This is a genomic window from Comamonas composti DSM 21721 (assembly GCF_000429845.1).
GTDB lineage: Bacteria > Pseudomonadota > Gammaproteobacteria > Burkholderiales > Burkholderiaceae_C > Comamonas > Comamonas composti.
Genome location: NZ_AUCQ01000013.1, coordinates 54,228 through 169,570, shown reverse-complemented (window position 1 = coordinate 169,570; position 115,343 = coordinate 54,228). Strand labels below are relative to the sequence as shown.

102 protein-coding genes, 1 tRNA gene and 1 pseudogene (2 of these 104 cut by a window edge) are annotated in these 115,343 nt (G+C 63.2%); 39 read left to right on the top strand and 65 right to left on the bottom strand.

Annotated features, from left to right (window positions below):
• The 4 genes from G486_RS0109810 to G486_RS0109790 all read right to left on the bottom strand — a co-directional run.
• Positions 1-599 carry the 5' portion of an electron transfer flavoprotein subunit beta/FixA family protein gene (locus G486_RS0109810; protein ID WP_027015388.1) on the bottom strand. It extends 151 nt beyond the left edge of the window, so 599 of the gene's 750 nt are visible here — the first part of the coding sequence; its start codon is at positions 597-599; the stop codon falls past the left edge of the window.
• A gap of 206 nt (positions 600-805) precedes the next feature.
• The gene (locus G486_RS0109805) at positions 806-2,062 is read right to left on the bottom strand and encodes a mechanosensitive ion channel family protein (RefSeq protein ID WP_027015387.1); all 1,257 of its coding nucleotides are present in this window, start codon (positions 2,060-2,062) and stop codon (positions 806-808) included.
• Between the two features lie 69 nt (positions 2,063-2,131).
• A complete protein-coding gene (locus tag G486_RS0109800; protein WP_027015386.1) occupies positions 2,132-2,938 on the bottom strand; it encodes an enoyl-CoA hydratase in 807 nt (268 codons plus the stop codon).
• Positions 2,939-3,374: 436 nt separating this feature from the next.
• Positions 3,375-4,334, bottom strand: a complete 960-nt coding sequence (locus tag G486_RS0109790) for a histone deacetylase family protein (RefSeq protein ID WP_034387141.1) — start codon at positions 4,332-4,334, stop codon at positions 3,375-3,377.
• A gap of 34 nt (positions 4,335-4,368) precedes the next feature.
• Here G486_RS0109790 and G486_RS21940 point away from each other — a divergent pair, with 34 nt between their 5' ends.
• The 4 genes from G486_RS21940 to mltB are packed head-to-tail and all read left to right on the top strand — an operon-like array spanning position 4,369 to position 9,537.
• Complete coding sequence (locus G486_RS21940; RefSeq protein ID WP_034387138.1) at positions 4,369-5,289, top strand: AAA family ATPase; 921 nt, start codon at positions 4,369-4,371, stop codon at positions 5,287-5,289.
• Positions 5,289-6,350, top strand: a complete 1,062-nt coding sequence (locus G486_RS0109775; protein ID WP_027015383.1) for a DUF58 domain-containing protein — start codon at positions 5,289-5,291, stop codon at positions 6,348-6,350. Before G486_RS21940 ends, G486_RS0109775 begins: the two co-directional genes overlap by 1 nt.
• Positions 6,347-8,452 carry a transglutaminase family protein gene (locus G486_RS21935; RefSeq protein WP_051303360.1) on the top strand — a complete coding sequence of 702 codons (2,106 nt, stop codon included), beginning with the start codon at positions 6,347-6,349 and terminating at the stop codon, positions 8,450-8,452. Before G486_RS0109775 ends, G486_RS21935 begins: the two co-directional genes overlap by 4 nt.
• Complete coding sequence (mltB, locus tag G486_RS0109765; RefSeq protein ID WP_027015382.1) at positions 8,449-9,537, top strand: lytic murein transglycosylase B; 1,089 nt, start codon at positions 8,449-8,451, stop codon at positions 9,535-9,537. Before G486_RS21935 ends, mltB begins: the two co-directional genes overlap by 4 nt.
• 54 nt (positions 9,538-9,591) lie before the next feature.
• Here the strand turns inward: mltB and G486_RS0109760 are convergent, their stop codons facing one another.
• From G486_RS0109760 to G486_RS0109750, 3 genes are read right to left on the bottom strand one after another with little or no spacing between them, the layout of a single operon-like run.
• The gene (locus tag G486_RS0109760; RefSeq protein ID WP_027015381.1) at positions 9,592-9,804 is read right to left on the bottom strand and encodes a DUF2788 domain-containing protein; all 213 of its coding nucleotides are present in this window, start codon (positions 9,802-9,804) and stop codon (positions 9,592-9,594) included.
• 41 nt (positions 9,805-9,845) lie between these two features.
• Positions 9,846-10,685, bottom strand: coding sequence for a DUF2189 domain-containing protein (locus G486_RS0109755; RefSeq protein WP_027015380.1), 840 nt, complete (start codon positions 10,683-10,685; stop codon positions 9,846-9,848).
• Between the two features lie 22 nt (positions 10,686-10,707).
• Complete coding sequence (locus tag G486_RS0109750; protein ID WP_027015379.1) at positions 10,708-11,466, bottom strand: HAD family hydrolase; 759 nt, start codon at positions 11,464-11,466, stop codon at positions 10,708-10,710.
• Between the two features lie 227 nt (positions 11,467-11,693).
• Here G486_RS0109750 and hemH point away from each other — a divergent pair, with 227 nt between their 5' ends.
• The 11 genes from hemH to G486_RS24295 all read left to right on the top strand — a co-directional run bounded on the left by hemH (position 11,694) and on the right by G486_RS24295 (position 22,106).
• On the top strand, positions 11,694-12,725 hold the full coding sequence (gene hemH, locus G486_RS21930) for a ferrochelatase (RefSeq protein ID WP_084455154.1): 1,032 nt from the start codon (positions 11,694-11,696) through the stop codon (positions 12,723-12,725).
• 144 nt (positions 12,726-12,869) lie between these two features.
• Positions 12,870-13,820 carry a LysR family transcriptional regulator gene (locus G486_RS0109740; RefSeq protein ID WP_027015378.1) on the top strand — a complete coding sequence of 317 codons (951 nt, stop codon included), beginning with the start codon at positions 12,870-12,872 and terminating at the stop codon, positions 13,818-13,820.
• 229 nt (positions 13,821-14,049) lie between these two features.
• Positions 14,050-15,003, top strand: a complete 954-nt coding sequence (locus G486_RS0109735) for an isopenicillin N synthase family dioxygenase (protein ID WP_027015377.1) — start codon at positions 14,050-14,052, stop codon at positions 15,001-15,003.
• A 185-nt stretch (positions 15,004-15,188) separates the two neighbouring features.
• Positions 15,189-16,202, top strand: coding sequence for an ABC transporter substrate-binding protein (locus G486_RS0109730; RefSeq protein ID WP_034387134.1), 1,014 nt, complete (start codon positions 15,189-15,191; stop codon positions 16,200-16,202).
• 59 nt (positions 16,203-16,261) lie between these two features.
• Positions 16,262-17,041, top strand: a complete 780-nt coding sequence (locus G486_RS0109725) for an ABC transporter ATP-binding protein (protein WP_027015375.1) — start codon at positions 16,262-16,264, stop codon at positions 17,039-17,041.
• A 28-nt stretch (positions 17,042-17,069) separates the two neighbouring features.
• Entirely contained in the window at positions 17,070-17,837 is a 768-nt protein-coding gene (locus G486_RS0109720; RefSeq protein ID WP_027015374.1) for an ABC transporter permease, read from the top strand.
• A gap of 42 nt (positions 17,838-17,879) precedes the next feature.
• The gene (locus tag G486_RS21925) at positions 17,880-18,449 is read left to right on the top strand and encodes a nucleoside deaminase (protein WP_051303364.1); all 570 of its coding nucleotides are present in this window, start codon (positions 17,880-17,882) and stop codon (positions 18,447-18,449) included.
• Between the two features lie 158 nt (positions 18,450-18,607).
• Complete coding sequence (locus G486_RS21920) at positions 18,608-19,663, top strand: alpha/beta fold hydrolase (RefSeq protein WP_051303358.1); 1,056 nt, start codon at positions 18,608-18,610, stop codon at positions 19,661-19,663.
• A gap of 162 nt (positions 19,664-19,825) precedes the next feature.
• Positions 19,826-20,755 (top strand): sulfurtransferase, encoded by a 930-nt coding sequence (locus tag G486_RS0109705; RefSeq protein WP_342667340.1) that lies wholly within the window; start codon positions 19,826-19,828, stop codon positions 20,753-20,755.
• Positions 20,756-20,848: 93 nt separating this feature from the next.
• Positions 20,849-21,922 (top strand): YeeE/YedE thiosulfate transporter family protein, encoded by a 1,074-nt coding sequence (locus G486_RS0109700; RefSeq protein WP_027015372.1) that lies wholly within the window; start codon positions 20,849-20,851, stop codon positions 21,920-21,922.
• A 10-nt stretch (positions 21,923-21,932) separates the two neighbouring features.
• Positions 21,933-22,106: a hypothetical protein gene (locus tag G486_RS24295; RefSeq protein WP_169728586.1), complete on the top strand. Its 174-nt coding sequence runs from the start codon at positions 21,933-21,935 to the stop codon at positions 22,104-22,106.
• 5 nt (positions 22,107-22,111) lie between these two features.
• On the opposite strand, the pseudogene G486_RS21915 reads toward G486_RS24295, so the two are convergent.
• The 19 genes and pseudogenes from G486_RS21915 to G486_RS0109600 form a co-directional block, all read right to left on the bottom strand.
• Positions 22,112-23,073: pseudogene (locus G486_RS21915) on the bottom strand (VTT domain-containing protein).
• Positions 23,074-23,181: 108 nt separating this feature from the next.
• Complete coding sequence (locus G486_RS0109685) at positions 23,182-24,114, bottom strand: alpha/beta fold hydrolase (protein ID WP_027015371.1); 933 nt, start codon at positions 24,112-24,114, stop codon at positions 23,182-23,184.
• 81 nt (positions 24,115-24,195) lie between these two features.
• Positions 24,196-25,275: a branched-chain amino acid ABC transporter permease gene (locus G486_RS0109680; RefSeq protein WP_027015370.1), complete on the bottom strand. Its 1,080-nt coding sequence runs from the start codon at positions 25,273-25,275 to the stop codon at positions 24,196-24,198.
• Between the two features lie 11 nt (positions 25,276-25,286).
• Entirely contained in the window at positions 25,287-26,294 is a 1,008-nt protein-coding gene (locus G486_RS0109675) for a branched-chain amino acid ABC transporter permease (protein WP_051303356.1), read from the bottom strand.
• A gap of 53 nt (positions 26,295-26,347) precedes the next feature.
• Positions 26,348-27,073 carry an ABC transporter ATP-binding protein gene (locus tag G486_RS0109670; RefSeq protein ID WP_027015368.1) on the bottom strand — a complete coding sequence of 242 codons (726 nt, stop codon included), beginning with the start codon at positions 27,071-27,073 and terminating at the stop codon, positions 26,348-26,350.
• Entirely contained in the window at positions 27,070-27,900 is an 831-nt protein-coding gene (locus G486_RS0109665) for an ABC transporter ATP-binding protein (protein WP_027015367.1), read from the bottom strand. The genes G486_RS0109670 and G486_RS0109665 overlap by 4 nt, the downstream gene beginning before the upstream one ends.
• 530 nt (positions 27,901-28,430) lie before the next feature.
• Positions 28,431-29,621: a substrate-binding domain-containing protein gene (locus tag G486_RS0109660; RefSeq protein ID WP_027015366.1), complete on the bottom strand. Its 1,191-nt coding sequence runs from the start codon at positions 29,619-29,621 to the stop codon at positions 28,431-28,433.
• A gap of 220 nt (positions 29,622-29,841) precedes the next feature.
• Positions 29,842-31,359, bottom strand: a complete 1,518-nt coding sequence (locus G486_RS0109655) for a sigma-54 interaction domain-containing protein (RefSeq protein WP_027015365.1) — start codon at positions 31,357-31,359, stop codon at positions 29,842-29,844.
• 294 nt (positions 31,360-31,653) lie between these two features.
• On the bottom strand, positions 31,654-32,772 hold the full coding sequence (locus G486_RS0109650; RefSeq protein WP_027015364.1) for a YeeE/YedE family protein: 1,119 nt from the start codon (positions 32,770-32,772) through the stop codon (positions 31,654-31,656).
• Between the two features lie 118 nt (positions 32,773-32,890).
• A complete protein-coding gene (soxB, locus tag G486_RS0109645) occupies positions 32,891-34,618 on the bottom strand; it encodes a thiosulfohydrolase SoxB (protein WP_027015363.1) in 1,728 nt (575 codons plus the stop codon).
• Positions 34,619-34,690: 72 nt separating this feature from the next.
• A complete protein-coding gene (soxX, locus tag G486_RS0109640; RefSeq protein ID WP_027015362.1) occupies positions 34,691-35,344 on the bottom strand; it encodes a sulfur oxidation c-type cytochrome SoxX in 654 nt (217 codons plus the stop codon).
• A gap of 10 nt (positions 35,345-35,354) precedes the next feature.
• Positions 35,355-36,152 (bottom strand): sulfur oxidation c-type cytochrome SoxA, encoded by a 798-nt coding sequence (gene soxA / locus G486_RS0109635; RefSeq protein ID WP_027015361.1) that lies wholly within the window; start codon positions 36,150-36,152, stop codon positions 35,355-35,357.
• Between the two features lie 77 nt (positions 36,153-36,229).
• Positions 36,230-36,541: a thiosulfate oxidation carrier complex protein SoxZ gene (gene soxZ / locus G486_RS0109630; protein ID WP_027015360.1), complete on the bottom strand. Its 312-nt coding sequence runs from the start codon at positions 36,539-36,541 to the stop codon at positions 36,230-36,232.
• Between the two features lie 35 nt (positions 36,542-36,576).
• Positions 36,577-37,032 (bottom strand): thiosulfate oxidation carrier protein SoxY, encoded by a 456-nt coding sequence (gene soxY, locus G486_RS0109625; RefSeq protein WP_027015359.1) that lies wholly within the window; start codon positions 37,030-37,032, stop codon positions 36,577-36,579.
• Positions 37,033-37,112: 80 nt separating this feature from the next.
• Positions 37,113-38,186 carry a c-type cytochrome gene (locus tag G486_RS0109620; protein ID WP_027015358.1) on the bottom strand — a complete coding sequence of 358 codons (1,074 nt, stop codon included), beginning with the start codon at positions 38,184-38,186 and terminating at the stop codon, positions 37,113-37,115.
• A complete protein-coding gene (gene soxC / locus G486_RS0109615; RefSeq protein ID WP_027015357.1) occupies positions 38,170-39,513 on the bottom strand; it encodes a sulfite dehydrogenase in 1,344 nt (447 codons plus the stop codon). The genes G486_RS0109620 and soxC overlap by 17 nt, the downstream gene beginning before the upstream one ends.
• Before the next feature lie 56 nt (positions 39,514-39,569).
• Positions 39,570-39,878 (bottom strand): c-type cytochrome, encoded by a 309-nt coding sequence (locus G486_RS0109610; protein ID WP_027015356.1) that lies wholly within the window; start codon positions 39,876-39,878, stop codon positions 39,570-39,572.
• Positions 39,879-40,020: 142 nt separating this feature from the next.
• Positions 40,021-40,530: a thioredoxin domain-containing protein gene (locus G486_RS0109605; protein ID WP_156919971.1), complete on the bottom strand. Its 510-nt coding sequence runs from the start codon at positions 40,528-40,530 to the stop codon at positions 40,021-40,023.
• A complete protein-coding gene (locus G486_RS0109600) occupies positions 40,527-41,537 on the bottom strand; it encodes an MBL fold metallo-hydrolase (protein WP_027015354.1) in 1,011 nt (336 codons plus the stop codon). The genes G486_RS0109605 and G486_RS0109600 overlap by 4 nt, the downstream gene beginning before the upstream one ends.
• 191 nt (positions 41,538-41,728) lie before the next feature.
• On the opposite strand from G486_RS0109600, the gene G486_RS0109595 reads away from it, so the two are divergent.
• Positions 41,729-42,151 (top strand): DsrE family protein, encoded by a 423-nt coding sequence (locus tag G486_RS0109595; protein ID WP_027015353.1) that lies wholly within the window; start codon positions 41,729-41,731, stop codon positions 42,149-42,151.
• Between the two features lie 379 nt (positions 42,152-42,530).
• On the opposite strand, the gene G486_RS0109590 is transcribed toward G486_RS0109595, so the two are convergent.
• The 12 genes from G486_RS0109590 to G486_RS0109535 all read right to left on the bottom strand — a co-directional run bounded on the left by G486_RS0109590 (position 42,531) and on the right by G486_RS0109535 (position 61,547).
• Entirely contained in the window at positions 42,531-43,706 is a 1,176-nt protein-coding gene (locus G486_RS0109590; RefSeq protein ID WP_027015352.1) for an acetyl-CoA C-acyltransferase, read from the bottom strand.
• 48 nt (positions 43,707-43,754) lie between these two features.
• The gene (locus G486_RS0109585) at positions 43,755-45,854 is read right to left on the bottom strand and encodes a 3-hydroxyacyl-CoA dehydrogenase NAD-binding domain-containing protein (RefSeq protein WP_027015351.1); all 2,100 of its coding nucleotides are present in this window, start codon (positions 45,852-45,854) and stop codon (positions 43,755-43,757) included.
• Positions 45,855-46,366: 512 nt separating this feature from the next.
• Complete coding sequence (locus G486_RS0109580) at positions 46,367-47,062, bottom strand: ABC transporter ATP-binding protein (RefSeq protein WP_027015350.1); 696 nt, start codon at positions 47,060-47,062, stop codon at positions 46,367-46,369.
• A 10-nt stretch (positions 47,063-47,072) separates the two neighbouring features.
• Positions 47,073-47,873 (bottom strand): ABC transporter ATP-binding protein, encoded by an 801-nt coding sequence (locus G486_RS0109575; protein WP_027015349.1) that lies wholly within the window; start codon positions 47,871-47,873, stop codon positions 47,073-47,075.
• Positions 47,874-47,876: 3 nt separating this feature from the next.
• The gene (locus tag G486_RS0109570) at positions 47,877-49,232 is read right to left on the bottom strand and encodes a branched-chain amino acid ABC transporter permease (protein WP_034387126.1); all 1,356 of its coding nucleotides are present in this window, start codon (positions 49,230-49,232) and stop codon (positions 47,877-47,879) included.
• A 4-nt stretch (positions 49,233-49,236) separates the two neighbouring features.
• Positions 49,237-50,190, bottom strand: coding sequence for a branched-chain amino acid ABC transporter permease (locus tag G486_RS0109565; protein ID WP_027015347.1), 954 nt, complete (start codon positions 50,188-50,190; stop codon positions 49,237-49,239).
• A 101-nt stretch (positions 50,191-50,291) separates the two neighbouring features.
• On the bottom strand, positions 50,292-51,530 hold the full coding sequence (locus G486_RS0109560) for a branched-chain amino acid ABC transporter substrate-binding protein (RefSeq protein ID WP_027015346.1): 1,239 nt from the start codon (positions 51,528-51,530) through the stop codon (positions 50,292-50,294).
• Positions 51,531-51,853: 323 nt separating this feature from the next.
• On the bottom strand, positions 51,854-53,089 hold the full coding sequence (locus G486_RS0109555; protein ID WP_027015345.1) for a branched-chain amino acid ABC transporter substrate-binding protein: 1,236 nt from the start codon (positions 53,087-53,089) through the stop codon (positions 51,854-51,856).
• 242 nt (positions 53,090-53,331) lie between these two features.
• Complete coding sequence (locus G486_RS0109550) at positions 53,332-54,972, bottom strand: 3-(methylthio)propionyl-CoA ligase (RefSeq protein ID WP_027015344.1); 1,641 nt, start codon at positions 54,970-54,972, stop codon at positions 53,332-53,334.
• A gap of 542 nt (positions 54,973-55,514) precedes the next feature.
• Positions 55,515-57,266 carry a carboxylesterase/lipase family protein gene (locus G486_RS21910; RefSeq protein WP_051303351.1) on the bottom strand — a complete coding sequence of 584 codons (1,752 nt, stop codon included), beginning with the start codon at positions 57,264-57,266 and terminating at the stop codon, positions 55,515-55,517.
• 434 nt (positions 57,267-57,700) lie between these two features.
• A complete protein-coding gene (locus tag G486_RS0109540) occupies positions 57,701-59,536 on the bottom strand; it encodes a CocE/NonD family hydrolase (RefSeq protein WP_027015343.1) in 1,836 nt (611 codons plus the stop codon).
• Between the two features lie 148 nt (positions 59,537-59,684).
• Positions 59,685-61,547, bottom strand: a complete 1,863-nt coding sequence (locus G486_RS0109535) for a CocE/NonD family hydrolase (protein WP_027015342.1) — start codon at positions 61,545-61,547, stop codon at positions 59,685-59,687.
• A gap of 182 nt (positions 61,548-61,729) precedes the next feature.
• Between G486_RS0109535 and G486_RS0109530 the strand changes: the two genes are divergently transcribed.
• The gene (locus G486_RS0109530) at positions 61,730-62,755 is read left to right on the top strand and encodes an AraC family transcriptional regulator (protein WP_027015341.1); all 1,026 of its coding nucleotides are present in this window, start codon (positions 61,730-61,732) and stop codon (positions 62,753-62,755) included.
• A 49-nt stretch (positions 62,756-62,804) separates the two neighbouring features.
• On the opposite strand, the gene G486_RS0109525 is transcribed toward G486_RS0109530, so the two are convergent.
• Positions 62,805-63,389: a TetR/AcrR family transcriptional regulator gene (locus G486_RS0109525; RefSeq protein ID WP_027015340.1), complete on the bottom strand. Its 585-nt coding sequence runs from the start codon at positions 63,387-63,389 to the stop codon at positions 62,805-62,807.
• A gap of 132 nt (positions 63,390-63,521) precedes the next feature.
• On the opposite strand from G486_RS0109525, the gene G486_RS0109520 reads away from it, so the two are divergent.
• Complete coding sequence (locus G486_RS0109520) at positions 63,522-64,739, top strand: MFS transporter (RefSeq protein ID WP_027015339.1); 1,218 nt, start codon at positions 63,522-63,524, stop codon at positions 64,737-64,739.
• Positions 64,740-64,763: 24 nt separating this feature from the next.
• Here the strand turns inward: G486_RS0109520 and G486_RS0109515 are convergent, their stop codons facing one another.
• The gene (locus tag G486_RS0109515; protein WP_027015338.1) at positions 64,764-65,693 is read right to left on the bottom strand and encodes a LysR substrate-binding domain-containing protein; all 930 of its coding nucleotides are present in this window, start codon (positions 65,691-65,693) and stop codon (positions 64,764-64,766) included.
• Positions 65,694-65,830: 137 nt separating this feature from the next.
• Between G486_RS0109515 and pobA the strand changes: the two genes are divergently transcribed.
• The 10 genes from pobA (at position 65,831) to G486_RS0109465 (ending at position 77,148) form a co-directional block, all read left to right on the top strand.
• Complete coding sequence (gene pobA, locus G486_RS21905; RefSeq protein ID WP_051303349.1) at positions 65,831-67,048, top strand: 4-hydroxybenzoate 3-monooxygenase; 1,218 nt, start codon at positions 65,831-65,833, stop codon at positions 67,046-67,048.
• Entirely contained in the window at positions 67,045-67,464 is a 420-nt protein-coding gene (ligA, locus tag G486_RS0109505) for a protocatechuate 4,5-dioxygenase subunit alpha (RefSeq protein WP_245587279.1), read from the top strand. Before pobA ends, ligA begins: the two co-directional genes overlap by 4 nt.
• Positions 67,457-68,296: a class III extradiol dioxygenase subunit beta gene (locus G486_RS0109500; protein ID WP_027015336.1), complete on the top strand. Its 840-nt coding sequence runs from the start codon at positions 67,457-67,459 to the stop codon at positions 68,294-68,296. The genes ligA and G486_RS0109500 overlap by 8 nt, the downstream gene beginning before the upstream one ends.
• 89 nt (positions 68,297-68,385) lie before the next feature.
• Positions 68,386-69,387 carry a Bug family tripartite tricarboxylate transporter substrate binding protein gene (locus G486_RS0109495; RefSeq protein WP_027015335.1) on the top strand — a complete coding sequence of 334 codons (1,002 nt, stop codon included), beginning with the start codon at positions 68,386-68,388 and terminating at the stop codon, positions 69,385-69,387.
• A gap of 210 nt (positions 69,388-69,597) precedes the next feature.
• The gene (locus G486_RS0109490; RefSeq protein ID WP_027015334.1) at positions 69,598-70,572 is read left to right on the top strand and encodes a 3-keto-disaccharide hydrolase; all 975 of its coding nucleotides are present in this window, start codon (positions 69,598-69,600) and stop codon (positions 70,570-70,572) included.
• Between the two features lie 308 nt (positions 70,573-70,880).
• A complete protein-coding gene (locus tag G486_RS0109485) occupies positions 70,881-71,390 on the top strand; it encodes a MarR family winged helix-turn-helix transcriptional regulator (protein ID WP_027015333.1) in 510 nt (169 codons plus the stop codon).
• Between the two features lie 63 nt (positions 71,391-71,453).
• Positions 71,454-72,938 (top strand): efflux transporter outer membrane subunit, encoded by a 1,485-nt coding sequence (locus G486_RS0109480; RefSeq protein ID WP_027015332.1) that lies wholly within the window; start codon positions 71,454-71,456, stop codon positions 72,936-72,938.
• A gap of 84 nt (positions 72,939-73,022) precedes the next feature.
• Positions 73,023-74,336 (top strand): efflux RND transporter periplasmic adaptor subunit, encoded by a 1,314-nt coding sequence (locus G486_RS0109475; RefSeq protein ID WP_027015331.1) that lies wholly within the window; start codon positions 73,023-73,025, stop codon positions 74,334-74,336.
• A gap of 15 nt (positions 74,337-74,351) precedes the next feature.
• Entirely contained in the window at positions 74,352-75,971 is a 1,620-nt protein-coding gene (locus tag G486_RS0109470; RefSeq protein ID WP_027015330.1) for a DHA2 family efflux MFS transporter permease subunit, read from the top strand.
• A 202-nt stretch (positions 75,972-76,173) separates the two neighbouring features.
• Complete coding sequence (locus tag G486_RS0109465) at positions 76,174-77,148, top strand: bile acid:sodium symporter family protein (RefSeq protein WP_027015329.1); 975 nt, start codon at positions 76,174-76,176, stop codon at positions 77,146-77,148.
• 394 nt (positions 77,149-77,542) lie between these two features.
• On the opposite strand, the gene G486_RS0109460 is transcribed toward G486_RS0109465, so the two are convergent.
• The 5 genes from G486_RS0109460 to G486_RS0109440 all read right to left on the bottom strand — a co-directional run bounded on the left by G486_RS0109460 (position 77,543) and on the right by G486_RS0109440 (position 81,635).
• On the bottom strand, positions 77,543-78,208 hold the full coding sequence (locus G486_RS0109460) for a methionine ABC transporter permease (protein WP_027015328.1): 666 nt from the start codon (positions 78,206-78,208) through the stop codon (positions 77,543-77,545).
• Between the two features lie 3 nt (positions 78,209-78,211).
• Positions 78,212-79,258 (bottom strand): methionine ABC transporter ATP-binding protein, encoded by a 1,047-nt coding sequence (locus tag G486_RS0109455; protein ID WP_027015327.1) that lies wholly within the window; start codon positions 79,256-79,258, stop codon positions 78,212-78,214.
• A gap of 214 nt (positions 79,259-79,472) precedes the next feature.
• Positions 79,473-80,465 (bottom strand): HD-GYP domain-containing protein, encoded by a 993-nt coding sequence (locus G486_RS0109450; protein WP_027015326.1) that lies wholly within the window; start codon positions 80,463-80,465, stop codon positions 79,473-79,475.
• 16 nt (positions 80,466-80,481) lie between these two features.
• The gene (locus G486_RS0109445) at positions 80,482-81,132 is read right to left on the bottom strand and encodes a retropepsin-like aspartic protease family protein (protein WP_027015325.1); all 651 of its coding nucleotides are present in this window, start codon (positions 81,130-81,132) and stop codon (positions 80,482-80,484) included.
• Between the two features lie 17 nt (positions 81,133-81,149).
• On the bottom strand, positions 81,150-81,635 hold the full coding sequence (locus G486_RS0109440; RefSeq protein WP_027015324.1) for a YajQ family cyclic di-GMP-binding protein: 486 nt from the start codon (positions 81,633-81,635) through the stop codon (positions 81,150-81,152).
• A 98-nt stretch (positions 81,636-81,733) separates the two neighbouring features.
• On the opposite strand from G486_RS0109440, the gene murB reads away from it, so the two are divergent.
• The 8 genes from murB to G486_RS0109400 all read left to right on the top strand — a co-directional run bounded on the left by murB (position 81,734) and on the right by G486_RS0109400 (position 92,242).
• A complete protein-coding gene (gene murB / locus G486_RS0109435) occupies positions 81,734-82,834 on the top strand; it encodes a UDP-N-acetylmuramate dehydrogenase (protein ID WP_027015323.1) in 1,101 nt (366 codons plus the stop codon).
• Positions 82,835-83,124: 290 nt separating this feature from the next.
• The gene (gene tig / locus G486_RS0109430) at positions 83,125-84,435 is read left to right on the top strand and encodes a trigger factor (protein ID WP_027015322.1); all 1,311 of its coding nucleotides are present in this window, start codon (positions 83,125-83,127) and stop codon (positions 84,433-84,435) included.
• A gap of 141 nt (positions 84,436-84,576) precedes the next feature.
• Entirely contained in the window at positions 84,577-85,185 is a 609-nt protein-coding gene (clpP, locus tag G486_RS0109425) for an ATP-dependent Clp endopeptidase proteolytic subunit ClpP (RefSeq protein ID WP_027015321.1), read from the top strand.
• Positions 85,186-85,286: 101 nt separating this feature from the next.
• Positions 85,287-86,549, top strand: a complete 1,263-nt coding sequence (gene clpX, locus G486_RS0109420) for an ATP-dependent Clp protease ATP-binding subunit ClpX (RefSeq protein WP_027015320.1) — start codon at positions 85,287-85,289, stop codon at positions 86,547-86,549.
• 137 nt (positions 86,550-86,686) lie between these two features.
• Positions 86,687-89,107 carry an endopeptidase La gene (gene lon / locus G486_RS0109415; protein ID WP_027015319.1) on the top strand — a complete coding sequence of 807 codons (2,421 nt, stop codon included), beginning with the start codon at positions 86,687-86,689 and terminating at the stop codon, positions 89,105-89,107.
• A 116-nt stretch (positions 89,108-89,223) separates the two neighbouring features.
• Positions 89,224-89,299: transfer RNA gene (locus G486_RS0109410), tRNA-Gly, on the top strand.
• A 226-nt stretch (positions 89,300-89,525) separates the two neighbouring features.
• A complete protein-coding gene (locus tag G486_RS0109405; protein ID WP_027015318.1) occupies positions 89,526-91,469 on the top strand; it encodes a tyrosine-type recombinase/integrase in 1,944 nt (647 codons plus the stop codon).
• Between the two features lie 479 nt (positions 91,470-91,948).
• A complete protein-coding gene (locus tag G486_RS0109400) occupies positions 91,949-92,242 on the top strand; it encodes a helix-turn-helix domain-containing protein (RefSeq protein ID WP_027015317.1) in 294 nt (97 codons plus the stop codon).
• Here G486_RS0109400 and G486_RS0109395 read toward each other — a convergent pair.
• The 12 genes from G486_RS0109395 to mobH form a co-directional block, all read right to left on the bottom strand.
• A complete protein-coding gene (locus G486_RS0109395) occupies positions 92,239-93,144 on the bottom strand; it encodes a LysR family transcriptional regulator (protein ID WP_027015316.1) in 906 nt (301 codons plus the stop codon). The two genes, G486_RS0109400 and G486_RS0109395, sit on opposite strands and share 4 nt — an antisense overlap.
• 156 nt (positions 93,145-93,300) lie before the next feature.
• Entirely contained in the window at positions 93,301-93,792 is a 492-nt protein-coding gene (locus tag G486_RS0109390; protein WP_051303362.1) for a copper chaperone PCu(A)C, read from the bottom strand.
• Positions 93,793-93,854: 62 nt separating this feature from the next.
• Entirely contained in the window at positions 93,855-95,492 is a 1,638-nt protein-coding gene (locus tag G486_RS0109385) for a copper resistance CopC/CopD family protein (protein ID WP_169728585.1), read from the bottom strand.
• Between the two features lie 5 nt (positions 95,493-95,497).
• On the bottom strand, positions 95,498-96,814 hold the full coding sequence (gene mbnM, locus G486_RS21900; RefSeq protein WP_156919967.1) for an MATE family efflux transporter: 1,317 nt from the start codon (positions 96,812-96,814) through the stop codon (positions 95,498-95,500).
• 5 nt (positions 96,815-96,819) lie between these two features.
• Positions 96,820-97,398, bottom strand: a complete 579-nt coding sequence (gene mbnC / locus G486_RS0109375; protein ID WP_027015313.1) for a methanobactin biosynthesis protein MbnC — start codon at positions 97,396-97,398, stop codon at positions 96,820-96,822.
• Entirely contained in the window at positions 97,382-98,206 is an 825-nt protein-coding gene (gene mbnB, locus G486_RS21895; RefSeq protein WP_034387119.1) for a methanobactin biosynthesis protein MbnB, read from the bottom strand. Before mbnB ends, mbnC begins: the two co-directional genes overlap by 17 nt.
• A 60-nt stretch (positions 98,207-98,266) precedes the next feature.
• The gene (mbnA, locus tag G486_RS23480) at positions 98,267-98,362 is read right to left on the bottom strand and encodes a methanobactin (RefSeq protein WP_084455152.1); all 96 of its coding nucleotides are present in this window, start codon (positions 98,360-98,362) and stop codon (positions 98,267-98,269) included.
• 194 nt (positions 98,363-98,556) lie between these two features.
• Positions 98,557-99,696, bottom strand: coding sequence for a methanobactin export MATE transporter MbnM (locus G486_RS0109365; RefSeq protein WP_027015312.1), 1,140 nt, complete (start codon positions 99,694-99,696; stop codon positions 98,557-98,559).
• Positions 99,693-100,487, bottom strand: coding sequence for an MbnP family copper-binding protein (locus tag G486_RS0109360; protein WP_211233770.1), 795 nt, complete (start codon positions 100,485-100,487; stop codon positions 99,693-99,695). The genes G486_RS0109365 and G486_RS0109360 overlap by 4 nt, the downstream gene beginning before the upstream one ends.
• A 108-nt stretch (positions 100,488-100,595) precedes the next feature.
• Positions 100,596-102,785: a TonB-dependent hemoglobin/transferrin/lactoferrin family receptor gene (locus tag G486_RS0109355; protein WP_084455149.1), complete on the bottom strand. Its 2,190-nt coding sequence runs from the start codon at positions 102,783-102,785 to the stop codon at positions 100,596-100,598.
• A 69-nt stretch (positions 102,786-102,854) separates the two neighbouring features.
• Entirely contained in the window at positions 102,855-103,262 is a 408-nt protein-coding gene (locus G486_RS23475) for a DUF2946 family protein (protein ID WP_084455148.1), read from the bottom strand.
• A 174-nt stretch (positions 103,263-103,436) separates the two neighbouring features.
• Complete coding sequence (gene mobH / locus G486_RS0109350; protein WP_027015309.1) at positions 103,437-105,296, bottom strand: MobH family relaxase; 1,860 nt, start codon at positions 105,294-105,296, stop codon at positions 103,437-103,439.
• 304 nt (positions 105,297-105,600) lie between these two features.
• On the opposite strand from mobH, the gene G486_RS0109345 reads away from it, so the two are divergent.
• From G486_RS0109345 to G486_RS0109335, 3 genes are read left to right on the top strand one after another with little or no spacing between them, the layout of a single operon-like run.
• Positions 105,601-105,918: a type II toxin-antitoxin system PrlF family antitoxin gene (locus G486_RS0109345; protein WP_003290252.1), complete on the top strand. Its 318-nt coding sequence runs from the start codon at positions 105,601-105,603 to the stop codon at positions 105,916-105,918.
• On the top strand, positions 105,918-106,376 hold the full coding sequence (locus G486_RS0109340) for a type II toxin-antitoxin system YhaV family toxin (protein ID WP_011489315.1): 459 nt from the start codon (positions 105,918-105,920) through the stop codon (positions 106,374-106,376). Before G486_RS0109345 ends, G486_RS0109340 begins: the two co-directional genes overlap by 1 nt.
• A 27-nt stretch (positions 106,377-106,403) precedes the next feature.
• Positions 106,404-106,781 carry a DUF3742 family protein gene (locus tag G486_RS0109335; protein WP_003290249.1) on the top strand — a complete coding sequence of 126 codons (378 nt, stop codon included), beginning with the start codon at positions 106,404-106,406 and terminating at the stop codon, positions 106,779-106,781.
• Between the two features lie 13 nt (positions 106,782-106,794).
• On the opposite strand, the gene G486_RS0109330 is transcribed toward G486_RS0109335, so the two are convergent.
• The 8 genes from G486_RS0109330 to G486_RS0109295 form a co-directional block, all read right to left on the bottom strand.
• Positions 106,795-108,312, bottom strand: coding sequence for a conjugal transfer protein TraG N-terminal domain-containing protein (locus tag G486_RS0109330; protein ID WP_027015308.1), 1,518 nt, complete (start codon positions 108,310-108,312; stop codon positions 106,795-106,797).
• A gap of 15 nt (positions 108,313-108,327) precedes the next feature.
• On the bottom strand, positions 108,328-108,687 hold the full coding sequence (locus G486_RS0109325; RefSeq protein ID WP_027015307.1) for a hypothetical protein: 360 nt from the start codon (positions 108,685-108,687) through the stop codon (positions 108,328-108,330).
• On the bottom strand, positions 108,684-110,081 hold the full coding sequence (locus tag G486_RS0109320) for an integrating conjugative element protein (protein ID WP_027015306.1): 1,398 nt from the start codon (positions 110,079-110,081) through the stop codon (positions 108,684-108,686). The genes G486_RS0109325 and G486_RS0109320 overlap by 4 nt, the downstream gene beginning before the upstream one ends.
• Positions 110,082-110,090: 9 nt before the next feature.
• Complete coding sequence (locus G486_RS0109315; RefSeq protein WP_455350718.1) at positions 110,091-110,954, bottom strand: TIGR03756 family integrating conjugative element protein; 864 nt, start codon at positions 110,952-110,954, stop codon at positions 110,091-110,093.
• Positions 110,955-111,037: 83 nt separating this feature from the next.
• The gene (locus G486_RS0109310; RefSeq protein ID WP_027015304.1) at positions 111,038-111,484 is read right to left on the bottom strand and encodes a TIGR03757 family integrating conjugative element protein; all 447 of its coding nucleotides are present in this window, start codon (positions 111,482-111,484) and stop codon (positions 111,038-111,040) included.
• Between the two features lie 159 nt (positions 111,485-111,643).
• Positions 111,644-112,138, bottom strand: coding sequence for a RadC family protein (radC, locus tag G486_RS0109305; protein WP_027015303.1), 495 nt, complete (start codon positions 112,136-112,138; stop codon positions 111,644-111,646).
• Between the two features lie 183 nt (positions 112,139-112,321).
• Positions 112,322-113,086, bottom strand: a complete 765-nt coding sequence (locus G486_RS0109300) for a DsbA family protein (RefSeq protein WP_027015302.1) — start codon at positions 113,084-113,086, stop codon at positions 112,322-112,324.
• Positions 113,087-113,099: 13 nt separating this feature from the next.
• On the bottom strand, positions 113,100-115,343 hold the 3' portion of the coding sequence (locus tag G486_RS0109295) for a conjugative transfer ATPase (RefSeq protein ID WP_027015301.1). The gene runs 639 nt beyond the window's last position; the window shows 2,244 of its 2,883 coding nt (coding positions 640-2,883); the start codon falls outside the window, past its right edge; the stop codon is at positions 113,100-113,102.

Sequence of the window (115,343 nt, the reverse complement as noted above, 5' to 3'; positions counted from 1 at the left end):
TCCAAAGGCTTTTTCTTGGCCTTCATGATGTTGGGCAGCGTCACATAGCGCGGCTCGTTCAGGCGCAGGTCGGTGGTGATCACCGCAGGCGTGGACAGGGCCAGCGTCTCCAGGCCGCCGTCGACTTCACGCGTCACGTTCACCTTGTCGCCCGCCAGCTCGACCTTGCTCGCAAACGTCGCCTGCGGCAGATCGGCCAGCGCCGCCAGCATCTGGCCGGTCTGGTTGGCATCGTCGTCGATGGCCTGCTTGCCCAGGATCACCAGGCCCGGCTGCTCCTTGTCCACCAGGGCCTTGAGCAGCTTGGCCACGGCCAGCGGCTGCAGCTCGGCATCGGTCTCGACCAGGATGGCGCGATCCGCACCAATGGCCATGGCCGTGCGCAGCGTCTCCTGGCACTGGGCCACGCCGCAGGACACGGCGATGACTTCGGTGGCCTGGCCTTTTTCCTTGAGACGCACGGCCTCTTCGACGGCGATCTCGTCAAAGGGGTTCATGCTCATCTTGACGTTGGCGATGTCCACACCCGTACCGTCCGACTTCACGCGGACTTTCACGTTGTAGTCCACCACGCGCTTGACAGGGACCAAAACCTTCATTACTGCGGCTCCTTGTTGATTAGTTAATTGACGTTTACGTAAACCAAAATCATTTTATGCGGCACCGCAAGAGCTTTCACGAGAATCCCCGTCAACCAACAAAGGGCGCCAACGAACACAAAAAAAGAACGATCGTGCCATTTTATGCACGAACCTCGGGGAATCCCCAGAGGCAGGCAGGAAATCAAAGGGTAAACCCCAGGAAATTACTCCTTTTCTGGAGCGATCCGCACCAGCCGCGTCGAACCCGGCAAGGCAACTCCTGCATCACGCAAGCCCTTGAGCACGGCCAGGTTCACTTCGGAGCGCACATTCGCGAGTCCGTTGCGTGGATCACTGATGTAGTAGCTCAGCATGAACTGCAGGCCCTGCTCCACGAAGTCCACCAGGGTCACGAAAGGCGCGGGCGTCGTGAGTACGCGCGGCTGGGCAGCAGCAGCGGACAGCAAAATGCTCTTCACCTGCTCGGCATCGCTGTCCATGCCGACCACAATCGTCGTGCTCAGTGCCAGTTGCCTGTCGGCCTGGGTCAGGTTCTCCACACGCTGCGTGATCAGCGTCTCGTTGGGGACAATTGATTCACGACCATTTGCAGCTTTGATCACGGTAAAGCGCGTCTTGATGTCGGTGATGCGCCCTTCGAATCCATCCACGCGCACGTTGTCGCCTATGCGCAGTGCCCGCTCTATGAGCACCAGAAAACCGCTCACATAGTTCGAGGCGATCTTCTGCATGCCGAACCCCAGGCCTACGCCCAGGGCTCCTCCCATCACCGACAAGGCCGTCAGATCGACGCCTATGGTGGACAGGCCCACCAACAGGCCTATCGTGATGAGTACGCTGCGAGCCAGATTCATGGCTACGCGGCGCATGGACAAGTCGCTGACCCAGGGGTTGATGACTTTTTGCTCGATCAGCGTGGACAGCCACAACACGGCCACCATCATCAATCCGATGGCCAGCGTGCCCTCGATCAGATACAGCAGGTTGATGGGCTGCTTGCCCAGGGTGAACTGAACCGACTCCAGCACTTCCAGGACTTCGGGCAGTATGCGCAGGCTGTGAAGCACAGCCACGCCCCAGACCAGCCAGGAAAAAATACGCTCGATGAAGCGCACCATGGCGGAGTTGGGAAAGACCTTGCTGAGCACCCTTGCCACAAACCGGATCAGAGCCAGCGAAGCCAGCAAAGACATGGCGACCCTGAGCCAGAACACCGGCATGCGGCTGGCCACGACTTCCTGCGCCACACAGACAAAGATCAACGCCAGCAAAGGCAGCAAGGCGCCATCAAGCGCATTGCTGCCTATCCAGACCGAGCGCCGGCCGTTACCAGGCTCCGCATGGCGGCGGGCGTACTGGGTGAGCAGATAGGCGAGCAACAAACTCCCCAGCAGCACCGAGAACTCCAGCCAGGCGCTGGAGTCGTGGAAGTCGTTGATCAGCTTGTCGAAAATATCCATGACCAGTCATCGCAAAGCCAAGAGGACCCGATCTTCGTTGAAGCCATGGAGGAGGCCATGTCAAATGGGTCAGTGCCCCACCTTCCAGGAGGGGATACGCTTTTGGGCAAAGGCCTGGGCGCCCTCCTGCGCATGCTCGTCCATCATGTTTGCAGCCATGGTCTGACCTGCCAGCTGGTAGGCTGCCTCGATGCCCATTTCGCGTTGGCTGTAGACCAGCGCCTTGCCCATGGCCAGGGCGGTGCGTGGCTTGCTGACGATGGCCTGCAGCAGCTGCTCCACGGCGGCATCGATCTCGGAATCGGCCACCACACGATTGACCAGACCTTGGGCCAGGGCCTGATCCGCATCGATGAAATCGCCGGTCAGCAGCATTTCCATGGCCTGCTTGATGGGCATGTTGCGCACCAGAGGCACGCTGGGCGTAGCACAGAACAGACCGTAATGAATGCCACTGGTCGCAAAGCGCGCCAGCTTGCCGGCCACGGCCAGATCGCACTGAGCCACAAGCTGGCAGCCCGCCGCCGTGGCAATGCCTTGCACACGCGCAATCACCGGCACAGGCAGCTTGTGTATGGTCAGCATGACGCGGCTGCACTTGGCAAACAGTTGCTGGTAATAGGCCAGCTCTGTCCGGGCAGCCATTTCCTTGAGGTTGTGGCCTGCGCAAAAAGCCTTGCCTTCGGCCTCCAGTACCACGGCACGGGCCGTTTCATCTGCAGCCACCTGGTTGAGCGCCTGTTGCAGCTCATCCAGCATCTGCTCGCCCAGGGCGTTGAAGCGCTGTGGGTCATTCATTCTGATGCGCACCACTCCACGCGCGTCGCGCTCCATCTTCACCAAACCGGCATTCGCGGCCCCGGCTTTTGCATTCATCACCATCACTCCTGACACGTGCCCATCGAACCCAGGCCACACTCAAAACACACGGGAATTTCAGCCATTCATGGCCCAGTACATAAGCATCGGCGCGACCCAAGCCCAGGGACAGAGGGCAAGAGCCGCCCCGTCTCAGAGCGTGTTCACGATCTCAGAACGTGTTTACGATCTCCTCGATGCCGCGCCAGTGTCTGTGCGGGATGGGATGCAAGGCGCGATACCGCAGCAATAGCCGTGCTATTGCGAGGATTCGCAACGCTGCAGACCGCCCGCAAAGCCACTGGCCCCAAGGGTTGGAGCGAAATCGGGCGATTTCTTCGCGCTGTGGCTTGCTTGCCCCCCGGTGCAAGCTGCGCCCCATCGCTTTGAACTCATCCCGATTGCGCTCCAACGCGGCAGCGTAGAGATCGTAAACACGTTCTCAGGAAATACTTCAAAGATCCGCCAGAACGCGCACATGAGCCTCCACGCTGCGCGCCAGCGGCCCCATGACATAACCGCCTTCGAGGCAGGAAACGATACGCCCCTTGGAGAAGCGCCGTGCAATATCCTTGACACGCAGTGTGATCCAGGCGAAGTCATGCTCGTTCATGCCCAGTTGCCCCATGTCATCCTCGACGTGGGCATCGAAGCCGGCGCTGATGAAGATCAGCTCGGGCTTGAACTCCTCCAGCCTCGGAATCCACATCATCTCGATGATCTCGCGTATGTCCATGCCCTTGGTATAAGCAGGCAGAGGCACATTGAGCATGTTGGACGCCGGATCTTTATCGCCCGAGAACGGATAGAAGGGATGCTGAAAAATCCCGCACATGAGCACGCGGGGATCGCCAGCCAGGATGTCCTCCGTGCCGTTTCCATGGTGTACATCAAAGTCGATGACGGCCACACGCTTCAGGTGATAACGGCTGAGCGCGTACTTGACGGCTACGGCTACGTTGTTGAAAAAGCAAAACCCCATGGCCTGGGTGTGCGTTGCGTGATGCCCTGGCGGGCGCACTGCGCAAAACGCATTCTCCAGCTCGCCCGCCATGACGGCATCGGTCGCTGCCAGCGCTGCGCCCGCCGCATGCAGGGCCGCAGAAAACGTATGTGCGTTGATCGAGGTATCGGTATCGATCTGGCTGTAGCCAGGCCCGCCGGCCTGCTGCTCTTCCACCAGCCTCTGGGTCAGCCCCTGCAGTGCTGCCACATGCATCCGGTCATGCGCCAGTTCTATGTCGGTGAGTGAGGCTTGCGGCGCCTCATGACGTTCAAGCGCATCGGCCACACCAGTGACCAGCAACCTGTCCTCTATGGCATCCAGTCTGGCTGGACACTCCGGGTGCCCTGGCCCCATCTCATGTCGCCAGCACTCCTTATGGGTGAAGTAACCCGTTTTGCCCACAGTCATGTCCCCTCGGTGTTTTTTGAGATAACGTCGCACCATGCACGCACAGCAAAAAATCAATGCGCTTTTAAATCAGCTTAACACGGTGATTGTGGGGAAGTCGGCACAGGTCCGCGATAGCGTGGCCTGCCTGCTGGCAGGAGGACACCTGTTGCTGGAGGACGTTCCAGGCGTGGGCAAGACCACACTGGCCCATGCCCTGGCCCATGGTTTCGGACTGCAGTTTTCACGCGTCCAGTTCACATCCGACCTCATGCCCAGCGACCTGACCGGCGTCTCGGTCTATGAGCGCGGCAGCGAGTCCTTTGTCTTTCATCCCGGCCCCGTTTTTGCTCAGATTCTTCTGGCCGATGAAATCAACCGCGCGAGCCCAAAGACCCAGAGCGCCTTGCTGGAGGCCATGGAAGAGCGTCAGGTCTCGGTCGAAGGCCGGACACACGCCCTGCCCCAGCCGTTCTTCGTGATTGCCACGCAAAACCCCCAGGAACAACTGGGCACGTTTGCCCTGCCCGAAAGCCAGCTTGACCGCTTTCTGATGCGCATCCACCTGGGCTACCCCGATCGCGCTGCCGAGCGCCGCCTGCTCAGCGGCAACGGGCGCCGCGCCGAGGCCGATGCATTGGAGGCCATGCTCTCCTCCGAGGAACTGGCCCAATTGCAGTCGGCAGTGCTGCAGGTACATGCCAGCGATGCCTTGCTCGACTACCTGCAGGACCTCCTCGATGCCACGCGTTCAGGCCAGTGGTTTGTGCAAGGGCTCTCACCCCGCGCCGGCATTGCCCTGTTGCGCGCAGCCAAGGCCGTGGCCTTGATGCAAGGCCGTGATTACGTTGCGCCCGACGATGTCCAGGCCATTCTCGTGCAGACGGCAGCCCACAGGCTGGTGCCCACAGGCCAGTCCGGGCGCGGCGCAGCCGAGCAGGTACGCGCGATGATGGACTCCGTGGCAGTGCGCTGATGCAGCCCGGCTCCTCCTCCCTGCCGCCCGCGGCAGCGCCCGGACATGGGCGCGCCGCTGCGCGGCCCACAAAGCCAGGCCCGCGCTCAAGGCTGCGTCAATGGTTTCATGCACGCCTGCCGCTCACCGACCAGTTGCAACTGGGCCAGTCCAATATCTACATCCTGCCTTCGCGTGCAGGCTGGGCCCTGGCACTCACGCTTTGCGTGCTGCTGATTGCAGCCATCAACTACCAACTCAACCTCGGCTATCTGCTGAGCTTTCTGCTCGCCGGCAGCGCCGTCGCAGGCATGGTCGTAGGCCATGGCAACCTGCGCGGAACAAGGCTGCATCTGCAGCCGCCCGAAGAAGGGTTTGCAGGCCAGCCCTGCCGCTTTGAAATCGTTTTGCACAACACGCGCACGGCCATGCGCTGGGGCCTGGGCCTGGCCGTGGACCAGAGCGGCAACGCGCCCGGAAAGACCGCGGCAGACTGGGCCTGGGTCGATGTTCCCGGCCAGGGCAGCACCACGGTGGAGCTGGCCTTTACACCCGCGCGCCGCGGCCTGAGCTTTGTGCCTACAGTCACCATTGCCAGCCACTACCCTCTGGGCAGCTTTCGCCTCTGGGCGCTGTGGCGCCCGGCCAGCGAGGTCTGGATCTACCCCACACCTGAGTTGCATGCACCGCCCCTGCCCGATGCCAGCCCGCATGGCGCAGGAAAAAGCTCTGCAGGCTCACGCCATGGCGATGAATTCGACGGCGTGCGCAGCTACAGGCGAGGTGATCCGCTCAAGCTCGTGGTATGGAAAAAAGCCGCTCAGGCCTTTGCCACGGGCACCGGTGCCCTGGTCAGCCGCGATCGACCCCAGGCCCTGCACCACCAGCTCTGGCTGGATGCCGCAGCCACAGGCCTGGCCGACCCCGAGGCCAGATTGAGCCGGCTTTGCGCCTGGGTATTGAGCGCCGAGCAGCAAGGTCTGGTCTGGGGCATGCGCCTGCCCGATGGCCAGGAAATCGCTGCAGACCATGGACCGGCCCACACCAGGCGCTGCCTGCAAGCCTTGGCAGCCTGCCCATGAGCAGCCCTTTCCCATCCACCGAACGCCTGGCCCTGCTGCCGCGCGATGCGCGCGATACCCTGTTTCTGCTGGCCGTCATCGCCTGGATACTCATGCCTCAGGCCAGCCAGCAGCCATGGTGGAGCACACTGCTCACGGCCAGTCTGCTGCTGTGGCGTGCCTTGCTGGCCTGGCATGGCAAGCCCTTGCCTGGGCGCTGGGTACTGGGTGCCTTGCTGGCTCTGGCCGTGACCGCCACCTGGCTCACGCACCGCAGCCTGGTCGGGCGCGATGCGGGCGTGACCCTGATGGTGGCACTTCTTGCGCTCAAGACCCTGGAGCTGCGTGCCAGGCGCGATGCCATGGTGGTTTTCTTTCTCGGGTTTTTCGCGCTGCTGAGCAACTTCTTTTATTCGCAGTCGCTCTTGATGGCTCTGGCCATGGTGCTGGGCCTTCTAGGTCTGCTCACAGCCCTGGTGAATGCACACATGACGGCGGGCCGACCTCCGTTGTCCCAGGCCTTGCGCACGGCTACCCAGCTCACGCTGTGGGGTACGCCCGTCATGGTGGTGCTGTTCGTGCTGTTTCCGCGCATGGCCCCGCTCTGGGGAGTTCCAGCCGACGACCTGGCCGGGCGCACGGGACTTTCGCAGAGCATGCAGGTCGGCTCGATTGCCTCGCTGGCCATGGACGAAAGCGTGGCCATGCGCCTGCTATTCCTCACGCCCGAAGGTGCACCTCCACCATCGAGCAGCCTGTATTTTCGTGGTCCCGTGCTCTCGCTGTTCGATGGTCGCGAATGGAGGGCCGAGCCCCAAGCGTTGCTGACCCGGGCCCGGATCGAGCCCCTTGGAGATCCGATTCGCTACCAGATGAGCATGGAGCCCAGCAAGCGTCCATGGCTGCCTCTGCTGGATGCCACCAGCGAGGCGCCCGAGTTGCCCGAGTCGCGAGGCCGTGCACATGTCACGCAGCAGTTGCAATGGCAGGCGTCACGCCCGATCACCGATCTTTTGCGCATCGAAGTCCAAAGTCATGTGGATTTTCGCTATGGCCCGCAAAGCTTTTCACCAGAACTCAGACGCTATCTGGAACTGCCTTCCGGCAGCAATCCGCGCACACGCGAGCTCGCACGCCAGATGCAGGCCGAGCCGGAGCTGGCACAGGCCTCGCCCCAGGCCTGGGTGGATGCAGCCCTGACACGCCTGCGCAGCGGCGACTATGCATATACGCTGGAGCCCGGCGTGGTGGACAGCGAGCACACTGCAGACGACTTCTGGTTCGACAGCAAGCAAGGTTTTTGCGAACACATTGCCTCAGCCTTTGCCGTGCTCATGCGCTCCCTGGGCGTGCCTGCACGCATCGTCACAGGCTACCAGGGCGGCGAGCGCAACTACGTGGATGGCTACTGGACCGTACGCAACAGCGACGCCCATGCCTGGGCCGAGGTCTGGCTCGAAAACCGGGGCTGGGTGCGTGTAGATCCCACGGGCGCAGTCTCTCCCGCACGCGTGGGCCAGCTGCAGCGCCTTGCAGTGCCGCGCGGAGCACTTGCAGGAGCAGTCGGCAACTTTGTCCCGCGAGGAACTCTGGAAAAGCTGCGCACTTACTGGGAGGCCGTGAACAACCACTGGAACCAGTGGGTGCTCAACTACACGCAAAGCCGCCAGCTCGACCTGCTGGCGAGTCTGGGCCTGGAATCGCCCTCCTGGCTGGACATGCTGCGCATGCTGGGACTGCTCGCAGCACTGTCTGCACTTGGCTGGCTGGGCTGGCTTGCAAAGACGCGTGAAAAACGCGATGCCTGGACCCGGCTCATGGATCAGGCACGCAAACGGCTTGCGCAATCCGGTATGGCGCTCGGCCCGAGCCTGGCACCAAGAGCCCTGGCGGCCCTGTTTGAAGCGCACTACCGCGACCGGTCTCACGACAGTGCCCCAGACCCGCAGAATGCAGTCCTGGTCCAGGCCATAGTGGACTGGCTTTTGCGCATGGAACGCCTGCGCTACGCCCCTTCCAGCCAGCCGGAGGACCTTGCCCGCCTGCGCCGCGAATGGCGCGCCCTGCGCTGGCCCGTGCGGCTCCCGCCTCAGACAGATCCACCCATTGCCTCGACAACATGAATCCTGCTACCTCGATTTGCAGCGCCCTGCTGTGCCTGGCTCTTTGGCCCATGGCGGCGCAGGCCAGTCCGACGCCTCCCAAAAAGCCGGTCAAGGCCAAGGTCGCAACCCAGCCCTCAAGCCGCTCTTATGCGGGCGAGGCCAAGGCCCTGGAGCTGGGCGCCGATATTGCCCGAAGCAGTCAGTTGCCGCTGGAGTGGGTGCAGGCTACGCTCGCGCAGGCGCGCTTTGTGCCCATCATCCCCCGTTTGATGACACCCGCAGGCAGCGGCACCATCAAGCATTGGGGGGTTTATCGCAGCCGCTTCATTGATCCGGTGCGCATACGCGCCGGAGTGCGCTTCTGGCAGGCCCATGCCGACACGCTTGCGCGCGCCGAGCAGGTCTATGGCGTACCGGCCGAAATCATCGTGGGCATCATCGGGGTGGAAACCATTTACGGCCAGCAAATGGGCAGCTTCCGCGTGCTGGATGCACTGACCACGCTGTCACTGGACTTCCCCCAGGCCCACCCACGCGCCCAGGCGCGCACTGCATTTTTCCGTGGCGAGCTCGAACAGTTTTTGCGCTTCACCCATGACTCGGGCAAAAGCCCCATGAGTTATCTTGGCAGCTATGCAGGCGCCATGGGCCTGGGCCAGTTCATGCCCAGCAGTTGGGCCAGGTGGGCCGTGGACTTCGATGGCGACGGGCAGATCGACCTGTTCAACAGCCCGGTGGATGCCATAGGCTCAGTGGCGAATTATTTCGTGGCCCATGGCTGGCGCAGCGGCATGCCCACGGTCTTTGACGTGGACATGCAGGCCAGGGGCAGCGACCTCGCCGAACTACTGGCCCCCGACATCCAGCCCAGCTTCACCGTCGAACAAATGCGAGAGAAAGGCGTGCGTGTGCTGGACGCGCACGACTACGATCGGCCTCTGGCCCTGATACGCCTGGACAATGGCTTGAATGGCCAGCCCCAGTATGTGGCCGGCACGGAAAATTTCTATGTGGTCACCCGCTACAACTGGTCGGCGTTTTATGCGCTCTCCGTGATCGAGCTGGGGCGTGAGGTGGCACAGGCCTACAGGGCAGGCTCATAGGATGGCCCCTCTTTCCGGGGGACCGGCAGGACCTATGACAGGGCCTTGCCTGGCCTACTTTTCCATCCACCACTGGATCACGATCTTCGCCAGATAGCCCACAAAGCCCACGCCCAGCCCCAGAAAGATCACAAAGGTGCCGAACTTTCCGGCCTTGGACTGGCGTGCCAGCTGCAGGATGATGAACACCATGAAGAGGATGAAGGCCCCCACGCCATAGGTGAGGAAAAACTCGGCAATCTGCTCTTCTGTATAACCAAATATCACGACAACACGGCCCTACAAGCTCCCTGCAGCCTCAAGCTAGTTCATGCCGGCACCTCGCGCACTTCAAAATCGCGGGCATCGACAAGATCCCTGTAGGCATGCCAGCTTGCATGCCCAAGAAGCGGCATGACCAGCACCAGCCCCAGCAGCCAGCTTCCCAGGCCCAGCAGGGTCAACAACACAATCAGCGCGGCCCACAGGGCCAAAGGCCCGGGATTGACCAGCACGGCCGACCAACTGGTCAGCACGGCCTGGCGCACCGTCACTCGCCTGTCCAGCAACAGCGGCATGGCCACGACGCTGGACGCAAAAATAGGCGCAGCCAGAAAACTGCCCAGCGCCATCCACAAGACAAACAGCTGCCCATCACGCGCGAGCACCACATGCTGCAGAAAATCTGCAGGTGTGGCGATGCGCACCGGCGACAGCAAGGTGATGAGCGAAGCCGAAACCAGCACCCAGCCCGTGGCTGCCAGCGACAACAGCAGGCCGAACTGCACCAGGCACCAATACCCCCTGCGTCCCGCACCTGCGTGACAGCTTTGCCAGCGGGTCCAGGTGCGCCGCACCAGTGACAGATCCACGGGCTGGCCCTGCTCCAGGGCACGGCTGACTGCATACAGGCTGGTCGCCACCACAGGGCCGACGATGAGAAAGCCCGACAAGGCCCCGGCCATCAACCAGAAGCGATTGTGCCCGAATGCCAAAATCGCAAGCCCGATCAAGGTCAAGATCAGACCATGGGCCAGACTCAACCCAGGAGCATGACAAAGATCGCGCCAGCCGCGCGCCAGCCAGTTGAGCGGATGCCTCCAGCCAATGCTGCGCACGGCAGGAAGTTGCGGAGGGTGTAGGAAGCTGGGGCAGGAACTGGTGGGCATGAAGGAACTGACAGACAGGAACTCAGCTATCAGCCAGCCCCCGGCACAACTGCTCAAGGCTGGCCACCGTGAAGTGAGGCAGGCGCCCCTCTTGCGGCCATGCTAATCCCGTACGGTTCAGCCAGACTGCGTGCATACCCGCATCCATGGCGCCAAGCGCATCAAGCCGGGCGTCATCGCCGATGTGCAGCACCTTCCCAGGCTCCACGCCTGCAGCCTTCGCCGCGGCCTGGAAAAATCGCACATCAGGCTTGGCCATGCCCGCCATCGATGCGCTCAAGGAAGCATGGAAATGCTCGCCAATGCCCACGGCATGCACGCTGGCGTTGCCATTGCTCAACGCCACCACCGGCCAGCGACTTGCCAAAAAGCGCAGGGCCGGCACGGCGTCATCGAACAGGTCCACACGCTGACGCTGGGCAAAGAACACATCGAATGCTGGTTCGGCCAGCGCCGGATCATCGCCGCTGCGCAGCAAACTGAAGCGTATGGATTCACGGCGCAATCCACTCAAATCGTGGGCCAGATCGGGGCGTTCGCGTTCGACCTGCTCGCGCACTGCGCGCACCGCAGCCTTGTCACCCAGCGCCGCCGCCGTGGCCGGTGCATGCTGTCCCAGCCAGTCCAGCAAGACTTGCTCGGCCCTGGCAATGGCTGGCCAGACCGGCCACAAGGTATCGTCCAGATCGATGGAGATGGCGGCAATGGCACCGCTTTTGCGCAACTCGCGCAGACCGCTCAGGGCCTGCTCGCTAGATGGGGAGGAGGTCTCGTAGTACATGGCCCCAGCATAGCGAAACCATGTCTCCGTCAGCCATGCATCTAGAGCCCATGGCGGACAAAACCGTTCAGAGGCGTCCTTTGCGCCAAGGCTGCCCCACAGCCCCCAGGCGGAGTGCAAGCTGCGGCCCATCGACTCGAACTCATCCCGATTGCGCTCCAACGCGTCTGCGTAGAGCGCGTGAACACGTTCTAAGGGGGCATCATTTCACTGCCACAATCACCCCCATGCAATCACCGTTCGCCTCCGAACCCCCACTTGCCCCAGGCCAGGCGCAGCGCACGGCCGTGCTGATTTGCAATCTGGGAACACCCGATGCGCCCACCCCCCAGGCCGTGCGCCGGTATCTGGCCCAGTTCCTCAGTGATGCACGCGTGGTCGAGATTCCCAGGCTCGTCTGGTGGCCGATCCTGAACGGCATCATCCTGCCTACACGCCCGGCCAAGTCGGCTGCCAAGTACGCCACCATCTGGGACAAAGAGCTGGGCTCGCCCCTGCTGCACTGGAGTGCACGCCAGGCCCTGCTGCTGCGCGACCAGTTGATGAAGACGGGACACGACGTACTCGTGCGCCATGCCATGCGCTATGGCAACCCTTCAATCGCCAGCGAGCTCGACGCCCTCAAGGCCGAAGGCGCAACGCGCATTCTCATTTTGCCGCTGTACCCCCAGTACTCGGGCACGACCACGGCCAGCGTGTTCGATGCGGTCTATGCCTGGGCGCGCACCCAGCGCCATGTACCCGAGCTGCGCTTCGTGAACCGTTACCACGACGATGCGGGCTACATCGAGGCACTGGCCCAACGCATAGAGGCGCACTGGCACAGCCATGGCCGGGCCGAGCAACTGGTGATGAGCTTTCACGGCGTGCCCGAGCGCACGGCCACGCTGGGCGATCCCTATTACTTCGAGGCCAGACAGACCTCCGAACGGCTGGCCCAGCGCCTGGGGCTGGCATCCGAGCAATATCTGCTGACCTTCCAGTCCCGATTCGGGAAGGCCAAATGGCTTGAGCCCTATACCGAGCCCTCGCTGATCGCCATGGCCAGGCGCGGCGTCAAGAGCGTGGATGTGGTCTGCCCGGGCTTTAGCAGCGACTGCCTGGAAACCCTGGAAGAGATCAACCAGGAGGTGCGCGCTGCCTTCATGGGCGCAGGCGGCCAGCGCTTTGAGTACATTGCATGTCTGAACGATGATGCGCCATGGATTGCGGCCCTGAGCCGCCTGACCCTGCAGCACCTGCAAGGCTGGCCTGTCTGAGATCGTAAACACGTTCTGAGAGCGGGCTCAAAGCCCACTTGCGGCGCAGCAGAGCTGAGACTTTGAACATGGTCTGAGCCGCGGCCCCGGCCTGCAGGCACAGACCTGGGCATGCATGGCACGGCATATGCTCTCCTCGCGGCCATGCATATCCACGCCCGCGCCATTCGCTATTTCGACATGATTCGCCGCTGCGGCTCCATTCGCGAGGCCGCACGCCATCTGCATGTCGCATCCTCGGCCATCAACCGCCAACTCCTGCAACTGGAGGATCAGATCGGCAGCCCCCTGTTCGAGCGCCTGAGCACGGGCCTCAAGCTCACGGCTGCAGGCGAGATCTTTGCGCGCCATGTGATCACCGTGCTCCAGGACGAGTGCCGACTGGGCGCCGAACTGGAGCTGCTGCGCGGCGTGCACCGCGGCTCAGTCCATGTTGCCGCTGTGGAGGGGCTGAATGCAGACCTCATCCCCGCCGTGCTGACGCAGATGCACGAGCTCCACCCCGGCGTCCAGGTGCATGTGCGCACCTGCGGATCGCAGCAGGCAGCACAGGCCGTCATCCAGGGTGAGGCTGATGTGGCAATGGGTTTCTCCATCCAGCCTCACGAGCACCTGCACCCATACGCCACAGGCCGCTTCGCGCTGGGCGCCATCGTGCCCCCCCTGCATCCTCTGGCCCAATTCGCGCGGGTGAACTTCGCCCAGTGCGCAGCCTATCCGCTCATCCTGCCCACCCCCCATCTTTCCATGCATGCGCTGCTGCAGCCCCTGATCATGCGCCACAGGCGTGCCTTGCAGGTTTGGCTCGAGACCTCTTCCCTCGAGCTTGCCAAGACCATGGTGGAGAGCGGCACCGGTCTGTTTTTCCAGACCCGGCTCGGGCTGGCCCGGGAGCTGCGCGAACGCCGACTCGTCCACCTTCCCCTGAAATCCCCGGCACTGCTGGCCCCTGAGCTGGGCATCTATGTCCGTGCGGGACGCTCTCTTTGCCCCGCTCTGGACGCCTTCAACCGTATCGCCTCAGCAGCCATAGACCGCCGCCAGAAAGAAGAGGTCGCGCTCTTGCACAAAGAGCAGGCCTGCCGCCTGGATTAGCTGCAGCCTGGCATCCTCACGGTGATTCAACGAGCTTCTGTTTCAGGACAACAGCGTGCACCAGGCCAGCGCGCCTCACCAAGACTCAATGCACCAAACCCATGCACTCCTTGGTGCATGCGAGGCAGGCGCTCTCATTTTCAGATCACTCTGCTTCAAAAGCCGTGCTATCCGCACCGGCATTCATTTCCTAAACTGGTCTCCATATCCTGCATTACGGAGTTCGCCCATGGGTATCTTGCCCCTGCCAATCATCGATATCGGCGGCTTGCGCAGCCCCGATGCGCTGGCCCAGATACAAGTGGCCGAACAGCTGCGCAAGGCATGCGAGCAGCGCGGTTTTTTCTATATCACCGGACATGGCATGGACCCGGCTCTGATGGAGCAAGCGCTCATAGCCAGCCAACGCTTCTTCAAGCTCCCCATGGCAGACAAACTCGCCGTGGACAAGAAACTCTCGCGCTGTAACCGGGGCTATGAGCCTTTACGCGCCCAGACGCTGGAACACGGAGCTCCGCCCGACCTCAAGGAAAGCTTTTACCTAGGAGCCGAATTGGCGGCCAGCGATTCGCGCGTGCAGGCCAGCCGCTTCAATACCGGCCCCAACCAATGGCCTTCAGGCCTGCGCGGGTTTCGCCGCACCATGCTGGACTACTACCGGGCCGCTTACGAACTCGGGGTCTGCCTTGTGCGCGGCCTGGCGCTGTCACTGCAATTACCTGCCAACCACTTCGACGGCTACCTGCAAGACGCAACCGCCACCTTGCGCCTGCTGCACTATCCGCCCCAGCCGGCCAATCCCCAGCCCGGCGAAAAAGGCTGCGGAGAGCACACGGACTTCGGCGGGCTCACCCTACTACTCCAGGACCAGACGGGCGGACTGCAGGTCTGGGACAAGAGCAGCCGCAGCTGGACGGATGCACCACCTCTGCCCTCGGCCCTGATCGTGAACATCGGCGACCTGTTTGCACGCTGGACAAATGACCGCTACGTCTCCACGCTGCACCGCGTGATCAACACCTCGGGAACAGAGCGCCACTCCATACCCTTTTTCTTCACAGGCAATCCCCTTCACAGGGTGGAGTGCCTCCCCACCTGCCTGAACGAGGGTGAACAGCCCAGATATCCGGCCCTCACGGTGGAACAGCACCAGATGGCCTGTTACCAGCGCACCTATGGCTGAAGACCCGATCCATGCGAAACAGCCTCGCGTCCAGCGCAAGCTGCCATGGCACCGTTCTTGCAAGCCCGAAAGCATTGGAGCCTCAAACCGGTTGCATGCTGAACCCTCGCCTCAACTCCATAACCGCATATAGCAACTCTCCCAGTCGACCGCTGGCCCGCCACCGTCTTGCCCGGAAGTGATTCATGCGCTCTTGCTTACGCCACATTCGCCCTCTCCAGTCCAGGCTCTGGCTGGCCAGCACCCTGCTTGGGCTGTGCTTCAGCGCGGCCCAAGCAGCCGACAGGCTTACGGTCCAGCTGGACTGGCTTCCGGGCGGAGACAAGTCTTTTGTCTATGCAGGAGTCCAGCAGGGCTTCTTCCAGGCGGAGGGCCTGGAGCTCAGGATTGTTCCGGGCCGAGGCTCGGCCGATGCCATAAGCCGGATCGCCACGGGCTCTGCCGACGTGGGCTTTGCGGGCATCTCCGCACTCATGATGGCAGCCGCCGAAGGCGGAGTTCCCGTCAAGGCCGTGATGTCGCTGTACGCCAAGCAGCCCGATGCCCTGTTCACCCGCACCGACAGTCGCATCACCAGCCTCAGGGACCTCAAGGGCAAGACCGTGGCCATGCCCACCTTTTCCTCATCCAACGCCCTGTGGCCCGTCATGCTGCAGAACAACGGCATAACGCCCGACAAGATCAAAATCATCAAGACCGACCCCAGCGCGCTGGCCCCGATGCTGGCCCACGGCCGCGTGGATGCCACCATCAACTGGACCACCCTGGCCCCTGCATTCAGCATCGTGCTCGCACAGGCAGGCAAGAGGCTATCGGTTCTGCCATGGACCCAGTTCGGCCTGAACGGCTACGGCTGGTCCGCCATGGCTAGCGACAGAATCATCAAAGAGAGGCCCGAGGTGCTCAGACGCTATGTGCGCGCCCTGACGAAAGCGGTGCAGTTCTCCATCCAGAACCCGCATAAGGCTGTGGCTGCACTCAAGGCCCAGGTGCCGGAGACCGATGCCGCCCTGGCCCAGGCCGAGCTCGAGGCCTCGATCCCCCTGATCAAGAACGAGATCAGTCACCGCCACGGCCTGGGGCGGTTCCATCCAGAACTGCTGGCCAGCACCTGGAGCTGGGTGGCCCAGTCCATGCACTACAGCCCCCAGGCACTGAATCCAGAATCCCTGGTCGAGCGCAGCTTCCTGGGTCCGTGATTCGCCGCCTGACCGCGCCCGCTGCAACACGCGCACTCTTTGGTCTCCTCATGCCCGCCATGCTGCCCATCATCGACCTGAACGCCATCACCCAGACCTTTGCCTCCTGCGACGGCTGCCCCGTGACCGCCCTGCAGGAGGTAAGCCTGCATCTGTGCCGTCATGAGTTCGTCTCGCTGCTCGGCCCCTCGGGCTGCGGCAAGTCGACCATACTGCGCCTGATTGCAGGCCTGATCCGGCCCACGGAGGGGCAGGTGAGGATCTTCGGTCAGCCCGTGACGGAGCCACGCGACGAGATCGGCATGGTCTTTCAAAAGCCCACGCTGCTGCCCTGGCTCAATGTGCTTGACAACATCACCTTTGCGATGCGCCACAAGTACGGCCATGTGGAGAAGCGGGAAGAGGCCCGTGCCCGGCAGCTACTGGCCATGACCGGCCTCAAGGACTTCGCCCACAAGCGCCCTCATGAGCTGTCCGGCGGCATGCAGCAGCGTGTCTCGATTGCGCGCTCCCTGCTGCATGATCCCGACATTCTGCTCATGGACGAGCCTTTCTCCGCACTGGATGCACTCACACGCGACGAAATGAGTCTGGAGCTGCTGCGCATCTGGGATGAACGGCCCAAGACCATGGTCTTCGTGACCCATTCGATCCAGGAAGCGCTGCTGCTGTCCGACCGCATCGTGCTCATGAGCGCCCGCCCCGGCCGCGTAGCCGCGATTATCGACGTGCCGCTGCCGCGCCCGCGCAGCCTGGCCACGTTGACCGCCCCTGCGTTCGCACACATGGCCTACGAGATTCGCCTCAAGGTCTTCAGCACGCACAGCAACCACGCTTGAGTCTCGCCCTCAGCCCATGAAGGTCCATATGCCTGCCCTGCTCCAACGCCATGCATCCACACTGGTTTTTCTTGTCGCTCTGCTGCTGTGGGAGTGCGCATGCCGCCTTGTTCCCATTCCTCAGTACATGCTCCCCGCACCCAGCGCGGTCTGGCTGGCCGGCGTAGAAATGGGTCTGCAGCACTGGCTGGAGCACATCGCAGCCACCTTGCAGGTGGCGCTGGCAGGCTATGCGCTGGCGATTGCACTGGCCATTCCCCTGGCCATGGCCATCACGCGTTCATCGCTTCTGTCGCGCATTCTCATGCCCTGGATGGTGATCATCCAGTCCACCCCGATCGTTGCCGTGGCACCGATCATCGTGGTCAGTCTCGGCACGGGCCTGCTGCCGCGTGCCCTGATCACCACGCTGATCGCCTTTTTCCCACTGCTGGTCTCCACGGCCCTGGGCCTGTCCAACGTGCCCGAGGAGTTGCTGGAGCTGTCGCGCTCGCTGCGCGCCAGCTCCAGCCGCCAATACTGGCAAATTCGCATGCCATTTGCCCTGCCCCATGTGTTCTCGGCCTTGCAGGTGTCCATGACCCTGGCCATCGTGGGTGCAGTGGTGGCCGAGTTCGTCGCGGCAGAGCAGGGCCTCGGCTATCTGATCCTGTTTGCGACCTCGTCCTTCAAGATGCCGATTGCGTTTGCCGCACTCGGCCTGCTGGTGCTGTGCAGCCTGCTGCTCTATGCAGCAGTTCAGCAGTTGCACAAGGCCCTGTTTCCCTGGAGCGAACAGAGCACCGCCGCATCGTAGATGCCACGGCGCGAGCACACCGCGCCTGCCGAGGAGTCTTGCATGAACGCAGCCAAACCCTTTCCCGTCCAGGGCCTGACCCCTACACCTGCGCAGATCCGGCGCCACCTGCTGAGCGTACAGGCCTCGGCCCAGCGAGCCACGCAAATGGGGCGCCACCCGTTTGCGGCCCTGCTGGTCGGCCCCGATCAAGAAACTGTGCTGATGGAGCAATGCAATATCGACACCGTCAATCACGCGGAATCGACGCTGGCGCGCATGGCGGCCTGCAACTACACGCCGCAGTTCCTGTGGGGCTGCACACTCTACGCCAATGTAGAGCCCTGCTGCATGTGTGCAGGCACCGTCTATTGGGCCAACATAGGCCGCATCGTATTCGGCATGAGCGAGCATCGCCTGCTGGAGTGCACGGGCAGCCACGGCGAGAACCCGACGATGAGCGTCTCATCGCATTACGTGTTCGAGCACGGCCAAAAGGCCGTGGAGCTGATCGGCCCTGTGGTCGAAATGGAGGCCGGCCTGGTGGCTCAGCAACAGGCCTTCTGGGCCCGGCGCCTGGGACCGCAGGATGCAGCTGCGCCCTCTAGCCACAGATTCATGCGCTCCGGGTAAACACTTCGTAAAAAGTCGCCTTGGCCCCTCTGCCCAAAGGCCTTTGGGTTCTGCATTCATTCACCTTCTGCGCCCTCGCTGCAGTCAGACTCGTGCCGAACTTGCCGGCGCTCGTGCACGGCCAAGCCCGATCTTCAACCGCTTTCCCAAGGATTAGCATGGACCATGAAATCCACGAACTGGGCAACGTACAGCTTCAACGCGGCGCCACCCTGCGCAATGCGCGCCTGGCCTACAAGACCCACGGCCGGCTGAATGCCGACAGAAGCAATGCCATCGTCTACCCGACCTGGTACTCGGGTCAGCATCAGGACAACGAATGGCTCATAGGCCCGGGCATGGCCCTGGATCCCGGGAAATATTTCATCATCGTCCCCAACATGCTGGGCAATGGCCTGTCCTCCTCGCCCAGCAACACGCCCGAGCCTTATGACCGTGCGCGCTTTCCCCAGGTCACGCTGTATGACAACGTGCGCCTGCAGCACCGCCTGGTCACGGAAAGATTCGGCCTGGAGCGCCTGGCCCTGGTCGTCGGCTGGTCCATGGGAGCACAGCAGACCTACCAGTGGGGCTGCCTCTATCCGGACATGGTGGAGCGCATCGCCCCCTTTTGCGGCTCGGCCAAGACCGCGCCGCACAACCATGTGTTTCTCGAAGGCGTGAAGGCGGCGCTGACCGGCGACGCGCACTGGAACCAGGGCTGGTACGACAGCCCACCCACCAAAGGCCTGCGCGCCGTAGGCCGGGTCTATGCAGGCTGGGGCCTGTCCCAGCCTTTCTACCGCCAGGAGCTTTGGCGCGGCATGGGCTACAGCTCGCTGGAAGATTTTCTGATCGCGTTCTGGGAAGGCTTTTTCCTGCCCAAGGATGCGAACAACCTGCTGGCCATGCTCTGGACCTGGCAGCACGGCGACATCAGCGACAACCCGGTCTTCAAGGGCGATCTCAAGCAGGCCCTGGGCGCGATCCAGGCCAGGGCCATCGTCATGCCCGGCGCCATGGACCTGTACTTCCCGCCGCAGGACAACGAATGGGAAGCCGCCCAGATGCCCCTGGCAGAGTTTCTGCCCATCCCCGGCGTCTGGGGCCACTTTGCAGGCGGCGGCGCCAATGCCGAGGATACGGCCTTCATCGACGCCCAGCTGAAGCGGCTTTTGGCGACGGGGCCGGCCTCAAGATCCTGGCACCGACCTCTACATGCCCTAGAGAAATAAGCTGCTGCCGAAAACGTAGTTAGCAATTTGTCACACTCGCCGCACAATCGGCAGTTCATTCGTACCTAGCGATATGCCGATGACCCAGGCTCCCGCCAGCCCCGAGGTCGCGGCACGCACGCCATGATTCCTGTGCCTTCTCTTCGCCGATTCGCTGCGGGCCTGTTCACACTCGGCCTGCTCGCTTTTCAGACCCATGCGGCCCAGCCCCTGCTGAGTGCCGCCGAGCTGGCCCGGGCCGGGCAGCAGGCGCCCGTGCTGCGCATCATCGACATACGCCCGCCCCAGGCCTTTGCCGAAGGCCATGTGCCGGGCTCGCTCAACGCGCCTTATGGCAAATGGCGCGGACCTGCGAGCAATCCCGGAGAACTGCCCGAGCTGGGCGAACTCACGGCACTGGTCCAGTCCCTGGGCCTGACGCCGGCAAGCCATGCGGTCGTGGTCTCCACAGGGGCCGACACCACGGACTTCGGCGCCGCCGCACGCGTGTACTGGACGCTCAAGCTGCTGGGACTGCAGGAGCTGTCCATCCTCAACGGCGGCATCAAGGCCTGGAGCGCACAGCAGTTGCCGCTGAGCCGCGAGGCCGCATCCGTGACGCCCAGCAGCTACCAGCCCCAGATGGACATGAGCCTGCTGGCCACGCGCGAGGATGTGGGCCGCCACGTCAGGCTCAGCAATGCGGCCCTGGTGGATTCACGCCCCGACGCCTTCTACCAGGGCAGGACGCGCGCGCCGGCGGCCAAGCTCTCGGGCACCCTGCCCGGAGCCCAGCAGCTCGACTTCAACCAGTGGTTCCAGCCCGGCAGCACGCTGTTCGTGGATGCAGACCAGGCCAGGCAGATCGCCGCCAAGATACGGCGTGAGCAAGGTCAGGACATGGTGGCGTTCTGCAACACCGGCCACTGGGCCGCGACCGACTGGTTCGGCCTTTCCGAAATGGCCGGCCTGCCGGGCGTGAAGCTGTATGCAGGCTCCATGGTGGACTGGACCCAGTCCAAGGAGCCGCCGCCCATGGCCCATCAGCCCGGCCGGGCGCAGTCCCTCGCCTACGACGCTCAGCAGTGGTGGAAAAAAATCCGTACCCCCTGAGCGGACCTTGCCTGCTGTCTCTGGCCTTGAGACACGCCAGTTTCAAGCGCAGCGCGCTCGCCCCGGGCACATGATTTCATCAAAAAAAGAAATATGAAGCGACTTCCTCTTGCGGTCTTGATGGCCGTCTTCTTCGGCTGGCTGCTGTGGAGCGTCTCGGTGCGTCAGGCGGCCCTGTTTGCCGTGGGCCTGGGCCTGGGCGCCGTGCTCGCAGGCCGGCGCTTTGGATTTACCACGGGCTGGCGCATGCTGGTCGAGGAAAAGGACGCCAGCGGTGTGTTCGGCCAATTGCTGCTGCTGGCCCTGGCTGCGGCCCTGGCCATGCCCTTGCTGGGCTTTTTCCCCGAGCTCACGGCAGCTCTCGGCCCGCCAAGCATCAGCCTGCTGGTCGGCGCCTTCGTCTTCGGCCTGTGCATGCAGATTGCCGACGGCTGCGGCAGCGGCACGCTCTACAAGGCGGGGCTGGGCATTCCCATGAATGCGGCCATCTTGCCGGTGTTTGCACTGGGCAGCTTTCTGGGCAGTCTGCACCTGGGCTGGTGGCTGGAGCTCGGCGCCTTGCCGCCCCTGGGCCTGGTCACGGCCTGGGGCTGGGCCCCGGCGCTTGCGGCCACGCTGCTTGCGCTGGGCCTGATCGCACTGGGCCTGGCCCGGTATGTCAAAGGCTCGGGCAAGCCCCTGCTGGTGCGCAAGTGGATGCTGGGCGCCCTGCTGCTGGCTCTGCTGGCCACGCTCAACCTGGTGATCGCCGGCCAGCCCTGGGGCGTGGTCTATGGCTTCGGCCTGTGGGCCGCAAAGATCGCCCAGGCCTCGGGCATGGACTTGTCGGGCAACTGGTTCTGGAGCCAGGCAGGCAACGCCGCCAGGCTGCAGGAGACCGTGCTGCTGGATGTGACCAGCATCACCAACATCGGCATTCTGGGCGGCGCGCTCTGGGTTTCGGCCTCCAGGCCCACCAGCGCCAAGCCGTTGACCGGAGCTCAGTGGCTGGTCGCGCTGGCGGCCGGCCTGGTGCTCGGCTACAGCTCGCGCCTGGCCTTTGGCTGCAACGTAGGGGCGATGCTCTCGGGAATTTCCACGGGCTCCATCCACGGCTGGATCTGGGTGCCGCTGGCCTTTGCGGGCACCATCTTCGGGCTGCGCATTCGCCGCCGCTTCGGCTTTTGAAGGAGGCCACATGACACAGCAAAACGGCTTGCGCGCCCTGTTCTGGGCTTGCCTGATAGGCTTTCTGGCCTGGGACTACCTGCAGTCGCCCCCTGTGGACCTGCGCTACGAAGCCCCGCTGATCGCGGCCGGCTCCGGCCAGGCGGCCCAGGGCGGACATTGCTCCATGCCTGCCGGCAAATAACGGCGCTAGATCAGCATTCCCGGAGGTGGCTCCACCTGCTGGGACTGGCTCCCGGCCTGGGCCACATCCAGGCCTGCGGCACGCCAAGCATCGAGCCCACCCTGCAAGGGCCTGACATTGGCGAAGCCGGCGCGCTGCAACTGCCTGGCCAGCCTGGCTGCGGAGATTTCGCCAGGACAGTCGCAATAGATCACCAGTCCATGCACATGGGTGTTCTGGGGCAGCAAATGGGCATGGGGCTCATCGCCCTCGGGCCTCAGCACCCAGGACTGGGCACCCGGAATATGCGCCTGGCGGTATTGCTGGGCTGCACGCCCTGGGCATGCAGCCCCGCAAGCTCGCTCACCGAGATGCGCGGCATGCGCAGCGAGCGCAGGGTGCGGTGGCGCTGCCACCATTTGCGCGCAATGAACAGCGCAAAGCCTGCCGAGAGCAGCACCAGCCCCCAGAACCCGAGCGCCGAGAGCACCTGCAGCAAATCCTCCACCGTGGTGCTGAACAGCGAGCCCAGAAACACCGCCGAGCCCACCCAGAGCAAGGCGCCCAGCGTGTCGTAGAGCGCAAAGCTGCTGCGCGACGTGCCCATGACACCAGCCAGGGCGCTTGCGATCGAGGCAAAGCCCGGGATGAACTTCGCGACCAGCAGCGACTTCGCACCCCAGCGGCCATAGACCGATTCGGTCTGGCGTATGCAGGCATCCGGCGACAGGGAGATGCGGCAGATGCGGCCCAGTACCTTGTGGCCGTAGACCTTGCCCGCCTGGTACCAGAACAGATCCGCCATCAGCGCCGCGCCCACGCCAAGGCCTAGAAGCAAAAGGCTGCGCAGCCAGCTTGCGCCCTCCAGCGCCCCGGCGACCACCAGCACCGGATAGGCAGGAATGGGCGCCCCCAGCTGCTCGATCAGCACATTGAGAAAAACAATGCCCAAGCCGTACTCGCGGATGAGCTCCAGCAACCAGTCCATGCGAGGACCTCCAGCACAAGAAGAGGTGGCCCACCACCGGGCCGCAGACAGACTTGAATGCTAGCTCTGGCGGTTTATCCCTGCACTTCTCTTGCCACGCGCCTGCGCTCAGAACGTGTTTACGATCTCCTCGGTGCCGCGCGCCAGGTGCTCGGTCACCGCCTCCCAGTGCGCGGGCACGTTGAGCGCAGGCGCATGGCCGCAGTCCGGCACCTCCAGCCAGTGCAGCAGGCCCTGGGTGCCCGGGCCACGCGTTTGCATCTGCTGCGCGGTTTCGTACAGCACCAGGTCGGACTCGACGCCGCGCAGCAGCAGCACGGGAATCTGCAGCGCGTCGTAATGCGCCCAGATCAGATAGTCATCCTCGGGCGCGCTGAACTGGCCGATCATGGCCGGGTCGTAATGCACGGTCACGCGGCCGTCGGGCAGACGGCGCATGCTGGTCTCGGTGAGCTTGCGCCACTCGGCATCACTGAGCCAGCCATAGGGCTGGTAGGCCTTGCGGAAAAAATCCTCCAGCTCGGCCATGGAGGCAAACACCGGCGGCTGGCCCGCATAGTCCTTGATGCGCGCCAGCGCCGGGGCTGCAAGCTCGGGCGCATTGTCGTTGAGCGTGAGCGTGGCGATGCGCGCGCGCAGCGAAGGCTCGAACAGGCCCGATGCGCAGACCGTGCCGATGGCGCCGCCCATGGACGTGCCCACCCAGTGGACGCGCTCCAGGTCCAGTACATCGAACAGCTCACGTGCCAGACGCGCATAAAAGCGCAGGCGGTATTCCTCATCCGGATGGCGGCTCCACTGGCTCAGGCCACGGCCCAGGGTGTCGGGGCAGATCACTCGCCAGCCCTGGTCTGCAAGCACCTGGGCCAGCGCATCCATGTCGCGGCCCGTGCGCGCCAGCCCATGCCAGGCGATCACCGTGCCCCGCGCCTGGCCTGCTGGCTGCCAGTCCATGAAGTGGATCTCATAGCCCGCGCAGCGCGCATAACAGGAAAGAGGCTGAGCCCGGACGGTTGCAAGAGGCGAAGTGTCTGTGAACATAGTATTTATCAAGAAATGCCCTAAAGCGCTTACTGGATAAGCGCTTGAAGCTATCAATAAAGAAGCAAAATCAACGTGAGCTCAGGCTGCCTTGCCCGTGGCGCCGGGAGCGCCGCGCAGCCTTCCCACAATGCCCGTGGGAAAGTAGTAGACCGAAAGCACGAACAACAGGCCCAGCCACAGCAGCCAGCGGTCGGGTGACAGCAGTGCCGCCAGCCAGGGCAGATGGCTGCTGGCCTCGCTGGCCAGGCGCAGCAGGTCCTGCAGATAGCTCTGGGCCACCAGGAACAGCACGGCGCCGATGACGCTGCCGTAGATCGTGCCCATGCCGCCGATGACGACGATGAGCAGGCAGTCCATCATGATCTCGAAGGACAGCGAGGTATCCGGCCCGTTGTAGCGCAGCCAGAGCGCGAGCATGGCGCCGGCCACGCAGGCGAACAGGGCCGATAGCACGCTGGAGGTCACGCGGTAGACCACGACGCGGTAGCCAATGGCCTCGGCACGGAACTCGTTCTCGCGTATCGCCTGCAGCACGCGCCCGAACGGCGAATTGACGATGCGCAGCAGCATGAGCACCAGCACCATGGCCAGCACGAACAGCAGGTAGTAGCCCACGATCCGGCCGTCTATGAGCAGGCCCAGGACCTCGTTCTCGAACGGCTCGAAGCTCGGAGACAGTACTTCGGGCAGCTTGAAGGTCAGTCCGTCCTCGCCGCCTGTCCAGTCCGACAGCTGCGAGGCCAGCGTCTGAAACGCCGCCGCCACGGCCAGCGTGATCATCGCAAAGAAGATGGCGCGCACGCGCAGCGAGAACAGGCCCACGGCCAGGGACAACAGCAGGGACAGCAGCAGGGCCGCACCCAGGCCCAGGGCCAGAGAACCCCAGCCCGGGCCCATCTTGGAAGAGGCAATGGCCACGCCATAGGCGCCTATGCCGAAGAACATGGTGTGCGCAAAGCTCACGATGCCCGTGTAGCCGAGCAGCAGATCGAAGCTGGCCACCAGCACCACGAAGATCAGCACCTTGGCCGCCACATTGAGCGCCTTGACGCCCGGAAAGACAAAGGGCGCAACCGCCAGACCCGCGAAAATCAGCACCAGCATCAAGGCCAGCACGCGGCTGCGCGGCATATCGCCGGAGAGCAAACGATGGAGCATTCCGTTCCCCTTCAACGGCTGGTTATCGGATACACGCCCTGGGGCCGCCACAGCAGAATGGCCACCATGAGCGCGATGTTGGAAAACAGCGCCACCTTGGGCACGAGAAAGCCCGTGTAGTTCGCCATCAGGCCCACGAGCAGCGCACCGATCAGCGCTCCGCCCGTGCTGCCCAGGCCGCCGATGATGATGACGATGAAGATCAGCACATTCACCTGGGCCCCCATCTGCGGCACCACGCTTTGCTGGTACAGCCCCCACATCACGCCGCCCAGGCCCGCGAGGGCCGAGCCCGCGACGAACACGCCCACGAACAGGCGGTTGATGCGGTAGCCCAGGGACTCGACCATTTCCCTATCCTGCACGCCTGCACGGATCAAGAGGCCGATCTTGGTGCGCGACAGCGTCCAGGCCAGGACCGCGAACACGGTCAGGCCCACGAGCACGGCGACCACGCGGTATTTCTCCACGGCCGCCTCGCCCAGCAACCAGGCACCCTTCATGCCTTCGGGCAGAGGCAGTGGAATCTGCTGCGGCCCCCAGATCAGCTTGATCAGCTCCTCGCCGATGATCATGCCGCCCATGGTGATCAGAATCTGCTTGAGATGCTGGCCATAGACCGGGCGCACGATGAAGCGCTCGAAGGCCAGGCCCACGGCCCCCGCAACCAGCATGGCCACGATCATGGCCGGCAGCACGGCCAGCAGATTGCGCCACAGCTGCTCCGAGCCCGTCCAGTCGCCCATGCCGCCCAGCACGCTGGTGGCCACGAAGGCGCCCAGGGCAATGAACACGCCATGGCCGAAGTTGAGCACGTCCATGAGGCCGAAGACCAGGGTCAGCCCCGAGGCGATGATGAAGATGATCATGCCCATGGCCAGGCCGGCCACCGTGAGCGTGAGCCAGGTCGAGGCCGAGCCCACCAGAGGCAGGGCGATCAGCGCCAGCACGGGCACGAGCAGCAGGGGCCTGTAGTCCAGATCGCGTGCCAGCAGGCCTGCGGATGCTTTTCTTTTCATAGCTATCTGCGCTTGTCCAGCAAGCGCTGCAGGCGTTTTTTGCATGGATTCACTCATAGCGCCAACCCCAGCAGCGATTGCTGCAACTCCCGGTCTTCGGCCAGCTCCTGCATGGAGCCTGCGTGCACGATGCGGCCATCGTCCATCACGGCCACGCTGTCGCCCAGGCGCTGGGCGAAGTGGATGTTCTGCTCCACCAGCAAGATGGTGCTGCCTGCGGCCTTGAGCTGCTCGAAGGCCGCAATCATGTTGTCGATGATGGCCGGAGCCAGGCCCTTGCTGGGCTCGTCGATGATGAGCAGATCGCGCGGCTCCACGATGGCGCGCGCCACGGCCACCATCTGCTTTTGGCCGCCGCTGAGCTTGCCGGCCGGGTAGTGCCAGAATTTTTCCACGGCCGGGAACAGGCCGAAGATCCACTGCAGCCGCGCCGCCTCCATCTGGCCTGCATGGGCTGCGCCGCGCGCGGCCAGCAGCAGGTTCTGCTCCACGGTGAGGTCGGCGAAGATGCCCATGTTCTCGGGCACATAGGCAATGCTCTGGCGCGCAATGGTCGGCGTGGCCATGTGCGCAATCTCCTGGCCCGCAAAGCGTATGCTGCCCTGCGAGGCCTGCCACAGGCCCATGATGGTGCGCAGCGTCGTGGTCTTGCCCGCGCCGTTGCGGCCCAGCAGCATGGTCAGCTGCCCGCGCGGCACGCACAGGTCCACGCCATGCAGTATGTGATAGGCGCCTATGTGGGTGTGCACGCCCGAGAGCTCCAGCAGCTTGTCGCTCATGGCTGTTCTCCTTCTGCCCCAGTCGGAGCAAGGCCGTGATCTGGGGAAATAGCTGTGCTGCCGCCCGCGTCCTTGGGCGCCATCCCGAGATAGGCCTGCTGCACCACGGGCGAGGCAATCACCTCTTCGGGACTGCCGTCGGCCACCAGCGTGCCGTTGGTGAGCACGATGATGCGGTCGGCCAGCTCGCGCACCACGTCCATCTTGTGCTCCACGAGCAGGATGATCTTGCTCTTGTCCTTCTTGAGCTCGCGGATCAGGTCCAGGATCACGGGCGCCTCGTCATGGCTCATGCCGGCCGTGGGCTCGTCGAACATATAGACCTGGGGCTGCAAGGCCATGAGCAGGCCGACCTCGAGCTTGCGCTGATCGCCATGGGGCAGGCTGGCCACCGCATGCTCGGCGCGCTCGTGCAAGGCCACCTGGCGCAGCACGGCATCGGCGCGCTCGCTGATCTCGCGGTGGTCGCTCCAGATGCTCCAGAGATTGAGCCCACGCCTGTGCGGGCCCGGCAGCGTGGCCTGCACGGCCAGGCGCATGTTCTCGCGCACGCTCAGATGGGGAAACAGGTTCGTGAGCTGGAATGCACGCCCCAGCCCCGCATGCGTGCGCGCCGAAGGCGCGAGATGTGTGAGCTCCCGCCCCCCCAGGTGCACGCGGCCCTCGCTGGCCTTGAGCTGGCCCGAGATCAGATTGAAGTACGTGGTCTTGCCCGCGCCATTGGGCCCGACGATGGCCGTCAGCGTGCCCGGCGCAAAAGCACAGCTCACGCTGTTCACAGCCACATGGCCGCCAAAGCGTATGGTGAGCTTGTCAGTGGTCAGCATGAAAAACGACTGCGCTTGGCAGATACCAGGGTTTCATAAAAACAGGCTCCAGCACTTGATGAGCAAGCGCTTGTAGCTATCAAAAGTGAGAGGCATCCAGAGCCAGCGCTGCGCCCTCACCCAAGCCTCCGCCTTAGAGCGTGTTCAAGATCTCCTCGCGGCGCGCCAGCGTCTTTGCGGGATGGGCTACGAGGCGCGACACCGCAGCAATAGCCGTGCTATTGCGAGGATTCGCAACACTGTAGACCGCCCGCAAAGGCACTGGCCCGAAGGGTTGGGGCGAAATCGGGCGATTTCTTCGCGCTGGCCCTTGCTTGCACCTCGGTGCAAGCTGCGGCCCATCGACTCGAACTCATCCCGATTGCGCTCCAACGCGCCTGCGTAGAGATCTTGAACACGCTCTAAGGGACGAGGGAGCCAAACCAGGGCGCAAGCTACCAAACCGGCAGAGCCCAACTCAGAGACACCGAGGAAGGGCCGCCCCGCACCGAGGGTGTCGCCCCCCTTCCAAGGGGAAGCGGCAAAGCTGCTCAGGGAGTATTCCTGATAGGCACATTCATTTCCTCGGGCTTGATCTCGCGCACCAGCTCGGGCACGCCCCAGGCCAGGGCCGGATCGTTCTTGATCCTGAAGTGGTACATGCTTTGCATGGCCTGGTGATCCTCTTTGCGGAAGGTCATCCGGCCCTTGGGCGTGTCAAAGCTCATGCCTTCCATGGCCTTGATCAGCGTATTCGCCTTGGTCTCGCCTCCGGTCTTCTTGAGCGCCGTGACGATGGCCATGGCGGCCGAGAAGCCGCCGGCCGTAAAGAAGTCCGGCGGCGCCTGATAGAGCTTGTGGTTCATGGCCACCAGCGCCTCGTTCACGGGATTCTTGGGAATGTCGTAGTAGTAATAGGTCGCGCCCTCCATGCCCGGCAGATTCTTGTAGGCGGCCATGGCCGGCAGAATGTTGCCGCCCGTGGCGATCTCGATGCCGTAGCGCTTGAGGTCCATGTCGACGATCTTGAACGGATTGCCCGCCCCCGCCCAGACGATCCAGATGATCTTCTTGCCCGGCTGGTCCTTGAGCTTGTCGATCAGGCGCTGGGCGCCGGCCGTGAAGTCCGTGGTGGCCGCGGGCAGATACTCCTCATGCGCCAGCTTGGCCTTCTTCACCGCATCCTTGAAGGCCTTGACGCCGTCGCGCCCGAACGCATTGTCCTGGGCCAGCGTCGCAATCGTCACGCCGGGCCGGTCTATGGCCACGGCATTGCCGATCGCATCCTGGCTGGAGTTGCGGCCCGTGCGAAAGATGTACTTGTTCCACTTGTCGCCCGTGATGGAGTCAGCCACGGCTGGCTCCACGATGAGAATCTTCTTGTACTCCTCGGCCACGGGCAGCATGGCCAGGGCCACACCCGAGGCGCTGGGCCCCACGGCCAGATCGGCCTTGTCGTCCGAATAGGCCGTGGCCAGCTGGCTCTTGCCCAGGTCGGGCTTGCCCTGGTCGTCCTTTTCAATGACCACCAGTTTCTTGCCGTTGACGGCCATGGTGCCGCCCGTCGCATATTCCAGGCCCATCATGAGACCGGCCTGAGTCTGTTTGCCATAGGCCTCCAGCGCCCCGGTCTTGCTGTAGACATGGGCAATGCGGATCTCGCCCGCGGCCTGTGCCGTGCTGATCATCAAGCCCATGGCGGCCAGACAGGCTGCGCTTTGGATAAGGGTGCGGCGGTGCATTGCTTGTCTCCTGTGAATTTCTTGTCTGCGGCGTCGTGCCACCTGGCATTGCTGCACTGGGCTACAGCACGCTTTGTGCCAGCTTGCGCTCTCTGCCCTGCCCCACTCTCAAGACCCGGCCCCACACCCGCAGCATCCACCGCACAGCAAGCAAAACCGCCTGAAATCCAGACACACAAATTGCCTGAATATCAGACAAATGATCGAAATAAAGACAGGGTTAACCCAGAAGCTCCAGCGCCATCATGCGGTCGTACAGCTTGGCACGCGAGATTCCCAGCTGGCGCGCCGTGGCCAGCTTGTTGCCCGCATTCGCCGCCAGGGTCGCGCCTATGGCTCGCCGCTCCAGCTCGGCCACCTGCTCGGCCAGCGGGCGCAGCAGTCCGTCATCCGTGCCCTGGGCTGCGGCATCGGACACCGGGCTCTCGATCGCTGGTGCTGCGGGCTGCACACCCGAGGACAGCAGGACTTCGCGCAGCAAGCCGGCCGTGATCAGCAGCTCATCGCTGCGCATCACGGCCTGCTCCAGCACATTGCGCAGCTCGCGGATATTGCCGCGCCAGGCCTGGCCTGCAAGCAGGGCCAGGGCATCGGGCGACAGCTCGGGCGGCGGCATCTCGTTGCGCAAGGCCAGGTCTTCGCCCAGCACCTCGACCAGGGCCGGAATGTCGCGGCTGCGCTCACGCAGCGGCGGCACACGGATCGGCAGCACATGCAGGCGGTAGAACAAGTCCTCGCGAAAGCGCCCGTCCCTGACCATCTGCGCAAGATCGCGCGAGGTTGCGGCCACCACGCGCACATCGAAGCGCACGATCTGGTTCGATCCCAGGGGCTCGATCTCGCCCTCCTGCAGGGCACGCAGCAGCTTGGCCTGCACACTGGGCGGCATGTCGCCGATCTCGTCCAGAAACAGGGTGCCGCCATCGGCGAGCTTGAACTTGCCGTCGCGCGGCTTGCGCTCGGCCCCCGTGTAGGCGCCCGGGGCCACGCCAAAGAACTCGGCCTCGAGCAAGGTATCCGGCACGGCAGCGATATTGACCGAGACAAAAGGCCCATGGGCCCGGGCCGAGGCTGCATGAATGGCATGGGCCAGCAACTCCTTGCCCGTGCCCGTCTCGCCCAGCAGCAGTACCGGGCTGGCCGACTGCGCGGCACGCCGTGCCTGGCGCTTGACCTCCACGGCTGCCGGGCTGCTGCCCACAAAGCTCGCAAAACTGTATTTGGCGCGGCGCTCGCCCTGCCCGGCAGCGCGCATGCGCGTGCGCTGGGCCGCAAGCTCGCGCCTGGCCTCGTCCAGGTCGCGCTGCAGCAAGGCAAACTTGCTGATCAAGGGCGCCAGCGTGGTCTCGGGCTGGTCGAACAGCACAATCCCTATGGCGCCGATCACGGCCCCGCCCTCTTCCTTGAGCGGCAGACGGCTGACCACAAAGGTGCCCGCACGGTTGGTGAGCAAATCGATGAGCACGGGCTCGCCGGTCTCCAGCACGCGCCGCATCTGGGTATTGGGGATCACCTCCTCCACCGTATGCCCGAGAAAATCCTCCAGCGAGGCCACCCCCAGATCAGGCAGAAAGCGCTGATAGCCTTCGTTGACCCAGACGATGCGCCCGCTTTTGTCGGCCAGGAACATGCCCTGGCTGTTGGAGGAAAACAGCTCGAACATGGAACGCGCCGCCAGGGCCAGAATGCCGTCGGCATCCAGGGGCAGGCTGGGGGTCTCGGAGACAGCATGGGACATGGGGCGCATGGTAGCCCAGCCATGGCCCCGACCGCACCTGCCCGGCCCTGGCTTCCCTGGCATGGTCAGCTATTCAATTTGATAGCTGGCAGCACTTGCCAGATAAGCGCTTGAGGCCGATTTGTTCCAAAAACCTCTCTGATTTGCAGCGCTTCAAGAACTCACAAACAAGAAGGCAAAAACCTGCGCCGGCCTTGCGGCCTGACACGCTCTTAGCTCAGGCCAACGGCCGGTGACGACGTCAAGAAGACCGCGGCAGATGAAGTTCGCCAACCTGCAACGGATCCCGTGTCCTCAGCCCGCCCTCTCCATCCTCCACTGCTGAAACCTCAACGCCGCCACGGCGCCCAGGCCGATGCAGATCACGGCCGCAAAGCTCGCCAGGTGCAGGGTGGAGATGGCGCTCACGCCCTGGCCCACGGTACAGCCCATGGCCGTGACGCCGCCCACGCCCATGAGCACGGCACCGCCCAGGTGCCTGAGGAGATCGCTGGTATCGGCAAAGCCCTGGGTGCGGAATTCGCGCCTGAACGAGGCATGGACCAGGGAGCCCACGAGCACGCCCAGGGCCGCGACCACGCCAAAGCTCAGCACGCGGTTGGTATCGCTGTAATACATCAGCCACTCCAGCAACTGGGCCACGGGCGTCACAAAGCTCAACGCCTCGGCCCGGCCCGACTGGGTCGTGGCATACATGTGCTCCAGCGTCAGCGGATGCTCCTCGACCTCGGCAAAGTGGCCGCTGAGCCACCAGGCCGCAGTCACGGCCAGGCCGACCAGGGCGCCGCCCACGAGGCCGCGCGCATCGCGCTCGGCATTGCCGCGCGTAAGAGACCAGACCACGGCCAGCAGGCCGATGGCAAGGCCCAGCACCAGCCTCAGCCAGGGCAGGCTCCACTGCGTGGCACGCGCCAGCATGTCGGGCAGGAAGGCCACACCGTCCAGATGCAGCAAGACCTGGTCCACGCTGCGCACACGCCAGACGGCAGTCAGGCCCTTGAGCGTCATGAGTGCTGCCAGCCCCATGACCAGCAGCACGACCAGGGACTTGAGATTGCCTTCGCCCAGGCGCACGAGATTCTTGATGCCGCAGCCCGAGGCCAGCACCATGCCGAAGCCGAACAGCAGTCCGCCCACCATGGCCGAAAGCCACAGCACCTGGCTCGAGGCATAAAGCGTGTGATGCGGATTCACCAGCCCCGTGCCCGACAGCCCCGCAAAGCCGCACATGGCCACACCGATGGCCATGGCCCACTGGCGCATGCGACCCCAGTGGCCCATGTAGACCACATCGCTGATCGCACCCATGGTGCAGAAACGGCTGTCCCTGACCACGGCTCCGAGAGCAAGGCTCAGCAGGAAAATGCCGAGAAGAGTGAGCTGCGAGAGCGCGTTGAAGTCGGCGGACGTCATCGTCCGATTGTAGGTAGGTGGCCAGGCTTGCAAGGCCCGCCGCCACCTCGGATAACACCTAGAAAACCTCCCCGCAAGCGCGTTGCAGGGAGCCTGCGGCAGAGGCCTGGCAAGCCGCTCAAGCCAGGCCCGGGTTGGGCTTGATGTTGCTCAGTGTGGGCTGGTTGAGCTCGCGCGCCTTGATGGTTTTTTGCTGCTTGAGCCAGGGCTCGACGACTTCCCAGATCTGCTTGTTGCCGGCCGAGCGCGCCTCCTCGGCCACGGGGGCCCAGCCTGCGACCTTGTACTTCTTGTCGGCATCGAGCAGCTCGCCGTTCAGGCGCATGTCGCTGATGCGCTTGCCAGCCCCTGCCGTGGGGTCGCAGCTGTACTGCAGCCCGCCCACGCGCACCATGTCGCCGCCCTGCTGGTAGTAGGGGTCGGGGTTGAAAAGGTTGTCGCACACGTCTTCGAGCACGGTCTTGATGGTGGCGCCCGTCATTTCGGTGACCGTGGCGTAGGAGTAGGTGGTGGCCGTCATGTCCATCAGCCACTCGCGCGTGATCGCCTGGCCCGGCAGCAGCGTCGTGCCCCAGCGAAAGCCCGGAGAGAAGGCAATCGGCGCATCCTGCACGGCCATCATGGCATCCAGCAGCAGCTGGTCGCCCGTGCCATTGAAGTTGCCGCGACGGTAGAGCGTGCCGTCCGTGGTCGCCAGCACCTCGGCCAGTTGGGCTTCATAGGGCTGGCGGATCTTGGTGATCAGCGCATCCATGGCCTTGTCGGCGGGCAGCATGTTGGCGAACACGGGCAGCAGGCGGTAGCGGAAATCGCTGACCTTGCCGTTCTTCACATCGAAGTCGAGCACGCCCAGGAACTTGCCGTTGGAGCCCGCATTGGTGACGATGGTCTTGCCGCCTGCGTTCTCCACGATGCTGGGCACGGGCATGCCGTCATGCGTGTGGCCACCGAGGATGGCATCGATGCCGCGCACGCGGCTGGCCATCTTGAGGTCCACGTCCATGCCGTTGTGCGAGAGCACGACCACGACCTTGGCGCCCTTGGCGCGCGCCTCGTCCACCATGGCCTGCATGTTCTCGTCCTGGATGCCGAAGCTCCAGTCGGCCACCATGTAGCGCGGGTTGGCAATCGGCGTATAGGGAAAGGCCTGACCGATGATGGCGCAGCTCACGCCGTTGATCTCGCGGATCACATAGGGCTTGAACACCGGGTCGCCAAAGTCGGCGGTCTTGACGTTCTGCGCCACGAAGTCGAGCTTGCCCTCGAAATCCTTTTCTATGATTTCCTTGACGCGCTCCATGCCATAGGTGAACTCCCAGTGGCCGGTCATCACGTCCACGCCCAGCAGCTTGCAGGCATCGACCATGTCCTGGGCATTGGTCCACAGCGAGGTCGCCGAGCCTTGCCAGGTATCGCCGCCGTCAAGCAGCAACGCCCCGGGACGCGAGGCCCTCATGCGCTGTACCAGGGTGGACAAATGGGCGAACCCTCCCACTTTGCCGTAACGCTGGGCGGCCTGCTCGAAGTCCAGGTAGCTGAGCGCATGGGCGGCCGGCGTGCCTGCGGGCACGCCCACGGACTTGAGCAGTTCCTCGCCCACCAGATGGGGGCGCTGGCCGCGCATGTCGCCAATGCCTATGTTGACGTTGGGCTCGCGAAAGTAGATGGGCTTGAGCTGCGCATGGCAGTCGGTCATGTGCAGAAAGCTCACATTGCCGAACCTGGGCAGGTCGTACAAGGCGTTGGCGGCCTTGGCGATGTCGGCATGGGCATAGCGGGACAGGCCCATGCCGGCCACGCCGGCGGCTGCGAGCAACTGGAAGAATTCGCGCTTGGAGATATTCATACGAAGGGCCGTAAGGCAAAGGGAAACCACCGCAGAGCGCTTGCACGACCTGCGGTGGACGCTATCAATAGACTAGCGATTGACCGGGGATTGGGGATCGACCAGCAAGGCCACGATGTCGCGCACCTGGGCCTGGGTCAGCACGCCCGCATGGCCTGCGCGCGGCATGTTGGAGCAGGCGTTGTAGGCCTTGGCGTTCCAGATCTTGCCCCAGGTGTACTCGACAATGGCCTTGGACTCGGCGCTGTTCGGGTCGCTGATGCCGCGCATCTTGCCGTACTGGTAGAGGCTCGGGCCCAGTGTGCCGAACGAGATCTCCTGCTTGGTGATCTGGTGGCAGTTGTAGCAGTTGCCGCCGTTGGCCGCCCCGGCCTTGTCGGTCCAGGTCATGCCGCGTCCGTTCTGGGCGATCTTCTCGCCCTCTTTCCAGTCGCCCACCAACTTGCCGTCGGCCGGCCATTGAATGGCCTTGAGGTTTGCGGCCTCGATTTGCGCCGCCAGCTTGGCGTCTATGGGCTTGCCTTCAGCATCGGCCGCGCTGCAGGCGGCGTTGGCCGGGTCCTGAACCAGGCGCTCGACCTTGGCAATGCCCTGATCGCGAAACGAGGTGCGCACCACATCGGCCGTGATGCGGTCCAGCTCGGCCGAGCTGTCCACGGAAGCACAGCCGAGAACGGCCAGCGAAGAGGCAATGCCCGCCACGGGCAGCCAGGATGAAAGTCTCATGCTGCACTCCTTAGCGCTTGATGGCCGGGGCCGTGGATTCGCCGCCCTTGCCGTTGACGCCCATGTACACACTCAGCGCAATGGTCACGTCGCTCGCATAGCCGGGATAGGGAAAGCGCTGCTGGCGAAAGCAGTCGTTCAGACGACGCTGCATGCTCCACAGCTCGCCCGAGGACACGCGATACGCAGGCCAGGCGCCAAAGCCCGCAGCCGCCCCCGGGGCCTTGGTCAGGTTGGGCAGGTCCTGCAGGCGTATGCGCTTGTCGTCCGCGCCGTGGCAGGAGGCGCAGGCAAAGTCGTGCGAGCCGCTGCGCATGAAGAACACGCGCTTGCCCACCTCGTACATCTGGCGCTCCTGCGCATGGGCTTGGGGCAGGTTGAACTTCATGCCCTTGGACTCGGCCGAGACCCAGGCCACCAGGGCCTCCATGTTCTTTTGCTCGTCCTTGCCGAAGGGCGTGGCCGCGATCTTCCTCGCATCAAAGCCCTGCAGGCTTTCCATGCAGCTCAGAAGGCGCGACTCCAGGTCCTGCACACGGCCCGTGTCGGCAAAGTAGCGCGGCAGCTCCACGAAGGCGCCCTTGACCACGCCTGCGCCCTTGCCCAGGTCGCATTGTTCCAGCGAGGCGGATTTGGGGCCGCGCTTTTGCTTCCACAGCTCCTCGCCCTTCATTTCAAACAGCTCGGCGGGATTGCCGTCGGCCAGCATCTCGCGGTATTCGGCAATGCCGTCGGCCGTGCTTTTCTGGGCCACTGCGGCCCCAGTGCCCACGGCGGCCATCAGGGCCGCCGCTGCCATGTGTCTCATCTTCATCGTGGAGCCACCTTTCTTGTTGTCCTACCTCCCGAGAGGGCGAAGCCCTGGCTTCGCCCCCGCCACCGGTCTCAGCTGACCGTGGCCTCGTCGGTACGGGTCTCGCCGCGGTTGTCCTTCCAGCTCACGGCCACCTTGTCGCCGGCCTTGGCCCCCTTGATCATGAACTGCATGAACGGGTTCTTGGACACGGCCGGGCCCCATTCGGCGGCCAGCACCTGCTTGCCGTTGAGCGAAGCCGTGACTTCCTGGATGAACCAGGCGGGTATGGTCTGGCCCGAAGCGTCCTTGCGCTGGCCGGTTTCCATCTCATGGGACATGAGCACGCGTACCGTGGTCTTTTCGCCCGATGCTTGGGCGCGAATGCGCATGGGATCTGCCATGGTGTTCTCCTTGATTCCTGTTCGTTGTCTGATCGTTAGCCGCCGCAGCCGCCCAGCGTCACCTTGACTTCCTTCTTCGCGTAGAAGGCCTTGCCGTCATCCATGACGGCTACCGCATACACGTCGGAGGACTGGCCCAGCTTGGCCCGCGTGAGGAAGTTGGGCTCCACGGCCTCGCTCACATCGAACGAGGCAACCATGGTGTTGGGGTTCTTCTCGACCAGCACCAGCAGCTTCTTGACGCCGGCCAGCGTGGTGGCCGCGCCCAGGGGCACGACGGCACCGTTTTCGGCGATGTCGGGGCCGGTGATGGTCACATCCTTGCTTTCGGTGGGGGCGCTCGCACCCAGAGCCTTCATCACCTCGGCCACGGTCTTGGCGTCGAAGGCGCTCTTGTTGTAGGCCCAGGCTGCACGGGGCAGCATGCCTGCGGCCATGAGCATTCCGGCCACGGCTACGGATTGCTGTATCGCTTTTCTGCGAGTGGTCATCGGGGGTCTCCTTGAAGAAATCTTTCGGATCGGAAAAGTGGAGAGCCGGAGAAACAATGCCCCCGGATCTCTCCCAAAACTCACTGTGCTGCGCCCTCGGCCAGCCAGCGCGCAAGCGTCTGGGCATCGTCGGCGCTCAGCGTCTGGGCGGGCATGGGGATGTTCCCCCAGACGCCGCTGCTGCCGCTGCGAATGCGCTCGCTCAGATAGTCGGCCTTGCCCGCATGCTTTTTGGCGATGTCGGCAAAGGCCGGGCCCACGATCTTTTGCTGCTGGGCATGGCAGGCCGTGCAGCCGTTCTTGTCGAGCAAGGCCTGGGGCACGGCGGCTGCAGCCGGTGCTGCTGCCGCAGGCTCGCCCTTGCTCTCGGCGGCGGTCTGTATGCCGCGCTGGGCTCCGACCAGGCGGTTTTGATCGGCCAGATTGCCATGGTTGTTACGCGCATGTTCGGGCAGGGCCGAGCGCACCTTCGGATCGGGCAGACAGTTGCTCATGCAGGCCTTGACCAGCACATCGGGCTTGGCGTTCTTGCCGAACTCCGGCCCGGGCCAGAGCGCGTGTGCAGTCGTCATGCCGTTGCGGTTGGGCATCTTTTGCTGCACTTCGGCCATGTTCTGGTCGGTCAGCGTAAAGCTCTCGGGCACCACGCCGGCCAGGTTCAGCAGGTAGGCCGTCACCGCATACACCTCGTCCGCACTCAGGGACTTGGGTGCATTCCAGGGCATGGCGCGATTGATGTAGTCCCAGACCGTGGAGATGGTCGGCACCTTCATGAAGGTGGTGCGCCCGGGAAAGCCCGGATCCTTGAGGCGCGCCACATGGCCGGTCTTGATGTCGTCGGCCGTGGTGCCGCCGATCAAGGGGCTGAAGACCTCGTTGGACTCGCCGAACACGCCGTGGCAGGAAGCGCACTTGGCCTCCCAGACATCCATGCCGCGCTCCACGCTGCCCGCGCCCTTGGGCAGGCCCTTGAAGTCGGGCCGGACATCGATGTCCCAGGCCGCAACCTCCTTGGGCGTGGCATCGCGTCCCAGACCAGGATACTTTCCCGTACCCTGGGCCTGCACGGCACCGGCCGCACACAAGGCGAGTGCAAGCATCAGCCCCCGCGCACCGGGCTTGCGGCTCTTGCTCGGATCACGAAAGCTGTACATTGACCACCTCCCCGCCGGCTTGCACGGCCCAGGACTGAATAGAGTTGTTGTGATAGATGGAGCGCGTGCCGCGCACCGCGCGCAGTTGCTGGTAGCTGGGCTGCACATAGCCGGTCTCGTCCATGGCGCGGCTCTGGATGATGCAGGGCTCGCCGTTCCAGACCCAGTCGATGTTGAAGCGCGTGAGGCACTTGGACATGACCGGCCCTTCCAGGCGCGCCGTGCGCCAGTTGCGGCCGCCGTCCACGCTCACATCCACGCGCTTGACCTTGCCGCGACCCGACCAGGCCAGGCCCGTGATGTTGTAGAAGCCCTTGTCCAGCAGCATCTGGCCGCCCGAGGGCGTGGTCACCACGCTCTTGCATTCCTGGATGCTGCTGTACTGGCGGTGCTGGCCGTCGGGCATCAGGTCCACATAGTGAACGGCCTCGTCCTTGGTCGCATAGGGCGCATCGCCGACCTCGATGCGGCGCAGGTACTTGACCCAGCTCACGCCCTGCACGCCGGGCACCACCAGGCGCAGCGGATAGCCTTGCTCGGGGCGCAGCATCTCGCCGTTCTGGCCATAGGCCACGATGACTTCACCGGACTCGATGAGCTCCATGGGAATGGTGCGCGTCATGGACGAGCCGTCGGCGCCTTCGGCCAGCACGAAGCGGCCCTTCTTGAGGTCGGCGCCCGCCATCTCAAGCAAGGTGATCAGGGGCACGCCCGTGAACTCGCTGCACGACAGCATGCCGTGCGTGTACTGCACCGTTGGCACGGCCACGTTGCCCCACTCCATGCCCGTGTTGGCGCCGCACTCGATGAAGTGAAAGCGCGACACCGAAGGCAGACGCATGATCTCGTCCATGGTGAAGACCTTGGCCGCCTTGACCATGCCATTGACCATGAGACGGTGCTTGGAGGGATCGATGTCCCACCAGCCCTGGTGATGGCGCTCGAAGTGCAGGCCGCTGGGCGTGACGATGCCGAACAGCGATTGCAGCGGCGCGAACGACACCGATGCCTGGCGCGTCTGCGTGAGACCCGGGCTCTGGCGGCGCTGCACATTGGCCTCGTATTTGGAAGGCTTGCCATAGCCTTCTGCGGCCACGGGCTGGCCCAGACCCTTGCTGTGCGCGGGCAGTTCCAGAATATTCGGATCGCCCTCGCCGGCCTGGGCCAGTGCAGCGCCCGAGGCGGCAGCTCCGGCCGCCGTCGCAAACGCATTGCGCATGAAGTCGCGGCGACCTGCCTTGGCTTCGGCAAACACCTTGCCGACATCGGCTGCACGAATGAAGTTTTCAGGTGCCTTGCGCACCCGGCCTGTGATGTGATTGTCCATATGCGACCTGTATTCCTGGGCCGCGCAGCAGTTGCCGTGCAGCCTGATGCGCGCTCTTACTTGGCCCCGGCCAGAATCCATGCGGCCAGCGTTGCGGCATCGGCATCAGACAGTGCGGCCTGCGCCGGCATGGGCACTGGGCCCCACTTGCCCGAGCCCCCGGCCTTGATGCTCTTGACGAGCTGGGCCTGGGCATCGGCCTGGCCCGCGTACTTCTTGGCGACATCCGCGTAGGCCGGGCCTACGAGCTTCTTGTCCACCGTGTGGCAGGCCATGCAGGCGTTCTTCTGGGCCAGGGCCTGGTTGGCGGCAGCCGGTGCACTCGCAACAAGGCTTGCCAATGAGACGCAGGCAGAGGCCAGGATGGAAAAAGAGGTGTTCAACGTGGTTCTCCTGATGGGTGGCATTGCTTAAATCAATGAATAAGCATATGTTTATGTATTGATTTTCCACAATCCAGGCGAAGAATGCACATGGTGAAAACCCTTGATTCGCGCAATACGCGGATCAGGAGCGCACGGCTGCGCGCGCCTGGGCCAGGCGCTCCTCCAGATAGGCCCCGTAAAAATCCGGCAGCAAAGCCCCCTCCAGCCGGGGCGCCAGCTCTTGTCCACGTGCGCCGAAGAACAGCACACTGGGCGCCACCTTGATGCCCAGGGCCTCGACCAGGTCCGCCTGGCTGCTGGGCCGGCCCTGCCAGTCGCGCAGCGGACGTGGATCACGGAAATTGATCTGCACCACGGCCGCCCCGGCCCTTGAAAGCGGCCACAGGTAATGCTCGCGCGCCACATGGCAGAACGGGCAGCCGGCCAGACTGGCCATGACGACCAGGGGCTCGCGCCGTGCCAGCGCCGCATCCAGTGCCCGAGACAGGGAGACGGGGCTTGGCAGGTCCCGCCCAGCAGCCCGCGCCAGGCCATGCCACATGAACAGCGGCGCAGCCAGGCACATCAGGCCGTACCGTCGGCCCGGCGAGGCAGGCTCTCCCTGGCCCGCAACTCGAACCGCGGCACTCATTGGGCTTCACTCTCCATGAGCAGATAGGTGTTGTAGGCATTCATGCGGTTGGCCACCTTGAACAGCGGCAGATTCTCGAAGCGCGACCAGTCCGTGGCCGCATAGGCCTCGTCAAAAGGTTCGAGATCCCGCGCGGCCTGGCGCATGGACTCGCGCAGAAACACCAGGTAGTCGCGCGTCAGCCCCATGTCTTCACGCGCCTGATCCGACATGGGTCCGTGGCCCGGCACCAGCAGCTTGATCGGCAGTTGGAGCAGGCTCTCCAGGGATGCGATCCAGTGCGCGCTGTCCGCCTGGCCCACATAGGGAATGCGCCCCCGGAATACGATGTCGCCCACAAAGGCCACACTGCGATCGGGCAGGAAGATGGCCAGGTCCTCGGGCGTATGCGCCGGCCCCATGGGGTGCAGCTCGAAGCGCACGCCGTCAATGTCGAGTACGGTCAACTCCCGTATCCATTCATCGGCCTCGACCATGTGGGTGTTGCCGTCCACCCAGGGCGCAAGCTCGCTGCGCGAGGCCTGCAGCCTGAGCTTGGCCGTCTCCGAGTTCAGGTATTCGCGCCCGCCTTCGTGGGCAATGATTTTTGCGCCCAGGGCCTTGAAGGTCTGCAGGCCGTAGATATGGTCGGCGTGATAGTGCGTGAGCAGCACATGGGTGATGGGCTTGGACGTGATGCTGCGAATCTTGTCCACCAGCCGCTGGGCCAGCGCAGGCGAGCCCAGCGCATCGACCACGACCACGCCCCTGGACGTCTCCACAAAGCCGGCATTGGAGATGAAGTTCTGGTTCTCGGGCGAGCCCAGGGCCGACAGGCCCTGCACATAATGCACGCCCGGCGCCACCTCGACCAGGTCCATGACCGGCAGCTGAGTCGTTGCCGGCTGGTGCACACGGGGCGCTTCTCCAGCGGCCAGGGCCTCGGAGGAAGTCAGGGAAAGCCCGGCGAGAGCGGGCAAGATCAGGGCCGCATGCGCGATAGCGCGCGGCAAGAAACGGCAAGGCATTGGCAGTCGGTCTCCAGTCGTTGTTCTTCATCCATGGCGCCTTGCAGGCTGACCTGTGGCAATCCCCAACACCATGGCTTCTTGATATTGGCTAATATAAGCCGATAACGATATTTATGCTCTTGAGGTCCACCCTTAGTCGGTGGCGGGCCCTGGCCTTTATCGAAGACATCAAACCCCAAAGGAGACCCATGAAACAAGCCTCACGCCTTTTTCTCACCCTGGCCTTCGCCCTGTGCACGGCAAGCGTATCGGCCCAGGAGATCAAGGCCCTCTACCACGTGAACACAGGCGTGGAAAGCGCTGCCGCGATACTCAACAACATCAACAACCACCTGAAGGCCGACCCCAAGGCCCGGATCGTCGTGGTGACGCATGGAGCGGGCATTGACTTCATGCTCGATGGCGCCAAGGACAGCAAGGGCCGCGAGTTCAGCGGCCAGGTCAGCGCCCTGGCTGCGCGCGGCGTGCGCTTCGAGGTCTGCAGCAACACGCTGGAATCACGCCAGCTATCGCCCTCCAGCCTGCTCATGGAGGCCAAGGTCGTGCCCTCAGGCGTGGCCGAGGTGGCACGTCTGCAGGCCAAGGAAGGCTTTGCCTATCTCAAGCCTTGAAATAGATCTCCCCTGAGCTGCTGTGCAGCTCTCCCTGAAAAGGGGGCGGCGGTCTTTGCTGCGGGCGGCCCTGGCCGGCCGTCCTGCAGCCCAGGAGACACGCCAGTGTCCTGAAACAGAGATTTGCCGAATCGGCAATTCAGGACACCCTTGAAAAACACACCCACGGCAGCCTGTGCGTCGCTCGCACGTGCAAGCTCGACGGCCCGCGCGCCAGGACTCAGCCTGAAGGCCTGCACGCAGGTCGGCTTGCGGCAGTCAGCTCGGACGGTATTTTCAGATTCAGACCCTGTAAAACCAGCGCGGCCCTTGGCTTGAGATACAAGCCAAGGGCCGCATCCCGCAGCGGCTCAGCCGCTCGGGGTCGTCGTGCCTGGGATCAGAGCACTTCGAAGATGCCGGCAGCACCCATGCCGCCGCCGATGCACATGGTCACGCAGACGCGCTTGGCACCACGGCGCTTGCCTTCGATGAGGGCGTGGCCGGTCAGGCGCTGGCCGCTCACGCCATAGGGGTGGCCCAGGGCGATGGCGCCGCCGTTGACGTTGAGCTTGTCGGCGGGGATGCCCAGCTTGTCACGGCAGTACAGCACCTGCACGGCAAAGGCTTCGTTGAGCTCCCACAGATCGATATCCTGAACCGACAGACCCAGCTTCTTGAGCACCTTGGGGATGGCGAACACCGGGCCGATGCCCATCTCGTCGGGCTCGCAGCCTGCGACCGCAAAGCCCAGGAAGCGGCCCATGGGCGCGAGGTTGTTGCGCGCCGCATAGTCTTCGCTGACCAGCACGCAGGCGCCGGCGCCGTCGGAGAACTGGCTGGCGTTGCCGGCCGAGACCAGGCCGCCGGGCAGGGCCGAGCGCAGGCCGGCAATGGCTTCCTTGGTCGTGCCTTCGCGCGTGCCTTCGTCCTTGGCGCAGGTGACCTGCTTGGTGATCAGGCCACGCAGCTTGTCGGCCACGCCCATGGTCACGGTGATCGGCGCGATCTCGGCGTCGAACAGGCCTGCGGCCTGGGCCGCGCAGGCCTTTTGCTGGCTGGCGGCACCGTACTCGTCCATGACGTCACGGCCAATGCCGTAGCGCTTGGCGACCTGCTCGGCGGTCTGCAGCATGTTCCAGTAGATCTCGGGCTTTTGCTTGGCCAGAGCCAGGTCCTGGATCATGTGCAGGTTCATTTCCTGCTGCACGCAGGAAATGGACTCCACACCGCCGGCCACATAGACATCGCCCTCGCCCGCGATGATGCGCTGGGCGGCCGTGGCAATGGTCTGCAGGCCCGAGGAGCAGAAGCGGTTGATGGTCATGCCCGAGGTGGTGATGGGCAGGCCGGCCTTGAGCGCGATCTGGCGCGCGATGTTCATGCCGGTCGCGCCTTCGGGGTTGGCGCAGCCCATGATGACGTCGTCCACGGCGGCGGGGTCAATGCCCGCGCGCTGCACGGCGTGCTGCACCGCGTGGCCGCCCAGGGTCGCGCCATGGGTCATGTTGAAGGCGCCCTTCCAGCTCTTGGCCAGGGGCGTGCGTGCGGTGGAAACAATCACTGCGGATGTCATGAGAATTCCTTGTAGCGTCTAGGTCGCGAACTTCGTGCTCCGCACGTCTTAGCTGAACTGCTTGCCTTCGGCCGCCAGCTTGGCCAGCAAGGGCGCAGGCTGCCAGAACTTGGCGTCGTCGTTGGGGTTCCTGGCAAAGCGCTGCATGGCCTGGACCACGTTGAACAGGCCGACTTCGCCTGCGTAGTGCATGGGGCCGCCGCGCCAGATCGGGAAGCCATAGCCGGTCAGGTACACCATGTCGATGTCGCCCGACTTGCCGGCAATGCCGTCTTCCAGGATGTGCGCGCCTTCGTTGACCAGGGCGAACACCAGGCGCTGCACGATTTCCTCGTCGGAGATCTTGCGCGGCGTGATGCCCAGAGCCTTGCGGTGCTCTTCGATCATCTTGTTCACGAGGTCCGAAGGAATCGCATCGCGCTTGCCGGCCTGGTAGTCGTACCAGCCTGCGCCGGTCTTCTGGCCGAAGCGGCCCAGCTCGCACAGCTTGTCGGCCGTGGCGCTGTACTTCATGTCGGGCTGCTCGACGGCGCGGCGCTTGCGGATCGCCCAGCCGATGTCGTTGCCGGCCAGGTCGCCCATGCGGAACGGCCCCATGGCAAAGCCGAACTTCTCTATGGCCTTGTCCACCTGCTGGGGAGTTGCGCCTTCGTCGAGCAAGAAGCCGGCCTGACGCGAGTACTGCTCGATCATGCGGTTGCCGATGAAGCCGTCGCACACGCCCGAGACCACGGCGGTCTTCTTGATCTTCTTGGCCAGCTTCATCACCGTGGCCAGCACGTCCTTGCCCGTGGCCTTGCCGCGCACGACTTCCAGCAGCTTCATCACGTTGGCGGGGCTGAAGAAGTGCATGCCCACCACGTCCTGGGGACGCTTGGTGAAGCTGGCGATCTTGTCCACGTCCAGCGTGGAGGTGTTGGAGGCCAGGATGGCACCGGGCTTGGCCACGGCGTCCAGCTGCGTGAACACCGCCTCCTTGACGCCGATTTCCTCGAACACGGCCTCGATGATGAGGTCGGCGTTCTTCAGGTCTTCATAGGCCAGGGTGGTGGACAGCAGCGCCATGCGCTCTTCGTACTTCTCCTGCTTGAGCTTGCCCTTCTTGACCTGGGCTTCGTAGTTCTTCTTGATCGTGGCCACGCCGCGATCCAGTGCTTCCTGCTTGGTCTCCAGGATGGTCACGGGCACGCCCGCATTCAGGAAGTTCATGGAGATGCCGCCGCCCATGGTGCCGGCACCGATCACGCCCACGGACTTGATGTCGCGCAGCGGCGTGTCGCCGGGCACGTCGGCAATCTTGGAGGCTGCGCGCTCGGCCATGAACAGGTGGCGCAGGGCACGCGACTCGGCCGTCCACATGAGCTCCACAAAGGCTTCGCGCTCCAGCGCCATGCCGTCGTCGAACTTCTTGCGCGTGGCGGCCTCGACCGCATCCACGCAGCGTGCGGGCGCGGGGTAGTTCTTGGCCATGCCCTTGACCATGTTGCGTGCGAACTGGAAGTAGGCATCGCCTTCGGGATGCTTGCAGGGCAGATCGCGCACGCGCGGCAGAGGACGCGCTTCGGCGACCTGCTGGGCCAGGGCCTTGGCCTCGTCCATCAGGCTGTCGGGCGATGCGGCCAGCTTGTCGAACAGCTTCTGGCCGGGAATGGCGCCCAGCATCTCGCTCTTCACGGAGTCGCCGCTGACGATCATGTTGAGCGCGGTCTCCACGCCCAGCACGCGCGGCAGGCGCTGCGTGCCGCCCGCGCCGGGCAGCAGGCCCAGCTTGACTTCGGGCAGGGCCACCAGGGTGCCGGGAGCGGCCACGCGGTAGTTGCAGCCCAGGGCCAGTTCCAGCCCGCCGCCCATGCAGACGCTGTGGATGGCAGCCACCGTGGGCTTGCTGCAGTTGTCGAGCGCGTTGATCACCGAGTTCAGGTTCGGCTCACGCATGGCCTCTTCCTTGCCGAACTCGTTGATGTCGGCGCCGCCCGAGAAGGCCTTGCCGGCTCCGGTGATGACGATGGCCTTGACGGCCGCATCGGCCTGGGCCTTGTCCAGAGCATCAACGATGGCGCGGCGCGTGGCCAGCCCCAGTCCGTTGACGGGCGGGTTGTTCAAGGTAATGACGGCAATGGCGCCATCGACTTTGTATTCAGCAGTCATGCATGTCCCCTAGACGATAGAAAAGAACGATCGTGCGTTTTTAATTGTAGAGAGAAATCGGCACCTGATTTGTCCCGGCTGGGACATCATTGAAATCCCCCTGAGTCGCTTCGCGCCCTCCCCCTTGAAAAGGGGGACGACAGCCTCGCTGCGGGGCGGCCCTTGCTCGCTGTCTCTGGCTTGGACCAAGCTATGCCTGAGCCACGCCACAGTGGTTTGCTCGAGTTGAAGCCTATCTTTTTCATAGCTTGTATCGCTTGCTATTACTTGCTTTCAAGTAATAAATCATTAAGAAATGAGATAGAGAAAGCGCTGGCAGCTATCAAAATAATCAACTCCATCCGCGAAGCAGGCACAGCACCCGAGCCCTCGCTACAGCGCCAATACAGGTTCTCAGGCTAAGCGTCTAGCCCGCGGACAGTACTCTCGTACGGAAAGGGCTAGCAACAACGCATGAGGGGCTGTATCGGCGTCTCGGCACGAATCACTGACCCCAAGGCAAAAAGCCAGAATCAGACCTCCAGCCACTCCTTGCGTACGCGCTCGTCGGCGCGCAGGCCCTGGGGCGTGCCGTCGAAGACGATGCGCCCATGGCCCATGACCAGGGCCCGGTCGGAGATGCTCATGGCAATCGTGAGCTTTTGCTCGATCAGCAGCACGGACACGCCGCGCTCCTTGATCTTTTTCAGGTACACCCCCACCAGCTCCACGATCTTGGGCGCCAAGCCCTCGGTGGGCTCATCGATGATGATCAGGTCGGGGTCGCCCATGAGCGTGCGGCACAGGGTCAGCATCTGCTGCTCGCCGCCCGACATCACGCCGGCCTCGGTGTGCTGACGCTCCTTGAGGCGCGGGAACATCGCATACATGTCCTCGAAGCTCCAGCGGCTGCCCCGGCCCTTGCCCTTTTGGCCCAGCAGCAGGTTCTGGTGCACCGTGAGGTTGGGGAACACGTCGCGGCTCTCGGGCACATAGCCCAGGCCCAGGTGGGCGACCTCGTAGGCCTTCTTGCCGGTCAGGCCCTGGCCCTTCCAGTCGATCTGGCCTTCCCAGTGCACCAGGCCCATCACGGCCTTGGCCGTGGTCGAGCGGCCCGAGCCGTTGCGCCCCAGCAGCGCCACGATCTCGCCGGGCTGCACATCGAAGTCCACGCCATGCAGCACATGGCTTTTGCCATAGTAGGCATGCAGATTGGAAATTTTCAGCATCAGATATTCCTCAATGCACCCCGGCCTGTTGATCGGCAACGGAAGACCCCAGATAGGCCTCCTGCACGCGCGCATTGGCGCGCACGGCCTCGGGCGTGTCGAACGCAATCACCTCGCCATAGACCACGACGGCGATCTTGTCGGCCAGGCCGAAGACCACGCCCATGTCGTGCTCCACGGTCAGCAGGGTCTTGCCTTCGGTGGCCTTCTTGATGAGGCTGATGAAGTGGGCGGTCTCGCTGTTGCTCATGCCGGCCGTGGGTTCGTCCAGCAGGATGACGTTGGCGCCACCGCCGATGGTGATGCCGATCTCCAGCGCCCGCTGCTCGGCATAGGTGAGGTTCACGGCCAGGGTATCGCGCTTCTTGTGCAGACCGATCATCTCCATGAGCTCCTCGGCGCGGGCATTGGCATCGCGCAGGCTCGAGAGAAAGCGCCAGAAGCTGTAGCGGTAGCCCAGGCTCCAGAGCACGCCGCAGCGCAGGTTCTCGAACACGCTGAGCTTGGGAAAGATGTTGGTGATCTGAAAGCTGCGCGACAGGCCCATGCGATTGATCTCGAAGGGCTTTTTGCCATCGATGCGCTGGCCGTGCAACAGCACCTCGCCGCTGCTGGGCGCAAAGCGCCCGCTGATCAGATTGAACAGCGTGCTCTTGCCCGCGCCGTTGGGGCCGATGATGGCCACGCGCTCGCCGGGAGCGACCGCAAGCTCGGCCCCGCGAATGATCTCCGCCTTGCCGAAGCTCTTGCGCAGATCGCGCAACTCCAGCGCATAGGCCGCGCCTGCGGCACCTTGATGCATGCCTGTCATGGCTCAGCCCTCCCCGCGCTTGATCAGCGCCTCAATGTCTTCCTGTATGCGCTCCCAGCGGCGCGAGAACCAGCGCCGCGCACCTTCCAGCAGGCCCAGCCCCACGACAAAGACCACGATGGCCACGGTCCAGGTGGAAGCTGCCGAAGTGTCGAGCTCGGTTCCCATGAAGGGCACGACCGGTCCCAGCGCTGCGTTGAGCTGCAGGTGATAGACCATCTCCACCACGGCTGCACCGCCCGCGATCGCCAGCAGGCCGCTGGCCAGCAGTGCCAGATAGGGCTTGAGCAGAATGCGCCACTTGCCGAAGCGCACCACGCGCATGTTGAGCATGATCAGGCTGGCAATGCCGCCGGGCGCATACATGACCATGAGCAGGAACACCAGACCCAGGTAGAGCAGCCAGGCCTTGGTCAGCTCGGACAGCAGCACCGAAGCCAGCACCATGAGCACGGCGCCGATGATGGGACCGAAGAAGAAGGTCGCGCCACCGAGGAAGGTGAACAGCAGGTACGTGCCCGAGCGGATCATGCTCACGCTGTCCATGGCCGTGATGATCTCGAAGTTGATCGCCGCCAGCCCGCCGCCGATGCCCGCGAAGAAGCCCGCGATGATGAAGGCGAAGTAGCGCACGCGCTGGGTGTTGTAGCCCACGAACTCCACGCGCTCGGGGTTGTCGCGCACCGCATTGAGCATGCGCCCCAGCGGCGTGGCCGTGAAGGCGAACATGGCCACCGTGCAGACAAAGCAGTAAACGGCGATCAGGTAATACACCTGCAGGCCCGAACCGAAGTCCATGCCCAGCAGCTTGCTGCCGTAGACGCGGTCCGTGGTGATGCCGCCTTCGCCCCCGAAGAACTCGGGGAACATCAGCGCCATGGCAGCCACGAGCTCGCCCATGCCCATGGTGATCATCGCAAAGGTCGTGCCCGACTTCTTGGTCGTCACATAGCCCAGCAAGGCCGCGAAGAACATGCCGCCCAGGCCGCCGATGATCGGAATCAGCACCAGGGGAATGTTCCAGTCACCGGCGCCGGCCTTGTTCATCGCATGGATGGCGATGAACGAGCCCAGGCCCGTGTAGACCGCATGGCCGAAGCTCAGCATGCCGCCCTGGCCCAGCAGGATGTTGTAGGACAGGCAGATGATGATCAGATAGCCGATCTGGCTCAGCATGGTCAGGGCCAGCGAGCTCGTGAACACCAGGGGTGCCACGATCAGGGCCAGCGCGAACAGGCCCCAGATCAGCATCCGGCCCAGGTTCAGCGGCTTGAAGCGGTAATGGCTCTGGGAGCTCTGGGAAGTCATGGTGCCTTGTGCAACAGGGGAAGTCATGCCCGGTTTGGTCGTCGAATTCATGGCGTCAGTCTCCTCGTGTGCCCAGCAGACCCTTGGGGCGGAAGATCAGGATCAGCACCAGGAACAGGTAGGGCAGGATGGGGGCGATCTGGGACACCGTCAGGCGCAGCAAAGGCCAGCCGAAGGTGTTCTCGTCCACGGGGCTGCCCAGCGAAGCCAGCGTGCTGGCCAGCGACCAGTCGATGGCCACGGCAAAGGTCTGCACGACACCGATCAGCAGCGAAGCCACGAAGGCTCCGGCCAGCGATCCCATGCCGCCCACGACCACCACCACGAAGATGATGGAGCCCACGGACATGGCCATCGCAGGCTCGGTCACATAGGTGTTGCCACCGATCACGCCGGCCAGGCCTGCGAGCGCGCAGCCGCCGCCGAACACCAGCATGAAGACGCGTGGCACGTTGTGGCCCAGGGCCTCGACCATTTCGGGGTTCTTGAGCGCCGCCTGGATCACCAGGCCGATGCGCGTGCGGGTCAGCAGCAGCCACACGGCCAGCAGCATGAGCAGGGCCACGAGCATCACGAAGGAGCGCGACCTGGGGAACTGCGTGCCGTAGAGCGTGAACAACGGCCCCTGCAGCGCCGTCGGCAGGCCATAGGGCACGGTGCCCCGGCCCCAGACCAGTTGCACGACTTCAAGAATCAGGTAGGACAGACCGAAGGTGACCAGCAGCTCCGGCACGTGACCGAATTTGTGTACGCGGCGCAGGCTGTAGCGCTCGAACAGCGCCCCCAGCACACCGACCAGCAGCGGCGACAGAAACAGTGCAGCCCAGAAGCCCACCACACCGCTGAGGGTGTAGGCAAAGTAGGCGCCCAGCATGTAGAAGCTGGTATGGGCGAAATTGAGCACGCCCATCATGCTGAAGATCAGCGTCAGGCCCGAACTGAGCATGAACAGCAGCAGTCCATAGCTCACGCCGTTGAGCAGCGATATGGTGAAGAACTCAAGCGTCATCTATGAGCCTTGATATTTCAGAGCATTGAAACGAGAACTGCGGCAGCCAGCCATGGCCCGAGAGCCCAGGGAACGGCTGCCGCAGCGGCGGGCATGCGCGCTTATGAAGGGCGCTTCATCTGGCAGGTCGTGGGCGTGCTGGCCACAAAGGCCTCGTAGTACTTCACGGGCGCAAAGGTATAGCCGGTGTTCTCGGCGTCATAGGGATGCTTGGCATCGGCCTTTTGCCAGCGCGTGATGAACAGGCCTTGCTGCAGTTGGTGATCGCTCTTGCGCATCTCCACCTCGCCGTTGAAGCTCTTGATCTTCATGCCTTCCAGCGCAGCCGCCACCTTCACAGGCTCGGTGCCTCCAGTCTTCACAAAGGCCGAGTCCAGCAGCGCGAACGCGTGATAGATCGAGCTTTGCGTGAGGTCGTCGTTCATCTTCTTCTTGAAGTCGGTCATCAGCGGCTGGATCGGGCCCTGCAGGTTGTAGTGGCCGTAGCCCACGACATAGACCTTGCCGTCGGCTGCCGCACCCATGGCCGTGGGCGTGCCCGAGCCGAACGCGTAGTAGGTGTAGAACTTGACGTTGGAGAGGCCTGCATCGTTGGCGGCCTTGACCAGCAGCGACAGGTCCGACCCCCAGTTGCCCGTGATCACCGAATCCGCACCCGACTGCTTGATCTTGGCGATGTAGGGCGCAAAGTCGCGCACCTGGGCCAGGGGCGCAAAGTCGTCACCCACGATCTGCACATCGGGGCGCTTGGCCTTGAGCATTTCCTTCGCGTACTTGGAAACCTGCTGGCCGTGCGAATAGTTCTGGTTGATCAGATAGACCTTCTTGATGTCGGCCTGATCCTTCATGTAGGTGGTCAAGGCTTCCATCTTCATGGAGGTGTCGGCATCCAGACGGAAGTGCCAGTAGCTGCACTTGCTGTTGGTGAGGTCGGGGTCCACGGCTGCGTAGTTGAGGTAGACCACCTCCTTGCCCTTGTTGCGCGCATTGTGCTTTTCCAGCGCGTCCATGATGGCCAGCGAAGGACCCGAACCGTTGCCCTGGACCACATAGCGCGCACCCTGGTCCATGGCCGAGCGCAGGGCTGCCGTGGTCTCCTGGGGGCTGAGCTTGTTGTCCAGCGGAATGATCTCGAACTTCACGCCCGAGGCATTGCCCTTGTTGAACTGCTCGGCGATCAGCTGGAAGGTCTTGAGCTGGTTCGTGCCCACGGCTGCCATCAGACCCGACAAGGGATCTATCCAGCCTATCTTCACGGTCTCGCCCTTCTGTGCCCAGGCGGAGCCCGAGGCGCAGGCCATCAGGGCCGATGCCGCCAAGCTATGCACGATCCACTTCATCTCTGTCTCCTTGTTAAATCTCAGTACGTTTTCAAACATTGGCAACAGCCTAACCTCGTATAGACAATTCCCTTTCGGGGAATGCCTTAGAAACTATCGCCCATGCGACTTCGCGGCAGCGAATAACCCATTGGCGATAGATGAATGCCACTCCGAACAGGGAAAAAGAGCTTCCCCGCGTCTTCAGGCAAAACAAAGGGGCGCCCCGCGCCCCTTGCGAAGATGAGCCCTCCCCCGGCATCAGCCGCTGCGCAGCGAGGGCATCGCCCTCCCCCCGAAGAGAGAGGAGAGAGGCGCCCAGCGCCTCAGGGGGAGCCTCGTGTTCAAGACGGACGCTTCATCTGGCAGGAGGTGGGCGTGCTCGCCACGTAGGGCTCGAAGTACTTCACGGGCGCGAAGGTGTAGCCCGTGTTCTCCGAGTCCATGGGGTTCTTGCCGCCCGCCTTCTCCCAGCGCATGATGAACAGGCCCTGCTGCAGCTGGTGATCGCTCTTGCGCATCTCCACCTCGCCATTGAAGCTGTTGAACTTCATGCCTTCCATGATGGCCGCCACCTTGGCCGGGTCCGTGCCCTTGGCACGCACAAAGGCCTGGTCCAGCATGGTCAGGCCCGAGTACAGCGCACCCGTATACATGTCCTCGTTGAACTTGGCCTTGAAGCCCTTGGTGATCTTCTCCAGCGGACCGGGCAGGTTCAGGTGGCCATAACCGACCATGTAGACCTTGTCCGCAGCCCCGGCACCCATGGCCGTGGGCGCACCCGTGGCAATGCCGTAATAGGTGTAGAACTTGACGTTGTTCAGGCCCGCATCGCCGGCCGCCTTGATCAGCAAAGCCAGGTCCGAACCCCAGTTGCCCGTGATCACCGAGTCCGCACCCGACTGCTTGATCTTGGCGATATAGGGCGCGAAGTCGCGCACCTGGGCAAGGGGCGCAAAGTCGTCACCCACGATCTGCACATCGGGGCGCTTGGCCTTGAGCATGTCCTTGGCGTACTTGGAGACCTGCTGGCCGTGCGCGTAGTTCTGATTGATCAGATAGACCTTCTTGACGTCCGGCAAATCCTTCATGTAGGTGGTCAAGGCTTCCATCTTCATGGAGGTATCGGCATCCAGACGGAAGTGCCAGTAGCTGCACTTGCTGTTGGTGAGGTCGGGGTCCACGGCCGCGTAGTTGAGGTAGACCACCTCCTTGCCCTTGTTGCGCGCGTTGTGCTTTTCCAGCGCGTCCATGATGGCCAGGGCCGGGCCCGAACCATTGCCCTGGAACACATAGCGCACGCCCTGGTCCATGGCCGAGCGCAGGGCTGCCGTGGTCTCCTGGGGACTGAGCTTGTTGTCTATTCCAATGATCTCGAACTTCACGCCCGAGGCATTGCCCTTGTTGATCTCTTCAGCGGTGTATTGCAGGCTCTTGAGCTGGTTCGAACCCAGCGCCGCCATGAGGCCGGACAAGGGATCTATCCAGGCCACCTTGACGGTCTCGCCCTTCTGGGCCAGTGCGCCTCCCGCACAGGCAAATGCTGTCGCCACCGCCAAGGCTTTGAATACGAACTTCATGAGCTTGTCTCCTACAGTTACTTATTTAGGCCACGCCCAGCCTAAAGGTCTTGTTACCAAATCCCGCTCCGTGATTGCCCTAGCACATATCACCTTGGCGACCAGGAGCCGGCAAGCACGCGCACAGCATGCAAAAAGCCGCCGCGCAACCTTGCCGGACATGTGCCCCAAAGTCAGCCAGCCCGGGGACATATGCCGGAGCCCTCTCCGTCCCAAGCCGCACTACCGGCCCGGAAAACGCCTCATGCCACACCCGGCAGAACGTAGCCCGCAAGCTGCTCGCGCAGCTTGGTCTTGAGCATCTTGCCCGTGGCACCCAGCGGAATCGCCTCGACAAAGACCACGTCGTCGGGGATTTGCCATTTGGCGGTCTTGCCCTCGTAGAACTTGAGCAGTTCCTCGCGCGAGACCTCGCTGCCCGCCTTTTTGGCCACGGCCACGATGGGGCGCTCATCCCATTTGGGATGGGGCATGCCTATGCAGGCGGCCATGGCCACGGCCGGATGGGCCATGGCGATGTTCTCGATGTCGATGGAGCTGATCCACTCGCCGCCCGACTTGATCACGTCCTTGCTGCGGTCGGTGATCTGCATGAAGCCATCGGCATCGATGGTGGCCACATCACCCGTGGGGAACCAGCCTCGGCCTTGCTCGTCCTTGACCAGCGGGCTCTCGCCCTTGAAGTAGGTATCCAGAATCCAGGGGCCGCGCACCAGCAGGTCGCCATAGCTCTTGCCATCCCAGGGCAGCTCCTTGCCGTCACCGTCCACGATCTTCATGTCCACGCCGAAGATCGCCCGGCCCTGCTTTTGCAGCACAGCCATCTGCTCGTCCCTGGACTGCTGCAAGTGCTTGTTCTTGAGCGTGCACAGCGTGCCCAGAGGACTCATCTCGGTCATGCCCCAGGCGTGCAGCACCTCCACACCGAACTCGTCCTGGAAGGCGGCAATCATGGCCGGCGGGCAGGCCGAGCCGCCGATCACCGTGCGCTTGAGCGTGCTGAAACGCAGGCCATTGGGCTTGACATGGCCGAGCAGCATCTGCCAGACCGTGGGCACACCGGCGGCATAGCTCACGCTCTCGGCCTCCATGAGCTCGTACAGCGACTTGCCATCCATGGCCGGTCCCGGGAACACCAGCTTGCAGCCCGTGAGCGCAGCCGAGTACGGAATCCCCCAGGCATTGACGTGGAACATGGGCACCACGGGCAGCACCGAGTCGCGCGCCGACAGGCACATCACGTCCGGCAGGGCCGCCGCATACGCATGCAGCACGGTGGAGCGGTGGCTGTAGAGCACAGCCTTGGGGTTGCCCGTAGTGCCGCTGGTGTAGCACATGCTCGAAGCCGTGTTCTCGTCGAGCTGGGGCCAGTCGTACTGCCTGTTCTGCGCTGCGATCCAGGCCTCGTAGCTGACCAGGCCGGGGATGCCGGTATCCGCAGGCAGCTTGTCGGCATCGCAAAGCGCCACCCATTGCTTGACCGTGGGGCACTTGGCATGCACGGCCTGGATGATGGGCAGAAAGCTCATGTCGAAGCACAGCACGCGGTCCTCGGCATGGCCGACGATCCAGGCGATCTGCTCGGGATGCAGGCGCGGGTTGATGGTGTGCAGCACCCGGCCCGAGCCGCTGACGCCGAAGTACATCTCCATGTGGCGGTAGCCGTTCCAGGCCAGCGAGGCCACGCGCTCGCCCTGCGCCAGCCCCAGGCCGTCGAGCGCATTCGCGAGTTGCCTGGAGCGCGCAGCCAGGTCACGGTAGGTGTAGCGGTGTATGTCCCCTTCAACGCGCCGCGAAACGATTTGCGCATCGCCATGATGGCGCTCGGCAAAGTCGATCAGCGACGAAATCAAAAGCGGTTGGTTCTGCATCAAGCCCTGCATTCGTTGTCTCCTCTATTCGAATAATTTCGCCAACCGCGCCCAGGGGATGTACGGGCGTCTGCGCAAAACAGTTGCCCGATCATCCACGCACTGAACTCAGAACCCATATGGTTTAGGCCTGGGCCTGTCGCTCTTGTTGCGCGGTTAACGAATTGTGTTGTCACTGCCTGGTAGAGGCTGCGCCCGCTTGCCTGGGACATACCCTAGTCGAGCCGCAGTCATGATCTAGCGCATGCTGCGGCTCGCTTGTGTCATGGATTGGGCAGTACTCAGCCCTGGCCGGGCTGCGTGAAGGCGGTCATGGATCCTGTCTCCTTTTTCTCTGCGTCCGCCAAGGCCCTGAATCGACTCTTGCCATGGGCCCTGGCACTGTTTTCTGCTCTCAAAATTCTAGGCAAGGCCTTTGCACCTTCAGCTATCGCAACAGCGCCAAAACAATGACTTCACAGGACCAGCAAGAGGCTTAGGGCCTCAGGAAAACCCTGGGCTCAGAACAGAGCCCGGATCGCCTTTGGCCACCTCCTGCACGCACAAATCATGCTTTATTGCGGAGCTGTTGCGGCTTGCTGGTCTATGCGCAGCTGACTCGGCCCTGCATCAAAAATCAGCGTGCTGGGCCAGGGATTCCAGGTCTGACCCAAGACCTGACTCTGCGGACTGCCTGTATGCATAAAGGCCTTGAGGCTGGCCATCATGGCGCCGGACAGCGCCAGCCTGCCGGGCTCATTGGCGCTGCTGTTGGTGGCCTTTGCAAACACCGAAGGACCGAAGTTTTTGAACATAAACGGCAGATCAAACGCATGGGCCGCGCCATAAACCGTGTTCCAGGGAGCTGGCTGCTGAGCCCAATCGAAACGGTAAGCCCAGACATCGGACTGTTGCGTGCGCAGCGTGTTGAGCAGTTGGTCCCGGCTGGGGTTGATGAACAAGCGGCCCAGCAAGCTGGCCATGGCGTTATAGCCCGTGCCCGGAGCTTGCGCGGGCAGATAGGAGGTGTCGATGATGTCCTCCTCGCGCGGCTGGCCTGCGCTTGCGTCCGGATCAAAGGCCTGCATCATGCGAAAGCGCTCGGCATCGTCTATCTTGAAGCCCGGCTTGCCCCCCAAGGCCGCAAACAAGGGAGCAAACAGCTTGCCCTCCTCGGCGGTATAGCCGGCCATCACGGGCACCTTGTTGTAGCGCCCCGCAGCCAGGGCTGCCATGGGGTCGGCGGGAATCAGCACATCGTCGGGAATCGGACCCGAGCCCGTCAGCCCCTTGGCCGCCAGCGTCTTGAGCAGCAAGCCTGCGTCCTTGCCGCGCAGATAGCTGGCCACCTGCTGCTGCGACCAGCCTGCGGCCATTGCCGAGGCACTGGCCACATCGCGGGCCAGGCCATCGTCCACCATCAAATGGGCCAGAAGCATGCCGGCCTGGCCCGCATAAGCAGAGGCCGGCTTGATCGTTGGCAAGGTGCCCGCAGGCAGATTCGAAGGCAGGGAGAGTCCGCCGCTAATGGGCACGATACGGTGGAACAAGCCCTTGGCCTTGTCGGCCGTGAGCAGGGCCAGTGCATTGATGGCGCCTGCCGACTGCCCCATCAGCGTGACATTGCCCGCGTTACCGCCAAAGCTTGCAATATTGCGCTGTATGTAGTTCAGCGCCTGCAAATTGTCCAGCAGCGCAAAATTACCCGTACCGCCTGCGTTCGCCTGCATTTGCGGCAGTTGCATAAAGCCCAGGATATCCAGCCGGTAGTTGGCCGTGACCACCACGGCATTCGCCGTCTTGGCCAGTTGCGCACCGTCATAGACCGGATCTGCCGTATAGCCGGAGATGGCACTGCCCCCATGCACAAAGAGCAGCACAGGCAGCTGGTCCTGGTTGTTGGCGGGTCGCCAGATATTGAGCGTCAGGCAGTCTTCGCTGCCCAGGGGCTGATCCAAGGTGGAAGCGATGGTGTCGTCAAAGCGGTTGTTGGCGCCCGGCCCGTAGATACGGCCCAGCTGCAAGCAGGCATTGCCAAAGCGCTGCGCATCGCGCACTCCTTGCCAGGCCACAGGCTCTACGGGCGCCTCCCAGCGCAAAGCACCAACGGGAGGCTGGGCAAAGGGCACGCCTTTCCAGAAATAAGTACCCGAAACCGTGCTGTCGTCTACGCCAAGCAGCTTTCCATAAGCCGTCTCGCGCACTTCAGGCCCTTCACTCACCTCTGGCTCTTCGCGCTCAGAGCCGCCGCAAGCCGCAAGCCCCAAAGCCACCAAGCCCGCAGCCAGACCTGAGCCGCCCAGCACCCGCCACCGTCCTGTTCCCATGCTTGTCTCCTGATGATTTTCTAAGTTTCCCGAGGGCTTGCCAAACCCTCGGGACACACCGCGCAATCGTTGGTTGCGCTGAAATCATTCTAGAAACGGCCTCCGCCCAGGCGGCTATCGCAACAGCGCCAAAACAGTGACTTCACAGGACCAACCAAGGCTTGGAGGCACCAGGAAAACCCTGGATTCGCAAGCCCCGAGTCGCTGCGCGGCACAGCTCTCGCGGCCTGGTAGGCGCGCACCTCAGCCACACGATCCAAGAACAGGTTCAAGGGAATCTGACGCCAAGGGCTGGGGCTGGGGGCTGGAGAAACTACTGTTTTCATAGCATCTAGCGCTTCATACATATGCGCCAGAGCCTGAAAACACTTGAAATCCATGCCTTCCCGGAAGGCAGCCCAGCCACCTTTGCCGGGAATGCTCAGCCAACGGGCCTACACGGGCGCCCGGGGGCCCACACCTGCAGGCACCGCATGCTCGTTCTTGCGGCATGGTTGACGAATGGTCTTGTCACAGCTTGGCAATGCCTGCGCATGCTTGTACGGGATGTACCCTAGGACGATGCTGGAAGCATGACCTGGCTCATGCCACAGCGTGTTCGTCGACGGCCTCTTGTCGTTGCCAAAGATCCAGAAACCCGTTTGAGAGGGCGTATCGATGGTCACGCGGATGCTGGAGCCCGCACGGAACACATGCGCGAACTTGTTGATCTCCACGCGCGCCAGCACCGGCTGCCCGCCCGGCACCAGCGGGCTTTCATCCTTTTGCAAAAAGCTGCCGTAGGGACGCAGTTCGGTGCTGCGGCTCGCATCCAGGGCGCGCTTTGACGCACGCAGCCAGCCGCGCTGCACGAACATCTCCTGACCGTCGGGCCGCACTTCGGAGAGCGTGACCTGCAAGTCGGTATCGGCCTCGGTGGAGCTCAGCCACAGATCGGCCGAGCCCTCGCCGTAAAAGCTCAGGGCCTCGGGCAGGACCGGCGTGGTGAAGACCAGTTGCCCATCCTTTTCGGAGCTGGCCACGGACTGCCAGCCCTCGGCTGCGGGGTTGTTGACCTGGGGGCTCTTGACCGGATAGCGATAGCTGGACGAGCCGCCGGCTGCCGCAGGCGCGGTATCGCCGAGCACCTCGCCTGGCTGCATCCACAGACGCAGGGGCTTGACGGGCACGGGCAGGCGATCGAACTCGGCCATGGCCGTAGGCTCCAGCTTGGCGCCACCGTTGTAGGCCTTCTCGTCCTGGATCTGCATCTCCTGCAGCAGGCGCACATGCGGCTCTTTCTCGAAGCCGTTGTCCTCCTGCTTCACGAAGTGGGCCAGAAAGCGCTTCAAGGTCTGGTCGATCTCACCCGAGGTCACATTCGTGTGGTGGTCGCCATTGGAGCTGACCAGCCACATCCTGTCCGGGGCCATGGTGTCCTCGTAGTAGCCGGAGCGCGGACCGATCTGCTCATCCTGCCAGGACTGGGTTCCCAGCGCCGGGATATTGATCTTGCCGGTTTCGTACATCGCGCTGCGCTTGATGTACAGGCCGTCTGCATAGGGGTGTTTGGTCCACTCGAGCAGGCTCAGATCGGGGCGCTTGATCTTCTCGATATTCTCGGCCACGGTCTTGGCACAGCCCGTATCCTCGCCGAACTTGGCGGCCAGATCGCGGGCTCTTTCCCAGATCGTGGGAAAGCCGCTCCACCACTGCGAAGGAAAACCGATATTCGCAATGCCGCCCGGATAGGCCACGTCACGATAGGGATCGGTCACGGTCTTGCTGGGGGTGATGGCCACCAGCCCCTTGGGACGGTGCGCAGCCACCCACAGCTGGTTGTAGCCCGAGTACGAATAGCCAATCATGCCTATGCGTCCGTTCGACCAGGACTGCTTGCCCGCCCATTCGATGGCAAAGGCCCCGGCCGCGCCGACACTTGCATCGAACACCTGATCCTCACCCGTGGAGCAGCCCGTGCCCGGCAGATTCAGCCCCATGACCGCATAGCCTTCCTGGGTCCAGGGCGTGGCCACATTCGGGTACGAGCCCGAGGAATAGCCGTCGTATTCGACCAGCAGCGGGAAAGGCCCCTGGCCTTCGGGCAGCAGCAGCGAATAGCGCATCTTGTTGCCATCGGGCAGCGTGATATAGCCCGACTGCTGGCTAGGCTGGACAACAGGCGGCGATGGATCGTCCGAGGACGAGCCACCGCAGGCCGCAAGGCCCAGCGAGGCTGCAGCCAAGGTTGTCGCCAGGCGCCAGGCGCCTGCTTGTATATGGTTTTTCATCAAAATCTGTCTCCACTTTTTCTTAGAGCATGTCCGCGATCTCTACGCAGGCGCGTTGGAGCGCCGCGAGGAGATCGTGAACACGCTCTTATCACGCCCCTGGATTTGCACGCAGATCCAGGAGCCATCACGGCATACGGCTTCGGCGTTACACCGGGGGCCTCGGACCCACACCTGCGGGCACCGGATGCTCGCTTGTGCGGCAGGGCTGGCGCAGCGTCTTCTCGCAGCTGGGCAGGCTGGGCTCATGCTTGTAGGGCAGGTAGCCAAGCACAATGCTTGAGGGACGCGAGCTGTCGTGCCAGACCGTATTGACGGATGCAGTCTTGTCGTTGCCGAAGACCCAGTAACCGGTCTTGGATGGGGTGTCGATGGTCACGCGGATGCTCGAATCCTTGCGGAACACATGGGCGAACTTGTTGATCTCCACGCGCGCCAGCACCGGCACTCCGGGCTGGAGCATGGACTCGTCATTCTTCAAGAACGTCTGATAGGGGCGCAACTCGCTGCTGCGGCCCGCATCCAGCGCGCGCTTGGAGGCGCGCAGCCAGCCGCGCTGCACGAACATCTCCTGGCCATCGGGCCGCACTTCGGAGACCGTGACCTGCAGGTCGGTATTGGCCGCAGTCGCGCTCAGCCAGATGTCGGCCGAGCCTTCGCCGTAGAAGCTCAGGTCCTCGGGCAGGCGTGCCGTGGTGAAGACCAGCGCGCCATTTTGGGCGGCCGCCGATGTGGCCTGCCAGCCTTCATCGGAAGGCGCTCCACCCAGCAACGGCGGCGGCACATTCACCGTCGGGCTGTCCACGGGGTACTGGTAGCCGGTCGAGCTCAGCGCATCGACGGGGCGCGTATCGGCAAGACCACCCTGGGCCTGCATCCACAAGCGCATGGGCTTGACCTTGACGGGCATGGGGCCCAGGTCGGTCATGGTGCGCGACTGGAGCTTGGCCAGGCCATTCGCCAGTATCTCGTCCGTGGTCTGCATTTCCTGCAAAAGGCGTACGCGCGGCTCTTTCTCGAAGCCGTTGTCCTCACCCTTCACGAAGTGCGCAAGAAAGCGCTTGAGCGACTGATCGACCTCTTGCGAACGGGTATTCGTGTTGTGGTCGCCGTTGGAGCTCAGCAACCACATCTTGTCGGGAGCAATCGTGTCCTCGTAATAGCCCGCGCGCGGACCGATCTGCTCGTCCTGCCAGGACTGGTTGCCCAGCGTGGGGACGTTGATCTTGTAGGTGAACCGGTTCGCACTGCGGTCCACATATACGCCATCGGCATAGGCGTTTTCCAGCCATTTGCGCAGGTCCAGATCGGGGCGCTCCAGATTGGCGATATTCCTGGCCGCCGTGGCTGCGCACTCCTTGTCATCCTTTTCTGCGATGGCGGCCGCCTGCTTCCAGAAGATGGGAAAGACGTCCCACCACATGTTGGGAAAGCCGACATTCGGAATCCCGCCCGGATAGCCCACATCGCGGTAAGGGTCGGTCACGTTCTTGCTGGGCGTGATCGCCAGCAGCCCCTTGGGACGGTGTGCAGCCACCCACAGCTGGTTGTAGCCCGAGTAGGACGAGCCCAGCATGCCGATGCGGCCCGTGGACCAGGACTGCTCGGCCGCCCATTCCACGGCAAAGGCACCTGCAGCGCCCGTGGTCTCGTCAAAGACCTGGTTGTCGCCCGAGGAGCAGCCCGTTCCCGGCACATTGATGCCCATGACGGCATAGCCCTCCTTGACCCAGGCCGGCGCCTGGCTGGCCACCGAGCCTGCGGCATAGCCGTCATACACCACGAGCACGGGAAACCTGCCCGTGGCGCTGGGCAGCACCAGCGAGTAGCGCATCTTGTTGCCGTTGGGCAGCGTGATGTAGCCCGAGCGCTGCGTGGTCTCGACGGGCTGCGGGGGATTGGCCTCGGGCTCGCTGGAGGAAGAGCCTCCACAGGCGGCCAGGCCCAGGCTGGCTGCGACCAGGGTTGTAGCCAAACCCCAGCGCCGGGGGTGCATGAAAATCGTGCTCAAAACGCGTCTCCTGGTTTTCTTGGTATTTACCGGGCCTGCTCACGGCCCATGGGGCAAACTATGAAGTTCTGCCCACACAAAAATTCTAGGCAGAGCCCGCGCACACCCCGTTATCGCAACCAAGCCAAAACAGTGACTTCAAGACGCCATCCGCCGCACCACTTCCCCAGGAAAACCCTGCCATGACCTTGCGACCCGGCAGCTCCGCCGCCTGGGTTCGAGGCGTTACGGACATGATGGCCGCCGAGGGGCTGGCCGTGGAGAGCCTGTGCACCCAGGCCGGCATCGATCTGGCCTCGCTGCAGCAGCCCCAGACGCGCGTCGACGTGGACCGCGTCAGCCGTCTCTGGGAGCTGGGCGTGGCCTGCTCGGGAAAATCCACTCTGGGACTGAGCAGGGAGCTGGCCTCGCGCTACAGCAACATCGATCTGGTCGGCTATTCGCTGGCCTCGGGCCCCAACCTGCTGGCCGGCTTTCAGGACCTGAGCCGCCACATGGCCGTGATCTCGGATGCCACCAGCTTCCATCTGGAGCGCGATGCCTATGGCGCCCCCGGCTACTGGATGGTCATGAACCATGTGGGAGCCACGCGCCCCGTGCCGCGCCAGCGTGCCGAATACTCCATGCTCACGCTGCTGGTGCTGTGCACCTGGCTCACGCGGCGCGAAGTCATGCCCCAGGCCGTGGACTTCGTGGCCCCGCCGCCGAAAGAGCCCGAAGAGGCGGCCTACCAAGCGGCCTTCGGGCTGCTGCCGCGCTTCGACCAGGAAGCGAACCGCATGCTGCTCTCCGAAGCCGATCTGCTGACGCCGATTCCCACGCACAACCCCGAACTCTGGGCCCTGCATGAAAAACTGGTCGAAACCGAGCTCGACCAACTGGGCCAGACCCGCGTCAGCGCACGCGTGTGCCAGGAGATCGCACGCCTGCTGCCCCAGGGCGAGCCGCGCCGCGAAGATGTGGCCGCCTTGCTGGCCATGTCGGACCGCACCTTGCAGCGCCGCCTGCAGGCCGAAGCCGTGAGCTACCAGCAACTGCTGGACGATACCCGCCGCCAGCTGGCGCGCCAGTACCTGGGCGAGCCGCGCCACAGCCTGGCCCAGATCGCCGATCTGCTGGGCTTTGTGGATCAGAGCAATTTCTTCAGGGCCTGCAAGCGCTGGTTCGGCATGCCACCGGGACGCTACCGCGAACAGCTCAACGCCTAAGAACGTGTTCACGATCTCCTCGCGCCTGCGCAGAGATCGTGAACACGCTCTAAAGCTTCCAGCCCCCCAAGGTGGAGTCCAGGGCCTGCAAGGCCTGCTCGAGCCGTGAGACCGGCGCATCTTCCTCGGCAATCCAGAAGGCCAGCTCGACCAGACAGCCGTTGAGCAATCTGGCCAGGGCCTGGGGGCTGGCCTGCAGGATCACGCCCTGGTCCATGAGCCGCTGCAGATAGTCGGCCATGAAGGCAATGCAGTTGCGGTGCTGCTCGCCCTGATCGGTTCCCGTGAGCACGGCACGCGCATCCTGCAGGACGATGCGGCGGATCTCGGCCTCCTGGGCCATGGCCAGGTAGGCACGGCAATAGGCGAGAAAGCCCACCCAGGGGTCGGCATGGGCTGCGAGCACCCGCTCCAGGCGCGCATCCATCTCGGCATCGATCTGCGCGACCACGGCAGCCAGCAGGCCTTGCTTGCCGCCGAAATGGTGGTACAGGGCACCGCGCGTCAACCCCGCGCGCGCGGTGAGCTCGTCCATCGAGGCCTGGGCATAGCCCTGGGCGGCAAAGGCCTCGCGCGCTGCTGTCACCAGCTTGGCACGCGTTTCCTCGATCATGCTGGCCCGGCTCTTGCGCATTCCCCTCTCCATTCACATACAAATCGTATGCCAATAATACTTGAAGATTTCTTCCCATAGAATCCGACATACGCGACGTATGTCATTCAAGCCCTCCCCCATCTCCAGGGCCCGTCGCACTTCGAGGTTTTCATGTTCCACGCCTACCGCCAACTGTTCACCCTGCCTGGCACGGCCGCCTTTGCTCTGGCGGGGCTGCTGGCCCGCCTGCCCTTGTCCATGACGGGCATAGGCCTCATCACCATGCTGTCCCAGCAGCGCGGCGCCTATACGCTGGCCGGTGTGGTGTCGGCCTGTTTCGCGCTCTCCATTGCCTTGTTTGCGCCGCGCATATCGGCCCTGGTCGACCGTTACGGCCAGCGCCGGGTCCTGCCCTGGGCTGCGGCTTTGAGCGCCTGCTCGATGTTTGCCCTGCTGGCCTGCGCGCACTGGCACGGCCCCGACTGGCTGCTGCTGGTGCTTGCCGCCCTGGTGGGCGCCCTGCCCAGCATGTCGGCCATGGTGCGCGCACGCTGGACTGTGCTGCTGCGCGGCACGCCGCAGTTGCAGACCGCCTACGCGTTCGAGGCCGTGCTCGATGACCTGTGCTTCATCGTGGGCCCGCCGCTGTCCGTGGGCCTGAGCATGGTCTTGTTCCCCGAAGCCGGCCCCGTGACTGCAGCCTTGCTGCTCATCGTGGGGGTCGGCCTGTTCGTGGCCCAGCGTCGCACCGAGCCGCCCGTGGACGCGAGCCAGCAGCACCAGCGCCACCGCTCCCTGGCCTTTCATCCCGTGGTGCGCACCCTGGCCTTGTTCATGCTCGCCCAGGGCATCATCGTCGGCACCATCGACGTGGCCAGCGTGGCCTTTGCCACGGCCCAGGGCCAGCCTGCAGCCGCCAGCATCGTGCTGTCGTTCTATGCGCTGGGCTCCTGCCTCATGGGCCTGTTTTTCGGCACGCTGCGGATCAAGGCCCCGCTGTCCACGCAGATCCACTGGGTCGGCGCCTCGGTCTGCATCACGGCCATCCCCCTGATCATGGCCGGCAATCTGACCGGGCTGACCCTGGCCGTGCTGCTGGCCGGCATCACCTTCGGTCCCACGATTACCGTGGCCATGAGCCTGGTGGAGCAGCAGGTTGCGCCCAACCGCCTGACCGAAGGCATGACCTGGCTGCTCACGGGCCTGGCCATGGGCGTGGCACTGGGCGCGGCCGCCGCCGGCTGGGCCACCGACCACTGGGGAGCGCGCACCTCCTTCGTGGTGGCGCTTGCGGCCGGAGCGCTCATGTGGGCTCTGGGCCTGCAGGCCAGCCGCCTCGCGCGTCGCAGCGAAGACCACCATGCGGCTGCCGCCCAGGGCTGCAGTTGATCCCCTCAGAGCGTATTCACGCTCTCAGGCCTGGCCTATCACCGCATCGCTGGCCCCACGGGCCAGCACCCTCGAAAAAGACTGGCACATGCCCGCAAACGTATCGGCCACGCCGGTGAGCGGGCTGTCGCTGCGGTAGATCAGGCAGTTGTCGAAGCTGGGCGGCGACTGCTCTATGGACAGCGCCAGCACATCGTCGCCCAGCAACTTGTTCTCCATCATGGCCACGGGCACCATGGCCAGCCAGTCCGTCCCCCGGATCAGGGGCGTGAGGTGGGAAAAGGATTCGCAGGTCGCGGCCACGCGCGGCCTGGGCAGGCCTTGCTCGGCATGAAAGCGCAACACCGTCCCTCCCGGGCCGCCGGGCGGCCCCAGCAGCACCCACTCCTGGCCTTGCAAGGCTTTCAATGACCGGGCTGCGGCCAGTGGATGGCCGCGCCGGGCAATCACCACCAGGGCGCTGCGAAACAGCCTGCGCACCTCGAAGCCCACGGCCACGCCTTCATCGGGCACGGCTGTCACGGCCAGTTGTATGCGCGCCTGCTGCAGCTCGGGCAGCAATTGCTCGTAAAAGCCGCTGAACAGGCGCAGTTGCACTGCAGGAAAGCGCCTGTGAAATTCGGGCACGACCAGGTGCAACAAGACCGCCGTGGGCGTGGGCCCCAGGCCTATGGCCAGGCTGCCGGCCTCGGCGTTGAGCGCGCTCTGGGCCTCCTCCTGGGCCTTGCCGGCTTCACGCGTGATCAATCTGGCGCGCGGCAGCAGGCGCTCGCCCTCGGCGGTCAGCACCACGCCTTGCACCGAACGGCGCAAAAGCTGCACACCCAAGGTGGCCTCCAGCGCCTTGAGACTGGTCGTCAGACCTGCCTGCGAGATGTCCAGGCGGCGCGATGCCGCACGAAATCCCCCGCACTCCACCACCGCCAGAAAGGCCCTCAACTGCTGCAAGGTCATGCTCTGCGTCCGCTCGGACTGATAAGAAAAGGCGATCACTATAAGCATCTGCTGGCTTATGCAAAGCCGTCTTTATCCCTAGCATCGCCTGTGCCAATCACTTTTTCTCCCCCTTCATTCAGATCAGAAGTTCCCAAGTGAAAACACAAGTTGCAATCATTGGAGGCGGCCCGGCGGGCCTGCTCCTGTCCCATCTGCTGCACCAGGCAGGCGTGGACAGCGTGGTGCTCGAACACCGCAGCCGTGCCCAGGTGGAGTCGCGCATACGTGCCGGCGTGCTCGAACAGGGCACGGTCGATCTGCTGCGCAGCTGCGGCCTGGGCGAGCGCATGGACCGCGAAGGCCATTTGCACGACGGCATGAAGATCGCCTGGGCCGGCCAGGAGAGCTTTTTCATCGACGTGCGCAAGCACCTGGGCAAGCGCTTCATGGCCTATGGGCAGACCCAGATCCAGGAGGATTTGCATGCGGCCAGCGATGCGCGCTCGGCGCGCATCCTCCATGAAGCGCTGAACGTGGCCCTGCATGCCGTGGACAGCGACGCGCCCTTCGTCACCTTCGAGCACCAGGGCCAGACCCGGCGCCTGAGCTGCGATTTCATCGCGGGCTGCGACGGCTTTCACGGCGTCTCGCGCAAGACCATTCCGGCCGATGTGCTGCGCGAGTTCGAGAAGGTCTACCCGTTCGGCTGGCTGGGCATTCTGTCGCAGACGCCACCGCTGGACGACATCGTCTATGCGAATCACCCGCGCGGCTTTGCGCTGGCCTCCATGCGCAGCCCCACGCTGAGCCGCTACTACATCCAGGTGCCGCTGGATACACGCACGCAGGACTGGTCCGACGAGCGCTTCTGGGAAGAGCTCAAGGCCCGCTACCCCAAGGAAATGGCCGAGCGCATCGTCACCGGCCCGTCGATCGAAAAATCGATTGCGCCCCTGCGCAGCTATGTGGCCGAGCCCATGCGCCACGGCCGGCTGTTCCTGGCCGGCGATGCCGCCCACATCGTGCCGCCCACGGGTGCCAAGGGGCTGAACCTGGCTGTCTCCGATGTGTTCTACCTGTCCAGGGCCCTGACCGGCTTTTATGCCACGGGCACGGCCGAGCTCATAGACGGCTATAGCGACATGGCGCTGCGCCGCGTCTGGGCCTCGGTGCGCACCTCCTGGTATCTGACCAATCTGCTGCACCGCTTTCCCGACAGCTCGGCCTTCGATCAGCGTGCCCAGGAGTACGAGCTCGAATACCTGCGCGCCAACCCCTCGGCCCAGCTCGCTTTGGCCGAGCAATACGCAGGCCTGCCGTTCGAAGAAGCCTGCGGCGCGGCAGCGGCTGGCGCCAACGGAGAAAGCTCATGAGCATGAGCTCTCTCATGGCGACCAGGGCCGGCCTGGCCGACATCCCCGGCACCTATGTCTTTGACGGTGAGCAGCACCGCCTGGGCCTGCGCCTCAACCTGTTTTGCAAGTCCCTGGACGACAGCCGCAACCGCGAGCGCTTTCGCCAGAACCCGCAGCAGTACCTGGGCAGCCATGCGCTGTCGGCCGAGCAGCTGGCGGCCGTGCGCTCGCGCGACTGGCTGGCCATGCTGCGCCTGGGCGGCAATATCTACTACCTGTTCAAGCTGGCCATCTTCGATGGCTGGAGCATGCAGCACGCGGGGGCAGCCATGTCCGGAACGGGCATGAGCGTGGACGAATTCCGCCAGATGATGCTGGGCGGCGGCCGCTCCATAGAAGGCTGGCGCAGCCGCAGGGAGGCCGCCCATGGCTGAGATCATTGGCGGCGTGGGCACATCGCATGTGCCGGCCATCGGCGCGGCCATAGACCACGGCAAATGCCACGAGCCCTACTGGCAGCCCGTGTTCGCAGGCATGCAGGCGGCGCGCGACTGGGTGGCGAAGGCCCGCCCGGACGTCTGCATCATCGTCTACAACGACCATGCCTCCTGCTTCGACCTGCGGCTGACGCCGACCTTTGCCCTGGGCGTGGGCGAGAGCTTTGCCCCGCATGACGAAGGCTACGGCCCCCGGCCCGTGCCCGTGGTGCAGGGCGCACCGGATCTGGCCTGGCATATCGCCGAGTCCCTGGTGGCCCAGAACTTCGACCTCACCCTGGTCAGCGAGATGACGGTGGACCACGGCCTGACCGTGCCCCTGTCCATCCTCTACGACCAGCCTGCGGCCTGGCCCTGCAAGGTGATTCCGCTGTGCGTGAACGTGATACAGCACCCGCTGCCCACGGCAGCGCGCTGCCACGCGCTGGGCAAGGCCTTGCGCGCCGCGATCGAAAGCCATGCCAGCGGGCTCAGGGTCGCCGTCATCGGCACGGGCGGGCTGTCGCACCAGTTGCAGGGGGAGCGCGCAGGCCTGATCAATGCGGCCTACGACCAGCGCTGGCTGGACCTCTTCATCGCAGAGCCCGAGCAGGTTGCCGGGATCGACGTGGTCGAGATGCTGCGCGAAACCGGCTCCGAAGGCGTGGAAGCCATCATGTGGCTGGTCATGCGCGGCTGCCTAGACGCCAGGGTCAGAACGCTGCACCGCTTCTACCACGTGCCGGTCTCCAACACGGCCTATGGCCTGGTGGTGCTGGAGAACGCATGACCTGCCCGAGCTCTCGCCTCAGGCTCTCGCCCCAGGCACGGCACCAGCCCGTGCATCACTGATTCTTGAATAACACGACAGGAGACATCATGCCCACCCGCCTCAAACTCACACGCCGCCCGGCTCTGGCCGCGCTCGCCGGCCTTGCGGCCCTGACCGCCCTGGCCCAGCCCGCTGCGGCATCGAACACGGCTGCCTGGCCGCAAAAGCCGGTGCGCGTCATCGTCAACTTCCCCCCGGGCAGCTCGCCCGACGTGGTGGCGCGGGCGATCACGGTGCCGCTGTCCAAGACCCTGGGCCAGCCCTTTGTGATCGACAACCGCTCGGGCGCGGGCGGCAGCCTGGGCGCCGATGCCGCAGCCAAGTCGGCGGCCGACGGCTATACGCTGCTGGCCTCCTCGGGCAGCGCCATCGCCATCAACCCCCACGTCTATCGCAAACTGCCCTATGACGCGGAAAAAGACCTGGCCCCGGTGGCTGCTGCGGCCCGCATCGAGCTGTTCCTGGTGGCGCGCGAGAACGCGCCCTTCAATACTTTCGAGGAGCTGCTCGCCCATGCGCGCGCCAGACCGGGCCAGCTCACCTATGGCTCGCCGGGCAATGGCACGGCCCCGCATATCGCTGGCGAAATGCTCAAGGAGCAGGCGCGCATCAATCTGCTGCACGTGCCCTACCGGGGCGCGGCGAATGTGCTGCAGGACGTGCTCGCAGGCCAGATCGATTTGTTCTTCGACCCCGGCATTGCCATCAGCCATATCCAGAACAAGAAGCTCAAGCTGATTGCCGTCGGCAGCCTCAAGCGCTCCAGCCTGTTCAGCCAGACGCCGACGCTGGACGAGCTCGGCCTCAAGGGCTTTGACGCCGGCACCAGCCATGCGTTCTACCTGCCGGCCGGCACGCCCCAGCCCATAGTCCAGCGCCTGAACCAGGAGATCAACCGCATCCTGCAGACTCCGGCCGTGATCTCGCAGATCCACGCACTCGGCGCCGAAGTACAGCTTCTGTCGCCGCAGCAGTTGCACACCCAGATCCGGCAGGACCACGACCGCTTTGGAGAAGTTGTCAGACGCCAGGGCATACGCGCCGAATAAAGCCCGGGGAGCGGTGGCCGCAAAAGACAGGCAGTGTCCGCCAAGAAGAGGCCCGGCCCGCTCCGCCGCCCAGCGGGGTTTTCGGGCCTTACGGCATTTACATTCAAATACGCCGACTCCTATTGTTTTCAGAAATCCATCTATTTATCCAAATTTAGAATAAATCCCTGCCCTGCTGATTTTCTGTCAACAAAAGGCCTGAGCCATACCATGCCCAAAAATATCGCGGCAATTTGCACCTGCATTTTTCTGTCCACCTTTTCAGGCATTTCGTATTCTGCGGATGAAAATCCTTCATCAGACGCTTGCAAATCCCCAGATCCAGGCAACCTCATAGGCCGTTGGGATATCACCTTGAAGAATGGTGAGAAGCATCTTCCCTCGTGGCTGGAAGTCGAGAAATCCGGTTTCAAGACCCTGGTCGGCCGCTATGTGGACACCATTGGCAGTGCACGGCCCATTTCAAGAATCAGTCTCTCGCATGGCCGGTTTGAATTCTCCATTCCGCCCCAATGGTCGCAGGGCGATAAGGACATGCACCTGGAGGGCGCGATTGCCGGGGACGAGATAGAAGGCATCATCACCACCAGCGACGGCAAGAGGCAGACATTCAAGGGACAACGCGCGCCCTGCCTGCGCCGCACGCAGGAGCCGGCCTGGGCCGAGCCCGTCGAGCTGTTCAACGCCAAGAATCTTGCAGGCTGGAAATCCTCCCTGCCGGACAACCAGTGGAAGGTGGTGAATGGCATATTGACCAGCGATCGCTCTGGCGCCAATCTGATCAGCGAACAGGTGTTTGGAGATTTCAAGCTCCATGTGGAATTCAAATACCCGAAGAACGGAAACAGCGGAATCTATTTAAGAGGCCGCCATGAAGTGCAGATTGCCGACAGCAGCCGCGACAGCGAGCCCGGCAGCACGGATTTCAGCGCCATTTACGGCTTCATCGCGCCCAGCGAATTGAATACCAGGGGCGCCGATGCATGGCAGGAATTCGATATCACACTCATCGGCAGACAGGTGACCGTGATTGCCAATGGAAAAACCGTGATCAGCAATCAGGCAATACCCGGCGTTACCGGCGGAGCGCTTGACAGCCATGAAGCCGAAAAAGGGCCGATTTATCTGCAGGGCGACCATACGGCCATAGCGTTCAGAAAAATCGTCATCACGCCTGCGAAGTGATTCTCCGGACGCGCGGCCTTCAGGCCGCAGCCCGCAGGGGCTGAGATCGTATTCACGATCTCGGCCAGCATCCATGACCCGCCTGCATTCGCAGCGATTGACGGGTTAATCAAAAACATAGCGGCTAGCGCAAGCTGTACATGACTTTCATGCATCAATCATGCTGAATTCATTACAGGTCAAGCGCTAGCCGCTATGTTTTTTACTGATTACCCCGTAAAAACCCTAGTCGCAACAAAGTCTCACACGAGCAAACATTTTTGGGAATAATTGCACACTCAATCATTGCATAGACAATCAATAACGCCATGCTCCCAGATCAGGCCACGCCAGGCCCCGAGCCCTCGGACTTCTACAGACCCGACAGCTATGTGCCCTTCGAGAGCGCCGGCTTTCTGATGCGCAAGGTGCTGAGCTCCATCCTCCAGCAGGCCGATGCCCAGCTGGCCGAGCAGGACCTCACCTATGTGCAGTGGCTGCCGCTGTACCACCTGCTGCTCGCGCCCGATTCCACCAGCGCCCACATGGCACGCTGCCTGGGCATGGATCCTGCGGCCGTGACACGCGCACTCGACCGGCTCGAGGCCAAGAGCGTGATCCGGCGCGAACGCTCGACCAAGGACCGGCGCATCGTGCACTTGTCGCTGACCGACGAGGGGCGTGCGCTCGCCGCCCAGGTGCCGCGCGTCCTGGCCCGGGTGCTCAACCATCACCTGGCCGGCTTCAGCCAGGCCGAGTGCGAGCTGCTTTTGTCCATGCTCAAGCGCATGCTGGCCAACGGCGAAGCCATGCGCACTGCACAGTCGGGACAGGACTAGAACGCCGTCACCGTCCTCCATGCCGAACCTGGTGCCTTTCAAAAATCACTCCAACAACACACCATGTCTTCATCTCAACCTCTACAAGCAGGTGCCCGCCAGACCCGTCTTGCGCTGGCCGCAGCCCTGGCCGTCTTTCTGGCCGGATGCGCATCCCAGGGTCCCGGACACCAGCCCCTGACCAGGCTGCAGGCCAGCGACGTCGGCCTGAGCCCGGCCGATGCCGAAGGCAGCGCCCAACCCTCGCAGTTGCAGACCTCGCGCTGGTGGAGCGCGCTCGGCGACAGCCGGCTCGACACCCTGGTCGACCAGGCCTTGCAGGGCAACCCCAGCCTCGCCGCCAGCCAGGCCCGCTTCGACAAGGCCCTGGCCCTGGCCACGGCCGCCGGCACGGCCGGCGATGTGCACGGCCAGCTGGGAATCGATGCCACGCGCCAGCGCTATAGCGCCAACGGTCTTGTGCCACCGCCGATTGCAGGCCACACCTACAACAGCAGCAATGTGCAGGCCGGCCTGTCCTGGTCGCCGGACTTTTTCGGCCGCCATGCGGCCGACCTCCAGGCCTCGCTGGGCCAGGCGCGCGCAGCCCAGGCCGATGGCGCAGCCGCCGCCAACCAGATCACGGCCCAGGTGGCGCGCAGCTACATAGGCCTGGCCAGACTGCTGGATCAGCGCGAAGTCGCGGCCCGCCTGCTGGCCCAGCGCGAATCCCTGCTGGAGCTGAGCCAGCAGCGCACCCAGGCAGGCCTGGACAGCCAGGTGGAGCTCACCCAGGCCCAGGCCGCCTTGCCCGATGCACGCACGCAGATCGAGATGCTCAGCGAGCAGATCACGCTGTCCAGGCGCCAGCTGGCCGTGCTCTGCGGCCAGGCGCCCGACGCCCTGCTGCAGCTCGCGCCACGGCTGGACGCCCTGCGCATCCAGGATCTGCCCCAGCAGCTCGGCGCCGATCTGCTGGGCCGCCGCCCCGACGTGGTGGCCGCCCGCTGGCGCGTGGAGGCCGCAGGCCACGGCATAGACAGTGCGCGCGCCGACTTCTACCCCGACATCAACCTCACGGCCTTCGTGGGCCTGAATGCGCTGGGCCTGGACAACCTGCTCAAGGGCAGCTCGCGCCAGATGGGCGTGACCCCGGCGCTGCGCCTGCCGATTTTTGACGGCAAGCGCCTGCGCGCGCAGTTGCGCGGCAGCCAGGCCGATCTGGATGCGGCCATCGCCCAGTACAACGGCGTGGTGCTGGACGCCGTGCGCGAAGCTGGTGATGCGCTGGCCTCGCTGGACTCGCTCGCACGCCAGCAGCAGTTGCAGGCCCAGTCGCTGAACAAGGCTGAGAAGGCCTATGACTTTGCCGTGCAGCGCTACAAGGCCGGGCTCACGGGCCAGATCACGGTGCTCAACACCGAAAACCAGATGCTGACCCAGCGCCGCCTCGACGTGGACCTGCGCGCACGGGCACTGGACACCCGCGTTGCCCTGGCCAAGGCCCTGGGCGGAGGCTGGCAGGAGCCGGCCACGGCCCTGCAGGCCGGGCCCCAGCCCCGCCCGTAATCCGGCCCCGAACCTTTCTTTTTTGCCGGGGCTGGCACCAGCGCCAGCCCGGCAGTCCAACCAGATACACAGAGCGCAAAAACCATGACCGATAACAGCAAGCCCTCAACCCCCGTCCCGTCTGCGTCCCCCGCACCGAGCGCCACCACCACCCGGCGCAAGGGCCTGACCGTCGTCGCCGCCGCCGTCGCCGTTGCCGCCCTGGCCTGGGGCGGCTGGCACTGGATGGTGTCGCGCAACTACCAGACCACGGACAACGCTTACGTGGGCGGCAACGTGGTGCAGATCACGCCGCAGATCGGCGGCACCGTGATCGCCATAGGAGCCGACGATACCGACTACGTGAAGCCCGGCCAGCTGCTGGTCGAGCTTGATGCTGCAGACGCCCTGGTCGCCCTGTCCCAGGCCGAGTCCCAGCTTGCGCAGACCGTGCGCCAGATCCGCACGCTGTATGCGAACAACGCACCGCTGGTCGCCCAGGTCACACAGCGCCAGGCCGATCTGCTGCGCCTGCAGGGCGATGCCGCACGGGCCCGCGAGGACATGGAGCGCCGCCGCCCGCTGCTGGCCACGGGCGCCGTGGGCAAGGAGGAGTTCAAGCACACCCAGTCGCTGGCCAGAACTGCCGCCAATGCCGTGCAGGCCGCCGAGGCCAATCTGCGTGCGGCCCAGGCCCAGCTCACTGCAGCCGAGGCCCAGACCAAGGACAGCACGGCCGAGGAACACCCGAGCGTCATCGCCGCGGCCGCCAAGGTGCGCGAGGCCTATCTGAGCCTGCAGCGCACGCGCCTGATCGCCCCCGTGGAAGGCTATGTGGCCAAGCGCGGCGTGCAACTCGGCCAGCGTGTGGCGGCGGGCACGCCCCTGATGACCGTGGTCGGGCTGCATGAACTCTGGGTCGATGCCAACTTCAAGGAAAGCCAGCTGGCCCAGCTGCGCATAGGCCAGAAGGCCGAACTCATGGCCGATGTCTACGGCAGCAAGATCACCTACCACGGCCAGGTCGTGGGTCTGGGCGCAGGCACGGGCGCGGCCTTCTCCCTGCTGCCCGCGCAGAACGCCACAGGCAACTGGATCAAGGTCGTGCAGCGCGTGCCCGTGCGCATCAGCCTCGCGCCCGAGGATCTGGCCCAGCACCCCTTGCGCGTAGGCCTGTCCATGGAGGCCAAGGTCGATGTGCGCGACCAGGGCGGCACGGCCCTGGCCACGGCAACGCGCAGCAGCCCCGTCGCCCAGACCTCGGTCTATGACAGCAAGCTGTCCGAAGCCGAGCAGCGCATCGCCACCATCATCGCCGGCAAGAGCCCGGCTGCGCTCACGGCCCTGCCTGCGCAAGGCCCGACCAGCACGGCCCAGACCGCGCCTGCGGGCGCCCCGCAAACCGCACAAGTGCAATAAGCCCCGCCGTTTGCCATGACCTCAACCACCTCTGCCCCCGGGCTCGACGGGGCCGGGCCCAGCGCCCCGCCCCCCGCCGCTGCGGCCCTGCCCTCCAGGCCCGAGCCGCTCAAGGGTGCCCAGCTGGCCCTGGGCACGCTGGCCCTTTCGCTGGCCACGTTCATGAACGTGCTGGACTCCTCGATTGCCAACGTCGCGATCCCGGCCATCTCGGGCGATGTGGGCGTCAGCCCCAGCCAGGGCACCTGGGTCATCACCAGCTTTGGCGTGGCCAATGCGATTTCCGTGCCGCTCACGGGCTGGCTCACGCAGCGCTTTGGCGCCGTGCGCCTGTTCACCATCAGCGTGTTGCTGTTCGTGCTCACCTCCTGGCTCTGCGGCTTTGCCTCGTCGCTGGAGACCCTGGTGCTGTTCCGCGTGCTCCAGGGCCTGGTGGCAGGGCCCATGATCCCGTTGTCGCAAACCCTTCTGCTGTCGAGCTATCCGCCCTCCAGGGCTGGCGTCGCGCTGGCCCTGTGGGGCGTGACCACCCTGGTCGCGCCCGTGGTCGGCCCGCTGCTTGGCGGCTGGATTACCGACAACATCTCCTGGCCCTGGATTTTTTATATCAACGTGCCCGTAGGCCTGCTCTCGGCCGCCATGACCTGGAGCATCTACCGCAGCCGCGAGACCGCAACGCGCAAGCTGCCCATAGACAGCATAGGCCTGGCCCTGCTGGTGCTCTGGGTGGGCGCGCTGCAGCTGATGCTGGACCGGGGCAAGGAGCTTGACTGGTTTGCCTCCGGGGAGATCATCACCATGGCCGTTCTGGCCGTGGTCAGCCTCGCGGTCTTTCTGGTCTGGGAGCTGACCGAGGCCCATCCGGTCGTGGACCTGCGCCTGTTCAAGCGCCGCAACTTCGCGGCCGGCACCGTGGCCTTGTCGATTGCCTACGGCCTGTTCTTCGGCAACGTGGTTCTGCTGCCCCTGTGGCTGCAGCAGTGGCTGGGCTATACCTCGACCATGGCCGGCATGGCGCTCGCGCCCGTGGGCATTTTTGCGATCGTGCTGACACCGCTGGTGGGGCGCAAGGTCGGCCAATGGGATCCGCGCATGATGGCCACGGGCGCCTTTGCGGTGTTTGCCCTGGTGCTGTGGATGCGCTCGCAGTTCACCACGGATACGAACTTCGTCCACATCCTCGTGCCCACGCTGATCCAGGGTGCGGCCATGGCCTTCTTCTTCATTCCGCTGACCACGATCACGCTGTCCGGGCTTGCGCCCGAGCGCATTCCTGCGGCCGCAGGCCTGAGCAACTTCGTGCGCATCACGGCAGGCGCCATGGGCACCTCGATCGCAACCACGCTCTGGGACAACCGCGCCTCGCTGCACCATGCCCACCTCACCGAAGGCCTGGTACAAGGCCAGGGCACGTTCGCACTGACGCTGCAGAACCTGCAGGCGGCCGGGCTCAGCCATGAGCAGGCCCTGGCCCAGATCAACCGCCTCATAGACCAGCAGGCCTATACGCGTGCGGCAGACGACATCTTCCTCGCCTCCTCCGTGCTGTTCCTGGTGCTCATCGTGCTCATCTGGCTGACCAAGCGGCCCGCGGCACAAGCCGGCGGTGCCGCCGAGGCATCCGGCGCGCATTGAGCGCACACCCTCGCCACCTGTGCGCGTTCCCGGAGGAGCCCGCCCTCTGGAGCGCGCACAGGCAGGCCGAAAAGTGAAATGCAGCAGCGCCCCAAGTCACATACTTGCTTGCGCACCCGGGCCCGGTCTGGCTTAAAGTGCGGCCTGGCTTTTTGCCGCTCTTGCCCGCCACCGGCCCTGCGCCTCCCTCTTCTCGCTCACCATGTCCCGCCTTCGTTACGCCCCTGATCTCTTCTCCATTCTGCTCATCATCGCCGTGGCCCTGGCCAGCTTTTTCCCTGCGGCCGGCACAATCGCCCAGGGCATGGAAGTCGCCACCACGTTCATGGTCAGCCTGCTGTTCTTTCTGCACGGTGCCAAGCTCTCGCGCCAGGCCATCTGGGCCGGCATAGGCCACTGGCGCCTGCATCTGGCGATTTTTGCAGCCACCTTCATCCTGTTTCCGCTGCTAGGCTGGGGACTGCGCCCCGTGCTTGAGCCCCTGGTCACGCCTCAGATCTATATGGGCGTGCTGTTTCTGTGCGCACTGCCGGCCACCGTGCAGTCGGCGATTGCCTTCACGGCCATGGCGCGCGGCAATATGCCGGCGGCCATTTGCAGCGCCTCGGCCTCGACCCTGATGGGCATCGTGGTCACGCCCATCCTCGTGGGCCTGCTGCTCAAGCAGAACGCTGCCAGCGGCAATATGCTGGAAGCCGTGGGCAAGATCTCCATGCAGTTGCTGCTGCCCTTTGTGCTCGGCCACCTGCTGCGGCCCGTGATCGCTGGCTTTCTCGCCAACAACTCCAAGCTGGTCAAGGTCGTGGACCAGGGCTCCATCCTGCTCGTGGTCTATACCTCGTTCAGCGCCGCCGTCATCAGCGGCCTGTGGCAGCAAACGCCCTGGCCGGCCCTGATCGGCGTGCTCGCGCTATCGGCCATTTTGCTGGCCCTGGTACTGGGCATCACGACCTGGTCTGCACGGCGCATGGGCCTGTCCAAGGAAGACGAGATCACGCTGGTGTTTTGCGGCTCCAAGAAAAGCCTGGTCAGCGGCATCCCCATGGCCCAGGTGCTGTTCAGCGCAGCCAGCGTGGGCTCCATCGTGCTGCCGCTGATGATCTTCCACCAGTTGCAGCTCATGGTCTGCGCAGTGCTTGCACAGCGCTATGCAAGCCGAGCCCCATCCACCCCCTGAGTCGCCTTCGGTGCCTTTCCACGCTCTTAGAACGTGTTTACGATCTCCTCGGTGCCGCGCCAGTGTCTGTGCGGGATGGGATACGAGGCGCGACACCGCAGCAATAGCCGCGCTATTGCGAGGATTCGCAACGCTGCAGACCGCCCGCAAAGCCACTGGCCCGAAGGGTTGGAGCGAAATCGGGCTATTTTCTAGCGCTAAAGCTTGCTTGCACCCCGGTGCAAGCTGCGGCCCATCGACTCGAACTCATCCCGATTGCGCTCCAACGCGGCAGCGTAGAGATCGTAAACACGTTCTTAGGGCGCCGTCCTCGCTACAACCATGGCAAGGACGGAGCGCGCCACATGGCGAAGATATCCGGGTGATTTGCTCTGCGCGCTGCTATTTCAGGACACTAGCGATGGCTCAGGCGGCGCACGGCCCAGTCACCCAGGCTTTGTATGGCCTGTACAAAGAAGATCAGGATCACCACCACGGCCAGCATGACGTCAGGCAGAAAGCGCTGGTAACCATAGCGAATGCCCAGGTCACCCAGGCCGCCACCGCCAATGGCACCAGCCATGGCCGAGTAGCCGGTCAGGCTCACGAAGCTGATGGTCAGGCCTGCCACGATGCCCGGCAGGGCTTCTGGGAGCAAGACCTTCCAGACGATCTGGGCCGTGCTCGCGCCCATGGACTGGGCGGCTTCGACCAGGCCGCCATCCACTTCGCGCAAGGCCGTCTCCACCAGGCGGGCCACAAAGGGCGCGGCAGCCACCGTCAGCGGCACGACCGCAGCCCAGGTGCCAATCGACGAGCCGGTGATCAGACGCGTGAACGGAATGATGGCCACAAGCAGGATGATGAACGGTGTGGAGCGCAGCGCATTGACGATCCAGCCCACGATTTTGTTGGCCGGCCCGTTTTGCAGCACCCCGCCCTGGTCGGTGAGGCGCAGAAAAACGCCCAGTGGAATGCCGATCAGCCCGCCGACCAGGCCCGAGACGCCGACCATGATGATGGTCTCCCAAAGCGAGTCGACGAACAGCTCCAGCATCATTTCCGAAAAATTCTCAAACATGGCTCAAGCCTCGCCGGGTACGGTTTGCACCTGCACGCCGACTGCGCGCAAATGCTGTAGGGCAGCCTCTATGCGGGCCGCATCGCCGCTGGCATAAACCGCCAGTGAGCCAAAGGTCTGCTCCTGGATCTCGTCGATCTGGCCATGCAGGATGGACAGATCCAGGCCCAGCTCGCGGATCAGATGCGAGAGTATGGGCTGGTAGGCGCTCTCGCCGGCATACGACAGACGCAGCAACTGCCCCGCCTGCCCAGGCACAAGCTGGCGCTTGAGCTCGCGCACACGTGTCATCACCGAATCGGGCAGTTGCTGGGGCACGATCTCATCGATGAGACTGCGCGTAATCGTCTGCCGGGGACGCGTGAACACCTCGAGGACCGGGCCCATCTCGGCGATCTGCCCGCCATCGATCACGGCCACACGGTCGGCAATCTGCTTGATGACCTGCATCTGGTGAGTGATCAAGACCACGGTCACGCCCAGCTCGCGGTTGACCTGGCGCAGCAGATCGAGAATGGCGCGCGTGGTCTCGGGGTCCAGGGCCGAAGTGGCCTCGTCGGACAGCAGGACCTTGGGCTGGCTTGCGAGCGCGCGCGCAATCCCTACGCGCTGCTTTTGCCCGCCCGATATCTGCGCCGGATAACGATCGCTCAGGGCGCCCAGCCCCACCAGCTCGATCAAGGGATCGATGCGCTTGGCAATCTCCTGCCTGGACATGCCGGCCAGCTCCAGCGGAAAGGCCACATTGCCCCAGACCGTCCGCGAGGACAGCAGGTTGAAATGCTGGAACACCATGCCGATGTCACGCCGCGCCGCACGCAGGCCGGCATCGCCAAGCTGCATCAAATCGCGGCCACCAACCAGCACCTGACCGCCGCTGGGACGATTGAGCAGGTTCAGGCAGCGCACCAGCGAGCTCTTGCCTGCTCCGCTGCGCCCGATGATGCCGAATACCTCGCCGGACTCAATCTTGAGATTGATGCCGTTCAAAGCATGAACAGGCCCCTTGGGGCCTTGGTATGTCAGGGATAAATCCCGAATCTCGATCATGAAAAATGCCAAGGCACAGGCCGGGCATGACCGGCTCTGCACGTAGTTGGAAAATATGAAGGCAAGGCCGCTTACCTAACCAGACAAATGCCTTGCTGGCAAATGAGTGCCAGTCGAGCACAACCCTTAACTATGCCTGATGGCTGGTAGGCCATGGATTTGCTTGGGTTATATGAGCCGGCAGATGGCAAGCCCATGCCCAGGCCTCGGACGGCTATATCTCCACCATCCTCCACAGCGCCTGACTTGCGCGCGCCGCATGCACGCCCAGCTGGGCCAGGGTGCGCGGATCGAGAGCGCGTGCAATCGCAGCCTGAGCCAGGGACTCGCGTATGCGGGGACTTTGCAGGCCTGTTTCGTGGATATGCGGGGGCACCAGCCCATGACCCGCAGCGTCCATGACACTGGCGACCTGGGGTGGCATGTCAAGCGAGCCTCGGCGCAGGACCACCCCTATGTCGCCATTGTTGAGGCGCACATAGGTTCCAGGGGGGTAGAGGCCGACGGCCCGCACCAAGGCCTGACCGGTCTGGTCGAGCTGCCGGGTGTGCTGGGCCAGCCGGTTCAGGGAATCCGTGGCGCTGCGTCCAGGGCGCGATCTGCGCGGGCTGATCAAGGCCGCATAGCGGTCCACGGTACTCAGAATATGGGCCAGCTGCCGAGCGGGCGGCAGTTTCTCCAGTGCGTCCTGAGGCTGGGGCTGGTGGTGCTCGGCCACCAGCTCCAGCAGCATGGGGTCGGTGATGAACAAGCGCATCAGCAAGGCCTTGCTGACCTGCGGATGGCGCTGCACGGCCAGCCGCTGAGCCGGGCTCAGGGGCTCGCGCTGCAAGGCCAGCTCATCCTGCAGGGCGCTCATGCCGATGTTCATGGTCAGGGCTCCCAGGGCCAGAACCTGGTGCTCTCGCAGCCCAAGGCCCAACTCCTGGGCCAGCACATGACACAGGCAGGCACAGACCATGGCATGCGAGGCGCTATAGCCTACGGTGGAAAAGCTCGCCCGCTGGAACATCAGGTACAGGGCGGCATCCGTGTCCTGAGCCAGCAACTCCTGCAGCCAGTGATCGATCTGCCTGAGCTTGAGCTCGAAGCCTTGAACCGACAGCGGCGCCGAAAGCAGCATCGACAGGGCCGACTCAAGATCGGACCAAAGACCCAGCAAATCCTCGTAGGAGTCCCCTGGAGTGGCATGCGCAGTGGGTCTCATGCGGTGCTTGCCGTGCTCAGCGTTGCTCCAGAACCATCTCGTCGCCCTTGCGCGTCATCTGGAAATGAGCCAAAAAGCTGTTGCCCAGAAGCACATAAGGAATCGACTGGGGCGCGATGACGGCATCCACATCGGAGACTTCCAGATCCCCTATGCGCACCGAGGCCAGACGCATATGCCAGCCCTGGGTTTCGCCATTGGCTGTGCGCATCACAATGCTCCGGCCTTGCTGATAGGAAAGGCCCATACGCTCGGCATCGCTGCGACCTATGGTGATGGCGCTGGCGCCTGTGTCCACGATATAGGTCATGGCCTTGCCGTTGATGCGACCTTGCTCCACGAAGTGCCCTCGGCCATCGGCCTTGAGCACCAGGCGGCGAGCAAGCGGTGTGCCTGCACTCATGCGGCCTATGCTCATCGGAGCCTGCCCCAGATACAGGGTCTGGCGCTGGCCGCCAGCTTCGATCTCGGCACTATCGGGGCCGACCTTGAGAACGCGCACGCCCTGCAAGGACTCATTGACGGAGACGGCTCGTGGCGCTGCCCCGTTGATGACCAGCAAGGCCTTGCTGCCCATGATCCCGCCAAGCGACACGGACTGGGCCATGGCCTGGGCCATGATGACCGCCGACAGCACGCCCAGGAGCAAGGAACGAAAAGCGAGCATGGACCGGGAGCGGGGGCTCAGTCGCGGAAGTTGTTGAAAGACAGCGGATGGTCGGCAAGATCCTTGCGGATCAGGGCCATGGCAGCCTGCAGGTCGTCGCGCTTGGCACCAGTGATGCGAACGCTGTCGCCCTGGATGGCGGCCTGAACCTTGAGCTTGCTGTCCTTGATGAGCTTTTGCAGCTTTTTGGCGAGCTCGGCCTCGATGCCGTTCTTGACCTTGACGAGCTGCTTGAGCTTGTCGCCACCGATTTTCTGCGGCTTTTGCACATCCAGAAAACGCACGTCCACGCTGCGCTTGGTGAGCTTGTTACGCAAAATGTCCTCGACTTGTTGCAGCTGAAAGTCGGCATCGCCGAACAATGTGATTTCCTTGTCCTTGAGCTCCAAGGCAGCCGATGTGCCCTTGAAGTCGAAGCGTGTCCCGATTTCCTTGGCCGCGTTTTCCACGGCGTTTTTCACTTCCACGAAGTCGGCTTCGCAAACGGTGTCAAAAGAAGGCATGAAAGTCTTTCCAATCAATAGGGGAAAAGTAGTGCATGGACCGTATGGCCCGGGCAGCGCGCCCGTGATGGCTGCAGGGCGGTGCGACAATCGGACCGATGTTAGTCGAGAAAAATGTTCCCCTGCAGCATTGCAACAGCTTTGGCATTGCCGCGCGTGCACATACCCTGGTGCGTGTGCGCGGCGAGGACGATATACGCGATTTCCTGGCCCATCCCCTATGGGGGCGTCAACCCGCGTTCGTGCTCGGTGGTGGCAGCAATGTCGTGCTTACCGGCGATGTGGAGCCCGTGGTCCTCAAGATGGAAATTTCGGGCATGCGGCTGCTGCACGAAACCGAGCGCCACTGGATCGTAGAGGCTGGCGCAGGCGAGCGCTGGCATGACCTGGTGGCCTGGACCTTGGCTCAGGGCTATGCCGGCCTGGAGAACATGGCCTTGATTCCGGGCACGGTTGGCGCAGCCCCGGTCCAGAACATAGGTGCCTATGGCCTGGAACTACAGGACCGCTTTGACTCACTGGATGCCGTGGATCTTGCATCGGGCGAGCTTTTTACGCTGGGGGCAGCCCAATGCGCTTTCGGCTATCGGGATTCGGTATTCAAGCATGCACCCGCCGAGCGCAATGCCGTCATGCGGGCCCGAGTGGCAGGCCGACCACCGCGTGGCCTGGGTCTGGCCGGCCGAGCCGTGATCACACGCGTGCGTCTGGCCTTGCCCAAGGACTGGAAGCCCGATCTGGGCTATCTGGATCTGCAACGCAAGCAGACCGAGGCTGGCATCAAGAGCCCGACAGCACGCCAGATTTTTGACTGGGTTTGCGCCATTCGCCGTGCCAAGCTGCCCGACCCCGAAAAAATAGGCAATGCGGGAAGCTTCTTCAAGAATCCCACGGTCACACCCGAGCAGTGCTCGGACATCATTGCGCGCGAGCCAAAGATTGTTCACTACCCCATGGACGACGGCACGGTCAAGCTGGCCGCAGGCTGGCTCATCGATGCCTGCGGCTGGAAGGGCAAGACCATGGGTCGGGCAGGCGTCTATGACAAGCAGGCTCTGGTCCTTGTCAACCGTGGGAACCGCCATAGCCTGGACGGCAGCGTGACCGGCGGCGAGGTCATGACCCTGGCCCAGGCGATTCAGACCAGCGTCTATGAGCGCTTTGGCATCCGGCTGGAGCCCGAACCGGTCGTGGTTTAAGCACCTCCCACGCAACTCCAGCCGAAGTCTGAAAAGCCTATACGCAGCAAAGCTCAGTGGATTCCCGTATTACAAGCCGCAGCCCGTCAAAATCGGCTCGTTATAATGGCCGGCTTCGCTTGTGTTCGGGGTCACGCCCTGACATGTTCAAATCATGTGCCTTCGGGCAAGACAGGCCCGGATTTTGTGGTTCTGTGTGGTCCTACGGGCGTGCGGAATCATGACTTTGCGCATAACGGTGCAGGCTGTTATTTGGCCGGCGCTGCTTCAATCCCTCATAGGAAAATAACATGGCAGTTACTGTGGAAACCCTTGAAAAGCTCGAGCGCAAGATCACGCTGAGCCTGCCCCTGACCTCGATCCAGAGCGAGGTGGAAAACCGTCTGAAGAAGGTTGCTCGCACGGTCAAGATGGACGGCTTTCGTCCAGGCAAGGTACCGATGAGCGTGGTCGCCCAGCGCTATGGCTACTCGGTGCAGTATGAAGTGCTCAACGACAAGGTGGGCGAAGCTTTCGCCCAGGCTGTGAATGAAGCCGAGCTGCGTGTCGCAGGCCAGCCCAAAATCACCGAGAAAGAAGGCGCTCCCGAAGGAGAGGCCCAATTCGAGGCAGTGTTCGAGGTCATGCCCGAAGTCAAGATCGGCGACCTGGCATCGGCCGAGGTCGAAAAGCTGTCGGCCGAAGTGGATGAGGCCGCCATCGACAAGACGGTTGAAATCCTGCGCAAGCAGCGTCGCACCTTTGCCCAGCGAGCCCAGGCCGACGCTGCCGTGGACGGCGATCGCGTGACGGTGGACTTCGAGGGCAAGATCGACGGCGAGCTGTTCGCCGGCGGCGAAGCCCAGGACTTTCAATTCCTGGTCGGCGAAGGCCAGATGCTCAAGGAATTCGAGGATGCCGTGCGCGGCATGAAGGCTGGCGAATCCAAGACCTTCCCCCTCGCCTTCCCCGAGGACTATCACGGCAAGGATGTCGCAGGCAAGACGGCCGACTTCCTGGTGACGCTCAAGAAGATCGAAGCTGCCAAGCTGCCCGAGATCGACGAAGCCTTTGCCAAGGCTTTGGGTGTGGGCGAAGGCACGGTCGACGGCCTGCGTGCAGACATCAAGAAGAACCTGGAGCGAGAGGTCAAATTCCGCGTCCAGGGTCGCAACAAGCAGGCTGTCATGGATGCCCTGGTCTCCAAGGCCGAGTTGGACCTACCCAAGGCTTCGGTGCAGGCCGAGGTGGCCCGCCTCCTCGAGGGTGCGCGTGCCGAACTGCAGCAGCGCGGCATCAAGGATGCAGGCAAGGCCGAGATTCCTGAGGATGTCTTCCTGCCCCAGGCCGAGCGTCGTGTGCGCCTGGGTCTGGTGGTGGCCGAACTGGTGCGTGCCAACGATCTGCACGCCACGCCTGAGCAGATCAAGGCCCATGTGGACGAACTCGCTGCCAGCTACGAAAAGCCCGAGGACGTGACTCGCTGGTACTTTGGCGATCGTCAGCGCCTGGCCGAGGTCGAGGCCGTGGTGATTGAAAATAATGTGACCGAGTTCGTGCTCGGCAAGGTCAAGGTCACCGACAAAAACGTGTCGTTCGAAGAACTCATGGGCCAGGCCTGATGGCCTGAGAACCGTTTGCCTGTGCTTCTGCTTTGGGAGCGCAGTGCATCATGGCACGATAGCGGGGCTTGTGCTTTGGCGCACAAGCCCCATTTTCTTTCCGGATAGGGCTACAGTAGCCTGTCCGCACAGGAGAAAAACATGAGCGCAATGGATACACAGGGCTTGGGCATGATCCCAATGGTCATAGAGCAGTCAGGCCGTGGCGAACGGTCCTTCGATATTTACTCGCGCCTGCTCAAGGACAGGGTGATCTTCCTCGTGGGGCCGGTCAATGATCAGACGGCCAATCTCGTTGTGGCCCAGTTGCTGTTCCTGGAAAGCGAGAACCCGGACAAGGACATCTCGTTCTACATCAACAGCCCCGGGGGCTCGGTGAGTGCAGGTCTCGCAATTTTTGACACCATGAACTTCATCAAACCCGATGTTTCTACACTTTGCACGGGTATGGCTGCTAGCATGGGGGCGTTTCTTCTGGCTGCAGGAGCCAAGGGCAAGCGCTTTGCACTCCCCAACTCCAAGGTCATGATCCACCAGCCGCTAGGCGGCATGCAAGGGCAGGCCACCGAGATCGAGATTCACGCCAAGGAAATTCTCAAGACGCGTGAACAGCTCAACAAAATTCTTGCTGAACGCACCGGGCAGCCGCTGGAAAAGATTCAGCAAGACACAGAGCGAGATTACTACCTGTCCGCAGACGAGGCCAAGAATTACGGCCTGGTTGACCAAGTGATGAGCAAGCGTTCCTGACGCTGGGCTGCATGGGCGGGCGGCGTTTTCCCCCTAAGGAAGGCGCCGCTTTCTATTTGGTTATCATTCTTTCCATATTTCTGTAACAAGGCATCGTCTCCATGGCCGAGAAAAAAGGCTCTTCCAGCGAAAAAAACCTCTACTGCACCTTTTGCGGCAAGAGCCAGCACGAGGTCAAGAAGCTCATCGCGGGGCCATCCGTCTTCATTTGCGACGAATGCATTGATCTGTGCAACGAGATCATTCGCGACGAGCAGCCCAGCACTGAGCCCCAGGATGGTCGCAGTGATCTGCCCACGCCTGCAGAAATCAAGGCCAACCTAGACAACTATGTCATCGGCCAGGATATGGCCAAGCGCACTCTGGCCGTGGCGGTCTACAACCATTACAAGCGCCTGCGCCACAAGGACAAGGCCGGCAAGGACGATGTGGAGCTGGCCAAGAGCAATATCTTGCTCATAGGCCCCACGGGCTCTGGCAAGACACTGCTGGCTCAGACGCTGGCGCGCATGCTCAATGTACCGTTCGTGATGGCCGATGCCACCACGCTCACCGAAGCAGGCTATGTCGGCGAAGACGTCGAAAACATCATTCAAAAGCTGCTACAAAGCTGCGAGTACGATGTGGAGCGCGCCCAACGGGGCATCGTCTACATTGACGAAATCGACAAGATCTCGCGCAAGTCGGACAACCCCAGCATCACACGCGATGTCTCGGGTGAAGGTGTGCAGCAGGCATTGCTCAAGCTCATCGAGGGCACCATGGCAAGCGTCCCCCCTCAGGGTGGCCGTAAGCACCCGAATCAGGATTTTCTGCAGATCGACACCACAAACATTCTGTTCATCTGCGGCGGTGCATTTGCGGGCCTAGAAAAGGTGATCGAAAACCGCACCGAGGCTTCGGGCATAGGCTTTGGCGCTACGGTCAAGAGCAAGAAACAGCGCTCCATCTCGGAAGTGTTTCAGGAGATCGAGCCCGAAGACTTGATTAAGTTCGGCATCATTCCCGAGCTTGTTGGCCGCATGCCCGTCGTCACGGCCCTGGCTGAGCTTGGTGAGGATGCTTTGGTGAAAATTCTCACCGAGCCCAAAAATGCACTGGTTAAGCAGTACAGCAAGCTGCTGGCCATGGAGGGTGCGGAGCTTGAAATCCGCCCTGCAGCACTCAAGGCCATTGCTCGCAAGGCTCTGGCTCGCAAGACTGGCGCGCGCGGCCTGCGCTCCATTCTTGAGCAGTCGCTGATCGGAACGATGTACGAGCTGCCCAATGCCGCCAATGTGGAAAAAGTGGTTGTCGAGGAAGCCACCATCGAAGATGGCAAGGCTCCATTGCTGGTTTACAGAGAAGCAGCCAAGAAGGCTTGATACAGGGCCTGCCGCAGGGCGTTTTCTGGACAAGACCGCACACATCCCCGCTTGCGCCGCCTCACAGAATCTTGGTGGCGCAGGCTTGAAATATACCGGTGGGCGGACCATATTCCGCTGACAAACCGAGGACTCCCATGTCAGGACATACCCCTTTGCCCTCCGCCTCTCTAGACCTGCCGTTGCTACCACTGCGCGATGTGGTCGTGTTCCCCCACATGGTGATACCGCTGTTTGTGGGACGAGCCAAGAGCATCAAGGCTCTTGAACTCGCCATGGAGGGTGACCGCCGCATCATGCTGGTGGCCCAGAAGACAGCCTCCAAAGACGAACCAGCTGCGGCCGACATGTTCGATGTCGGTTGTGTTTCCACGATCTTGCAGATGCTCAAGTTGCCCGATGGCACCGTGAAGGTGCTGGTCGAAGGTCAGCAGCGTGCTCTGGTCAAGCAAGTCGTGGATGAGGACAGCCATTTCATGGCCACGGCCCTGCCCGTAGAACCTGATTCCGAAGCAGACAAGCCCAGCGAAATCGAAGCTCTGCGGCGCGCAGTAACCCAGCAATTTGACCAGTACGTCAAGCTCAACAAGAAGATTCCGCCAGAAATCCTGACTTCGATTGCCAGCATTGACGATGCAGGCCGTCTCGCCGACACCATTGCCGCACACCTTCCTCTCAAACTTGAGAGCAAGCAGGCCGTACTAGACTTGGTTGGCATCAAACAGCGCCTGGAAAACCTGTTCGAGCAGTTGGACCGTGAGGTCGACATACTCAATGTGGACAAACGCATACGTGGCAGGGTCAAGCGCCAGATGGAGAAGAACCAGCGCGACTTTTACCTCAATGAGCAGGTCAAGGCCATCCAGAAAGAGCTTGGCGAAGGTGAGGATGGCGCAGACATTGAGGAGATCGAAAAAAAGATCAAGTCGGCGCGCATGCCTATAGAAGCTCGCAAAAAAGCTGAGGCTGAGCTCAAAAAGCTCAAGCTCATGTCGCCCATGTCGGCCGAGGCGACTGTGGTGCGAAACTACATCGACGTACTCACAGGTCTTCCCTGGAGCAAGAAAACCAAGATCAAGCATGACTTGACCAACGCCGAGGATGTGCTTAATGCCGACCACTTTGGCCTGGAAAAGGTCAAGGACCGCATTCTTGAATACCTTGCAGTGCAACAGCGCGTGGACAAGGTCAAGGCTCCCATCCTGTGTCTGGTTGGCCCTCCAGGTGTAGGCAAGACCTCGCTGGGTCAGTCGATTGCCAAAGCTACAGGCCGCAAATACGTGCGTATGGCGCTTGGGGGCATGCGTGATGAAGCGGAAATCCGCGGTCATCGCCGTACCTACATAGGCGCCATGCCCGGCAAGGTGCTGCAAAGCCTGGAAAAGGTGGGGACACGCAATCCGCTGTTTCTGCTTGATGAGATCGACAAACTGGGCATGGATTTTCGAGGTGATCCCTCCAGCGCCTTGCTAGAGGTGCTGGACCCCGAGCAAAACCATGCATTTGGTGATCACTATGTCGAAGTGGACTTCGACCTCAGTGATGTGATGTTTGTGGCCACCTCGAACTCCATGAATATTCCTCCGGCCCTGTTGGATCGTATGGAGGTGATTCGTCTGTCTGGCTATACCGAGGATGAAAAGGTCAGCATCGCCACCCGCTACCTGCTACCCAAGCAGATCACGAACAATGGTCTCAAGGATGGCGAGATGGAGCTGACCGAAGCGGCCATACGAGACATCGTGCGCTACTACACGCGTGAGGCTGGTGTTCGCTCGCTGGAGCGCGAGCTCTCCAAGATCTGCCGCAAGATCGTCAAGGGGCTACAGCTCAAAAAGATGGCGCCCAAGGTCGTTGTCGATGCAGACAATCTTGCCGACTACTTGGGCGTGCGTAAGTACAACTACGGCCGTGCTGAACTGCACAATCAGGTCGGACAGGTCGTGGGCCTGGCCTGGACCGAGGTCGGTGGTGATCTGCTGACAATCGAGGCAACCACCATGCCCGGCAAGGGTGTGATCACTCGCACAGGCTCTCTGGGTGATGTGATGAAAGAATCCGTAGAGGCTGCGCGTACCGTGGTGCGCAGCCGCTCCAGGCTGCTGGGCATCAAGGATGAGGCTTTTGAGAAGAAAGACATCCACGTACATGTGCCCGATGGAGCCACGCCCAAGGACGGCCCCAGTGCGGGAGCGGCCATGACCACCGCCTTTGTTTCGGCCTTGACAGGTATTCCTGTTCGCGCCGATGTGGCAATGACCGGAGAAATCACATTGCGCGGCGAAGTCACGGCCATCGGTGGCCTCAAGGAGAAACTGCTGGCAGCCTTGCGCGGCGGAATCCGTACCGTGCTGATTCCTGAGGAGAACGTCAAAGACCTGCAGGAGATCCCCGACAACGTGAAAAGTGGCCTTGAAATCGTTGCCGTCAAATGGATAGACCAAGTGCTCAAGGCGGCATTGGAGCGCATGCCCGACCCCTTGCCGACAGAGGAAACTCCGCCCACAGTGGCTGCAGCTGATCCGAAGCCGGCAACTGAGCCGGCTGTCAAGCATTGATGGAAGCACGCGATGAAAATGAAAATAGCGAGTTTTATCTAAAGGATTGAAAAAACACGCTACAATTCATTCATCGCAGCAAACGGCGTTGTAGAATGCTAGGCTTCGGTAGAAATGCGGGAATAGCTCAGTTGGTAGAGCGCAACCTTGCCAAGGTTGAGGTCGACGGTTCGAGACCGTTTTCCCGCTCCATTTTCTTGTCTGCAGACTTCCACTGACGTCTGTAAGTCGTTGAAAAAAGGAGCTTCGGCTCCTTTTTTCATTCCAGCGAGTGCCACGGAAATCCACCTACAGCCAGCGTTTTTGAGGCGCCAATTGAGGCACAAGAATGCGGGTAGGTCGGCTACCGGATAGTTGCTGGGGCTGAGCGGGGATCATGACGAGCATAGGGCCTAAGTCATAACTTAGGAGCCTCGAAATGGCACTCTCTGATCTGACCGTCCGGCAGGCAAGGACCACCGGAAAACGCTACACCATCTCCGACAACGACTGCCTGGGCCTGCTGGTTTCTGCCGCAGGCGGCAAGTCGTGGCTGTTCCGCTATTACTGGCTGTGCAAGCAGAAGCGCATGTCCCTGGGCGGCTATCCCGCCCTCAGTCTGCGCGAGGCTCGCGCCGAGCGAGACAAGGCCCAAGCCCTGCTCGCCAGGGGGATCGATCCGCAGGTCGAGCGCGACCGGAGGCGGCACGCAGCCAAGCTGGCAGGCGAACACACCTTCAAGAACGTCTTCGATGCCTGGGTCGAGCACCGCCGAAAGGAACTCAAGGAAGGCCGTCAAAGCACGCTGTCGCAGATCCTGCGCATCTTCAACAAGGACGTGTTGCCCACCCTGGGAAGGATGTCGATCTACGACATTCGCCGTCCCCAACTTCTGGGCGTCCTGGCGGCGATCGAGAAACGCAAGGCGTTCACCACCGCCGAGAAGGTCCGCACCTGGTTCAACCAGATGTTCCGCTATGCCCTGGTCATCGCCGAGGGGTTGGAAGTCAACCCGGCTGCCGACCTGGACGTGGTGGCTGAGCCCAAGCCCCCGGTAGCCCACAACCCCTACCTGCACCTGCCCGAGATGCCCGAGTTCCTCCAGAGGCTCCGGCTTTACAACCCTCGCGGCTGGCAGACCCAGCTTGGCGTTCGGCTGCTGTTCCTGACCGGCGTGCGCACTGGCGAACTGCGGTTGGCGGAACCGCAGCAGTTCGATCTCGACCGCGGCCTGTGGATCATCCCGCCGCAGGTCGTCAAGCAGCTTCAGGACGAGATGCGCAAGGCTGGCAAGCGCCCGCAGGACGTGCCGCCCTACATCGTGCCTTTGTCCCTGCAGGCCATCGAGATCGTGCGCTATCTCCTGGGGGTGATGCGGCCGGCGCAGAAGTACCTGCTGTCGCACCGCAGCGAACTCAAGAAGCGCATCAGCGAGAACACCCTCAACAAGGCCGTGCAGCTCATGGGCTATGAGGGACGCCTGACCGGCCATGGCATCCGCGGCACCATCTCGACGGCGCTCAACGAGATCGGCTACCCGAAGATTTGGGTGGACGCGCAGCTTTCGCATTCCGACCCCAACAAGGTGAGTTCGGCCTACAACCACGCCAAGTACGTGGAGCCGCGCCGTCGGATGATGCAGGACTGGGCCGATCGCCTCGATTTGCTCGAACAGGGCCAGGTCGAAGCCGCGAGCGCACACCTGACCATCCGTATCGACGGGGTGCCGGCGATGGCGGAAGCGGAGGAAACGGTGGACGCGGCCCCCATGGTGGCTGAGCCCGCTTCCTCTGGTGTTCCGCCTGTGGTGGCCACGCCCATTGTCGTGACCCCGAACAGCGGCGGGATCACGTTCCAGCGGCTGTCGCAGGTACCGCCGCCGCCGGCGCATGCCCCGGAGCCGGAAGTCTCCGCCATCCAGCGGGAGCGCGAGGAAATGCTGGCCATCTACGAGTCGCCGAACAATCTGCCGGTCCCGTTGTTCGGCAAGCTGGCCGGGAAGTCCAAGGACCAGATCAACCGCGAGCTGAAGGCGGGTAAGCTGCTGTCCATCAGCCTGGGCAACCGGGGGCAGCGCGTTCCGGACTGGCAATTGGTGCCACTCAAGCACAGGCTGGCCCAGGTGCTCATGAATCAGTGCCCGCACGCGGATTCGTGGGACCTGTACCGCATGCTGACCCAGCCGCATCCTGACCTGGGTGATCGCGCGGCGATTGATGCGGTCACGCCGACCAACGTGCCCGCGATTGTCAGGGTCATCATGGGTGACTACCAGCACCAGGCTGATGTGCCCGAGGCCGTTGCCCCACAGCCGGTATCTGAAGAGGTGCGACAGAGCGTTCGCAGGTTGGTGGATAGCGCCGCAGTGCTTGAAGGGGTCTGACGCTGGCGCTGCGACCCGATGGCCGGGGGGCGTCGCCCCCGGCCATGTGCCGGTCCCCATTCCTGCGCTCGCTCAATGCGTGATCGAGCAGATACGCCGACACCGTAGCCGCCAGCGACCCATAGCGCCATCGGCTCGCACTAGCCGACACCACCTACGTCGGTCAACGCCTGCGCCTGCCTGAAGTGCTTTCGTCGCAGATCATGCTTTACTCGACGCTCACGGATCCCGAAGGCCTTGCAGCAAGATGTCACCTGAAACTTCAAAAAAGGGCGAGAGCGACGCATGGTTCTTCTACGCGTTGCCGAGCCAAAAGCGTCGATAGCTGTGCTGACGGTACTCCGGGCGCTACAGCAAGCCTGAAACGGGGGGAAGAACTGACGGCATCGTGAATGAGAACCCCCAAAGAGAAAATCGGTCCAAATAAGCCGATATGGTACTCATGGGTTAAATTTCTGTGACTGCTCGACGCTTCTGCCATGCAGAAGCGCACTGTTCAACGAGGTCGCCCCCCAGGCACAGTCAGATACGAAGCCAAGCCGGCCTTGGCGTTTGGCATCGCTGTGCGCACATTTCGCTTAGAACTGGGGGGCGCTCAGGAAGAATTGACCGCGCTGGCCGGAGTTGAGCGTTCGCATATGGGCAAGATCGAACGAGGGGAGCATTCACCCTCGTTAGCCCTGGTACTGAGGATTGCCACAGCGCTTGAGATAAGCGGCACCGAGTTGATGGCAGCGACCGAGCGCAATTTAGGTTCCGCTCCCAAGTCTTAAGTCTTGCGCGAATTGGGTATGACACTTTCGCGCAGGCGAACGATAAATCGTTCCAACGAAGCTGACAGATCACCATTGTCGGACCGAAGTAGATAGGTCGTGATGACCGCCGATTCCACGGCCAAGGGGCGGATTACGATATCAGGCCTTTGGCTGACTGGAATCTTGGTCGCTGCCATGAAGCCGACCCCATACCCTGCGCCGACCAGCGTGAGCATCATCTCCAGTGAGGTCACATGCTCAACGACGTTTTGCCGGTGTTCCAGAGGCCCGAGCAGCCGTGTCAATTCGCGGCAGTAGCCCTCACAGATATGTTGGTCGCACAAGACGAGCGGATGGCCACCGAGTTCATGGAGGGGCACTTCCTTATGAGCAAGAAGTTCATGCCGGGCCGGCACGGCTATTACCAGGGGATCTCGCCAGATTGGCTCCGCTATGATGCCCTCGCCGACATCCGAAGTGTGCGCCAAGCCGATCATGAAGTCGCCAGAGCGCAGGCCCCGCAATTGGTCTGCCAATGGAACTTCCGACAGGCGTAGTTCGATCTCCGGTTCTTCGGCTCGACAACGGGCCAAGAACTCTGAGAATCGAGGATCGGTCGCGCCATCGGAGACAGCGATACGAAGGCTTCCACGCGCACCGGCGGCGACGGCTTTGGCATTCTCTCGCGCCTGCTCGAGAACAGTGAACAGCCGGCGGGTATCCTGCAGAAAGGCGACACCAGCAGCAGTCAGCTTCGTCCCTCTGCGGTCTCGATCGAAGAGAACAACCCCAAGCTCTTCCTCCAGTTCTTTGATCGCCCGGGAAAGGGGTGGTTGCTCGATATGTAAGCGCTCAGCCGCGTGCGTGAAGTGAAGCTCCTCTGCCAAGACGGCAAAGTAGCGAAGGTGTCTCAGTTCCACTTCAACTTTCCTTGGTGAGGTAGTCGCCTTCGCCTGACTAAAAGAGGCGACTTCCTTCAACCTAAGTCCTCCACCCTTCTTGCAGGAGCGCTTGAGCAGTGCTGGGTGATTGCTCACGATAAGACTGGGCTTGGCAACTACCAAAAAAAATGAGAATTAGTGGGTGTGTCCGTCCCGACCACTCCCAGTATGTGATGGTGCTTTGTCTGTCGCACCCTGCACATCGACTTGAACAGTTACGGGTCCCGCCTCCTCGAAAACCAGTGTGAGCGGGAAAGCCTTGCCCTTCACCAATGGCTGCTTCAATCCAATCAGCATCACGTGCAGGCCACCAGGTTCCAGTGCAGTGGTCGATGCCGGTGCGACCTCAACGGCATCCACCTTGCGCATGCGCATCACATCGCCGTCGCGGATGTGTGTGTGAAGCTCGGCCTTTTCGGCTGCCGGCGTCGAGACGGCTACAAGACGGTCTTCTTCCTGGCTCGGATTGCGCAGGACGAAGTACACCACCCCGGTTGGGACAGCGGCGACAGTGGCTCGCGACCACGGGTGGTCGATTTCGATCGGGCCAGCCTTGTAGCCGTGGGCGAACGCCGTTCCCGCCGCGCACAGGGCAATCGCAGTTGCCAGTGTGATCAGTCGCTTCATGAGAAATAACTCCTTATGGGTCAAGTGATTGAAAAGCTTCGAAGGGGCTCTAGCCGGCCTCTTCAGGGGGGATCAGCAGCATCAGGAGGAATCGGCACGGTCAGCCGCATGACGCGGGTGCTGCCATCAGAGTCCTCCCAGCGCAGGCGCACCCGCCAGCGTCCTGGCGCTGGCAGAGTGACGTCGCCGGTCATCTGCAGGTCGTGTGCAACGACGATGGGGGCTGGGGAATCAGCGTTGCCCGCCTGGGTCCATTCGGATATCAGCCCAGTCGTCAGGCCTTGCCCATCGGCATCCGTCAGCATGATCTGCATTCGGTTGCCACCCACGCGCGCCGGCAGCACGTCGACCAGCGCGGTCCAGCCGCCCGAGGTGACTACGGTTGAATAGCGTGGCGGTTCGCTGGCCATCGGAACCCTTGGTGCGAACTGCGGTAGCGTGCGCGGCGGCGGTGTCAGTGCAAAGGTCGCGGTCAGCGTCAGCACGGCAGTCACCAGTGCCGTCTCAATGAGCACGTTACGACGCAGCTTCAAGCTCGCCGCGCGCTCGCCGGTGTACAGCCTCGGTGTGGCAACGATACGGTTCCACAACGCAATGCCGATCAACAACGACACCACCAGAATCTTGACACCCCAGAGCGCACCGTAGCCTGTCTGCGTCACCGCCTCGACAGAAAGAACCGACTGCAGAAAGCTCATGCCTACCCCGGTAGCGACCAGCGCCCCGACCGCAATCACCGCGATGCGGGAGAAGCGATGGACGGTGCCCAGTACCTGCGGCCCGGTCTCGTCGCGCAGAACAACAGACAATGGCCACAGGGCGCCAACCCAGAACATCGCTGCCAGGCCATGCAGGAATACCAGGGGTATGCTCAGCATCCGAGGCGGTGCCGTTCCGATATGGCCTGTCACTGCGAAAGAGAGCGCTCCCATCAACGCCCCGCAGGAGAGCAGTAGCAGGCCGACGCAGGTGCGTCGCTGCCACAGCCCCGCCAGCGACAACAGCGCACCCAGCAGCACCGCAACCGATGCCACGGCGGTGGAGGTCCCCGCACCCACGGACCAGGCGCGAGCGGTAAGCAAAGCCAGAGCGCCACCGCCATCAAGTACCGCGCCGCTGAGCCCGGTCAGCAGTACACCCGACCAGGCGGCGAGCAAGATCATCCACACCAGATTGTGCCGGACTGCGTCCGCCGGTCGGCGTCCCTCCCCAGAGAGCACGAACGCCCAGAACAGACCCCCACCCATGCCCGCCAGGACCGCGAAGTAGTGGATCGCGCGCACCAACACCGCCATCCATTCCACGCCGCCTTCGGATGCTTCTGCCGTTGGCCCCTGATCAGGCTTGACTCCGACGCCGAACTCGATGTGCCCCACCACCGGGTGCCCATCGGCGGACGTGACCCGATAGGCGACCCGGTACACGCCTGTAGCCATTGCTCGGGGAGGGATCAGGCGCACCGTATCGCGCTCAACCGTCCAGTCGGCCCTGGAAGTCAGCACGTCGTCTTGCGCGTTGAGCAAATCGATGCGCGCGGGCGCTACCGCCTCGTTGAATCGCAGCACAACTTGATCGGGCGACGCATGCAATTCAGTACCGTCCTCCGGCGTGGTTTCGATCAGGAAGGCGTGGGCCGCCGCCTGACCGGCGTGGAGAAGGGTCAACAGCAGGAGGCACGAGAGGGCCAATCGGTGGGTCATTCGCATCATGAGTTCTCAACCGCAGCAACGGGTGAATCGCCCGCGGTGGACGTTGCCCTGTATCGGAGGGCCAGCCATGCCACCACCGCAACTTCTGGCAACCAGAGGAAGGCATATGCCAGTATCGGTAGGTCGAGCCCAAGGCCGACCGCAATGACAGGTAGCCCAAGCCCCCACCCCAGCAGGATGTCGGTCTTGGCCACCTCGTTAAAGCCGCCGCGGCTTTGTAAGCCCGCGCGTAGAACAGTGCCAGCTACACGCACCGGCAATGAGAATGCCAGCGACCAGACAAACACGGACCACCATGCTCCTTCTTGCGCGTACACGGCCCGACCAAGCCAGTGCTGTCCCCACGACAGGAGCAAACCCGCGATAACGGCTGCGGGCACACCATAGAACAGCAGCTCACGCATCAGCACAAAGAGGTCGGCAGCGGATCGACCCGAAAAACGAATGGCGAGAAAACGCAAAAACGCGGCCAAGGGTGAGAAGACGAACATCGCCAGTGCCAGGCCCGCAGCAAAGGCATCCAGACGTGCTGTCGTCACCGTTGAAATCATGGGCGAAGCGAACAAACTGATCGTCAGCAAACCCAGCAACTGCAGCGCCAGTATGCGCTTCGCCTCCCAGGCGCTTTCGACTACCTGCTTGCGGCTCCAGCCCAGCGGTGGAAAAGCCGGCAGACCGCCTGTCTGCCGGCGGAGATGCCACAGTACCCAACACGTCGACACAGCATGAACTAACAGCGAAGCCATGAAACAACCTGCGAAACCTGCTTCCCACAAATCCAGGAACACTACGTTCATGACGACTTTGAGGGCCACCTCGCACAGTTTCCAACGCACTACCCAGGCACCCCGCTGGGTGGCGTGTAGGGCGAAAGCTGCACAAGCATTGAGCATGCGAAATGGAGCCCCGACCACAAACCAGGGGATTGCCAGCTCAAGCATCCTCACTAGCGTCGCATCGCCACCAGCCACCCAGGGCGCCAGCAGTGGGTAGGCGATCCACCCCGCTCCCAGCAACAGAACCCCGATCAGGCCCGCCAGCCCCATCGCCCTGCGGATGGCCAGCGATGCATCGCCTTCGCGCGCCGCGTGAGCGATGGTGACGGACGCCACGGCACCATAGGCCATCGTGACCACCAGATCGATCAGAACCAGCCGCGTGAGCATCACGTAGGCACCGGGGCTGCCAGGAGCACGCTGCCCCAGCATGACCACGTCCACCTGCAGCAATAACTGAGCTACGCCGAAAGCCAGCAGCAAGGCGGCAAAGCCTTGCCAGAAGGCGCCAGTACGGATGGAGAGAGGCAATGTCACGTGCATCACCGTGGGATGGGCGACCAGCCCGGAAACCCGTCGTCGAGCGACCTGCCTGGCACTAGGAAATAGCCATAGGGACCATCCGGCGCCGGCAGAGGCGATTCAAGTTTAATTTGTTCGATCTCCCGTCCGCCTTCAAGCGTCGTAGTCTTCCAGCCACACACCAGGTCGGGAAGATCGTCGCCACCCAGAATAATTCCCTGCGCTTCAGAGCGGTCACCTGTGGCCCAGCGCGCAGCCGACGCTCCCATCAGGGCATAGCGCAATTCCATATCGACTTGCTCATGAAAGGTCGACTGCTGAAGCCACACGTCGACCCACAGGTAGTAAGTCCAGTTCAACGAGAGCTTCTGCTCGTTCGCCCACGCCATAAAAGGCCGGAAGATTGCCAAGCCATCTGGCCCGGATAGCTCCAGTAAGCCAGGACAAATATCAAACAGCGTGTGCCAGTAGACTCGCAGGCTGGTATCGATACGTACGAATGAACGGGAATCTCGCGGGTAGTCCCCTTGGCGCACGGGCACCGTCAAGGCATCCAGCAGATCCGCATCGATCACTCGGGTATTAGACACGCGGTGCATCAGGCACCTCCACAGATGAGCGAGCGAACAAATGTTGCAGGCGGTCGAGATCGTGCTCGATCTCCGCTTCGACGAAGTTATCGTCGCGTTCGTAGGTCATGGTGGCGCCGGTCGTATCGAAACGCGCGCGGCAGCGCTCCAGGAAGCCGAGCGTCTCATCGGACAGGCCTCGATCGTGTGTATCCACTACCAGATGCGGTGCCAGAATGGACAGGTTGTAGCCAGCGACGTGGAAATGGCGGCTGCTTTCGATGATGCCTTCCCAGGCTTCCAGCGGAACACCGCAGTTCAAATGGGCGCACACCGCATTGGAGACGTCAAACAGCACGCCGGCACCCGTGTCGCGGCTCAGTCGCTCGTGGAAGTGAGGTGCATCACGTCCGCCGTCCATGATGGACGGATAATTCTCCAGGTGAAGACGACAGCCGAGCTTCTGCTGCCACCAGTCCACTCGGCGCCGCACCTGCTCGTAGTCCGCCACGTAGTCGATCTCGGCCAGGTGATAGAGTTGGCGTCCTTCGTGGTTGAAGCGCGCAATATGGTCGGATACGTAGAGCGGCTTGAAAAGGTCGATTAGGCGGCGCAATCGGATGGCCATGCTTTCCAATGACGCCTCATCGTTCTCGATGAACTTGGAAAACATGATGTGAAAGCCCACTGGGGCATCAAAGCCCCGAGCTAGCTCTTCCGGCGGCACCGCCAGGAAGTTGTCTATCAGTAGTTCAACATAGTCGATCCTGCCTGAGGCCAACAGTCGCCTGACCAGGGGTGCGGTGTCACCCAGGGTGTAGTTGAATCCCATGCGCATGGCGTTCCCTCCCATGAAAGAACCCACCACCGGCGAGGCACTGCCAGTGGTGGGCCCGGCTTAGTTCACGCCAACCGGTGCGCAGCACGAAGCGCAGCAAGCACCTGCGCGTCCGGCGACGGTCATCGTGGTTTTCTTGGTGACTTTGATCTTCATGAGTAACTCCTTGAAATTGGAAAAACAGGGATGGTGAACGTCGCATTCGCCAGGCTACCGCCAGTGACGGTGGGTGTTGGCCTGTGACTCGCAACCGACGTCGCACCTGGTTCGATCAAATCGTGGACTCGTCTTCTCGATAGGCAGCCTCCTTTTTCCAGTAGTAGAACCATGCTTCCTTTGAACAACCGTGCTCACCGTGCCTGCTCCCACGGATTCGACAACTTGGGGTCATTCAGGAACCCCTCGTCGGTCAAGGTCTTGAGAAAGTTCAGCAGGTCCAATTTTTCCTGCTCAGTGAAGTCGATCCTGGAGATCAGGCCGCTCTTGTGAGGATTCAGACGGCCGTCCCCCTGGTTTGGGCCGGAGGTCGTGACCTTGCCACCCTGGGAGTACTGCTCGATGACCTCTTCGAGCGTGGCTACGCTGCCGTCGTGCATGTAGGGCGCGGTAACCTCGACATTGCGCAGGCTCGGCGCCCGGAAGGCACCCATGTCCTCGGGCTTGGCAGTGCCCTCGAACACGCCCCGGTTCGGATAGGGATAGCCACCCTTGCCATCGACGTTGTACAAGCCGTTGTTGTGGAACAGCGTCTCGACCAGGCGGCTCTTCTTGTGGAGGACCTGGTCGTTGAAATTGAAGCTGCCATGGCAGTGGTGGCACTCGGCCTTCTCGCCGAAAAACAGCACCATGCCGCGATCCTCGGAAGCCGAGAGTGCTTCCTTGCCCTGCAGGTAGCGGTCGTAGCGGCTATCGACGGAGACCATGGAACGCTGAAAGGCGGCGATGGCCTTGATCACCGTGGCCATGCTCAGCGGCTCTGCGTCGTCGGGAAAAGACTGCCGGAACAATGGCGGATAGATCGGATCGTTGCGCAAGCGACCCAGAACCTCCTGTCGATTGGCGTCGGTGACGCCCATCTCGACGGGGTCGTCGCCAAACAGCGGGATCTCCATCTGCTGCTCCAGCGAGACCAGCGCTGGATTGGCCCAGTTGTAGGTGGCATGCCAGGCACTGTTGGCGAGCCCCAGCGCATTGCGATGCGTGTGCTCTCCCATCGATCCCACCGACAGCGATCGGCCATCGGTGAAGGCCCGGCTCTGCTGGTGGCATGACGCGCAGGACATGGTGCCGTTGCCAGACAGTCGAGTGTCGTAGAAGAGCTTTCGCCCGAGTTCGACTTTCACTGCCGACATAGGGTTGTCGACGGGCACGCGGGGCTCCGGCACATGCGTCGGCAGGTTCCACGACCAGACACTGGCGGTCACCATTGCAGCGACTGCTGCCGGTACGGCAATCAGGCCCAACACCGCGGACAGTGCCCGTCGTTTCACGGCTTGGTTCCGACCGTGAATAGTGGCGAATGACCTGGCACATCAGGCTCTCCGCTCTCCAGGGACAAGCCCAGACGCTGGAAGATGGCACCGCACTCGGGGTCGGTTGGCCCACTCATGCAACCCACGGCACCTCCCCGATCCTCGGAAACGCGCGTGGCCTGGAACAGTGAGGTCAGATCCAGCTCGACCCGCTGTGCGTTCAGGTCGAATCGCTCCATCACTACCGGGAGGCGATTCGAGCGCAGGCAGGACACTGTCTGCCCGGTGACGGGATTGCCGGTGCAGCCGGTTGAACCCAGATGCACATACCAAGACGCGGAACGTGAGCCATCGGGCTTCGTGACGCCGCCCTCCGGGTCAATCTCGATCTTGGCGAACTTGCGCCCCGCCTGCCAGCTCCAGCCCATAGCCGCGATGTCCAGCGGCGCCCCCTCCAACTCGGTGCTGGTGTGGTTCAACGTGCGCGGAACGCCCACGGTGAAGGCCAGGCCGGTATAGCGACCGGCCGGCACCGTGCCAGTGACCACCGCATTGGTCGCGGAGGTTCCCCCGACGCACGTGCCGGTGGCATCCTCGAAGTCGAGCAGGGCGACCTGCTCGTTCTGCCAGTCGTTGGAAGTCAGGGCGATGGGCGTTCGCTTGCCATCGGGTCCCACCAATGCCACGTCTTGCACGTAGAACCGAGCATCGCGCAGTGTCGCGCGCTTCGCATCGCTGCCCAGCGCGCCCAGAGATGTCCCGCAGCGAGCGGCCTGACCGTTGGCTACCACCTCGAAGGTGATGGCCACAGTCTGAAGGTCGCCCCCATGGGGCGAAGGGGTGCTCACGCACGCGGACAGGCCGGCCGTCAAGACCACCGCTGCCGTCAAGTGACTGACTCGCATATTGGCCTCCCGTCAGAACCGGGCGCTCAGCGTCACATTGACGCTGCGGCCCTGTTCGTAGCTGAATGTCTCGGCCATCGATTGCTGGTACGTGGCGTAGCCCTTGTTAAACAGGTTCGTGACGCCGACATCCACGCGGTACTGACGTTGCTGGTAGGACACTCCGATGTCGTGCACGGCATAGCCACTGCGCCGGCGCAGTTCCGTCGCGTCGTAGTCCTGGGCGCGTACGAACTGCCCCAAATAGCGCACGGACCAGTTGTTGTCGATCCGGTACTGCGCGCCGAAGGCAAGCTTGTCTGGCGGGGCGTACAGGTGCGCACCCGTCTCGGCGTTCTTCGAGCGCAGCCGCGAGTAGCCCAGGCCCAAGGTAAGGTCATCCCAAGCGTAGGCCACTTCCAACTCGCCGCCATGTCGCTCGGCGCGGGCCACGTTGTTGCGCTGGAAGATGAGGCCGGTTCCAACGAAGGGTGCTTCACGCGTAAAGCGGCCGACCACCTGCTGATCGATCATGTCTTCCACGTCCTCGGTGAAGTACGCGGCCTTCACGCGCAGGCGGTCGCCCGCACCCAGCACATCGTCAAACGACAGGGTGGCCCCCACCTCCTTTGCGGTGCTGGTCTCGGGCTTCAGATTGGTGTTGGGCCGGAAGTTGAACAGCGCCCGGTTCGTGTTCAGGTTGCCAAACATCTCCGTCAGAGTCGGGCCGCGGTAGGCCTTGCCGTAGCTGGCGTAAACGCCGAGGACCTCCCAGGGTTGGTACTTGAGGGTGACCTTGGGCGAGAGCTTGTTGTGGCTGACCTCACTCTGACCGGGAGACGTGAGCTTGTAGTCGTCGTGACGCAGGGCTCCGATCAGCGTCCACTTGTCAAGGAACGAAATCTCGTCCTGCAGGAACACGCCCACGGCACGCATCCGCCCGTTGGGCAGCACGCTGTTGGACTGGCCTGCGGACGTGTTCTCGCTGGTGTCGCGGTACATATCCACGCCGTAGGTGAGACGATGCGCCATCCAGGGGCCGGTATCGAACCGGCTGCTGTTCTGCAGGCTGGCCCCGACCGTCTTGGTCATCGTGGTGGTGTCGGCCTGCGGGGGAGTCGCCAGGCTATGGCTGTCGAGTTTGAACGTCGTCTGGTAAACCGTCAGCTTGCCGTCCAGCAACCTGCGATCGGTATCGCGAAAGGCCCAGCTACCGGTGTACTGCTCCTGGTCGCGCTTGAGATCATGCGAGAACTGGGAGAGCAGGTTGCCACCGGGATTGGTGGGGCCCACCATCTTGTCGACGAAACGCTGGTAGCTCAGTTCTAGCCGGTTGAGTTCGTTGGGAGAAAAACCGCCTTTGAACAGACCACTCTTCAGGTTGCCGTCGTTAGGGTACTTCGCGTGGTCGCCGCTGGCGCCGGTGTGGATTTCGCCGAAGTCGCGGAAGGTCCCGCTGGCCAGAACGTCGAAGTTTCCGGAGCGCGCTGCGGCAGTCAGGTTCGTTGACCATTCCTCATTGGCGCTGCGATAGCCGCCTTTGACCTGCCCGCCGAAGTTCTTGCCGGATTCCAGGAAATCCGCTGCACCGATGGTCTCGAATGCCATCACGCCACCCAGTCCACCGCCGCCGTACACGGCCGAGACCGGGCCGCGCACGACATCGACCTGCCGAATGAAATCCGGATCGATCAGCAACGGGGTGTTGACGCCACCCTCGTAGTTGCGACGCGCGCCGTCCACGGACAGGATGATGCGCGGTCCCTGGAGGCCACGAATTGCAGGACTTTGGGCGGCAGGTCGCGGACCGCCGCCATAGTTCACGTTGGGAAGTGCTTGCAGCAGGGTGGAGACGGTGCTTGCTTGAGCATCGTCCAGTTCCTCGCGGGTCACCGTCGAGACAGAGGCTGGCACGTCAAATCGGCTGTGCGGACTGCGCGTGGCCGTCACCGTGACGGTATCCAGGACGGTGGTGGCTTGAGTGTCTTTGGACTCAACAGCGTTGTCATGCTGCTGCGCGTAGGCGCTCTGGTGGGCAAGCACGCAGGACGCCGCGAGTGCCAGTGTGAACGCCGTGCCGGCCGGATTCCGGACGTTCGGCAGAGCTTCACTGAGGGCCGTGGCTACACGGTGCTGAAAGAACTGCGCTCGGATGGCGACTGTTCGCGCACGAGGGCGCAGACGCGAACGGCCAGCGCCGATCGCGGAAGAATCTCCGGACATAAAAACTCCAACAATGATCGTGGCGAAGGCCGCGCAGGAAGTACTCTGCACGGCCCAATGGGCTGCGAATCAGACGTTGGAGGGGGGCGCGCGTGCTTGGTGCGCAGTTCTGAAGCCTTCGGCTACAAAGTGTTCTGCCGGAGGAGCTTGAGGTGCGTGAGTGTTGAGATCGAGGGCGGGCAGAAACGCCATTGATGGCGGAAGCCCCACGCAATGTGCGAGCGGACACAACGCACACATACCACTGGATGGCATCGTCTCGGTGTCTGGCTGATCTTGATCAAGATCGATACCAAAATCCGACAAAGGCACGGTCTTCATGCCTGAGCCGGTGCAGATGACGACCATCTCTTCATCTGCCGAGATGGACACCAAAGGCATGCTTGCTACGGCGAAGGACTGCAACAGAAACACCACCGCCACGGCAACCGTACCGAAGCGGCGTGTTCTGTTACGAAGCAGCCTCCAAAATCGCATGTCGTTTTCTTATTGCTCTAAAGTAAAAAAAGATGTGAACGCCTCCGTTTTTTATTTTACAGCTGTCGCTATTGACAGTCCAGAGATTTTTCTGTAGCTGATCTTTCGCCGCGCTGCGCCTTCAGCTCGCAGCGAGTCAGCTAAGCAAACATAGTTGGCTTTTTGACAGTGCGTCTACTTGCTGCTCAGTACCCTAAGGTATGGGTTGTTGGGGGGGATTTGCGCGAATAGAAGATGAGCGTGTTCCAGCAAGTACCCATGAAGTTGCCGTGATTTCCGAGGCCCGGAGACTTCGCAGGTCCAGATGTTTAGGCCGTTAGGCTGCTTGCAATGCAATTGCAGTCGCTCGAATCGCTTTTGCACCCACTGCCAATCTTGTTGGTTTTCCTGCTTGGCCAGCGTGCGTACCTCAGGGTGCTCCTGGGCATAGCGCTGAAAGACGCCGGGGCTGACCAAGTACGCGGTATCAATCACGGTATGCACCAGTGCCTTCGCGTCGTTGATGATAAGCCGGCGTGAGGCGATACCCTGTTTCAGCCATGCCATGAAATGCTCGCCGGACGGTTGCTCCGTCGAGAGCACGGGCTGACGCATAGGTGACGAAGACAGCGCCGCAGCCAAGGTTGGCGCGAGCACTTCGGAGCGCGTGGCAGGCGCCTCGCCCAAGGCGGCTTCCGCATTCTGTTTTTCGCGCTCCGAATCGCCCCTCTCCACCATTGCCAGCAGATCCTCCATGACGTCGGTCACGGCCTGGCCCACGGGCGAAGGAATCGTGTCGGTGCCGCCGCCGCCCTCCCATGGCGCGGGCTCCTGACCTTCCACGGTCGGTCTCGCTATGATCGCTGGCGAAGAGGCCGAGGCATCGGTGTCTTTATCGGCAGATGCCGTGTCGATCGCCACAGTGCCTGCGAACGGCGCCGGCCGCTCGCCGGTTTTCCAAATTAGCGCAGGAGCGAGGCGCAGCAGCGTGAAGGAGTGGGACCAGCCAGTGGAGCTGGTCACGGTCGCGCGCCAGATTGCCTTGCCGTCCGATGTGGTCTGCAACATGCCGTGGTCCTGCAGCACGTTGAACACGGCGGTGTTGTTCGCAGGAATGCCATCGATGCCCTGAGACAACAAGTGGGCGCGCAGCTTGTCGGAACAGGTCTTGCTCACCAGCCACAAGGCATCCTCGGTGAGCCAGCCATCGGAGGCTTCGGGCTGGTTCAACTTCAACTCTTCCTTGAGCAGGTAGCGCAATCCGTCCAGCAGCTTGCGTTGCAGCGCGTGCTTGGGCGCGGCCATGGCGCGGGCCGGATCGCCACCCAGTTCCTGCGCCACCGAAGCACGATCAGCCTGTACGACAAGCTCACCCAGTACACCGGCATGTTCGTATTGACCGGCCAGCACATAGAGCAGCGGTGCCCAGAGGGCCGGATAATCACTGAGCCAGTCCAGAAGGTGGCGGTCGAGCAGTTGGCGATAGAGCAAGCCCGTCGCCGCGCTGTGCAGGCGGTATTCGCGATCGTCTCGGTAGCGGAAGCGGTACGGCTGGCGCAATGGGCCGTGCCAGGGGTGCCACGTGCTGCCGTCGGCCAACTCGACGTGGAGATCGACGGCGAGCTTGCCGACGTCGTGTAGCAAGGCCGCGTAGGCGACGGCGGCGGTCCAGGCTTCGGATTGCGCGGCCTGGTCCTCCGGGGTGCTGCCGGCCGGTAACAGGTGCGATTGCCGCAGCTTGAGGGCGTAGGCAACGATCTCCAGTCCGTGGTCCAGCATGCCGCCGGGGTACGCATGGTGATGGGCCTCCGAGGCGGGAAACCGCTGGACCAGCTCGGCGTAGCGTTCCAGCGGTGCGCGATAGAGGGTGGCGAACTGCCTGCGCGACAGCGACGTGCGCTGCCAGATGTGTTCCAGCAGCTTCTGCCGGCGCGGTGTCGCCAGCAGCGAGGCGGCCGACTCGGGCCGCAGCCGCCCTTTCGGGAGGTCAATGGAGGGTGCTGGCGACGGAGCGGCAGCCACGGAGGGCCGTTTTCGCTGGAACAGAGAGAGCATGTGGGTGTCCTGGTGGCGGGCCGACAGGGAGGCCTTTTGCCTTTTCGAGGTAGGGCCTTTCCCCTTGCAGCCCCTTCCCTTGCCCTTTCGGCCCTTTGGCCTTTAACCATTTGGATATAGGGCGGCGTGCGCTTGCCGTCCACCACCAATGCGGGTTGCAGCGGGCCGGATTGGTGCGTGAAGGCTCGCTGTTCCCGCCATACGATGGCCCGATTCTTGGACTCTGGAGAGCATCATGAGGGCTAACATTGACACGGTAAGGAAATTTCCTTACCATAGTGGCGTCGCCATCAGGAGAACCACCATGCCTGCCATTCATGAAGTTGCCACGCTGACGTCCAAAGGCCAGATCACGCTGCCCAAGCCCATCCGGCAGGCGCTCGGTGTCGATGCCGGCGGCAAGCTCGCGTTCGACCTGCGGGGCAGCGAAGTCGTTGTCACCCGCGTTGACGCCGAGCACGAGGACCCCGCCATCGGCGCGTTCCTGAGCCTGCTGGCCCGCGACATCGAGGCTGGTCGGAATGTCCAGGGCCTGCCCGAGGACTTGGCTCGTGCCATGCTGGAGCATGCAGGTCATAGCGTGAACCTGGGCGAGGAGATCGACGGCGAAGTGGAACTCTGATGCAACGGCATGGCTGGGCATTGCTGTTCCACGACTGTGTGATCGAGCAGTTGCAAAAATTGCACGGAGCCGCACGGCGCGCGCAAGAGAACGACCCGGAAGGCTTCGAGTCCAACGCCAACGTCAAGCTCTTCAGGGCCTTGAATCAGTTGATATTGGATGTGGTGCCCGGTGATCCGGCACGAGACGAGTACCGCCAGGGCAACACCCTGGGGCCCGCCCACCGGCACTGGCGACGGGCCAAGATCGGAAGGCGGTTCCGGTTGTTCTTCCGGTACGACTCGAAGGCCAAGGTCATCGTGTACGCCTGGGTCAATGATGAGCAGACCTTGCGGTCTTCGGGGAGCAAGTCAGATCCCTATGCCGTGTTCGAGAAAATGCTCGGACGTGGAAATCCGCCAGACGATTGGAACGTATTGGTGCAGGCAAGCAAGCAGGATTGGAGCAAACTGGAATAGGCATTCCTCATGTAGCAGGAGACGACCATGAACACGACAACCCGCATCAGCACCGCAGAACGCCTCGGCCGCAGCGTTGGCCGTGGATGGCGCGCCTATGCGCGCGGCGAGCGAAGGTTGTCGGGTTGGCTCGCCTCCAAGGGGATGCCGCTTGCCGGTGCCACCGTGCTCGTATGGGTAGTGAAGCTGGTCGCGCTGGGATTGCTGTTCTACGCCGCGTTCTGGCTGGCGTTGGTGCTCCTGGTTGGGGTTGCCGCAGCATGGACGGCCAGCAATTCGACGGTCAATGATGATCGCTGGAGGCAACCGGACGAACTGCGAAACGGCGAGGCAGGCTTTGGCCTGTATTCGTCCAGCGGTCAGCGGATCGACCCGCACGACCCGAACGATCCGTTCAACGACTGAAATGGGCGACCGATCAAAGCACCTTGCCGGTAACCTTGTTCACGCCCGATCCCGCGCTATCGCGTGCTTCCTTGGAACCGACAGCCAGGTTCTGAGCGATAACCCCGGCTTTTACTCCGACCCACCCAAGAGCTGCCACCCAGAAAGTCGGCAGGACCAAGAACATCGTGCCGGTGACGAACATCAAAAGCATGTCGCCGAAGGCATTGTTCAGCCCCACCAGCGGGTCGAAGTTGGTATGCGGCCGGTTCCAGCCAAAGCCCCACCCGTAGAGTGCATCGAGGATGGTGCTGTCGATCCAGCGTGCGAGCTGAAACCAGAAGTCCGTGAAGAACAGCGCGAACTGGACGGTGCTGACGGTGACGACCATCTTCAGGTCATAGGTGCCCACGACCAGCACTAGCGGAATGCAGATCACGAGCGCCATCTTGAGCAGTGCGAGCACCATGGGCAGTGCTTGGCGCACTACGTCCATTGCCGGGAAGGCGGCGAGAGCCCCAACCGCCAAGCCAACATCGCTGGTGGCACGGTTGACGACATTGGGCAATGTCTTGTCGATCTGACCGCCGTAGTCCGTATAGACGCTGCCTTGGTTCAATTTCTGCTGCCGCGGTGACGCGATGGCGCGGATCACGGAGTCGTCCACCTCGGCCCTGCTCAGGAATCCAGCCCAGCCCGCAAGGCGATTCAGCAGGCTCGGGTCCACTTGCCCCAGCAGCCGCGCGCGCAGTCCGTTACTGCCGTCGGACCACCACTGCCTGCAGGTCGGGTAGCCGCCACCATTGGTAACCTGCGCGAGCCCAGCATCGCGGGTGTCGTCATAGGGCCATGCCTCTCGCGCCGTACTGGAGCGGTAGCTGTCGTAGTAGCCACCTGTGTCCGTGAAAAAGTGCGAGCCGATCCAGGTCACGTCGTGCATCTGCTGCTCATCGAGATCCGGGCGCTGCATGAACAGCTTGGCGCGCGCCGGTCCATAGCAGTCCCGAGAGAAATCCGCCACCTCCTGAGCCAGCACCGGGTCGTCGATACGGGTCGCATCGATCTCCATCCGCATCTGCCGCAGATCCGTGCCGCACGGGATCGCAGCCACCGAGGCGCTCGTGACGGCGCGCGAAAGCGCGTGCATGAAAGCCCACCAGACCGGAACCTTCGCCGACTGGTTGTTGATGGTGCTGAAGGATTGCGACCAGCCCGTTTCCGTGGGCTGCGGCACACTGACTTGGCACTGCGCCGAGCGCGAGCTGTCGTACTGGATAGTGTTGAGGTCGACGTCGATGAACGGAATGCCAGCGAACATCACGACCACGATGGCCACAAAGACTCGGTTCTCAATGCGCGCCGCCGAGAGCACGCCCTTGTTGCCTTCGTCGGCGCCCTCCGCGCGGGCCTTGAGCCATTCCTGGATGACGATCGCCACAAAGGGCAGTGCAAACACCCCGCTGGACACGAGGACGGCCCAGATGCCGTTGTTGACGATCCAGGACACGAGGGTGAGGTAGTACTCCAGGTAGTCGGTCGTGAACAGCGTCATGGCCCCGATCTCCCCTCAAGCGGCCTGCATCAACAGGTTGGCTTCGAGCGCCACAATGGCAACGACGCCGGCGACCTCTGCGCGGATCAGCCGACGTCGCGCGTGCGTGTTCTCTTCGCGGGCCAGCAGCCGGCGGCGCATCCAGACCCATCCATAGGCCGTACCGCCGTACAGGCACAGTCGCCAGATGAAGAAGTACCCTGCAGACGCCGCCAGCCACCGCTCCCAGGCCGCGACACTGCCGACCAGGTAGATGCCCGCGACGTTGGCCCCTACGGCGGCGGCCACGACCAGCACAAGCCATAGCAGGGTTTTCGCCACGTGCCGGCTGAACAGCCAGCGTAGTGGACGCCAAGTCATGCGAGCCGCGCTCATGGCCGACCTCCCGGATTGCCCTTCTGGAGTTGGTCGAGACGGTCGGGCACCGGATCGCCCTCGTAGATGCCGCGCGAGCCCGACGCGCGCGTGCTATGGCGCTGAATGATGGCCATCGGCGAGTTGTTGGCCAGCTCGCGGCGCAGTTCCAGTTCCGTTTTGAGATTCTGGATCTCGCGGTCGAGCGTATCGCTCTCCTTGTTCACGCCCTCCACCGCAAGCTCGTTGGCCGCGACGTTGGGCTCTTTTTTGCCCGTGAGCAGCGTGCGCTGCAGCAGCAGCGCCTTCTCCAGCACGGAGGACAGCGCGACCTCGGACGCCAGGCGCTGCGACAGCAGGTGTTGGTCTGGCTCGTCACGCAGCGCTTCGATCACGCCGCGCGTGATGGGCAGCGACGCACTGCCAGCCTCGCGCAGGTTCTCGGGTGTCGTGTTCTTCGCCTTAGACACCAGATCCTGGAGCGCCTGCAGCTTGGCGTCGTATTCTTCCTGGATCAGCGGCGTCAGCCCTACGCCGGGCGTCGTTTCGGTCTTGGTGCAGGCATCGCATGTGCGCTGTTCCTTCTCGCCGAGCACGCGCGTGGCCCAATCGACGGCGGCCTGCGGCGAGGTCCAGGTCTGGCACGAGAGACTGCTACAACTGGTCGGTGCGATGGACGACGTATCGGTCACACCGCGGCCGTTGACCAGGTTGTAGCCGGCACGGGTGACATCGCCGACGACCTTGATCGCGGGCTGGCCAGAGCCCCCCGCGTTACTGCCCCCGACCCACGGCACACCGTCATTGCCGCGGCGAGTCTCCGCCTGCTCGATGGCTGAGACCGCATCCGTGCTCGACACCGCATCGCGCAGCGCCAAGCCTTCTGCCATCTGGCTCCAGCCAAGCTGCCCGCCCGCCGTCTGGGCCATCTTCTCCGCCATGGCACGGCACGTCAGCTTGGAGCGGTCGAAATCGAGCCGTGCCTGCAGCACGCCATTGGTAAGCAGGTTGTAAAGGCCCGGATCGGCCCGCTGAATGATCAGTGCCGGCAACGATGCCACCGCGCTGGTGGCGCTTTGGATCACCGATGACATGATTTGCTGGAAGCCGTTGGTGACGCCGTTGAGTTGATTCTTCAACGTGGTCTGGATGCTCATGTCACCGCAGATCAAGTTGCTGTTCCAGCCCACGCCGACCCCGAGAGAGCGCATGCCAGCCGCACGTCCCATCGACACGGCGTTTCCGCCTCCGATCGAGTACATAACGTCATCGCCGATGACACTGCCGCCGGTCTGGTAGCCCAGTTGGCCCAAGGCCACACCGCTCGTCAGCGCGAGCGCACCGGCCAGCGCCAGGACGATATTCGTGCGACGTACCCGGGGGGGGAACGGATTGAATGCAGGACGGAACTTCATGGCACCACCTCAGAGGAAATCGACGCTGCCGAGAAACACCTGGCCCCGGCGTTCGCAGCAGGCATACGGCCGCCAGAGCGCCCAGGCGTAGTCGCCTTGCTGGGCTTGCGTCAGGGAGCCATCGCGGGGGAACACCGCGCAGGACGAGGACAGGACAGGCGTGAGTTCCTGCCACTTGCCCGTCGAGGCATCGCCCTCCATGAGCGCGCCAGCCGGCCAGTAGCCATCACGGGAGTTGGCGAGCAGCGGTTGATAAACATGGATCTGCCCGCGGCGCGTGACGACATCGCCTGCGCGCTGGGCCACCACGGCGCCGGCCTTGTGGTCGTCGGTCTGGTGCAAGAACCCACCGCGGGGATACACGTTGCCCCAGAGGTTCATCGTGGTGCGTGCGCCGACCTCGCGCATGCCGGGAATCAGCGCTTCCGGGTAGGCCATCTCGGGCACGTTGTAGCGCCAGGCCAGCGTGTCCAGGGTGCTGAGCAAGTACGGCATGAACGCCGTGCCCGCACCCTCACAGAAGTAGCCCGAGGACGACACGAACTGGTTGAATACCTCGCCGCCGGGATGGCCGATGACATCGCTGTTCTTGAATTTGGCGAGGTTGTTTTCGTGGTCTTCGTTCGTGGTGCCATCGCCGCCGGCTTGCGCCGATGGGTTGGGTGTGCTCATCGCCCGGACTTCGATCCACGGGTTTTCGCCGGTGTTGCTGTAGCTGGAGACGACCGCATCGGGGATGTAGTGGCGGACTTTGATGGACGTGCGCACCGTGCAGCCACCCCAGGAGCAGAACAGCCAATAGCAGATGCCAACCACCCGGTATTCCAGGCAGTCTGGCGACATGACGGAAGACACGATGGTGGCGGTATTCAGGGCGTAACTGCTCGTGGCGCCGACCAGCAGCACCGAGGCCACGACAACACGCAGACGGCGCAGCAGGTCAAATGGGCGATGGGTCACGGCTGCGTCCTCCGGTGCTGCTCGATGCGCGCGACTGCGCGGGCCACGTCCGGCTCGCCATAGATCACGTAGCGCTTGTCCACGACGACGGCCGGGATGCTGGTGATGCCCAGGCTCCATGCGTCGGTGACGCCCTGGTATGCGGACGCAATGCGGCGCTGGAGGTCGGCACCGCCACCGTTCAGCCGACGCTTGACGATGACGGCAGCCTGTTCGGGATCTGCGGGGAGTTCGGCAGCAAGCTCCGTTTCGATCCGATGCGCTTCGTCCAACTCGATCAGCCGCTCACCGCCCACGGTCTTGAGGGGGTGCCGGCTGTCGGTGACGACCAGCACGTCGGCGGCGAAGGTGGCCGGGCTGAAAACGACCAGAGCGACCGGCAGCGCAACGGCCAGGCCGAGGGTTCGCCATCCCGGCGAGAACCTGGAAATAGATGCTGGCATGTCGCGTACCCCGGGAAGTTGATCAGGGCCATAGTCAAACGCCGAACCTGATGCAGCCCCAACAAACAATGCGCATCGCGGACACCCCGCATACCTGCTTGTCTCGCCGCAAAGAAAAACGGAGGCCGAAGCCCCCGCAGTGATCAATGAAGCGATGCGCTACAGCAAGCCGTGCTCAGCGAAGGAGTACGGATTTCCCAGGCCGACGACGATGTGGTCCAGTACCCGAACATCGATGAGCGCCAGCGCAGCCTGCAATCGCTGAGTCAGCGCGCGATCGGCGTTCGACGGTTCGGTGGCACCCGAAGGGTGCTGGTGCGCGAAGACCACTGCGGCGGCTTTCAGCTCCAATACACGCTGTACGACGACACGCGGATAGACTGCAGTCGAATTGATCGTGCCCCTGAACAGTGGCTCGTAGGCCAACACTTGATGCATGCTGTCCAGGAACACGACTGCGAATACTTCGTTGGGCTCAGCGACGAGTTTTAGACGCAGGTAGTCCCGCACGGCGGCCGGTTGGCTGAGGCACGGTCCGACTTTGAAGATCCGTCTCTCCAGCAACGCGATAGCCTGCTTGATGATCCAGTCCTCATGATGGGCCGCGACGGCGGAAAGCGACTCCACGCAGGAGTCATTGACGACGAAAGACATGGCGAACCTCCGGAAGGTGAGATCGGAGGGCGCACGCCCTGGGAGGGCAAGCCCTCCTGGGGATAGGAACAAGGGAACGAGGTGCATCCACCACCGCGCAGCGGTGATTGTTCGCGGCCAGGATGCGGAGCGAACGGGTATCGGTCAGCGCGGGCAACCGCGCCGTAGCCTTGAAGACCAGGGCTACCTGGGCATGTCGCCGACAACGTCGGCAGGCATTTCGGTGGTAGGTGTGGCGGCAGGTTCGTCAGCCGCCAGCATGTCCATGGCCGACAGCAAGGCATCGTCTTCGATTGGACCCTGCAGCAGGACGGACTGGCCCGTCTGGCGATCAAGCAGGCGCAGCGACGGCGTGGCCGTCACGCCGCCTTTCGTGGCTTCCGTGGCCTGGGCGCGGATGACTGCATCGGCTCGCTCGCTTGTCATGCACTGCTCAACGGCCGGCGTCGATTCCGGGTAGCGCAGGCCATCGGGCAATCCCTGGCCGTCGCTGCGCGTGTGGGCATAGACCCACTCGACGGCATGCCAAAAGGCAGCATGCCCGCCGGCTTCGGCGACGCACTCGACCAGACGCGCCTCGGCCGACGCGGCCGGCTCATGTGCGGCCAGCGGCTGGTGGTGCCATTGCAGGGCCACGTCGGCGTTGCTGCCGACCCAGCGCTTGAGCTGCGGGAAATACTCCCGGCAGAACGGACATTCCAGATCGGCATAGAGCGTCAGCGTGAAACGCCCTTCGGGATTGCCCATCTGCCAGGGCGGCCCGGACATCAGTGCCGTGCTGACCGGCGTGGGCGACTGTGGTGAGGGTTCGCCGGGCGACCGGGACACGAGCCAGATCAGCAGCAGCGCGACCAGCGCAACAGCTAAGGCCCAAGGCCAGCGGGGCCGCCCGTGGCGACGGCGGAACGCCTGAACTTGTATCGGAATGGAAGGACGCTTCTGCTCCATGGTGTTCTCCGGCTTACGACAGTTCCAGGGCAGGCGACTCGATGCCGCGTGCCTGGTCGATCTTCTCGGCGACCTTGAAAGCTGCTTCCAACTCGGTGCAGCCGTATTGCTGCATGAGCTGGTAGCGCTCTGCCTTCTCTTCGGGTTCGGTTTGCGCGAGCGCAAGGTACAGGCTCGGCGGCACGGCGCGGAACAGCACTTCCATGCTCTTGGAGAGGATGACGCCCTCGGTGAATTTCCCCGCCTCTTTGCGCGCCGAAAGCATCAGCGCCTTCTGCGCGGGCGAGAGTTCGCGGAAGCGTGCGATCTTCTCGACCTCATCGGGCGGCATCGACAGGCAGATCCACCACTCGATCATGTTGAGCATGGGCTCCGCAGCACGCGGCAGGTCGTCGATATTTTGCGTAGCGAGCCAGAACCAGGCTCCTAGCTTGCGCCACATTTTTGTGATTTTCACGACGTAGGGCGCGAGCAGCGGGTTCTTCGTGATGATGTGTCCTTCGTCGGTCACGTTGATGATCGGGCGGCCTAGGTACTGATCGCGCTCGGCGATGTTGTTCACCGTGCTGATCAGGCTGATGTAGGCAATGGAGAGCTGCGCGTTGTAGCCCTCGCGCGCATAGGTCGCGAGATCCACCAGGGTGATGTCGGCCTCGGGCCACGGCGTGCCGTCGCGGTCGAACATCTCGCCGTCCGTGCCTTGGCAGAACATGTCCATCGCGTCCGCCATCTCCAGCAGCCGCACGCGCCGCATCTCCGGCAGTGTCGAGTCCTGGCCGCGCGTGCGCAGCGCGTTGCGCACGTCGCGCGTGAGTACGGTGTGCTTCTCGGCCACGCAGTGTTCGGCGGCGTCGAGAATGCACTGTCGAATCAGCGAACGATCGGCCCGAGTCATCCGGGCCTCTTCTTTATCCTCGCCGCCAGTGATCATCAGCCGTGCAGTGATTTCCAGTTCACCGAGCACGTCGCGCTGCTCGTCCGCCTCCATGGCCGAGACGTCCGGCGGCTGGTCTTCATCCAGCGCATCCGCATCGAGCGTCTGCACGTCACTCGGCGTTTCGATCAGCCGGCGCGCGTCAGCGAAGGGTGCGAGGCTGATGCCTGAGCCTGGGGCCAGCTTGACCCGGTTCACGGTCAGGCCCAGACGCTTGGCGAAATCGCTGAACAGGCCGAAGCTGTTGCCGGCTTCCACGATGAAGAGGCGCGGCCGGTAGATGGCCGTGACCTGATTCAAGAGGTTGTTGAGCGTTGCGCTTTTGCCGGAGCCGGTCGGGCCGAACAGGAACAGATGGGCGTTCATCTGTCGATCCAGGCGGTTGAGCGGGTCAAAGGTGATCGGCCCGCCGCCTCGGTTGAAGAACGTATTGCCGGGATGGCCCGTACCTTGGCTGCGGCCCCAGGCCGGAGAGAGATTCGCCACGTGCTGGGCGAACATCAGTTGGGTGAACCAGTTCCGCCGATCCTGGCTCGGGTTGTAGCAGCATGGCAGCCAGCGCAGGTAGCTGTTCAAAGGCGCGACTTCATCGTCTTCGCGCACGGGCTGCAAACCAGCGTTGAGCATCACGTTCGCCAGGTCCAGGCCGCGCCGGTCCAGCTCAGCTTCATCCCGGCCGCGCAAATAAAAGGCCAGCGTTCCCCGGTAGAGCTTGTGAGCGCTGCCGATGAGCGAGCGGGCCTCCTGCACATCCTTGAGAGTCTGCTCCGATGCCAGTGTTTCGCCGACTGCCTTCTTCGCCAGGTGGTTCAGATGCGATTCGAGGATGTCCTGGGGTGTCGCCACCATGGTCAGACACATCGTCGTGTCCTCGGGCATCTGATCGAACAGCGTGTTGATCGCATCGCCTTTGCGAGTTTCGCCAGTCAGGTGACCTGTACCAGGCGGCATGCGCAGCCGGTCAGTGACCAGCACACGGTGCGGCATGCCGTCGAAGTGCCAGGTTCCGTGCTCTGCGTCCGAGCGTGGCTGGCTGAAGAAAAGCCGCTGGCTGAAATCCCGCCCACTCGCCAGCTCGATCTCGCCGTCTTCTGTCTCGTCGGGGTAGCGTGCCAACGCATAGAAGCGTTCGCGGTCCTCGACCCTAGGCCCGAGCAGCGTGGGACGCGGGTTGAACCACCGCAGCAGCCAGTCATGAACGTCGGCCGCGACCATGCGCCGGGCCTGGATGCCGGCGTTCGCCAGCCCACCACACAGGCGATCGCAGACGATGTTCAGCATCTGCTCGGGCGTCTGGCCGCGGCGGCTCGCCTGCCCGGTGGC

Bases quoted from the DNA above. Each gene is read 5' to 3' on its own strand.
- G486_RS0109530 (WP_027015341.1), top strand. From the start codon at position 61,730: ATGACCTTGCGACCCGGCAGCTCCGCCGCCTGGGTTCGAGGCGTTACG.
- G486_RS0109735 (WP_027015377.1), top strand. From the start codon at position 14,050: ATGGGTATCTTGCCCCTGCCAATCATCGATATCGGCGGCTTGCGCAGC.
- hemH (WP_084455154.1), top strand. From the start codon at position 11,694: ATGCAATCACCGTTCGCCTCCGAACCCCCACTTGCCCCAGGCCAGGCG.
- G486_RS0109655 (WP_027015365.1), bottom strand. From the start codon at position 31,359: ATGTCCCATGCTGTCTCCGAGACCCCCAGCCTGCCCCTGGATGCCGAC.
- tig (WP_027015322.1), top strand. From the start codon at position 83,125: ATGGCAGTTACTGTGGAAACCCTTGAAAAGCTCGAGCGCAAGATCACG.
- G486_RS0109750 (WP_027015379.1), bottom strand. From the start codon at position 11,466: ATGTACTACGAGACCTCCTCCCCATCTAGCGAGCAGGCCCTGAGCGGT.
- G486_RS0109670 (WP_027015368.1), bottom strand. From the start codon at position 27,073: ATGAGCGACAAGCTGCTGGAGCTCTCGGGCGTGCACACCCACATAGGC.
- G486_RS0109675 (WP_051303356.1), bottom strand. From the start codon at position 26,294: ATGAAAAGAAAAGCATCCGCAGGCCTGCTGGCACGCGATCTGGACTAC.
- G486_RS0109730 (WP_034387134.1), top strand. From the start codon at position 15,189: ATGCGCTCTTGCTTACGCCACATTCGCCCTCTCCAGTCCAGGCTCTGG.
- G486_RS0109310 (WP_027015304.1), bottom strand. From the start codon at position 111,484: ATGCCAGCATCTATTTCCAGGTTCTCGCCGGGATGGCGAACCCTCGGC.
- soxC (WP_027015357.1), bottom strand. From the start codon at position 39,513: ATGGACAATCACATCACAGGCCGGGTGCGCAAGGCACCTGAAAACTTC.
- G486_RS23475 (WP_084455148.1), bottom strand. From the start codon at position 103,262: ATGCGATTTTGGAGGCTGCTTCGTAACAGAACACGCCGCTTCGGTACG.
- G486_RS0109685 (WP_027015371.1), bottom strand. From the start codon at position 24,114: ATGTTCACAGACACTTCGCCTCTTGCAACCGTCCGGGCTCAGCCTCTT.
- soxZ (WP_027015360.1), bottom strand. From the start codon at position 36,541: ATGGCAGATCCCATGCGCATTCGCGCCCAAGCATCGGGCGAAAAGACC.
- G486_RS0109680 (WP_027015370.1), bottom strand. From the start codon at position 25,275: ATGCTCCATCGTTTGCTCTCCGGCGATATGCCGCGCAGCCGCGTGCTG.
- G486_RS0109385 (WP_169728585.1), bottom strand. From the start codon at position 95,492: ATGACCCACCGATTGGCCCTCTCGTGCCTCCTGCTGTTGACCCTTCTC.
- G486_RS0109320 (WP_027015306.1), bottom strand. From the start codon at position 110,081: ATGAAGTTCCGTCCTGCATTCAATCCGTTCCCCCCCCGGGTACGTCGC.
- G486_RS0109440 (WP_027015324.1), bottom strand. From the start codon at position 81,635: ATGCCTTCTTTTGACACCGTTTGCGAAGCCGACTTCGTGGAAGTGAAA.
- G486_RS0109300 (WP_027015302.1), bottom strand. From the start codon at position 113,086: ATGGAGCAGAAGCGTCCTTCCATTCCGATACAAGTTCAGGCGTTCCGC.
- G486_RS0109540 (WP_027015343.1), bottom strand. From the start codon at position 59,536: ATGAAAAACCATATACAAGCAGGCGCCTGGCGCCTGGCGACAACCTTG.
- radC (WP_027015303.1), bottom strand. From the start codon at position 112,138: ATGTCTTTCGTCGTCAATGACTCCTGCGTGGAGTCGCTTTCCGCCGTC.
- G486_RS0109805 (WP_027015387.1), bottom strand. From the start codon at position 2,062: ATGGATATTTTCGACAAGCTGATCAACGACTTCCACGACTCCAGCGCC.
- G486_RS0109400 (WP_027015317.1), top strand. From the start codon at position 91,949: ATGCAGAAGCGCACTGTTCAACGAGGTCGCCCCCCAGGCACAGTCAGA.
- mbnB (WP_034387119.1), bottom strand. From the start codon at position 98,206: ATGCGCATGGGATTCAACTACACCCTGGGTGACACCGCACCCCTGGTC.
- G486_RS0109775 (WP_027015383.1), top strand. From the start codon at position 5,289: ATGCAGCCCGGCTCCTCCTCCCTGCCGCCCGCGGCAGCGCCCGGACAT.
- G486_RS21940 (WP_034387138.1), top strand. From the start codon at position 4,369: ATGCACGCACAGCAAAAAATCAATGCGCTTTTAAATCAGCTTAACACG.
- clpP (WP_027015321.1), top strand. From the start codon at position 84,577: ATGAGCGCAATGGATACACAGGGCTTGGGCATGATCCCAATGGTCATA.
- G486_RS0109725 (WP_027015375.1), top strand. From the start codon at position 16,262: ATGCTGCCCATCATCGACCTGAACGCCATCACCCAGACCTTTGCCTCC.
- mobH (WP_027015309.1), bottom strand. From the start codon at position 105,296: ATGCTCTCTCTGTTCCAGCGAAAACGGCCCTCCGTGGCTGCCGCTCCG.
- G486_RS0109555 (WP_027015345.1), bottom strand. From the start codon at position 53,089: ATGAAGTTCGTATTCAAAGCCTTGGCGGTGGCGACAGCATTTGCCTGT.
- G486_RS0109740 (WP_027015378.1), top strand. From the start codon at position 12,870: ATGCATATCCACGCCCGCGCCATTCGCTATTTCGACATGATTCGCCGC.
- G486_RS0109700 (WP_027015372.1), top strand. From the start codon at position 20,849: ATGAAGCGACTTCCTCTTGCGGTCTTGATGGCCGTCTTCTTCGGCTGG.
- G486_RS0109475 (WP_027015331.1), top strand. From the start codon at position 73,023: ATGACCGATAACAGCAAGCCCTCAACCCCCGTCCCGTCTGCGTCCCCC.
- soxB (WP_027015363.1), bottom strand. From the start codon at position 34,618: ATGAATATCTCCAAGCGCGAATTCTTCCAGTTGCTCGCAGCCGCCGGC.
- G486_RS21935 (WP_051303360.1), top strand. From the start codon at position 6,347: ATGAGCAGCCCTTTCCCATCCACCGAACGCCTGGCCCTGCTGCCGCGC.
- G486_RS0109800 (WP_027015386.1), bottom strand. From the start codon at position 2,938: ATGAATGCAAAAGCCGGGGCCGCGAATGCCGGTTTGGTGAAGATGGAG.
- G486_RS0109445 (WP_027015325.1), bottom strand. From the start codon at position 81,132: ATGCTCGCTTTTCGTTCCTTGCTCCTGGGCGTGCTGTCGGCGGTCATC.
- G486_RS0109520 (WP_027015339.1), top strand. From the start codon at position 63,522: ATGTTCCACGCCTACCGCCAACTGTTCACCCTGCCTGGCACGGCCGCC.
- mbnA (WP_084455152.1), bottom strand. From the start codon at position 98,362: ATGAAGATCAAAGTCACCAAGAAAACCACGATGACCGTCGCCGGACGC.
- G486_RS0109605 (WP_156919971.1), bottom strand. From the start codon at position 40,530: ATGAGTGCCGCGGTTCGAGTTGCGGGCCAGGGAGAGCCTGCCTCGCCG.
- G486_RS0109720 (WP_027015374.1), top strand. From the start codon at position 17,070: ATGCCTGCCCTGCTCCAACGCCATGCATCCACACTGGTTTTTCTTGTC.
- clpX (WP_027015320.1), top strand. From the start codon at position 85,287: ATGGCCGAGAAAAAAGGCTCTTCCAGCGAAAAAAACCTCTACTGCACC.
- G486_RS0109470 (WP_027015330.1), top strand. From the start codon at position 74,352: ATGACCTCAACCACCTCTGCCCCCGGGCTCGACGGGGCCGGGCCCAGC.
- G486_RS0109495 (WP_027015335.1), top strand. From the start codon at position 68,386: ATGCCCACCCGCCTCAAACTCACACGCCGCCCGGCTCTGGCCGCGCTC.
- G486_RS0109525 (WP_027015340.1), bottom strand. From the start codon at position 63,389: ATGCGCAAGAGCCGGGCCAGCATGATCGAGGAAACGCGTGCCAAGCTG.
- G486_RS0109595 (WP_027015353.1), top strand. From the start codon at position 41,729: ATGAAACAAGCCTCACGCCTTTTTCTCACCCTGGCCTTCGCCCTGTGC.
- G486_RS0109460 (WP_027015328.1), bottom strand. From the start codon at position 78,208: ATGTTTGAGAATTTTTCGGAAATGATGCTGGAGCTGTTCGTCGACTCG.
- mltB (WP_027015382.1), top strand. From the start codon at position 8,449: ATGAATCCTGCTACCTCGATTTGCAGCGCCCTGCTGTGCCTGGCTCTT.
- G486_RS0109485 (WP_027015333.1), top strand. From the start codon at position 70,881: ATGCTCCCAGATCAGGCCACGCCAGGCCCCGAGCCCTCGGACTTCTAC.
- G486_RS0109455 (WP_027015327.1), bottom strand. From the start codon at position 79,258: ATGATCGAGATTCGGGATTTATCCCTGACATACCAAGGCCCCAAGGGG.
- mbnC (WP_027015313.1), bottom strand. From the start codon at position 97,398: ATGCACCGCGTGTCTAATACCCGAGTGATCGATGCGGATCTGCTGGAT.
- G486_RS0109660 (WP_027015366.1), bottom strand. From the start codon at position 29,621: ATGCACCGCCGCACCCTTATCCAAAGCGCAGCCTGTCTGGCCGCCATG.
- G486_RS0109480 (WP_027015332.1), top strand. From the start codon at position 71,454: ATGTCTTCATCTCAACCTCTACAAGCAGGTGCCCGCCAGACCCGTCTT.
- G486_RS0109335 (WP_003290249.1), top strand. From the start codon at position 106,404: ATGAACACGACAACCCGCATCAGCACCGCAGAACGCCTCGGCCGCAGC.
- G486_RS0109580 (WP_027015350.1), bottom strand. From the start codon at position 47,062: ATGCTGAAAATTTCCAATCTGCATGCCTACTATGGCAAAAGCCATGTG.
- G486_RS0109500 (WP_027015336.1), top strand. From the start codon at position 67,457: ATGGCTGAGATCATTGGCGGCGTGGGCACATCGCATGTGCCGGCCATC.
- G486_RS21910 (WP_051303351.1), bottom strand. From the start codon at position 57,266: ATGGGAACAGGACGGTGGCGGGTGCTGGGCGGCTCAGGTCTGGCTGCG.
- G486_RS0109575 (WP_027015349.1), bottom strand. From the start codon at position 47,873: ATGACAGGCATGCATCAAGGTGCCGCAGGCGCGGCCTATGCGCTGGAG.
- G486_RS0109755 (WP_027015380.1), bottom strand. From the start codon at position 10,685: ATGCCCACCAGTTCCTGCCCCAGCTTCCTACACCCTCCGCAACTTCCT.
- soxA (WP_027015361.1), bottom strand. From the start codon at position 36,152: ATGAGACACATGGCAGCGGCGGCCCTGATGGCCGCCGTGGGCACTGGG.
- lon (WP_027015319.1), top strand. From the start codon at position 86,687: ATGTCAGGACATACCCCTTTGCCCTCCGCCTCTCTAGACCTGCCGTTG.
- G486_RS0109585 (WP_027015351.1), bottom strand. From the start codon at position 45,854: ATGACTGCTGAATACAAAGTCGATGGCGCCATTGCCGTCATTACCTTG.
- G486_RS0109340 (WP_011489315.1), top strand. From the start codon at position 105,918: ATGCAACGGCATGGCTGGGCATTGCTGTTCCACGACTGTGTGATCGAG.
- G486_RS21925 (WP_051303364.1), top strand. From the start codon at position 17,880: ATGAACGCAGCCAAACCCTTTCCCGTCCAGGGCCTGACCCCTACACCT.
- G486_RS0109325 (WP_027015307.1), bottom strand. From the start codon at position 108,687: ATGAGCGCGGCTCGCATGACTTGGCGTCCACTACGCTGGCTGTTCAGC.
- ligA (WP_245587279.1), top strand. From the start codon at position 67,045: ATGAGCATGAGCTCTCTCATGGCGACCAGGGCCGGCCTGGCCGACATC.
- G486_RS0109465 (WP_027015329.1), top strand. From the start codon at position 76,174: ATGTCCCGCCTTCGTTACGCCCCTGATCTCTTCTCCATTCTGCTCATC.
- soxX (WP_027015362.1), bottom strand. From the start codon at position 35,344: ATGAGACTTTCATCCTGGCTGCCCGTGGCGGGCATTGCCTCTTCGCTG.
- G486_RS24295 (WP_169728586.1), top strand. From the start codon at position 21,933: ATGACACAGCAAAACGGCTTGCGCGCCCTGTTCTGGGCTTGCCTGATA.
- G486_RS0109405 (WP_027015318.1), top strand. From the start codon at position 89,526: ATGGCACTCTCTGATCTGACCGTCCGGCAGGCAAGGACCACCGGAAAA.
- G486_RS0109450 (WP_027015326.1), bottom strand. From the start codon at position 80,465: ATGAGACCCACTGCGCATGCCACTCCAGGGGACTCCTACGAGGATTTG.
- G486_RS0109620 (WP_027015358.1), bottom strand. From the start codon at position 38,186: ATGTACAGCTTTCGTGATCCGAGCAAGAGCCGCAAGCCCGGTGCGCGG.
- G486_RS0109790 (WP_034387141.1), bottom strand. From the start codon at position 4,334: ATGACTGTGGGCAAAACGGGTTACTTCACCCATAAGGAGTGCTGGCGA.
- G486_RS0109345 (WP_003290252.1), top strand. From the start codon at position 105,601: ATGCCTGCCATTCATGAAGTTGCCACGCTGACGTCCAAAGGCCAGATC.
- G486_RS0109650 (WP_027015364.1), bottom strand. From the start codon at position 32,772: ATGACGTCCGCCGACTTCAACGCGCTCTCGCAGCTCACTCTTCTCGGC.
- G486_RS0109355 (WP_084455149.1), bottom strand. From the start codon at position 102,785: ATGTCCGGAGATTCTTCCGCGATCGGCGCTGGCCGTTCGCGTCTGCGC.
- G486_RS0109600 (WP_027015354.1), bottom strand. From the start codon at position 41,537: ATGCCTTGCCGTTTCTTGCCGCGCGCTATCGCGCATGCGGCCCTGATC.
- G486_RS0109330 (WP_027015308.1), bottom strand. From the start codon at position 108,312: ATGACGCTGTTCACGACCGACTACCTGGAGTACTACCTCACCCTCGTG.
- soxY (WP_027015359.1), bottom strand. From the start codon at position 37,032: ATGACCACTCGCAGAAAAGCGATACAGCAATCCGTAGCCGTGGCCGGA.
- G486_RS0109570 (WP_034387126.1), bottom strand. From the start codon at position 49,232: ATGAATTCGACGACCAAACCGGGCATGACTTCCCCTGTTGCACAAGGC.
- G486_RS0109565 (WP_027015347.1), bottom strand. From the start codon at position 50,190: ATGACGCTTGAGTTCTTCACCATATCGCTGCTCAACGGCGTGAGCTAT.
- murB (WP_027015323.1), top strand. From the start codon at position 81,734: ATGTTAGTCGAGAAAAATGTTCCCCTGCAGCATTGCAACAGCTTTGGC.
- G486_RS21920 (WP_051303358.1), top strand. From the start codon at position 18,608: ATGGACCATGAAATCCACGAACTGGGCAACGTACAGCTTCAACGCGGC.
- G486_RS0109560 (WP_027015346.1), bottom strand. From the start codon at position 51,530: ATGAAGTGGATCGTGCATAGCTTGGCGGCATCGGCCCTGATGGCCTGC.
- G486_RS0109490 (WP_027015334.1), top strand. From the start codon at position 69,598: ATGCCCAAAAATATCGCGGCAATTTGCACCTGCATTTTTCTGTCCACC.
- G486_RS0109550 (WP_027015344.1), bottom strand. From the start codon at position 54,972: ATGCAGGGCTTGATGCAGAACCAACCGCTTTTGATTTCGTCGCTGATC.
- G486_RS0109515 (WP_027015338.1), bottom strand. From the start codon at position 65,693: ATGACCTTGCAGCAGTTGAGGGCCTTTCTGGCGGTGGTGGAGTGCGGG.
- G486_RS0109390 (WP_051303362.1), bottom strand. From the start codon at position 93,792: ATGAAGCGACTGATCACACTGGCAACTGCGATTGCCCTGTGCGCGGCG.
- G486_RS0109665 (WP_027015367.1), bottom strand. From the start codon at position 27,900: ATGCTGACCACTGACAAGCTCACCATACGCTTTGGCGGCCATGTGGCT.
- G486_RS0109590 (WP_027015352.1), bottom strand. From the start codon at position 43,706: ATGACATCCGCAGTGATTGTTTCCACCGCACGCACGCCCCTGGCCAAG.